The organism is Streptomyces actinomycinicus, from assembly GCF_016741775.1.
Lineage (GTDB): Bacteria > Actinomycetota > Actinomycetes > Streptomycetales > Streptomycetaceae > Streptomyces > Streptomyces actinomycinicus.
On sequence record NZ_JAERRK010000014.1, the window covers coordinates 57,672 to 173,014 of the forward strand.

Genomic DNA, 115,343 nt, shown 5'->3' on the forward strand with positions numbered 1-115,343 from the left:
TCGCGACACCGCACAAGGTGCCGAGCACGTCACCACGGAGAGTGACGAGCTGGACCGTGCTGCGGACCGTCCGACCGAGGACCGTCTGACCGACGAGCGGCTCCCGGACGACCGTCCGGCCGAGGACCGTCCCCTCGACGGCGACCTCGTCGAGGAGCGTCTGACCGACGAGCGGTTCCCCGGGGACCGTCTGACCGAGGACGGGCCGGACGAGGCGGTGGGCGGAGTGACGGCCGACGGACCCGCGCCCGAGGAGATGTACCCGAGCGGCCCGGAGGTCGAGGTCGAGCTGCGCCCGCAGCGCCGGCTGCGCATCTGGCAGCTCGCACCCATCGTGGGACTCTCCGCGGTCGGCTCCCTGATGTTCGCCTTCCCGCTCGCCTTCGACTTCGGTGACAGCGGCGCGGTCATCGCCATGCTCGGCCTGCTGATCTGCTCCTGCGCGGCCGGCTGGGGCATGATGGCCGCCCGCCGGGTGGGCTACACCTGGCCGGGCCTGCCGCCCCGTGGCTCGGGTCGCCGCCCGGACTGGCGTGTCGTCCTCGGGTACGTCCTGCTGGTCGCCGTGGTCGCGATCCTCGCCGTCTGGCGGGTCGCAAGACTCCGCTGAAGCGATCCCGTCCGGGCGCGGCGACTGCCTGAAGCTTCCCCGCACGGACCCCGGGAACTGCGCGTGAAGTTCTCCACGGGGCCCTGCACCGCGCATGAAGGCTCTCCACGGGGGCCCTTGGCACCGCGCGTGAGGCATCTCCACACGGCCCCCGCCCCGTCTCCCATCGGCCGTGCGGGCGGAGCGTACCCTCGAGGAATGAGCACAAGGATCGCCTTCCTCAAGGGTCACGGCACCGAGAACGACTTCGTGATCGTCCCCGACCCCGAGAACGCCATCGAGCTGTCCCCGGCCGCCGTCGCCGCCCTGTGCGACCGCCGGGCCGGTATCGGCGGTGACGGCGTGCTGCACGTCGTGCGGTCCGCGGCGCACCCGGAGGCCAGGCACATGGCCGCCGAGGCCGAATGGTTCATGGACTACCGCAACGGCGACGGCTCGGTCGCCGAGATGTGCGGCAACGGGGTCCGGGTGTTCGCGCGCTACCTCCAGTACGCCGGGCACGTGGGCGGAGGTGACCTCGCGATCGCCACGCGCGCGGGCGTGAAGCCCGTCCACATCGCCAAGGACGGTGACGTCACCGTCGCCATGGGCCGCGCCCGCCTCCCCGAAGGGGACGTCACGGTGACGGTCGACGAGCGCAGCTGGACCGCGCGCAACGTGAACATGGGCAATCCGCACGCGGTGGCCTTCGTCGACGACCTCGCACACGCGGGCGACCTGTACGCCGCGCCGCCGGTGAGCCCCGCGACCGCTTACCCGGACGGGGTCAACGTCGAGTTCGTCGTCGACCGCGGCCCCCGGCACGTCGCGATGCGGGTGCACGAGCGCGGCTCCGGCGAGACCCGCTCGTGCGGCACGGGAGCGTGTGCGGTCGCCGTGGCCGCGGCCCGCCGCGACGGTGCCGACCCGGCCGTCACCGGAACGCCGGCCACCTACACCGTCGACCTGCCCGGCGGCCGACTCGTCATCACCGAGCGGCCCGACGGCGAGATCGAGATGACCGGGCCCGCCGTGATCGTCGCCGCGGGTGAGATCGACGCCGAGTGGCTGGAAAGCGCCCTCCGCTGACCTGGCAGAGCAAGGCCGGCGCGGGCTGCGGACGCTCGGATCTGCGGTTTCCTCCGGCCGGGTCCGTTCAAATCCCCGGCGCCGCGGGGGACATGTGGCGCAAACCCTTAAACCTCGTTTCCTTCGCTCGAATGGGTGATCCGTTTCACGCTCGGCGAGAGGCGGTCGGTCGTACGTGGTGGGCTCGATAGCATCAAGCACCGGCACGGACGGGGGAACGTCGCCATCCCTGAGCCGCGTACGCCCTGGGGCCCCGTCCGCCGGTCCACGAGCCGGAGGTGCCCATGAGTGCGGAGGCCACGAACCCTGCGACCCCTGGCCCGGTATCGCCGACAGCGCCTCAGGCGTCGGCGGTGCCCGCGGTGGCGGGCGCCGTAGGCACGGCCACGACAGGCACGACGACCCGCAGAAAGTCCCGGCCGCGGATCGACCTGCGCCGGCTCGGCCGGGCCGCGCTGCTCGGCCCGGCCGTCCGCGGCAAGCTGCCCGACGCCATCGGCCACGTGGTGGACGCCCACCGGGCCCACTATCCCGACGCGGACCTCGAACCCCTGCGCCGCGCCTACGTGCTCGCTGAGTCCTCGCACCGCGGCCAGATGCGCAAGAGCGGCGAGCCCTACATCACGCACCCGCTCGCCGTGACCCTGATCCTCGCCGAACTCGGCGCCGAGACGACCACGTTGACGGCCTCCCTGCTCCACGACACCGTCGAGGACACGGAGGTGACGCTGGACCAGGTGCGGGAACAGTTCGGCGAGGAAGTGCGTTATCTGGTCGACGGCGTCACGAAACTGGAGAAGGTCGACTACGGAGCCGCCGCCGAGCCGGAGACCTTCCGCAAGATGCTCGTCGCCACCGGCAGCGACGTGCGCGTGATGTCGATCAAACTCGCCGACCGCCTGCACAACATGCGCACGCTCGGTGTGATGCGCCCCGAGAAACAGGCGCGGATCGCCAAGGTCACCCGTGACGTCCTCATCCCGCTCGCCGAACGCCTCGGCGTGCAGGCGCTGAAGACCGAGCTGGAGGACCTGGTCTTCGCCATCCTGCACCCCGAGGAGTACGAGCACACAAGAGAACTCATCGCCGAGAACGCCGCCCGCTCCGGCGACCCCCTCGCCGAGGTCGCCGACGAGGTCCGCGACGTGCTGCGCGAGGCCGACATCCCGGCCGAAGTACTCATCCGGCCCCGGCACTTCGTCTCCGTCCACCGCGTGGCCCGCAAACGCGGACAGCTCCGCGGCACCGACTTCGGCCGGCTGCTGGTGCTGGTGAACGAGGACGCGGACTGTTACGGCGTCCTCGGCGAACTGCACACGTGCATGACCCCGGTGGTCTCCGAGTTCAAGGACTTCATCGCCGTACCGAAGTTCAACCTCTACCAGTCCCTGCACACCGCGGTCGCCCGGACCGACGGCCAGGTCGTCGAGGTGCTCATCCGCACTCACCAGATGCACAAGGTCGCCGAGGCCGGTGTCGTCGCGCTCGGCAACCCCTACGCTCCAGGCTCCGACGACCCCGCCGACGGCGAGCGCGCCGACCCTACGCGCCCCGGCTGGCTCTCCCGCCTCCTCGACTGGCAGCAGGCCGCCCCCGACCCCGACACCTTCTGGTCCACCCTGCGCGAGGACCTCGCCCAGGACCGGGAGATCACCGTCTTCCGTCCCGACGGCGGCGCCCTCGGCCTGCCCGAGGGCGCCAGCTGCGTGGACGCCGCGTACGCGCAGTACGGCGAGGACGCACACGCCTGCATCGGTGCCCGCGTCAATGGCCGCCTGGCCACCCTCAGCACCGTCCTGCGCGACGGCGACACCGTCCAGCTCCTGATGGGCCAGGACCCGGCCTCCGAGCCCTCCCGCGAATGGCTGGAGCACGCCCACACCCCGGCCGCCCGCATCGCGATCCAGCGCTGGCTGGCGACGCACCCCGGCGCCCACGGGGAGGAGGCGGCCGGCCCCGGGACCGAGGCCGCCGAGGGGACCGGCAGCCGCCCGTCAGCCGCCACCCGGGCCTCGGCCGCCAGGGGGGCCGGGATCCGTCCCTCCGCTGCCGAGGAGGCCGGCGTACGGGCGCAAGCGGCGCTGGACAGCGTTGTCCGCACGGAGGCCGCCGAAGGGGCTCCGCCCGCCCGCCCCGTGGACAGCGCCCCCACCGGCCGCCCCGTGGACAGGACCTCCGCCGCCCGTGCCGCGAGCCGCGCCCCCGCCGCCCGGCCCCGGCGCGCCGACGTCCTCGCGGACCGGCCCGGGGCCGCCGTACGGCTCGCCGGGTGCTGCACCCCCGTACCGCCGGACGAGATCACCGGGTTCACGGTCCGCGGGGGAGCGGTGACCGTGCACCGCGTGGGATGCGCCGCGGTGGAGCACATGAAGAGCCGGGGGCGCGCGGAGATCGGTGTGCGTTGGGGGGACACCGCCGAATGCCGGGTCACCCTGGTCGCTGAATCGTTCGGCCGCCCCCATCTGCTCGCCGACCTCACCGAGGCGATCGCGCTGGAGGGCGCCGAGATCGTCTCCGCCACCGTCGAACCGCCCACCCAGCAGCGGGTGCGCCACACCTACACCCTCCAGCTCCCCGACGCGGCCCACCTCCCCGCCCTGATGCGCGCCATGCGGGACGTCCCCGGGGTGTACGACGTGAGCCGGGCCCAGCACCAGGCACCGGCTTCCTGAACCCCCGGCACCAGGCACCGGCTTCCTGAAGGCCCAGCACCAGGCACCGGCTTCCTGAAGCCCCGGCACCAGGCACCGGCTTCCTGAAGCCCCGGCACCAGGCACCGGCTTCCTGAAGACGGCGTCCCCGGCCAACCCGTTCGGGTGGGCCGGGCGCGCGTCGCCGCAGTGACGCCCGCCCGCCCTGGTAGCGATGGGCCATGTTGCTCACCCCACGCCACCGGTCCCGGCCGAGGATCTCCCGGCCCCGGAAGACGGCCCTCCTCGCCTCCGCCGTCTCCGTCTGCCTCGTCGCCGCCGCGGCCCCCGCCGAGCCCCTCGGCGTCGGCGACCGGCTCTTCCCTCATCTGGGCAACCCCGGCTACGACGTGGCGTCGTACGACATCTCCTTCAGTTATCCGGGCACCCATGACAAGCCGCTGCAGGCCGTCACCACCATCGACGCCTGGACCACCACCGACCTGGACCGCATCAACCTCGACTTCGCGCACGGCACCGTGCAGTCCGTGGAGGTCGACGGGCGTCCCGCCCGCTTCGCCGGCGCCGACGAGGACCTGGTCGTGACCCCGGAGGCCCCCCTCTCCCAGGGCAGCTGGACCCGGATCACCGTGCGGCACACCAGCGATCCCGTCCCCGGCAAGGACCAGGACGGCGGCTGGGTGCGCACCGCGGACGGCCTCGCCATGGCGAACCAGGCCGACGCGGCCCACCTGGTCTTCCCGTGCAACGACCACCCGTCCGACAAGGCGATGTTCACCTTCCGGATCACCGCCCCGAACGGATATACGGCCGTGGCCAACGGTCTGCCCGCCGGAGCGGACCGCATCGGCCGCACCACCACCTGGACCTACCGCACCCAGCACCCCATGGCCACCGAACTCGCCCAGGTGTCCATCGGCCGCTCCGCCGTGGTCCGCCGCGACGGTCCGCACGGACTGCCCGTCCGTGACGTCGTCCCCGCAGACGACCGCAAGGCCCTCGAACCGTGGCTCGCCAAGACACCCGGCCAGATCGCCTGGCTGGAGGGCAAGGTCGGCCGGTACCCGTTCGAGACCTACGGCGTGCTCATGGCACAGGCGGCCACGGGCTTCGAACTGGAGACCCAGACCCTCTCCCTCTTCGAGAAGACCCTGTTCACCGAGTCCGCCTACCCGAAGTGGTACGTCGAGTCGGTCATGGTCCACGAGCTGTCCCACCAGTGGTTCGGCGACAGCGTCACCCCCCGCAGCTGGTCCGACGTCTGGCTGAACGAGGGGCACGCCACCTGGTACGAGGCGCTGTACGCCGAGGAGACCGCGCACCGGACCATGGAGGACCGGATGAGGGCCGCCTACGGAGCCTCCGACCGCTGGCGCGAGGCCGGCGGCCCGCCCGCCCTGCCCAAGCCGCCCGCCCCCGGCCAGAAGATCAGCATCTTCCGGCCGAACATCTACGACGGTGCCGCGCTCGTGCTCTACGCCCTGCGCCAGGAGATCGGCCGGCCCGCGTTCGAGCGGCTGGAACGGCTCTGGGTCCAGGAACACCGGGACGCCACCGCCACCACCGCCGACTTCGTCCGGCTGGCCTCAGCCGTCGCCGGCCACGACCTGACCGGCTTCTTCAGGGACTGGCTGTACGCCGAGAAGACCCCGCCGATGCCAGGCCACCCGGAATGGAAACCCACGGCCCAGGCCGCCCCGGCCCAGCCGCGCATCGCGCGATAACCCGATGACGAGACGTGCCGTACCGTGCGACCATCTACAGGTCGGCGCGTACGGGCGACACGGGAATCTCCCGGGGTACTCGTACGTTGAACACCACGAGCGGTCCTGGTGACCGCCGTACCGACGCCGCAACGGCACTCTCATCGACGTAAGGATCCAATGACCTCCTCTTCTTCCCCTTCCCAGGACACCAAGCGCCTCGCGCACGCCTATCCCGAGGGTCTCCGGGCCGATGCCCTGATGGAAGAGGACGTCGCCTGGAGCTACGAGATCGACGGTGAGCGGGACGGCGAGCAGTTCGACCGCTCCGAGCGTGCCGCCCTGCGCCGGGTGGCGGGCCTCTCCACCGAGCTGGAGGACGTCACCGAGGTCGAGTACCGCCAGCTCCGCCTGGAGCGGGTCGTGCTCGTCGGTGTGTGGACCACCGGCACCGCGCAGGACGCCGACAACTCCCTCGCGGAGCTGGCCGCCCTCGCGGAGACCGCGGGCGCGCTCGTGCTCGACGGCGTCATCCAGCGCCGCGACAAGCCCGACGCGGCCACCTACATCGGCTCCGGCAAGGCCCAGGAGCTGCGCGACATCGTCCTCGAAACGGGCGCGGACACCGTCATCTGCGACGGTGAGCTGAGCCCCGGCCAGCTGATCCAGCTGGAGGACGTCGTCAAGGTCAAGGTCATCGACCGTACGGCCCTGATCCTGGACATCTTCGCCCAGCACGCCAAGTCCCGGGAGGGCAAGGCGCAGGTCGCCCTCGCGCAGATGCAGTACATGCTGCCGAGGCTGCGAGGCTGGGGTCAGTCGCTGTCCCGGCAGATGGGTGGCGGTCGCGGCGGCCTCGCCACGCGTGGTCCCGGTGAGACCAAGATCGAGACGGACCGGCGCAGGATCCGCGAGAAGATGGCGAAGATGCGCCGGGAGATCGCGGACATGAAGACCGGCCGTGAGATCAAGCGCCAGGAGCGCCGGCGCAACAAGGTGCCGTCCGTCGCCATCGCGGGCTACACCAACGCAGGCAAGTCCTCCCTGCTCAACCGGCTCACGGGCGCGGGCGTCCTGGTCGAGAACGCCCTGTTCGCGACCCTGGACCCGACCGTCCGCCGCGCGGAGACCCCGAGCGGCCGGCTGTACACGCTCGCCGACACCGTCGGCTTCGTCCGACATCTGCCGCACCACCTGGTCGAGGCGTTCCGCTCCACCATGGAGGAGGTCGGTGACTCCGACCTCATCCTGCACGTGGTGGACGGCTCGCACCCGGACCCGGAGGAGCAGCTCGCCGCCGTGCGCGAGGTGATCCGGGACGTCGGCGCCACCGACGTGCCCGAGATCGTCGTGATCAACAAGGCGGACGCGGCCGACCCGCTGGCACTCCAGCGGCTGCTGCGGATCGAGAAGCGCTCCATCGCCATCTCGGCCCGCACCGGCCTGGGCATCGAGGAACTGCTCGCCCTGATCGACAACGATCTGCCCCGCCCCTCCGTCGAGGTCGAGGCGCTTGTGCCCTACACGCACGGCAAGCTGGTCGCCCGCGCCCACACCGAGGGCGAGGTGATCTCCGAGGAGCACACCGCGGAGGGCACCCTGCTCAAGGTCCGGGTGCACGAGGAACTGGCGGCGGACCTGGCCCCGTACGTACCGGTCTCCACGGCCTGACCCACGGCAGCACGAAGGCCCGCCACCCCGTCCGGGTGGCGGGCCTTCGCCATGCTCACTGTCCGGCGAACTGCTTGCTCACCGAGTCGTACACACCCTTGGCCACGTCACCCAGCCGCGGGCCGGCCAGCCAGCCCGAACTCACCGGGCCGATGGACGTGTTGGACACCAGCGCCGGCTTGCCGTCCGCGCCCGTCGCCACCCAGCCGCCGCCGGACGAACCACCGGTCATCGTGCAGCCGATCCGGTACATCGTCGGAGCGTCCTGGTCGATGGACAGCCGGCCCGGCTTGTCCTGGCACTGGTACAGCAGCCGGCCGTCGTACGGAGCCGCTGCCGGATACCCGGACGCCGTGATGCTCTTGACCTCGGGCACCGCCGGCGCGGCGAAGTTCACGGGCAGCGCCCCGCCGACGGTCTCCTCCAGCGACTTGCCGCCGCTGCCCTGCTCGGGGGTCACATGGATGACCGCGAAGTCGTACGGAGCGCCGTTGCCGCCCGTCTCACCGCCCTCGCTGATCCACTGCTGCGAGGTCTTCGCCGCGTCGGCCCACCACAGGCCGTACGGAGCCACCTCGGAGCGGGGGGCGTTCTCGAAGTCGGCGGCGGACTTGCCCTGGTTGTTGTAGGACGGCACGAAGGCGATGTTGCGGAACCAGCCGCCCTTCTTGCCGGCGTGCACACAGTGACCCGCCGTCCAGATGAGGTTGGACTTGCCGGGGTGCGCCGGGTCCGTCACGACCGTCGCCGAGCAGACCATGGTGCCTTCCGGGGCGTCGAAGAACACCTTGCCCGACAGGGCCGCGTTGCTGTGGTACGGCGGCGCCACCGCCTGCGCCTGAACGGGCTGCGGCGTCGGGTCCGTCACCCCCTGGTCACCGGAGATGTCGTTCTCGTCGACGCCCTTGTCCGGGTCGTCGGCGTCCCGCATCCGGTCCGGGTCCCACAGGCCCTGGATGACCGGGTTGATGAAGTCGTTGGCCTCGCGCAGCCAGTCTTCCTTGTTCCAGTCCTTCCAGGCGCCTTTCTTCCACTTGTCGATGTCGATCCCGTGATCCTTGAGCCGCTGCTTGAGGTCCTCCGGGATGTGCACCTTGCCGTCGCCGGTACCGCCCGCGGCAGCGCCGACGGTCGGGTCGCCGCCGGCATTGTCGTCACCGTCGTCGTTGCAGGCGGCGGCGGTCATCGCCAGCGCCGAGACGAGGGCGACCGCCGTCAGCGCGCGGGAGGCACGGCGTCGGCCCCTCCCTCCCCGAACGGTGGACGACGGCCGTATGGATCGCATGCTCTTGACTCCCCCTGCTGTGAAGGAACTCGACGCTGTGGATGCGTCACCGGTGCGGATCCCACGAGGAGTTCACGCCGGTCCCACATCCTTCTGGAACGGCATCACACCCTATGCGGTCGCTGTGGGGGAGTTCCGATGGAACGGCAACGGTTCGGCTACAAGCCGCCTGACCTGGCACTCGGCAGGGAGACGGGTGTGACGGCGGAGACGGACAGGGCCTGCCCGTGCTCCGCGTGACCGAGACAGCCCGCGGGCAGTCCGGCGCCTGGACGGCACCCACGAGCAGTCACGGCAAAGATCGCGGCACTGATCTCCGCGCAACCCGTAACCCGATGAACGCTCCGCGGTTGTAGGGGGTGGGGGGCCTGCTGCCTGTGACCGGTCCCCATGGATCAACTCGCCTCTGGACAGCGGGGAGGACAGCGCGCCGTGGCCGTTACGGAGTCGATGGCAGGAGGTGCACCCGGGGAAGCGGGGGCCGTGCACGAGGGGATCCTGAGACGCCAGTCGGCGCGTGAGTCCTCGGCGCGCACCTATGCCCGTGCCCTGCCCATCGTGCCCGTCCGGGCGAGGGGGCTCACCATCGAGGGCGCCGACGGCCGCCGTTACCTGGACTGCCTCTCCGGCGCCGGCACCCTCGCCCTCGGCCACAACCACCCGGTCGTGCTGGAAGCCATCCGCAGGGTCCTCGACTCCGGCGCCCCGCTCTCCGTCCTCGACCTCGCCACGCCCGTCAAGGACGCCTTCATCACCGAACTGTTCCGCACCCTTCCGCCCGGCCTCGCCGGCCGCGCCCGCGTCCAGTTCTGCGGACCGGCGGGCACCGACGCCGTCGAGGCCGCCCTCAAACTCGTGCGGGCCGCGACCGGCCGCACCGGCATCCTCGCCTTCACCGGCGCCTACCACGGCATGACCGCCGGCGCCCTGGCCGCCTCCGGCGGCGCCTCCGACGTCCAGGTCACCCGGCTGCCCTACCCCCAGGACTACCGCTGTCCCTTCGGCGTCGGCGGCCCCCGCGGCGCCGAACTCGCCGCCCGCTGGACCGAGTCCCTTCTCGACGACCCCAAGTCCGGCGTACCGCTGCCCGCCGGGATGATCCTCGAACCCGTCCAGGGCGAGGGCGGAGTCATCCCCTCCCCGGACGACTGGCTGCGCCGCATGCGTCACCTCACCGCGGTCCGATCCGTCCCCCTCATCGCCGACGAGATCCAGACCGGTGTCGGCCGGACCGGCGCCTTCTGGGCCGTCGACCACAGCGGCATCACCCCCGACGTCATGGTCCTGTCCAAGGCCATCGGCGGCAGCCTCCCACTGGCCGTGATCGTCTACCGCGGCGACCTGGACGTCTGGCAGCCCGGCGCCCACGCCGGCACCTTCCGCGGCAACCAGCTCGCCATGGCCGCGGGCACCGCCACCCTGGCCCACGTCCGCGAGAACGGCCTCGCCGACCGAGCCGCCGCCCTCGGCCACCGCATGCTGTTCCAGCTCGCTGCTCTCGCCGACCGGTTCCCCTGCGTGGGTGAAGTCCGAGGGCGCGGACTCATGATCGGGCTCGAACTGGTCGACCCGGAAGCCGACGGGGCCGCTTCCCGCACCGGATCCACCGCCGCCCATCTCACCGCACCGGCCGAGCCGCAGCCCACCCGCACCCCCCACCCCGCCTCGCCCGACCTCGCCGCCGCCGTGCAGCGGGAGTGTCTCGAGCGCGGGCTGATCGTCGAGCTGGGGGGCCGTCACGCGTCCGTCGTCCGGCTGCTTCCCCCGCTGACGATCAGCGACGAACAGGCCACGGCCGTACTCGACCGCCTGACCGACGCGGTGGAGGCCGTGGCACGCCGGCACGAGGCCGAGGGCCCACCCCAGCAGCGACGTCAGGGCCCAGCCGAGCGCGCGGGCTGAGCACCGTTCTTGCCGCACCCGCCCGCCGGCACCACTCGCCGGTCCGTCGTCCCGCTCCATCCAGACTCGCCCCCTTCCCGGGCTTCCACACCGACACCGACCGTCGGTGAACAGCCTCACAGCCCGCTCGTTCTCGCCCCGCTCCTCCGCCCGCTTCCCACCCACCCGGCCTTCCGGCGCCGCCCCGGGCAGCCGCTGGCCGGCCGAGGCAACGGCGACCGAGCACCCGACGGAACGTGCCGCCCCGCCTCACCCCAGCCCCGAGGAACCGCCATGAACGCCACCCCCTCTCCCGACGGCAGCTCCGGCGTCCCCGACGAACCAGGAGGCTCCGGCGCACCGCCCTCCCGGGTTCCGCTCACCGAGTCGGTTCCCCAGCAGAAGCGGCGGGACGCGGACCTCACACGACGGACGGAGCCCGGCGCCGACCCGCTGGAGGACCCCGACCCCCACACCGCCGGCCAGGCCGCCGCCGTGGAGAACCTCCTGCGCTGCTGGGTCCGCGAGAACGGCCTCGCCGCCCCCACGACAGGCAGCCTCCGCATCCCGATGCCCGCCAGCGGCACCGCCCTGGTCGCACCGGTTCGCTACTGGTCCCCCACGGGCTGGCACCGCTTCGGCCCACCCCGCTTCCCCCACGCACCCGAGTCCGCGCCGACCGTCGACGCCGTCACCCTCGCCGCACTGCTCGGGAGGGAATCAGCGGGCACCAGCGGCCCCGCCGACGGCACCACGGCCCCCGGCGCCACTGCCACCGGCCCAGGCCTTGACCTCGGTTCCAGCGCGGACCCCGGCCTCGGCTCCGGCCCCGGTCCCGTCCCCGGCCCGACCCACAGCTCCCGCCCCGGCCCCGGTCTCGTCCCCGGCCCTGATATCGGCCCCCGTCTCGATACCGGTACCGGAGGCGGCCGCCCCGGCACCGGTGACGGCGGTGATCTCGTGGCAAGAGTGGCCGACTCCGCCCGCCGCACCGCGACCTTCATCCGCCACCGGCGTGGCCACCCCACCGACCACCCCGACCTCTTCCTCAGCGCCGAACAGGCACTCCTCCTCGGGCATCCGCTGCACCCGACGCCGAAGAGCCGGGAAGGCCTGACCGAAACGGAAGCCGACCGGTACTCACCGGAGCTGCGCGGCTCCTTCCCCCTCCACTGGCTGGCTGTCGCCCCCTCTCTCCTCGCCACCGACTCGGCCTGGACCGAACGCGGCCGTCCCGTCGCCGCCGCCGACCTCGCCCGACGTCTCGCCGGCACCGCCCTGCCCCTGCCCGACGGCTACACCGCCCTGCCGCTGCACCCCTGGCAGGCGCGCGAGGTACGCCACCGTGTCTGCGTCGCCGCACTGTTCGACTCCGGCCTCCTGAGCGACCTCGGCCCGCTTGGGGCTCCCTGGCACCCCACCTCCTCCGTACGAACCGTCCACCAGCCCGGCGCCCCGGCGATGCTCAAGCTGTCGCTGGGCCTGCGCATCACCAACTCCCGTCGGGAGAACCTCCGCAAGGAACTCCACCGCGGAGTGGAGGTGCACCGGCTGCTGCGCACCGGTCTGGCCAAGCAGTGGCAGGCCGCACACCCCGGCTTCGACATCGTCCGCGACCCGGCCTGGCTCGCCGTCGACGACCCGGACGGCCTGGCCGTGCCGGGACTCGAGGTGATGATCCGGCACAACCCGTTCGGCCCCGCCGACGACGTCGGCTGCGTCGCCGGGCTCGTCTCGCCCCGCCCCGTCACCGGACCGACCCCCAACCCGGCAAGCCCACCGGCGGCTTGGCCGCTGCGGTCCCGCCTGGCCCAGCTCGTCGAACGGCTCGCCGCACGCACCGGCCGGCCCGTCGGCGCCGTCGCCACGGAGTGGTTCCTGCGATACCTGGAGCACGTCGTCCGGCCCGTACTCTGGCTGGACGCCGAAGCAGGCATCGCCCTGGAAGCCCACCAGCAGAACACCCTGCTCCTGCTGGACCGCGAGGGCTGGCCCGCCGGCGGCCGCTACCGCGACAACCAGGGGTACTACTTCCGCGAGTCCCGGCGATCCGACCTGGACGCCCGGCTGCCCGGCATCGGCGAGCACAGCGACACCTTTGTCACCGACGAGGTCACCGACGAACGCTTCGCCTACTACCTCGCCATCAACAACGTACTGGGGCTGATCGGCGCCTTCGGCTCCCAGCGCCTCGCCGACGAGCGACTGCTCCTCGCGGCGTTCCGCCGATTCCTCGCCGACCTCGCCTCGGGACCCGCCCCGCTGCGCACCTCGCTGCCCGGTCTCCTGCTCGACTCACCCGTCCTGCGCTGCAAGGCCAACCTGCTGACCCGGCTGCACGGCCTCGACGAACTCGTGGGACCCGTCGACACCCAGTCCGTCTACGTCACCATCGCCAACCCCCTTCATTCCTGAGCGAAACACCTCACCGCACCACCCGAGCGGACCGCACCCTCAGCGAACCGCCCCCGTCCCCCGCACACCCGAGGAACATGACCCACCCCGTCTCCTGAGAGGAGCGCAGCGTGCCTCCCACCGATGCGAGCGCCGGAACCGGCCCTGCCCCTGCCCAACCGGGCCCCACCGGCCCCCGCGCGGACGTCACGGGCCCTCGAACCTCTCGCTTCCGCGGGTTCACGGTCGAGGACGACGACCCGGACAGCGAGGACACGCTGGAGCTGCGACTGCCCACCGAGTTCGTCGCACTGCCCGCCGGCTCGACGGCCGACCTCCTCGACCGAATCCCCTCATGGGGTCCGGTGATGACCTCCGTAGGGGCTTTCCGCCTGGCCCCCGTACGCATCGAGCAGGATCTGCCGCTCCTCCAGCGCTGGATGAACGACCCCGTCGTCGCGGAGTTCTGGGAGCTGGCCGGGCCCCGGCACCGGACGGCGGACCACCTGCGGGCTCAACTCGGCGGTGGCGGGCGCAGCGTGCCGTGTCTCGGCGTACTCGACGGCAGGCCCATGAGCTACTGGGAGATCTACCGGGCAGACCTGGATCCGCTGGCCCGCCACTACTCTGCCCGCCCGCACGACACCGGGATCCACGTCCTCCTCGGCGACGCCGCGGACCGGGGACGGGGGGTGGGATCCGCCCTGCTCCGAGCCGTAGCCGACCTGATCCTGGACCGGCGCCCCGCGTGCACACGCGTCGTAGCGGAACCTGCTCTTGGCAACACCCCCTCCGTCTCAGCCTTCCTCAGCGCCGGCTTCCGGTTCGCGGCCGAGATCGACCTGCCGGGCAAACGGGCTGCCCTGATGATCCGGGACCGGTCCCTGCGCCAACTGCTGTAGCGTCATGTGACTGCGCGTTCACAATGAGATACGAGCGGCGGTTCCGCGGTGTTCCCGTGATCCCAGAAATTTCTGAGGGCTCCCCCCGCCCCGGGTTCGCGCCCCTCCCAGCCCCGCCCTGGGCAGCGGCACGAAGCGCATCGCACCACACCCCGACATCAGACACCCCCCCACCAGCCCCACACCCCAGCCACCCCACCGACCCCACCCACTCCACCTGCCCAGGAGCCCGGCCGTGATCCCGCCCCCTCTCCCCGCCATGACCACCCGTTTGTCAGTGCAGGGTCGTAGGGTGGTCGGGCTATGACGAAGCCCTCCCTCTCCGAACTCCTCCACGCCGCCGTCGCCGCCGTCGGCGGTACGGAGCGCCCTGGCCAGGTGACCATGGCCGAAGAGGTCGCCCAAGCGATCGACGACGGATCCCACCTGCTGGTCCAGGCCGGCACCGGCACCGGAAAGTCGCTCGGCTATCTCGTGCCCGCGCTCGCGCACGGAGAACGGGTGGTCGTCGCGACGGCCACACTCGCCCTGCAGCGCCAGCTCGTGGAGCGCGACCTGCCGCGTACGGTCGACGCCCTGCACCCGCTGCTGCGCCGCCGCCCGGAGTTCGCCATGCTCAAGGGCCGGTCGAACTACCTGTGCCTGCACCGCTTGCACGAGGGGATGCCGCAGGACGAGGAGGACGGCCTCTTCGATCAGTTCGAGGCCGCCGCACCCACCAGCAAGCTGGGCCAGGACCTGCTGAGGATGCGGGACTGGGCGGACGAGACGGAGACCGGCGACCGGGACGATCTCACGCCGGGCGTCTCCGACCGTGCCTGGGCCCAGGTGTCCGTGTCGTCGCGGGAATGTCTGGGCGCGTCGAAGTGCGCGTACGGCGCCGAATGCTTCGCGGAGCTGGCCCGTGAGCGTGCCAAGCTCGCCGAGGTCGTGGTCACCAACCACGCGCTGCTGGCCATCGACGCCATTGAAGGCGCCCCGGTGCTGCCCCAGCACGAGGTGCTGATCGTGGACGAGGCGCACGAACTCGTCTCCCGGGTCACCGGCGTCGCCACCGGAGAACTCACGCCCGGACAGGTCAACCGTGCCGTGCGCCGCGCCGCCAAACTCGTCAACGAGAAGGCCGCCGACCAGCTCCAGACCGCCGCCGAGGGCTTCGAGCGGCTCATGGAACTGGCGCTGCCGGGCCGCTTGGAGGAGATCCCGGAAGATCTCGCCTACGCCCTGATGGCGCTGCGGGACGCCGCCCGCACGGTCATCTCGGCGATGGGAGCCACGCGCGACAAGTCCGTCCAGGACGAGGACGCTGTCCGCAAGCAGGCGCTGGCCTCGGTGGAGACGGTGCACGACGTGGCGGAGCGGGTCCTGAACGGCTCGGAATGGGACGTCGTCTGGTACGAGCGGCACGACCGCTTCGGCGCCTCCCTCCGGGTCGCCCCCATGTCGGTCTCCGGGCTGCTCAGGGAAAAGCTCTTCGCCGACCGGGCCGTCGTCCTCGCCTCGGCGACGCTCAAGCTGGGCGGTGACTTCAACGGGGTCGGCGCCTCACTGGGACTCGGCCCGGAAGGGGCGGAGGGCGAGGACCTGCCCAAGTGGAAGGGTGTGGACGTCGGCTCGCCGTTCGACTACCGCAAGCAGGGCATCCTGTACGTCGCCAAGCATCTGGCGCGCCCCGCGCGGGACGGCGAGCGCACTGACATGCTGGACGAGCTGAGCGAGCTGATCCAGGCGGCCGGCGGTCGTACGCTCGGCCTGTTCTCGTCCATGCGGGCCGCCCAGCTCGCCGCCGAGGAGCTGCGCTCCCGGATCCCCGAGTTCCCGATCCTGCTGCAGGGCGAGGAGACGCTCGGCGAACTGATCAAGAACTTCTCGGCCGATCCGAGGACGTGCCTCTTCGGCACGCTGTCGCTGTGGCAGGGCGTCGACGTCCCGGGCCCCAGCTGCCAGCTGGTCGTCATGGACAAGATTCCCTTCCCGCGCCCCGACGATCCCCTGATGAGTGCCCGGCAGAAGGCGGTGGAGGACGCCGGCGGCAACGGTTTCATGGCGGTGGCCGCGACCCACGCCGCCCTGCTGATGGCGCAGGGCGCGGGCCGTCTCGTACGGGCGTCCGGGGACCGGGGCGTGGTCGCCGTCCTGGACCAGCGGCTGGCCACGGCGCGCTACGGCGGCTATCTGAAGGCGTCGCTGCCGGACTTCTGGTTCACCACGGACCGCAACCAGGTCCGCAAGTCGCTCGCGGCGATCGACGCTGCGGCGAAGCAGACGGAGACGGAGCGGACGGGGACGGAGCACGCGGCCGCACAGTGATGGCACGGTGGTCTGACCGGCGCGGGTCAGACCACCCCCCTTTGGGGAGCCATCCCCGGCCGTTTCGGACATGCGCAGGGCCCCGGAACCGGCGCAGGGGTTCCGGGGCCCGGTCAGGGGGGCGAGCGGTGCGCCCGCCCGCCGCAGCCGTCACACGCGGCGCAGCACGGCGACGACCTTGCCCAGGATGGTCGCGTCGTCGCCTGGGATCGGCTCGTAGGCGGCGTTGTGGGGGAGGAGCCAGACGTGGCCGTCCTCCCGCTTGAAGCGCTTGACGGTGGCTTCGCCGTCGAGCATGGCGGCCACGATGTCGCCGTTCTCGGCGACCGGCTGGCGACGGACGGTTACCCAGTCTCCGTCGCAGATCGCAGCTTCGATCATCGAGTCGCCGACGACCTTGAGGACGAACAGTTCGCCGTCACCGACGAGCTGGCGGGGGAGGGGGAAGACGTCCTCGACGGACTCCTCCGCGAGGATCGGACCACCGGCGGCGATACGGCCGACCAGCGGGACGTACGACGCGGCGGGCTTGCCTGCGGTGTCCGTGGGCTGCACGGTCACCGCCTGGTCGGACCCGCGGACCTCGTATGCGCGCGGACGGTGCGGGTCACGGCGCAGGAAGCCCTTGCGCTCCAGTGCCATGAGCTGGTGGGCGACCGAGGACGTGCTCGAAAGGCCGACGGCCTGGCCGATCTCCCGCATCGACGGCGGGTAGCCGCGCCGCTGTACAGAGTCCCTGATGACCTCGATCACCCGGCGCTGCCGGTCGGTGAGTCCCGAGCTGTCCGCCCGGATGCCTGGAGGTCGGCCCGGCAGGGAGCGCTTGTGCCCCTCGGGATTCGTGGCTTCGTTCATCGCGTGTACCGGCTCGACTCGGCCCTGGGAGCGGTCCTGGGCGGTGATGGTGGCACTGTCTGCGGTGGTGGTCACGTCGGCCCCTCTCGATGGTCTCCCTGCTGGACAACGGTAGTTGCTTTCGAAAGGTTGCGCCAAACACACGTTCGAGTGAAAAAGTGCGTTTCACCTGACGTGATCGTGTGTCCGGGTGTATGGCGCACGCGACACCGGGCGGGCAAAAGTGCCCATTGTTGTACTCTTCACCGCCGGGGTTGCCGACCTTGTGGGTCGTGTGCCCAGTCTGCCATCCGGAACCTCTCGGTCCGGGATTCGGGGCCCTTCTGTGCGGGAGTGGCACGCGCCCTCCCCGCGGTGCCCACGCTATCGCCGCATGCGCCATAGAGGTACGGCCCCGCGTGCGCGTGTCTGCGCTGGTCGCCGGCAGTGCCCGCCGCGTGCCCCCTCGCCGCGACACGCGTATCTGCCTCGGTGTATGAGCCAATCCCCACATCTAGTGGTTGGATGGCTACAGCAGCCCACAAGTTGTGGTCCCCCGGGTCGGGGATGGCTCGGCGATCGCCTATGCTTAGGGCTGCTTCGCGGGGCCCACGGGTCCTGCGAGGCTGTTGAGTCTGCTGTGAGGAGGGTTGGAGATCATGCACTGCCCCTTCTGCAGGCACCCCGACAGCCGCGTGGTCGACAGTCGTACGACCGACGACGGCACGTCGATCCGCAGGCGCCGCCAGTGCCCCGACTGCTCCCGTCGTTTCACGACCGTGGAGACGTGCGCGCTGATGGTGGTCAAGCGGTCCGGAGTCACGGAGCCTTTCAGCCGTACCAAGGTCATCAACGGCGTGCGCAAGGCGTGCCAGGGGCGGCCTGTCACCGAGGACGCACTCGCCCAGCTCGGCCAGCGGGTCGAGGAGGCGGTGCGCGCGACCGGAAGCGCCGAGCTGACCACCCACGACGTGGGCCTGGCCATACTCGGCCCGTTGCAGGAACTCGACCTCGTCGCTTATCTGCGGTTCGCCTCCGTCTACCGGGCGTTCGATTCGCTCGAGGACTTCGAGGCCGCCATCGCGGAGCTGAGGGAAGCGACGAGAGGCCCCGCCGTGGACGACGGAGACGCGGCGGCGGGGAGCCAGGAAGACGATCGCGGGCCCGGAGGGACCACGCAGGTCCCGGAGCCCGTCCACGCCGCCGACTGACCGGCGGGCCGGAACCGGGCGGAGACCCCGATTCCGGCCGGTAGGCGGCGGACGAAGACCTGTTGCGGGTGGCAGCTGAGGGTGCCCGCGACGCAAGACAGAACATGTGCCCCTGGGAACATCGGGGCACTTCAGGGCGTTTTGCCCACAGGGAGGCGGCATGACAGAGACGGCGAGCGGTCCGGCACGAGGTTCCCGAGCCAAGGGCGCCAAGGCCACCAAGGGGCTGCGTATCGAGCGCATCCACACCACCCCCGGCGTACACCCGTACGACGAGGTCGCGTGGGAGCGCCGTGACGTCGTCATGACCAACTGGCGCGACGGCTCGGTCAACTTCGAGCAGCGTGGCGTCGAGTTCCCCGACTTCTGGTCGGTGAACGCGGTCAACATCGTCACCAGCAAGTACTTCCGAGGTGCTGTCGGCACCCCGCAGCGCGAGGTCAGCCTCAAGCAGCTGATCGACCGCATCGTGAAGACGTACCGGAAGGCCGGTGAGGACTACAAGTACTTCGCCTCGCCCGCCGACGCCGAGATCTTCGAGCACGAGCTGGCGTACGCCCTCCTGCACCAGATCTTCAGCTTCAACAGCCCCGTCTGGTTCAACGTCGGTACCCCGCAGCCCCAGCAGGTCTCCGCCTGCTTCATCCTGTCCGTCGACGACTCCATGGAGTCGATCCTCGACTGGTACAAGGAAGAGGGCATGATCTTCAAGGGCGGCTCCGGCGCCGGCCTGAACCTCTCCCGTATCCGCTCCTCCAAGGAGCTGCTGTCCTCCGGTGGCAACGCCTCCGGCCCCGTCTCCTTCATGCGCGGCGCCGACGCCTCCGCCGGCACCATCAAGTCCGGTGGTGCCACCCGCCGCGCCGCCAAGATGGTCGTGCTCGACGTCGACCACCCCGACATCGAGGACTTCATCCAGACGAAGGTCAGCGAGGAGGAGAAGATCCGCGTCCTGCGTGACGCGGGCTTCGACATGGACCTGGGCGGCGACGACATCACGTCCGTCCAGTACCAGAACGCCAACAACTCGGTCCGCGTGAACGACGAGTTCATGAACGCGGTGCAGAACAGCGGCAAGTTCGGCCTGCGCGCCCGCATGACCGGTGAGGTCATCGAAGAGGTCGACGCCAAGTCGCTCTTCCGCAAGATCGCGGAGGCCGCCTGGGCCTGCGCCGATCCGGGCATCCAGTACGACGACACCATCAACAACTGGCACACCTGCCCCGAGTCCGGCCGGATCACCGCGTCGAACCCGTGCAGCGAGTACATGCACCTGGACAACACGTCCTGCAACCTGGCCTCGCTGAACCTGATGAAGTTCCTGAAGGACGACGGCAAGGGCAAGCAGTCCTTCGAGACCGAGCGCTTCCAGAAGGTCGTCGAGCTGGTCATCACCGCGATGGACATCTCGATCTGCTTCGCGGACTTCCCGACCCAGAAGATCGGCGAGAACACGCGCGCGTTCCGCCAGCTGGGCATCGGCTACGCCAACCTCGGCGCCCTGCTGATGGCCACCGGCCACGCCTACGACTCAGACGGCGGCCGCGCCCTGGCCGGCGCCATCACCTCCCTCATGACGGGTACGGCCTACCGCCGCTCCGCCGAGCTGGCCGAGGTCGTCGGCACCTACGACGGCTACGCCCGCAACGCCGACGCCCACAAGCGCGTCATGAAGCAGCACGCCGACGCCAACGGTACGGCCGTCCGCATGGACGACCTGGACACCCCGGTGTGGGCCGCCGCCACGGAGGCCTGGCAGGACGTCCTGCGTCTCGGCGAGAAGAACGGTTTCCGTAACTCCCAGGCGTCCGTGCTCGCCCCGACCGGCACCATCGGTCTGGCGATGTCCTGCGACACCACCGGTGTCGAGCCCGACCTCGCCCTGGTGAAGTTCAAGAAGCTCGTCGGCGGCGGCTCGATGCAGATCGTCAACGGCACCGTCCCGCAGGCCCTGCGCCGCCTGGGCTACCAGGAGGAGCAGATCGAGGCGATCGTCGCCCACATCGCCGAGCACGGCAACGTGATCGACGCCCCCGGTCTGAAGCACGAGCACTACGAGGTGTTCGACTGCGCCATGGGCGAGCGCGCCATCTCCCCGATGGGCCACGTCCGCATGATGGCCGCGATCCAGCCGTGGATCTCCGGCGCCATCTCCAAGACGGTCAACATGCCGGAGACGGCGACCGTCGAGGAGGTCGAGGAGATCTACTTCGAGGCCTGGAAGCTCGGCGTCAAGGCGCTCGCGATCTACCGCGACAACTGCAAGGTCGGCCAGCCGCTGTCGGCCAAGAAGAAGGACGCCGAGGAGAAGAAGGCCGAGCAGCCCGCGGCCGTCGAGACCAAGGTCGAGAAGGTCGTCGAGTACCGCCCGGTCCGCAAGCGCCTCCCCAAGGGCCGTCCCGGCATCACCACGTCCTTCACGGTCGGCGGTGCCGAGGGCTACATGACCGCCAACTCCTACCCCGACGACGGTCTCGGCGAGGTCTTCCTGAAGATGTCCAAGCAGGGTTCGACCCTGGCGGGCATGATGGACGCCTTCTCCATCGCCGTCTCGGTCGGCCTGCAGTACGGCGTGCCCCTGGAGACGTACGTCTCCAAGTTCACCAACATGCGCTTCGAGCCGGCCGGTATGACGGACGACCCGGACGTGCGGATGGCCCAGTCGATCGTCGACTACATCTTCCGTCGCCTGGCGCTGGACTTCCTGCCCTTCGAGACCCGCTCCGCGCTCGGCATCCACTCCGCCGAGGAGCGCCAGCGGCACCTGGAGACCGGCTCCTACGAGCCGGCCGAGGACGAGGTCGACGTCGAGGGCCTGGCCCAGTCGGCCCCGCGCGCCCAGGAGCTGAAGGCGGTCGTCACGCCGAAGGCCGAGTCCGAGGCGGCCAAGCCCGCCCCGCAGCAGGCGCACACCAGCGCCGAGCTGGTGGAGATGCAGTTGGGCATCCAGGCCGATGCCCCGCTGTGCTTCTCCTGCGGTACGAAGATGCAGCGGGCCGGTTCCTGCTACATCTGCGAGGGCTGCGGCTCGACCAGCGGCTGCAGCTGACGGTGAGTGCCGGACAGGTGTGATGCACCTGTGAGGGCGGTGGACCTGGTCATACGGGTCCACCGCCCTCGGCGTTCCGGACCACCGAGGGGCGACGGCCCTGGCCGCCGCCCCCTGCTTCACCGGAGCAACGTCGTCAGGGCTGGTGTGCCCGGCCCATGACCCGGGTGTAGGTGGCCGGGTCCTCGTCGAAGCCGTGCACCCCGGGGCGGATGGACCAGTTGCCGGAGTCGTCCCTCGCGAACTCGGCGATCGTGGCGGCCGTCGCCCCGGGGACCGTGCCGAAGTCGTCCTCGGCGAGCACGGTGTAGCCCTCGCGGATGCGCACGGCCGGATTCAGCACCTCCCCGAATCGCTTGTCCCCGGTCCGCTGCTGGATGACGACACCCACCACCACGCGCGCGTACCGGCCGTCGAGCCGGTCGAGTTCGAGCGTCATGATCTCGTCCCAGCCGAAGCCCTTCCCGTCCGTGCTGTCACGGTTGAGGTAGATCGTGCCGTCCGGCGAGCGGCTGTCGAAGTGCACCAGATAGGCCGGCGTCCCGTACGCGTCACCGGACACGAACGTCGCGGCGACGATGTCGAGGTCGGTCGGTGGCCGACCGGCCGGACTGGGATCCCACTTGAGGGCGACCTCCACCTTGCGAATTCCCTTGCTGAAGCCGGTCACCAGGCTTCCCCTTCCCCCTTGTGGCTTCCTCGTCCCCAACTCCCGTGCAGCAGGGGCTCCTTGCCCATCGTGCCACGTGCGCGGGGTCGTGCGCGCGGACGATCTCCGCCCGAGCGTGACCGGCGCCACGCTCGGTGGCCGTACGATGGCGCGGTGCTGGTCAAGTGGATTCGCTGCACCGTGGTGGACCGCCGGGGCTTCGAGCGGGGGCAGCGAAAATGGGCGGGGCTTCTGGGGGAGCCGGGTTTTCGGGGACAGGGCGGGGGCTGGAGCCGGCAGCGGCAGGGCGTGGCGCACACGTTCGCCTTCTGGGAGAGCCGTGCCTTCTACGACTCCTTCATGGCCCGCTCCCATGACCGCCTGGCCGCCGCCCAGTCCGGAACATTCAGGAACGCCCAGGCCAAGCTGTTCGAGTACCGCTTCGATGTGAAGACGGGCTTCGAACCGCGCTTCACCGACGCCGACCTGGTCCGGGTGGCCCTGTGCCGGATCCACGAGGAACGCGTCGAGCACTTCACGCTCATGCAGGAGAAGGTCTGGAACCCCGCGATGGCGGGTTCGCCCGGCATGATCCGCGGCATGTTCGCCGAGGCGCCCGAGCGGGAGTTCCTGATCATGTCGATGTGGCGGTCGGCCGCGGAGCACGGCAAATACCGCACCGAGCGTGTGGAACGCCTGGCGCTGCGCGCTCAGACCGAGGCGGACGTCGCGGCGCTCTCCGGCGACATCGTGGAGCTGGAGCCGTCCTGGACCGTCTGACAGGAGATGGTGAGTTCGGAAATCAGATGCACTCCCTCGAGTCGCCGTACGGAGCGGGCCGGATCAGCCCGGGACGGGGAATCCATGTGACCTACGCCGTATGGGGCCCGTTCGAGTGCTCTACTTTGCGCCGTTCGATCTAGGGTTTTGGCATGGCACGACCACGGCGCATCGTCCTTGTCCGGCACGGCGAGTCGACGGGCAACATCGACGACTCCGTGTACGAACGCGAACCCGACCACGCTCTGGCACTGACCGAGCGCGGTCTGCGGCAGGCGGAGGAGACAGGGAAACAGCTCCGGGAGGTCTTCGGCAGGGAACGCGTGAGCGTGTACGTCTCCCCGTACCGACGTACGCTCGACACACTCCGTGCCTTCCACCTCGACCCCGGCCTCATACGCGTCCGGGAGGAACCCCGACTGCGCGAGCAGGACTGGGGCAACTGGCAGGACCGCGACGACGTGCGCCTGCAGAAGGCCTATCGCGACGCGTACGGTCACTTCTTCTTCAGGTTCCCGCAGGGAGAGTCCGGCGCCGACGTGTACGACCGGGTCGGCGGCTTCCTGGAGAGCCTGTTCCGCAGCTTCGAGGACCCCGAGCACCCCCCGAACGTGCTCCTGGTGACCCACGGACTCGCGATGCGGCTGTTCTGCATGCGCTGGTTCCACTGGACGGTCGCGGAATTCGAGTCGCTGTCCAACCCCGGGAACGCCGAGATGCGGATGCTCGTTCTGGGGGAGGACGGCAAGTACACACTGGACCGGCCCTTCGAACGGTGGCGGGAACCGGTCCCGCACTGGGTCAACGGATAGAGTGGCAGAGCGATGACCGCTGACTCCTCCTCCCTCGGGCGCCTGGAGCGCGCCCTGGCCAGCCTGCGCGGCCTGTCCGTCGGGGACGCGCTGGGCTCCCAGTTCTTCGTTCCGGTGAACTATCCCCTGCTGAAACGCCGCGAGCTGCCCGCAGGCCCCTGGCAGTGGACGGACGACACCGAGATGGCCTGCTCCGTCGTGGCCGTCCTCGCCGCTCACGACCGCATCGACCAGGACGCGCTCGCCCGCTCCTTCGCCGAGCACCACGACTTCGACCGCGGCTACGGCCCCGCGGTCAACCGCCTGCTGCGCCTGGTGCGGGAAGGCGACGACTGGCGCGAACTGGCCGCCGAACTCTTCAACGGAAGAGGGTCCTGGGGCAACGGCGCGGCGATGCGCATCGCGCCCCTGGGCGCCTGGTACGCGGACGATCCCGAGCAGGCGACCCACCAGGCCGAGATCTCGGCCTACCCCACGCACCAGCACCGGGAGGCCGTGGTCGGAGCCATGGCCGTGGCCGCGGCGGCGGCACTGGCCGGCTCGCCGGACGGCTCGCCCAGCCCCGAGGCGCTCCTCGACGGCGTCATCGCGCTCGTGCCGAAGAGCGCGGTCGGCCAGGGACTCCGTCGTGCCCGGGACATGCTCGACTACGGCGACGCGGCCACCGTCGCGGCCGTCCTGGGCTGCGGGCGCCGCACGAGCGCGCACGACACCGTCCCCTTCGCCCTCTGGTCGGCCGCTCGCTCCCTCGGGGACTACGAGCGGGCGTTCTGGACGACGGCCCAGGTGGGCGGAGACGTCGACACCACCTGCGCGATCATGGGTGGCGTGCTGGCCGCAGGCAAGGCGGGGACGCCGCCCACCGAATGGGTCCAGCGCACCGAGGCCCTGCCGGACTGGGTGCCCACCGGGCTCTGACGGCTGCCCCGTCCCGCTGTGACGGGTCAGCTGGGTGACGGAGCGGCCGGAATCCCTTCGCATCCGATGGAAACCCTCCGTATCCGGAGGGAACTCTCTGTGACCGCGGCTCGTTCTTCCCGTGTCTGCTCGCCCCCCGCGCTTCCGGTGCGGGGGCGGAGCGGCGAAGGTATCGGGCGAATCGGGGTGGGAGGGGTGTGCGGTGGCGTCTGTCTGGTCAGCCGTGCTGGTGCTGGTGCTGGTGCTGGTGCTGGTGCTGGTGCTGGTGCTGGTGCTGGTGCCGGTGCCGGGGTTGGTTCCCGCCTTCTCCCCGGCCGTGGCGCGAACGCGGGTCGCCGTGGTGCGGCCGGCCGGACCGCCGCTTGTGCTGCCCGTCCCCCGGCAGCGGTCCGGCCGGCCGCGGCTCCGCGCGGCCGGGACTCGGTCAGAGAATTCCTGGACCGGCCGTTCCTGCGAGGGACTCGAGATCGCTCTTGCGGACCTTGATCACCAGCCATGCGGTGACGAATGCGAGCCCGGCCATCGCGGCAGCCGGGACGAACGCGGTGGAGATGCCGTGGGCGAGCACCTCGTGGCCCCAGGGAGCGGGCAACTGGTGCGTCTTGGTGAACTGCGCCTGCTGCTCAGGCGAGGCGTTCGCGAGGAACTTCGGCAGCTGCTTCTTCGTCTCGTCCGTGCTGGCCGTACCGAAGACGGTCGTCAGGATGGACAGACCGAGCGAACCACCGACCTGCTGCATCGCGTTGAGCAGTCCGGAAGCCGCGCCCGCCTCGTGCTGGGCGACGCCGGAGACGGCGGTGACCGTGGCCGTCACGAAGTTCAGGCCCATGCCGAAACCGAACACGAGCATGGGGCCAAGCACCCCGCTGACATAGGTGCTGTCGGGCCGGATGAAGGTCTGCCACACCAAGCCGACCACCACGAGTGCCGAGCCGACGACCATGAACGGCTTGGGGCCGAACTTCGGCAGCAAGGCCTGGGACAGGCCCGCGGCCACCGCGATCGCGACGGTCACCGGAAGGAAGGCGAGACCGGCCTTGATCGCGCTGTAGCCGAGCACGTTCTGCACGAACAGCACGATGTAGAAGAACATGCCGAACATCGCCGCGGCCAGGCTCAGCATGATCACGTACGTGCCCCAGCGATTGCGGTCCGTGAACATCTTGAGCGGGGTGATCGGTTCCTTGGCCCGCAGCTCGGTGAAGACGAAGGCGAACAGCAGCACCACGGCCGCGCCGAACGAGCCGAGGGTGAGGCTGTCCCGCCAGCCTTCCTCCGCGGCGCGTATGAAGCCGTACACCAGCGTGGCCATGCCCGCCGTGGACGTCAGGGCGCCGGTGAGGTCGAACCGTCCGGGGTGCCGCTCGGACTCGTTGATGTACAGCGGCGCGAGCGCTGCGATCAGCACACCGATGGGCACGTTGACGAACAGCACCCATCGCCAGTCGAGCCAGTCGGTGAGCATGCCACCCGCGAGCAGGCCGATGGCACCGCCACCCGCGGACACGGCGGCGAACACGCCGAAAGCCCGGTTGCGTTCGGGTCCCTCGGGGAACGTCGTCGTGATCAACGCCAGCGACGTGGGCGATGCGATCGCGCCGCCCACGCCCTGCAGGGCCCTCGCGGCCAGCAGCTGCCAGGGTTCCTGGGCCAGGCCGCCGAGCAGCGAGGCGAAGGTGAACAGCAGGATGCCGGCGATGAACACCCGGCGGCGGCCGAGGATGTCGCCGGCCCGTGCGCCGAGCAGCAGCAGGCCGCCGAAGGTGAGCGTGTAGGCGCTGACCACCCAAGTGAGGTCGGTCGTGCTGAACTTGAGGGCGTCTTGAATGTGCGGGAGCGCGATGTTCACAATCGTCGCGTCGAGTACCACCATGAGTTGGCAGGCCGCGATGACGGTGAGTGCGATGCCGGGATGCCCCGCCCGGCGGGCCACGCCCGGTTTCCGATCGTCCTGGAGCAACTGAGAGGTCGTCACTATGGGTCCCCCATAAAGGCGTTAGTGAACGCTCGCGTTCACTGTCGCGTCCACGGTAGTGAGTCTCGAACAGTGAACGCAAGCGTTCACTTAATTGCGTGCCGCGCCCTGCGTCCCCCTGTTTGCTGCAGCGCGGTTCGCTCCACCCCGGAATCCCCGCTTCCCTTTGTACGCTGGAGAAACAGAGATGGTTACCTCGCGCTGGACGGCCGCCACCGCTCGGACGGCTTCCTCTCGTCGGCGCGGTGCGGTGCTGGAGCGCGCGATCCTGGACGCCGCTCTCGAGCAGCTGAGCACGGTCGGCTGGAAGGGTCTGACCATGGAGGGTGTGGCGGCAGGCGCCCAGACCGGCAAGGCCGCGGTCTACCGTCGCTGGCCCTGCAAGGAGGACCTCGTCGCGGACGCGCTGGTGTCCGGGCTCCCTCGGCTGGAGAAGGCCCCGGACCTCGGCAGTGTGCGCGAGGACCTGCTCACCCTGTGCCGGCTGGTGCGGCAGATCATGTACTCGCGGCCCGGCGTCGCACTGCGCTCGGTGATTCACGAATGCGACCACATGCAGGCAGAGCGCTTCGAGAGTGTGATCGTCGGCAATGTGGTCGAGCCCACGATCGAGCTGCTTCGGGAGGTCATCACCCGAGGCATAGAGCGAGGGGAAGTGCGGGCGGACGCGGCCAACGGGTATGTCTTCGACGCCGTTCCGGCCATGATGATGTACCGCTCGAAAATGTGCGCAAGCGAATGGAACGAGCGGGACCTCGAAGAGATGGTCGACCAGCTGATGCTCCCGCTGCTGCGCCCGTACGGGGCCTGATCCGCCCGTGGGTGATCTTGGTTGCGGTCGGGTGACCGGGGTGTCGCCCGGCGATCCCGACGGCGTACGCTAAGGGCGCCATGCCGTACGAACCGCCTACTCACACCGTCGAGCGCTCCCTTCGCGCAACGACCGGAGCGAAGATCATTGCCGGTGTCGATGAGGTGGGGCGCGGCGCCTGGGCCGGTCCCGTCACCGTCTGCGCGGCGATCACCGGACTCCGACGGCCGCCCGAGGGGCTGACCGACTCCAAGCTGCTGACCATCAGGCGGCGTACAGAACTCGCCGTGGTTCTGCAGACGTGGGTGACGGCCTACGCGCTGGGGCATGCTTCCCCCGAGGAGATCGACGACCTGGGGATGACGGCTGCACTACGGCTCGCCGCGGTCCGTGCCCTGGACGCTCTGCCGGTCCGTCCCGACGCCGTCATCCTCGACGGCAAGCACGACTATCTCGGTGCCCCGTGGAAGGTGCGCACGGTGATCAAGGGTGATCGGTCGTGCGTGGCCGTCGCGGCGGCGTCGGTGATCGCCAAGGTTCAGCGCGACAAAATGATGGCCGAACTGGGTAGCGACCATGCAGACTTCGGATTCGCGGACAACGCCGGGTATCCGTCCCCCGTGCACAAGGCCGCACTGGAGGAGCGGGGGCCCACTCCGCACCACCGTCTGTCGTGGGCGTATCTTGATGCGTTGCCTCAGTGGCGGCACCTCAAGAAGGTCCGCAGCTGGGCGGACGGAGGCGTTCCGGAAATCGAGGGTCAGCTCGGCTTCGATTTCTGACGGTTCCGATCGCACTGATGTGCCACCCGGTCACCCGCACCGCACCAACGTTTGATAAATATCAGCTCATGCCTCTCATTCCCGAGGAGCCTCAGATTCACGAGAGTGCCCAGGGTCCCCGCGTCACTCCGGCCAGCGGCCGTACCGCGCCGACCCCTCGCCCCGTACCCGGCCCCCGCCCCGGTCGTCCCGGCCCTCCGCGGCCCACGGCGCCGGTGCAGCGCACGTCGCGTGACGTGGCTCCGGCCAAGCCGGGCCCGTCCGCCCCGGCCGCTCCCGCCGCAACGGCGAACCCGCAGATCCAGCTGCTCCCGGCTTCCGTCGAGGGTGCGCTGGACGCCGCCGACGAGGCGGTGGACCTGCTCCTGGAGTCGGGCCGCGCCCCCGGCGACGTGCTCGTGATCACCACGGGTGACCAGCATCCGTGGGCCGAACACGAGTTGTCCTTCGGCGAAGCGTCCTACTGGGCGCAGCACGATGCCGGTGACGACGTCTTCTACACGGACGCCGCCATCGCCTCCCGTGCCGCGTCCCGCCCGGTGGTCGTCGTGGCTGTCAACGGAGGGCCTGCCTCCGCCGCTGCCACCGTCCTCCCGCTGGCCCACTCCCGGGCCGGTGCACTGCTGATCGTCTGCGGCGACCCGCAGCAGATCAACTCGGTGCTGGGCGCCGGCGTCTGAGCCACGTCCGGCACCTCGGGCCACCGAGGTGCCGAGGGAGCCGCTCCGGCGGAATCCGTACGGTGCGGCTTTTGGCGTGCCCGGACGACGGGTGGCGTCTCTGCCGCTCTCCGGGCGGCCGGCCTGGTCGCCCTCCGGGCCCGCAGGAGTACCGGAAACCTTCGGGACATCGGAGGCCGTCGGGCGGGCCCGGCCCGGGTGTGGTGCCGGCGCAGGCTGCCGTATCGGCGGGACCGAGCCGTGTCTTCCGGGTGTCGGCGGGACCGAGCCGCGTCCGCCGCGCCGGTGGGACAGACCCGTTTCCGCTGTGCCGGTGGGACCGAGCCGCGTACTGCTGGTTGCGCCCAGCCCTTCAGCGGGCCGCTGCGCGGCGCAGGACCTCGGAGACGGGTCCTCCGGTGCGGGGCACGAGCGGCGGGGCCTCCGACGTGTCGAAGGGCTCCGGTGCCGAGTGGGCGTTGGGGCGGCGTCCGCCCCGTCCCTCACCGAGCACCTGCCAGCCTTCGTGTGTCAGCGTGATGTACGCGCCGCAGCGCAGCCCATGCAGGGTGCAGGCGTCGCGCAGCCCCCACATCCACGCCCCGTCCTCTTCCGTCCAACGGGCTTCGCCCTCACGGCAGTAGAGCAGCACCGCCGTGCGTACAGGGGTGCGGCGGCGCAGGTCGTGCGGAATCACCCGGCGCAGCTGGGCGAGCAGCGCGTTGCGGAACATCCAGCCGTCGGCCGGGGCCGGGCGGCGTGTGAACGATGCGCTGGCCCGCAGCCGCTCGTCCGCATCGAGCACCGCCACGATCGCCGTGGACGGCTGCGGGTGATGGCGTGCGTGCAGCCCGCTGACGACCTCACGCGGGTTGCGCAGCAACGGGATTCCGGCGGCGGCCCACTCGGCCGGCTCGAGCAGGCGGCTGGCGGAAGCGGCGGACGCGGAAGTCGACAACGAGGCCGCCGAGGACGAGGCGAATCCGAAGGTCACGTTCCTCCCTTCGGCTACGCGCCCACACTGCGGGCGAGGTCGGATTCGGGGGAGCGCGCACCGCAGCGGAGCCCAACCGGATCACGGACGAACCGTGCGGGGAGCGGACCTCAATTCTTCCTGTCGAACTTGGATGCGGCAACGAGCAATTGGGGCCACCGACTGTTATCTGGTGGTGCGTGGCTTATATCCTTACCCAGAGGTTCGACGGTTGACGCCCGGACCTCCGGGCGCGGCCCGCGTGGTTGCCGGCGGCGGCTGCCGGATCAGCCCTGGACGGCGAGGACCAGCGGCAACACCGCCTGCGCCCCCGACTTTCTGAGCAGGCGTGCCGCTACCGCCAGAGTCCAGCCCGTCTCCGTGAAGTCGTCGACCAGCAGAACGGGACCATGCGCCTCGGCGAGTGCCGACGCAAGCGCGGGCGGCACCGTCAATGCCCCGTCCAGGGCTTTCAGCCGCTGAGCGCTGTTGCTGCGCGACAGCCGCGGCACCTCCCCGGTGTATTCCACGGAGCCGAGCAGGGGAAGTCTGCCGACTTCCGCGATCCGGGCGCCCAGGGAATCGATCAGCCGGGGACGGCTGCGCGAGGCGACGGTGACCACGCCCACCGGCCGGGGCATGGCGTCCGCCGCGCCGGACGCCCAGCCACCGGGACCTCTCGCCCAGTCGGCCAGTACACCGACCACGGCTCGCGCCACGTCGTCCGGCACGGCCTCGTCCGGCGTCCCGGGCGCGAGCAGCGGACGGAGCCGGTTGCCCCAGCCGATGTCCGAGAGACGTCCCAGGGCCCGCCCCGGCGAGGCCTGCTCACCGGCCGGGATGCGCCCGCGGAGATCGATACCGATGGCCGGGAGACCGGTCGGCCACATACGACGGGGCTCCACCTCCACCCCGGCCCGGCCCAGGTCGCTGCGCGCGGCGTCCAGCGCCGTCGTCGACATGTCGGCGGTGAAGCGGGGGCCGGCGCAGTTGTCACAGCGGCCACAGGGCTTGGCACCCTCGTCGTCCAGCTGGCGCTGCAGGAACTCCATCCGGCACTCGGTGGTGGCGGCGTACTCGCGCATCGCCTGCTGCTCGGCCGTACGCTGCCTGGCCACCCAGTCGTACCGCTCGGTGTCGTACGTCCATGGCTGTCCGGTCGCGGTCCAGCCGCCTTTGACACGACGTACCGCTCCGTCGACGTCGAGCACCTTGAGCATGGTCTCCAGGCGTGAGCGGCGCAGCTCGACCAGGGGTTCCAGAGCCGGCAGCGAGAGGGGTTTGCCGGCCCGGGCGAGGACGTCCAGCGTGCGCCGGACCAGGTCCTCGGAGGGAAAGGCCAGCGATGCGAAGTACTGCCAGATCGCCTCGTCCTCCTTGCCCGGCAACAGCAGGACCTCCGCGTGCTCCACCCCGCGGCCGGCCCGGCCGACCTGCTGGTAGTAGGCGATGGGGGAGGAGGGGGAACCGAGATGGACCACGAAGCCGAGATCGGGCTTGTCGAAACCCATGCCGAGAGCGGAGGTCGCGATCAGGGCCTTTACACGGTTGGCGAGCAGGTCGTCCTCGGCCTGCTGCCGATCGGCGTTCTCCGTCTTGCCCGTGTACGAGGCGACGGCATGCCCGCGCTGCCGCAGGAAGGCGGTGACCTCCTCGGCCGCGGCGACGGTGAGCGTGTAGACGATGCCGGAGCCCGGCAGGTCGTCGAGATGGTCGGCCAGCCAGGCCATCCGGTGCGCCGCGTCCGGCAGCTGCAGCACGCCGAGGCTAAGACTCTCCCGGTCCAGCGGCCCGCGCAGCACCAGCGCGTCCGATGCGCCGCCCGTGCCCAGCTGCTCGGCGACGTCCGCGGTCACCCGCGCGTTGGCCGTGGCGGTCGTGGCCAGCACGGGGACTCCGGGCGGAAGGTCGCCGAGCATGGTGCGCAGCCGGCGGTAGTCGGGGCGGAAGTCGTGCCCCCAGTCGGAGATGCAGTGAGCCTCGTCCACGACCAGCAGGCCGGTGGCAGCCGACAGTTTGGGCAGCACCTGATCGCGGAAGTCCGGGTTGTTCAGCCGCTCCGGCGAGACGAGCAACACGTCGACGTCGCCCGCCGCGATCTCCGCCTGGACCGTCTCCCACTCCTCGGTGTTGGCCGAGTTGATGGTGCGGGCACGGATGCCGGCCCGGGCGGCGGCCTCCACCTGGTTGCGCATCAGCGCGAGGAGTGGCGAGACGATCACCGTGGGCCCGCTTCCTCCGGACCGCAGCAGCGAGGTCGCCACGAAGTACACCGCGGACTTGCCCCAGCCGGTGCGCTGCACGACCAGGGCCCGGCGCCGGTCGGCCACCAGCGCCTCGATCGCCCGCCACTGGTCCTCGCGTAGCCGGGCCGTGCTCGTGGCATCCCCGACGAGCCGGGCGAGGACGACGTCGGCCTGTGCCCGGAGATCCGCGTTGCTCGTGTGCTCCATGCGTTCCATACAACAGGACGGGACTGACAAGCGGGCGGTCGCGGGCCGCGGCTGTGGACAACCGACGGCTTTGTCGTGTCCCTGATTCGACTTATCCACAGGCGCAACCGGAATCTCGAGATCCGCGAGATTGTCGGCGCATGACGAATCACAGCGAAACCACCGGACCCTTCGAACACGGCGACGTCTCGAACCCGGAGTCCTCGACCGCACCGGCCGAACACACCACACAGGTCACCCTGCGCACCCCCGCCGAGCTGGCCGACGCCCTGCCCTACCTGCTCGGCTACCGCCCAGAGGACAGCATGGTGCTGGTCGCCCTCCACGACCGCGGTGGCCGCGGCAGGTTCGGTGGCCGGGCCCGGCTCGGCATCCCCGCGAGCGAGGAGGACTGGGAGGCCGCGGCACGGCAGCTGGCCCGCGGACTGGTCACCGGCAGCGAGCGGCGCGGCGCCCGGCCCGAGCGGATGGTGGCCTACGTCTGCCAGGAACCCGGCCCGGGGGAGTGCGGCCGGGACGTCAAACGACGGCTGGAAGGGCTGGCCCAGGTGATGCGCATCGAGTGCGGCAACCTCGACGTGCCGGTCATCGAGGCACTGTGCATCTCCGACGGCCGCTTCTGGTCGTACTGCTGCCCGACCGAGGGCTGCTGCCCGGAGGAAGGCTCGCCCATGGGCCTCCCCGGCACCTCCGTGCTGGCCGCCGCCGCCACCTACGCCGGCATCCAGGTGCGCGGCACGCTCAGGGAGCTGCGCGCCAGGCTGCAACCCTGGGAGACCAGCGCGGCACTCGGACAGGAGATCGCCCTGGACGCGGCCGGCATGACCCTGGTGCCCCGCATCCTCGACGCGAAGGCCCGGCAGGAGGTGGCCGACGAGACCCTGGACCTGGCCGAGCGGATCATCCGCCGCTTCGCCGCGGCCGCACCCGTCTCCGGCACGCATCCGGCGGACGTACGCGACGACGATCTCCTCGGGGACGACGAGGCAGCGACGCTGATCCTCGGGCTGCAGGACCGTACGACGCGCGACCGCGCCGCCGCCTGGATGGAAGGTGACGTGGCAGGCCCGGCCCTCCGGCTCTGGCGCGCCCTGGCCCGCCGTTGCGTCGGCCCCTACGGCGAGCACGCCGCTGCGCCGCTGACCCTCACCGGCTGGGTCGCCTGGTCGACGGGCGACGAGCTGGAGGCGAGGGAGGCACTGGCCATGGCGCTGGGCGCCGATCCCGACTACCTCTTCGCCCGCCTGCTCCACCAGGCCTGCAACGAAGGACTCGACCCCGAATCGATCCGCCGCTGCCTGCGGGCGGAAGGCGCGGGACGGACTCCGGCCGACACGGCGGACACGGCGGACGCGGAGGTCATGGCGGACGCAGAGCGAGCGGAGGGCGCGGCGGCCACGGAGCCGGCGACCGACGCCGAGCGCGAGCGAGCGGCCGACGCCGAGCACGAGGCGGACACGGCGCCGGCGACGGCTGCCGTGGATGCGGAAGACCTGGCGCGGCGGGCCCGGCGAGCGCCGCACACCGCTCGCGCCGGGTCCCCGCAGACCCCGGCTCTCGGTCCTGGAACGGGCGAAACTGCGGAAGGGGACGAGGGGGCAGAGCCCGGCGCGGGGACGGCCAGGCGACGACGTCGCCGCGCGCGAGCCGCGGCGGGCGACGACAGCCGCAACGCGGCACGGGGCAGGGGTGGCAGGCGCCGGCCCGCCGACTCCCGTCCGGGGTCGTCCGCTGACGATTCCGACCGGCACGGCACCCGTGGCCCGAGCGGAAGGCGCGCCCGGACGGCGGACGCGGGTGACGCCGCGACGAGCGTGGCTCCGGCGGAGAGCGGCCTCCCTCGCCCCGGGGGCGACGGATGAGCGCCGCCGGAGCCGCGGGCGCAGAAAGGCCGGCCCTTACGAGGAGCAGCGTGCGACCTCCGGTGATGCGCCTGACCGACCTGACCCGTCGGGCCGGCCGGTGGCTGTCGGGTCGGCTCACGCCCCTGCGCCGCTCCCCTTGGAGGGACCACCCCAGGGCCGCCCCGCCTGTCTTCCGGCTCGACCGGTCAGGCACCCTGCCCCCCGCCGCGACCCACCGGTCACGCCGCCATCCGGTCGGCTTCGCCGGGACGAGCCGTGACCCGAGCGAGTCTCTCTCCGTTCACCTGAGTGGCGGAACGCCTGGACCGGCCGTACCGCCGCACCCTCCCTGTCCCCAGGGGCGATCCATCGGCCACCCAGCACGTCCGAGGCGCACCGAGAGCAGAAGAGCCCACCCCATGCACCAGCAGCCGACTCCGCCCTCCGTCGCCGGCGGACATCCGCCCCCGGGCAGGCGCGAGCCGTACCCGACGGGCGGCGCCGGCCGCGTCGCACCGGGGGCCACCGACCGGCCCCTGCCGCCGTTCCGCGACGCCCGTTCGCCCGCCGCGGTCGTTCACGGCGGCCCACCGCCCGCCGTCCCGGACCGGCCCGGCCGACCCCGCGCAGCCCCACCGTCCGGGCGCCCGGGACCGTCGCCCGCGCGACCGGTCCCGGGCAATCGCCCGGCGCCCGAGCTGCCGGCCACGCACGACGCGCTGATCTGCGTGGCCCTGCCCGGCCTCGCCATCTCCGGTGCCCAGGGACAGCTGACGGGCACGGGACTGGACGGCTTCTACCGAGGTGGCCGACGCCTGCTGTCGAGGTGCCAGGTCCGCGTGGCCGGGCGTGAACCGCAGCCGGTGCACGCCCGGATGACCGGAGCCGACAGCGCCCGCTTCGTGGGGACGCTGCGCGCTTCCCCGGCGGCGGGGCCCGACCCCGACGTCGTCGTCGAGCGGACACGCCACGCCGACGGCACCGAACGGATCACCCTGCGCAGCGCAGCGCCGCGTCCGCTCCGCCTGCCCGTCGAGATCGCACTCGGCACCGACCTGGCGGAGCTGGGTGCCATCGTCTCCGGTACGGCCGGCCCCGAACTCCCGGCGAGTGTCCATGACTCGGGGCTGCGCTGGGCCACGGCCGGCGCAGCCGCGTGTGTCACCGCCGGCCCCCCGCCCTCCGACGCCCTGGCGTCCGCCGGGCTGCTGCGCTGGGACCTGGAACTGGCAGCGGGCGGGACGGCAGCCGTGGAACTGCGGGTCAGACCCGGGGGCGCCGGGCCGTTGCGGGCCGCCGGCCACGCAGCCACCAGCCCTTTCGCCCCCGCGCGGGCGGCAGGAGACGACCCCCGGGTGGCCGCTCTGCTGCACGCGGCTGTCGGCGACCTCCAGGCGCTGCTCCTGCGCGACCCCGCCCACCCCTCCGACACCTACCTCGCGGCCGGCACCCCCTGGCGCTGCGGCATGGCTCCGGCCGAGGCGCTCGCCGCCGCCCGCATGGCCCTGCCCCTCGGCACCCGGCTCGCGGCAGGCACGCTACGAGCCCTGGCCCGCACCCAGCTACCCGGGCCGGGCCCGCGGGCCGGGATGATCCCGGGCCCTCGCCGCGACGCCGGCCCGCACCTCCCGCCGAGCTGCACGGGGACGGAGGCCACCCTGCTCTTCCCCGTGCTGCTCGCCGAGGCCCGTCGCTGGGGACTGCCCGAGCAGGAGACGAAGGAACTGCTTCCCGCGGCGGAACGCTGCCTGGCCTGGCTGCGGTCCACCGTCGGCGACGGCACCTATCTGCCCGACCCGCACCCGGCGGGTCCGGCCCGCTGCGAGACCCAGGCCCATGCGCATCGCGCGGCCCTGCTCGGCGCCGACCTCCTCGACGCCTACGACAGACCGGGCGCCACGGATCTACGGCAGTGGGCCGAGACCCTGCGGACCGCTTTTCGGACCGACTTCTGGATCGAGGACCGTGGGGGTGGACGTCCGGCGGCGGCCCTCGCCCCGGACGGCCGGCCCGTGCCCCACCTGACCGCCGCCGCGGTGCACCTCCTCGACGCCGGCCTGCTGGGTGCCGGGCGGCTCGCCACCGGCCTGCTCGACAAGGTGCACGCCGAACAGCTCGCCCGGCTGCTGGGTACCCCCGCCATGGACGCGGGCTGGGGACTGCGGAGTCTCGCCGCCCGGGAGGCCGGACACAATCCCTTCGGCCACCGGACCGGATCGGTGCGGGTCCAGGAGACGGCACTCGCCGTCGCCGGACTGGCCGCGGCCGGATACGAGAGGGAGGCCGGTGGCCTGCTGAGAGGGTTGCTGGATGCGGCGGAACACTTCGGTCACCGGCTGCCGGAGATGTTCGCCGGCGAACAGCGCTCCGCCGGCGGCGCGCCGCTCCCGCACCCCGCGGCCTGCCGTCCGGCAGCCACCGCCGCAGCCGCCGTGGTCCTGATGTTCACCGCTCTCGCCGGCATCCGCCCCGACGCCCCCGCCCGCACGGTCACCCTCCGCCCCGTGCGGAGCGCCCCGCTCGGCGAACTGGTCCTCACCGGGCTGCGCATCGCCGGTGCCCCCTTCGCCGTGCGGATCAGCAGGCTCGGGCTCGCCGTGGTGGAGGAGGCGGCGGACGGCCTGCAACTGGGAGCCTGAGTTCTTGGCGGGACGCATGTGCGGGACCGCCGGAAGAGGGGCGTGACCTCGTACGACACGACCGGCTCGGCGAAGCGGAGCCGACGCTGCGCCTCATACCGGAACGAAGCGGGACCACCGCCGGTGCCGCCGGCGAAGGGAGTGTTTATCGTCAGGAAGACGACTATGATCGCGGCATGCCCTACGACCCGTCAGCCTTTCCGCCCTTCGCCGTCACCGTGGACCTGGTCGTGCTGACCGTGCGCCGCCATGCCCTGTGCGCGCTGGCGGTACGCAGGGGCGAGCCCCCCTTCCAGGGGCGCTGGGCGCTGCCCGGCGGCTTCGTGCGGGACGACGAGGATCTGTCCCAGGCGGCGGCGCGTGAGCTGGCCGAGGAGACCGGGCTGCGTGCCCACGACCCTTCGGCGCCGGCCCAGGACAACGGAGCCCACCTCGAGCAGCTCGCCACCTACGGCGACCCCGAGCGGGATCCGCGGATGCGGGTGGTCAGCGTCGCGCATCTCGCGCTCGCACCGGACCTGCCCGCGCCGCGGGCCGGCGGCGACGCGAGCAACGCACGCTGGGCGCCGGTCGAGGAACTGCTCCAGCAGGGCGGGTACGGCCGCGAGGGCGAGCCCGTGGCACCGCTCGCCTTCGACCACGCCCGGATTCTCGCCGACGGAGTGGAGCGGGCCCGCTCCAAGATCGAGTACTCGTCGCTGGCCACCGCGTTCTGCCCGCCCGAGTTCACCGTCGGAGAGCTGCGGCGGGTGTACGAGGCGGTGTGGGGTGTGGCCCTCGACCCGCGCAACTTCCACCGCAAGGTCACCGGGACCCCCGGATTCCTCGTCCCCACGGGAGGTACGACCACACGTCAGGGCGGCCGGCCGGCCCAGCTCTTCCGGGCTGGTGGTGCCACTTTGCTCAACCCTCCGATGCTGCGCCCGGAGGTGTGAGGCACAGGGGTGGTCGACCCTCGGTACGACCGGCGCACCCGCCTTCCCGGTTGAGTCGCGGCTGCATCGAACGGCGGACATCGACGGCCTCAGTTGACGCCGCATCAGACAGCAAAGCGCCTTATACCCGAAAAACCGGACATGTCGCGCTATCTTGCTGCAGGTGATCCAGGCCTTCGGACTGACCAGCAACTCCCGCAAGGCGCATCCGCCCGCTGTCGACGACATCTCCTTCGAGGCGCGCGCCGGCCATGTCACCGCGCTCCTCGGTGGTGCCGGTGCGGGAAAGACGACGGTGCTCAAGCTGATGCTCGAGCTCCAACAGGGGCGCGGCATCACCTACTTCAGGGGACGGCCACTGCACCGGATCGCCCACCCGTTCCGGGAAGTCGGCGTACTCCTCGGTGACGTACCGGGTCACCCGGCGCGCACGGTCCGCGGCCATCTGCGCATGCTCTGCGCGGCCGCGGGAGTTCCGGCCCGGCGCGCCGACGAGGTCCTCGAAGTGGTCGGCCTCGTCAGCCTCCGTGAAGAGCGCCTCGGCACGTTGTCGCGCGGCATGGACCGCAGACTCGGCCTGGCCTGCGCCCTGCTGCCCGACCCGCACACACTCGTCCTGGACGAGCCCACGGACGGCCTCTCCGTCCGGGAGGCGCAGTGGCTGCACGGAATGCTGCGGGCTCACGCCACCCAGGGCGGCACGGTGCTCCTCACCACGGCCGACCCGAAGGAAGCCGCGCGCACCGCGGACCGGGTCGTCACCCTCGACGGCGGCAGACTCGTCGCCGACCAGGAGGGCAGAGAGTTCGCCCGCACCCGGCTGCGCCCGCGCGTGGCCGTCCGCAGTCCCCATGCCGCCCGTCTCGCGGCCCTGCTCGCCAAGGACGCCCGGACCGCCCGTCGCTCCGTGGAAGTCGTGCGAGAGGGCGGCAACCGCCTCTCGGTGTACGGCAGCACGACCGCCGATGTCGGGGAGATCGCCTTCCGTAACGGCATCCTCGTTCATCAACTCGCCGACGAAGTGGGAGACATGGGCCCGGGCGCCGACACCGGGTCCGACGAAGGGACGCCCGCCGCTCGTACCCGGCAGCCCGCGCCGGAGGCGCCGCCGACGGAGGAGTCGGGCGTGGCGCAGGCCCAGGCGCAGCCGGAGCGGGAGCAGGGCGGAACCGACCGTGCCAGGGTCCGGAACGGAGCCACCGGCCCCGGCTTCTCGGCACTGCCCTCCGCTACGGCCGCGCGCGGCAGCGCACCACAGGACCCCGGCCCGGCCGGGAGCGAGCCACCGGCAGCGCCGGAGCGAGCCGTGTGGCCGGACGTCACGGACCCCGGCATGCCGGTGGGCGCGTCCGGCACCGGGGAGACGGTGAGGGAGCCGGAGACGGCAGCGGTCGACCAGGCGGCGGCGGAACCCCGTGCGTCGGCCCCGGACCGGCCCGGTCCGGAGCAGGCCACGCCGGTGCCGGGGCCCTCGCCGGAGAACCGCGGTACCGCGGCCGGCGATCGCCCGTCGGGACACCGGGAGCACACGGCGGCCGAACCGTCGGCCCCGGAAGGGGAAGGGCCTGCCGGCCACCCCCCGGCCGAGGACGGGCCGAGGAGTGCCGGTGTCCCGCTGCCGACATGGGCACGGGCCACCGATCAGGACCGGTCCGGACTCGCCGAACCCCTCGGCCGGCCATCCTTGCGGGACCTCACGGAGCCCCCTTCAGGCACTCCGGCTCCGGGCACGTCACCGGCCGCGGCCTCGCCGTCCGACGGGGCTGCGCACGCAACAGCCGCAGCCGAGGGCAAGGGCGGGACCGGTGATGCCCCCGGCGAGGTGCCGGAGCGAGCCGCCGGCCCGACCGCACCGGATCACAGCCCCGGCGGGTCGACCACTGCATCCGGACCCCGGACCGGCGGCACCCGCACCCTCGCCGCGGGCGTCACCGCCACCCGCACGCGCCTCCCCGGGGCCAGGAATCCGGACAGCGGGCAGTCGCAGGCCGGCCGCGCCGCCCGCACGGACGGTTCCCGCGCTGCCGCCGCCCTCTCCCCCCTGCCGCCCCCCATCTCCGTCCGCCCCGCCCGCAGTCCCCTCCGCCCCCTCCGCTACGAGATCCGGCGCGCCACCGGAATCGGCACAGGGTTCCTCACGTGCGGCGCCGTACTCGTCGTGTCCGCGCTCGCCGCCGTACTGCTGGCGCGAATCGGTCACACCCCGCAGGCGCGACTGTTCGCCGCATGGCCCCGAGAGCTGCCACTGCCGCCCGCGGCCCTCGCCGCCGGCCTGCTCGGTGCGCTGGCATTCGGGGACGAGTTCCGCCACCCCGCCCTGGCGGCGGACCGTGGCACCGTGCCCCGCAGGCTGGGACTGCTCACCGCGAAACTGCTCGTCTCCGGAGCCACCGCGGTGATGCTCGCCTTCCTCACCGTGGGCTGCGACGCCGAAGTGCTCTACATCGTCTACGGACGGGAGCTGACACAAGTTCCCGCGGACTGGCTCCCACTGATCGCGAGCTGGTTCGGGCTGGTCGTCGGGTGCGCCTGGGCCGGTGTGCTGGCGGCCGGCGTGTTCCGGTCCACGACGGCCGGCCTGGCCGCCGTCCTCGCCGTACCCGTCCTCGTCGTCCCCGTCGTGCACAGGGCGCTGCAGGGCCCGGCCGTGCGGATGGCGGCCGACCTCCCGGGACGGGTGCGCGAGGTCTTCCTGATCCAGTGGCCCTTCGGAGGGGACCGCTACCTGCTCGCGGTCGTGCGGATCCTTGCTCAACCCGTGGGAGGGGCAATGGCGTTGTCCCTCACGGCACTGTTGTGCGCGTACCTGCTCACCACATTGCGGACCAGATTCCGATGACAACCGCACGTACGCTTCCGGTCCTGCTGTGCACACAACTCCCCGCAGAAAGCCCATTTCTTTCCGATAAGGCGTCAATTGCGACGGGGTGAGCGATCACCCTTTCGTGTGCTTTTCACCAAAGACCTCAAGGGAGTTGGAGGCGGCGCCGACAAAGGATCCGTGAGTACCCTTGCGCACACCATGATGACCGCCGCCCGCTCCGCAGACTCAGGTCTCGCCGGCCCGGGCGATCTCGACCGCTACCACTACGCCGAGGCCCCGGTGGCCGACCGCGTCGGTGCGCCCGCCTGGGACGGCGGGGACCCCGAGCTGGGCCGCGTCGGCCGGCGGGCCGCGGGCAGCCGCGGACGCGGACTGCACGGCCAACTCGTCCAGCAGCTGGGGCAGATGATCGTCTCGGGCGACCTGGGCGCGGACCGTCCGCTGGTGCCCGAGGAGATCGGCCAGCGCTTCGAGGTCTCCCGCACCGTCGTCCGCGAGTCCCTCCGTGTCCTCGAGGCCAAGGGCCTGGTCAGCGCCCGCCCGAACGTCGGCACACGCGTGCGTCCCGTCAGCGACTGGAACCTCCTCGACCCGGACATCATCGAGTGGCGGGCCTTCGGGCCCCAGCGCGACGACCAGCGCCGGGAGCTCAGCGAGCTACGCTGGACGATCGAGCCGCTCGCCGCCCGGCTGGCGGCCGGGCACGGGCGTGAGGAGGTGCAGCAGCGCCTGTGCGACATGGTCGAGATCATGAGCCACGCCATGGCACAGGGCGACGCCCTCACCTATTCGCGCGCCGACACCGAGTTCCATTCGCTTCTCATCCAGATCGCGGGCAACCGCATGCTGGAGCACCTCTCGGGCATCGTCTCGGCCGCGCTCCAGGTGTCCGGCGGCCCGGTGACCGGATGTGACCGGCCGAACGAGGCCTCGCTCGCGCAGCACGCGCGGATCGTCGACGCGCTCGGCACCGGCGACGGCACGGCGGCGGAGTCGGCCATGCGTCAGCTGCTCACCGTCCACCCCGAGGTGGAGCGCGTGGTCCCGGCCCCGCGTGAGCACTGACCCCGCGACCGACGCGGTGCGGTCGCCGGTGTGCGGCGTCCATATGGTGCTCGTGGCGGCGCCGGGCCCTGGTACCGGCCGCCGCCGGACCCTGCCGGACCCCCGAAGGTCCGGCAGGGTCCGGCGGCGCGTCGGGCCGCCGTGGCCCTGGGTGCGGTCGGGCCGACCACTACGGATGATCCTCTCTGTGCATATCTGACCGCTTTTGACCGCTTACGGGGTGTGACTCGGGCCACGCAGATTGGGCGTAACGCTCGTGGGAACAGCGCGATGACCTAAGAGGTGACAGCCGCGGAGGGAATACGGACGCCATGCAAGGCGCTGTGCATCTTCCCGGCCCCCGCCCGCTCCGTCGGCCCATCCCCAGGCCGGTGGTCGGCTCCCGTCCGCAGTGGACGGTGCCGGAAGCCGTTTTCCAACGTTCCGAGAGGTTGTTCGTGTCGGCCAGCACATCCCGTACGCTCCCGCCGGAGATCGCCGAGTCCGTCTCTGTCATGGCGCTCATTGAGCGGGGAAAGGCTGAGGGGCAGATCGCCGGCGACGATGTGCGTCGGGCCTTCGAAGCTGACCAGATTCCGGCCACTCAGTGGAAGAACGTACTGCGCAGCCTCAACCAGATTCTTGAGGAAGAGGGTGTGACGCTGATGGTCAGTGCCGCAGAGCCCAAGCGCACCCGCAAGAGCGTCGCAGCGAAGAGCCCGGCCAAGCGCACCGCCACCAAGACGGTCGCGGCGAAGACGGTGACCACCAGGAAGGCCACCGCCAGCACGGCCGCCCCCGCGGCGCCCGCCGCTCCGGTAGCCGCCGACTCCGCCGAGGAAGCCGCACCCGCCAAGAAGGCTGCCGCCGCCAAGAAGACGACCGCCAAGAAGACGGTCGCCAAGAAGACCGTCGCGAAGAAGACGGCCGCCAAGAAGACCACGGCCAAGAAGGACGACGTCGAGATTCTCGAGGACGAGGTCCTCGAGGACACCAAGGTCGCCGACGAGCCCGAGGGCACCGAGAGCGCCGGCTTCGTCCTGTCCGACGAGGACGAGGACGACGCGCCCGCGCAGCAGGTCGCCGCGGCCGGCGCCACCGCCGACCCGGTCAAGGACTACCTGAAGCAGATCGGCAAGGTCCCCCTGCTCAACGCCGAGCAGGAGGTCGAACTGGCCAAGCGCATCGAGGCGGGCCTGTTCGCCGAGGACAAGCTGGCGAACTCCGACAAGCTCGCCCCGAAGCTCAAGCGCGAGCTGGAGATCATCGCCGAGGACGGCCGCCGCGCCAAGAACCACCTCCTGGAGGCCAACCTCCGTCTGGTGGTCTCCCTGGCCAAGCGCTACACCGGCCGCGGCATGCTCTTCCTGGACCTCATCCAGGAGGGCAACCTCGGTCTGATCCGTGCGGTCGAGAAGTTCGACTACACCAAGGGCTACAAGTTCTCCACGTACGCCACTTGGTGGATCCGTCAGGCGATCACCCGCGCCATGGCCGACCAGGCCCGCACCATCCGTATCCCGGTGCACATGGTCGAGGTCATCAACAAGCTCGCGCGCGTGCAGCGCCAGATGCTCCAGGACCTGGGCCGCGAGCCCACCCCGGAGGAGCTGGCCAAGGAACTCGACATGACCCCGGAGAAGGTCATCGAGGTCCAGAAGTACGGCCGTGAGCCCATCTCCCTGCACACCCCCCTGGGTGAGGACGGCGACAGCGAGTTCGGTGACCTCATCGAGGACTCCGAGGCCGTCGTCCCCGCCGACGCCGTCAGCTTCACGCTCCTGCAGGAGCAGTTGCACTCCGTTCTGGACACCCTGTCCGAGCGCGAGGCCGGCGTCGTCTCCATGCGGTTCGGTCTCACCGACGGTCAGCCCAAGACCCTCGACGAGATCGGCAAGGTGTACGGCGTGACGCGTGAGCGCATCCGTCAGATCGAGTCCAAGACCATGTCGAAGCTGCGCCACCCGTCGCGTTCGCAGGTGCTGCGCGACTACCTCGACTAGGTCGCGGTCGTACGACGCCGAAGGCCCGGCTCCCCGCGGGAGCCGGGCCTTCGTGCTGCGCGCTTCGGGCGCGTGCATGACTCTGGGTGTCCCGGAAGATCCCCCGAGTGAGGAGCCTGCATGCGTCGTTCCGTTGTCCGGGCACTGATCAGGCCGCTGGTGCTGGCGGCCACCACGGCCTTCATACCCCTGGTGGGGGCGGCCGAGGGGAGGGCTGACAGTGTCGTGGTGGGTGGGTTCCCGATAGACGTCTCACAGGCTCCGTGGACGGTGGCGCTGGCCAGCCGTGACCGGTTCGGAGGAATGCGGGCGGGCCAGTTCTGCGGCGGAGTGGCGGTCGCACCAACCTTGGTCGTGACCGCGGCCCACTGTATGACCGAGGAAGCCCTCGGGGTGCCGCCGAGCCGAGTGCGCGACCTCAAGGTCATCGAGGGCCGCACCGATCTGCTCTCGGCCGAGGGTGAGGAGATCGCCGTACGGCAGGTGCAGATCAATCCCCAGTACGAGGCCCTGACCAACTCGGGCGACTTCGCGTTCGTCACCCTCGCCGAGCCGCTGCCCCAGAGCGCGGTCATCACCATGGCGCGCGCGGGCGACCCCGTCTACACACCGGGCACCGAGGCTCTGGTGTCCGGCTGGGGCGACACGACCGGCGGGGGAGCTTATGCGCGCCGGCTTCATGCCGCACGCCTGCACGTGCTGCCCGACGACGAGTGTTCCCGCGCCTACCCCGGGGGGATCGAGGGCGCCTATCTGCCCGCCACGATGTTGTGCGCGGGTGAGGTCACCGGTGGCCCGGACAGCTGTCAGGGGGACAGCGGCGGGCCTCTGGTGGCCGCGGGGCGGCTGATCGGGCTCGTGTCGTGGGGGAGCGGCTGTGGCCGGCCGGGCACCCCGGGTGTCTACACGCGCGTGTCCGAGATCGCACGGGCGCTGGAGCCCGCTGCCAGGGCTGCGGAACGGCCGGGCACACGCGCCTGAGTGCGGGTGCGGAAGCATGAGCACGGGCGGCCTCTCCCATGAGGAGAGGCCGCCCGTTCACCGGCCTGGGCCGGGGCTGGCTCGTCGGGTGTGCGAGATTCAGCGCTCTTCTTCGGAAGCGGTGTTCGGAACGGACGTGAGCCGCTCCGTCTCGTCCTGTATCTCAGCGGCGATCTTCTTGAGTTCCGGCTCGAACTTGCGACCGTGGTGGGCGCAGAAGAGCAGTTCTCCGCCGCTGAGCAGGACGACGCGCAGGTATGCCTGGGCGCCGCAGCGGTCGCAGCGATCGGCGGCCGTCAGCGGGCTCGCGGGGGTCAGAACAGTAGTCACGTCGCCTCTTCTCTAGCTCGACGAGCTGTCGTACCAGGGTCAACATCCAACCAGCCCGAAAACGTTCCCGCTCGTGGCTTTTCCTCGAAAAATTCTTCCGGGGCGGCTGTTTGCTGCCGGTTGGCGGCGAATGTGCCGTAGTGCGTCTCTAGTGTGCGTACGGGTTCGCGCTGTCTTGTCGGTCTCGGTCCTCCCGGCCGGGTTGCCGGTTGTTCATGAGGACGTGCCCGGAGCCTAAATGGTTCATGCCCCCAAGGGAACGTGATATGTACTTCACTCCATCGAGGGATCGAACATGCATGCGAGCCTGGACTAGTCTGAGTTCTCGACGAGGGTGGCGTTACACCGGCTCTACCAGGCCTCGGTACCCTCTGAGCGGCGACCGAAGCCGCCCCCTTACCCAAAAGGGGGCCACCTGAAATTCAGCGAGGAGCGAACCGCGTGACCGCCGATACGTCCGTGCCGTCCACAGCGCTGCTGGCAGGAGCAGACCGGGACGGTTCCAACTACACCGCGCGGCACCTGCTCGTCCTCGAGGGCCTCGAGGCCGTGCGCAAGCGCCCGGGCATGTACATCGGCTCGACCGACAGCCGCGGTCTGATGCACTGCCTGTGGGAGATCATCGACAACTCCGTGGACGAGGCGCTCGCGGGCGTCTGCGACCACATCGAGGTGATCCTCCACGACGACGCCTCCGTCGAGGTGCGCGACAACGGCCGTGGCATCCCCGTGGACGTCGAGCCCAGGACCGGCCTTTCCGGCGTCGAGGTCGTCATGACCAAGCTCCACGCGGGCGGCAAGTTCGGCGGCGGCTCCTACGCCGCCTCCGGTGGTCTGCACGGCGTCGGCGCCTCCGTGGTCAACGCCCTCTCCGCCCGTCTCGACGTCGAGGTGGACCGCGGCGGCCACACCCACGCCATCAGCTTCCGGCGCGGCGTGCCCGGCGCCTTCGCCGCAGGCGGCGCCGACGCCAAGTTCGAGGCCAAGAGCGGCCTGCGCAGGGCCAAGAAGATCCCCAAGACGCGCACCGGTACGCGCGTGCGCTACTGGGCCGACCGGCAGATCTTCCTGAAGGACGCCAAGCTCTCCCTGGAGACCCTGCACCAGCGTGCCCGGCAGACCGCCTTCCTGGTGCCGGGCCTGACCATCGTCGTCCGCGACGAGTACGGCCTCGGTGAGGGCGGCAGCAAGGGCGAGGAGTCCTTCCGCTTCGACGGCGGCATCAGCGAGTTCTGCGAGTACCTGGCGAAGGACAAGCCGGTCTGCGACGTCCTCCGCTTCTCGGGCAAGGGCACGTTCAAGGAGACCGTCCCGGTCCTGGACGAACACGGCCAGATGACGCCGACCGAGGTCACCCGCGAACTGGGCGTGGACATCGCGATGCGCTGGGGCACGGGATACGACACGACGCTCCGGTCCTTCGTCAACATCATCGCCACCCCCAAGGGCGGCACCCACGTGGCCGGCTTCGAGCAGGCCGTCACCAAGACGCTGCTCGAGACGGTGCGCGCCAAGAAGCTGCTGCGCGTCGCCGAGGACGACATCGTCAAGGACGACGCCCTCGAAGGCCTCACGGCCGTCGTCACCGTGCGCCTGGCCGAGCCGCAGTTCGAGGGCCAGACCAAGGAGGTGCTCGGCACGTCCGCGGCCCGCCGCATCGTGAACAACGTGGTCGCCAAGGAACTGAAGGCGTTCCTGACCTCCACCAAGCGGGACGCCGCCGCCCAGGCCCGGGTGGTCATGGAGAAGGTGGTCGCGGCCGCCCGTACCCGGGTCGCCGCCCGCCAGCACAAGGACGCCCAGCGCCGGAAGACCGCCCTGGAGTCCTCCTCCCTGCCGGCGAAGCTCGCCGACTGCCGCAGTGACGACGTCGACCGCAGCGAGCTGTTCATCGTCGAGGGCGACTCCGCGCTCGGTACGGCCAAGCTGGCCCGGAACTCCGAGTTCCAGGCCCTGCTGCCGATCCGCGGCAAGATCCTCAACGTGCAGCGGTCGTCGGTGACCGACATGCTCAAGAACGCCGAGTGCGGTGCGATCATCCAGGTCATAGGGGCGGGCTCGGGCCGCACGTTCGACATCGACCAGGCCCGCTACGGCAAGATCATCATGATGACCGACGCCGATGTGGACGGCTCTCACATCCGCTGCCTGCTGCTCACGCTGTTCCAGCGGTACATGCGGCCCATGGTCGAAGCGGGCCGGGTCTTCGCCGCGGTGCCGCCGCTGCACCGCATCGAGCTGATCCAGCCCAAGAAGGGCCAGGACAAGTACGTCTACACGTACTCGGACCGCGAGCTGCGCGACACACTCATGGAGTTCCAGAGCAAGGGCATCCGGTACAAGGATTCCATCCAGCGCTACAAGGGTCTGGGTGAGATGGACGCCGACCAGCTGGCGGAGACCACGATGGACCCGCGCCACCGCACCCTGCGCCGCATCAACCTCTCCGACCTGGATGCCGCCGAGGAGGTCTTCGACCTGCTGATGGGCAACGACGTCGCGCCCCGTAAGGAGTTCATCTCCGGCTCGGCGGCGACGCTGGACCGGTCGCGTATCGACGCATAGCCGCCGCACCGGCCTCCGGCCTACCTGGCCGGCCCGTTGGCGGGGCGTCTGGGGCGGTCGGGCGGCTGGGCGGAGACGGCGACGGCCTGGCGTGACGGGTCACGACCGACGGGCCGGGGCCGGTGACCGGCGGAGGAAGCCGAGGTTCCGCCGCCGGTACGCAGGCAGAGGACGGGCGGCCTCTCTCCGGAGGCAGGTCGGCTAAGAGGGGGCGCCCAGCCCCGGTCCGTGCCAGTTGCCGGCCCCTCCAGTGGTCACGCCTGGCTGCCCACGCCACCCGACCACGTCACCCGACCACGCCGCCCGGCCCACGGCGCCCGACGGTCCTTCGCACCGCCTCCACCCGAGGGTGGAGGCGGGCCGTTGAGAGGTTCCACCCGTGATCCACCCTGGCTCCGATCCCCTGACCTGCGCATTTCCGTAGTTTGGAAGGCGTCGGCAGCGCTCGCTCCCGGCACCACCTTCTCGCTCACGGAGGCACTGATGCCCGGGCTCGTCAACGCGCTGGTGATCGTGGCCGTGCTCGCCATAGTGATCGCGCGGCAGTCCCGCGCCCGTGCGATCGACACCGACCGCCGCTGGTGGCTGTTGCCCGTGATCTTCGCCGTCGTGGCGCTGCGTGAGCCCGGCATTCTCGACGCGCACCACGAGACCGAATCGGCGGCGCTGCTCGCGGTGGAGGTCCTGATCGGTCTCGCCACGGGCGCGGGCTGGGCCTGGACCACCCGTGTCTGGACAGCGGCGGACGGGGTCGTCTGGACCAAGAGCACCAAGGCCAGCGTCGCCGTGTGGCTCGTCGGCATAGCCCTGCGGGCCGGCGTCTTCGGTCTCGGCAACGCACTCGGCGTGCACCAGGACAGTTCGGCCCTGATGCTCGGTCTGGCCGGCACGCTGCTGGTCCGCGCCGGGATCCTGGCCTGGCGGGCTCAGCCCCACGGCTCCGTGGCCCCTGCCGCCCCGGCGTACGGTGACGGCCTGCGGCCGGCGTGGAAGGAGCATGCATGAAGGAGCACGCCTGGACGCGCTGGCCCTCGCGTGAAGCGCTCGGCCGCGCGGGAGTCTCCCGGCCCCGCCGCATGCTCACCTGGGCTGTCAGGCTGGTGCTGATCGGCCTGCTGCTGTGGGCCGCGTTCAGCCGGAAGCACCTGGGCATCTGGGGTGCGCTCGCCGCTGCCGCGACGGTCCTGCTGGCCGGCCTCGTCTCCTGGGCCTTCTTCCGCACGACGTACGCGCACCGGCTGGTGCCCTCCCTGGCGCTCATCACCGTGCTTCTGGGCATCGCGGTCACGGCACAGGCCACAGGCTTCGAAGGACCGGCCCTGGTGATCTGGTGCGGGTGCGGGATCTCCGCCCTGGAGAGACTGCCCCTGGCAGCCGCCCTGCCCGTGACATCGGTGGCCCTGGCCTCATACTCCGCGTTCAACAACGACGTGTGGCTGACCACCGCGGCGACCGTGGTGGGCATGGCCCTCGCCGGCTACGTCCTCAGGCTGGACGCGGAAGCCCGCGGCAGTGCACAGCGACTGCTCGCCCAGGAACGCGCCGCTCGGCTCGCCGAGGCGGAGTCGGCGGCGCTGGCCGAGCGGGCGCGCATCGCACGGGAGATCCACGACGTACTGGCCCACAGCCTCTCGGCGCAGCTCGTGCACCTGGAGGCGGCCCGGCTGCTGATCGAGAACGGCGCGGACCGCGAGCGGATCCTGGAACGGGTGGTGGCGGCCCGGGGAATGGCCCGCGACGGCCTCGCCGAGACCCGGCAGGCGCTGTCCGCGCTGCGCGGAGAGCTGACCCCGCTGGAGGACTTCCTGAGCGAGCTGGTCAGCACGGCCGACGGCGCCGAGGTCACCGTCACGGGTGAGAGCAGACCGCTGCCGGCCGAGGCGTCCCAGGCCGTACGGCGGGTCGCGCAGGAGGCGCTGACGAACGTCCGCAAGCATGCCCAGGGCGCCAAGGTGCAGGTGAGGCTCGACTACCACGAGCACGAAGTGACATTGGACGTACGGGACTCGGGGGGACGGCCGGGCGAACTCGGCGATGCCGGAGCCGGGTACGGTCTGCTGGGGATGCGTGAACGTGCCGAACTGCTGGGCGGTTCGCTGGACGCGGGGCCGGACGAGGAGGGGTTCGTGGTGACGCTGAAGGTGCCCGGATGACGGAGACGGAAGGGAGTGGGAAGCCTGCGCGGGTCGTGGTGGCCGACGACCAGACCGTGGTCCGTGAGGGCATCGTGATGCTGCTCGGACTGCTGCCCGGTCTGGAGGTCGTCGGCGCCGCGGGCGATGGTGAGGAGGCGGTGCGGCTGGTCGGGGAACTGGCTCCGGACGTGGTCCTGATGGATCTCCGGATGCCCCGCTGCGACGGTGTGGAGGCCACCCGGCGGATCCGGGCGCAGTATCCGGGAACCCAGGTGGTGGTGCTGACGACGTACGCGGACGACGACTCGCTGTTCCCCGCGCTGCGGGCCGGTGCCAAGGGGTACCTGACCAAGGACGCGGGCGGGGACGAGATCGTACGCGCCGTGCAGAGCGTGCTGTCGGGAGATGCGGGGCTCTCGCCCAGCGTCCAGCGCAGGTTGCTGGAGCGGCTGTCCCAGCCCGAGCCGCCACCGGCTCCGGCCGAGGCGCCCGACGGGCTCACCGCGCGGGAGACCGAGGTCCTGGTGCTGATCGCCGAAGGCCTCAACAACCAGGAGATCGCGCGCAGACTGAACGTGTCGACCGCCACCGTGAAGACGCACATCAACAACCTCTTCGCCAAGACGGGCCTCAAGGACCGCGCGCAGGCCGTGCGTTACGCCTACACCAAGGGCCTCGCACGGCCACCCGCCGGGTGAGTCACCTGATGGGGTGAAGAGCCCGAGGAAGAAGAGTCGGGGATGCTCCCGGTCTGTCCATCCTTGGGCATGCAGTCAAGCAACGGTCGTTCCCACGGCACCGGGGACGGTCCCGAGAGTTCCGCCGGGCACCGGGAAGAACACGGCGCAGCCGCCCACGAGGTGCCCTTCGAGGACCCTTGGTACGACGCCCTGGCGGCGGGCTGGGGCGAGCTGGACGGTACCGGCAGGCCGGCGCCGGCCGTGCCGCCTGCGCGGGGCGAGGCGGGCGCCACGGCACCGCGCACCCGCGACGTGTATCTCGAGGTGCAGCGGAGCGAAGCCTTCCAGGAGGTGCGCAGCAGGTACCGGCGGTTCGTGGTGCCGGGAGTCGCCGCCTTCCTCGTCTGGTACGCGGCGTACGTGATCGCCGCGACGACCGCGCCCGGGCTGATGGCTCGGCCGGTGGTGGGCGCGGTGAACGTGGCACTGCTCGCGGGCCTCGGACAGTTCATCAGCACGTTCCTGCTCACCTGGGCCTACGCCCGGCATGCCAGGCTGCGCCGGGACCGGGCCGCGCTGGAGCTGCGCTGGGACACCCAGGAACTGACCCGGGGTGTGCAGGGGGGTGCTTCGTGACCGGTGGCCATCAGACCCTGGCCCTGCTGCTGTTCAGCGCTTTCGTGGCGGTCACCCTGGGGATCACGACCTGGGTGAGTCGCGGGCGGCACGGCTCGGCGGAGGAGTTCTACGCCGGCGGGCGGTTGTTCTCCCCGATGGAGAATGGTTTTGCCATCGCGGGCGACTACATGTCGGCGGCGTCCTTCCTCGGGATAAGCGGGCTCATCGCGCTGTACGGGTACGACGGGCTGCTGTACGGGGTGGGATTCCTCGTGGCGTGGCTGGTCGTGCTGTTCCTGGTGGCGGAACTGGTGCGCAACTGCGGGCGGTTCACCCTCGCCGACGTGGTGGCCGCGCGGATGAGCGAACGGCCGGTACGGATCGCCGCGGGAACCGCGTCGGTCACGGTGTCCGTTCTCTATCTGGTGGCGCAGATGGTCGGCGCGGGCAGTCTGGTGGCGCTGCTGTTGGGACAGACCGGCGAGGCGGCTCAATCGTGGGCGGTCATCGGGGTCGGCGCGCTCATGGTGATCTACGTGTCGTTGGGAGGGATGAGGGCCACCACCTGGATCCAGATCGTGAAGGCGGTCCTGCTGATCGGTGGGACGGTCGCGCTGACCGTGCTCGTTCTGCTGCGGTTCCACGGAGACGTCGACCGGCTGCTGCTCACCGCAGCCGACCGCAGCGGACACGGCAAGGCGTTCCTGGCGCCCGGCCTGAGGTACGGCGGGGACTGGACCTCCCGGCTCGACTTCATCAGCCTGGGGATCGCACTGGTGCTGGGCACGGCGGGCCTGCCCCACATCCTGTCCCGCTTCTACACCGTGCCGACCGCGCGGGCCGCCCGCCGTTCCGTGGTGTGGTCCGTCGGACTGATCGGCAGCTTCTACCTGATGACGATCGTCCTCGGCTTCGGAGCGGCCGCGCTGGTCGGGCCGGACGCCGTGCGCCGTTCGAACGCGGCCGGTAACACCGCGGTGCCTCTTCTCGCTCTCGACCTGGGCGGCGGGGCGGGCTCCACCGGCGGAACGGTACTGTTCGCGATCGTCGCCGCGATCGCCTTCGCCACGATCCTCGCGGTCGTCGCCGGTATCACGCTCGCCTCCTCCGCCTCGGTCGCCCACGACCTGTACGCCTCGCTGCGCCGGCCGCGCGGCAAGGCCCCGCGCAGTGAGGTGGCCGTGGCACGGTGCGCCGCGGTGGGCATCGGAATCGTGGCGATCGCGCTCGGTCTGCTGGCCCGCGATCTCAACGTCGCCTTCCTCGTGGGGCTCGCCTTCGCGGTCGCCGCATCGGCGAATCTGCCGGTCCTGCTCTACTCGCTGTTCTGGCGCGGCTTCACCACGCGGGGCGCGGTGTGGGCGGTGTACGGCGGACTTTTCCCGGCGATCGGGCTCGTGCTGCTGTCCCCGGTGGTGTCCGGCAGCCCGGGTTCGCTGTTCCCGGGTGTCGACTTCCAGTACTTCCCGCTGGAGAACCCGGGCATCGTCTCCATCCCGCTCGGCTTTCTGGCCGGCTGGCTGGGCACGGTCATGTCGGACGAGGTCGCCGACGAGGCCAAGTACGCCGAGACGGAGGTGCGTTCGCTGACCGGGGCCGGGGCGGTGTAGCCGAGCCGTGCGGGCCCGTCAGGGCGCCACCCAGGCGTACCGGTGTTCCGGGCGGCCGGTGTCCCCGTACTTCAGGGACAGGCGGAGACGGCCCGCCTGTTCCAGGTGGCGGAGGTAGCGCTGGGCGGTGGAGCGGCTCAGGCCGGTGCGGGCGGCCACCTCGTGGGCCGAGAGCGGCTGGTCGGCGCGGTGGAGCACCCCGCAGATCAGGTCGGTCGTGGGCTCCGACTGCCCACTGGGCAGCCCGGGGGCGGAGGGGGCGGGGGCGGTGCGCAGGGCGCCGAAGATCCGGTCGACCTGATCCTGGCCCGTCAGACCCCGGCCGCCGACCCGGTCGACGGTACGGCGCAGGGCGGCGTAGGAGTCCAGGCGGGCGCGCAACGCGGTGAAGGTGAACGGCTTGACGAGGTAGTGCAGGGCGCCCAGACGCATGGCCTGCTGGACGGTCGTCACATCGCTGGCCGCCGTGATCATGATGACGTCGGTGCGGTGGCCCTGCTCGCGCATCCGGTGGACGAGTTGCAGGCCGGTCTGGTCCGGCAGGTAGTGGTCGAGCAGGACCAGGTCGATGGTGCCGCGTTCGACGGCGGCCAGGGCCTGGGCGGCGCTGTGCGCGCGGCCGGTCACCCGGAAGCCGGGAACCTTTCCCACGTACTTGGCGTTGATCTCGGCGACGCGGAAGTCGTCGTCCACCACCAGGACGTCAATCATCAGGCCTCTCCTTCAAGGCCGCCGAGCGTTGAGCCCGTGTTCGGCTCCGCAGTTGTAGCGCGAGCAAAACGAGCACAACAGGCTCTTGCGAGCAAAAGAACGGCTTGTGCTCACAAGACTCCTGCGGTGCCCGGGGCCACACCTACCGTCCCGCCCCATGAGCGCACACACCAGCCCCGCCATCGAGCTGCGGGGCGCGAGCAAGGCCTTCAGAACCCCGTCCGGCGGGCTGCACACCGCCGTGCGGGGCCTGGACTTCACCGTGGGGCGCGGTGAGTTCGTGGCCGTCGTAGGACCCACCGGATGCGGCAAGTCCACCACGCTGACACTGGTCAGCGGTTTGGAGGAGCCCACCGAGGGCGATGTGCTGGTGGCCGGGGAGCCGGTCGACGGCGTGGGTGACAAGGTCGGCTTCGTCTTCCAGCAGGACGCCACCTTCCCCTGGCGGACCGTGCTGTCGAACGTCATGGCGGGCCCGCGCTTCCGGGGCGTACCCAAGACGGAGGCCAGGGAGAAGGCCCGCGAGTGGCTGGCCCGGGTCGGACTCGCGGCCTTCGAGGACCGCTATCCGCACCAGCTCTCCGGCGGCCAGCGCAAGCGGGTCGCCCTGGCGGCCACGTTCGTCAACGACCCCGAGATCCTCCTGATGGACGAGCCGTTCTCGGCGCTCGACGTGCAGACCCGGGCCCTGATGTCGGACGAGCTGCTGGAACTGTGGGAGGGCACCGGCGCCTCGGTCGTCTTCGTCACCCACGACCTGGAGGAGTCCATCGCGCTGGCCGACAAGGTTGTCGTCATGACCGCCGGCCCCGCGACCGTGAAGCAGGTCTTCGACATCGACCTGCCGCGGCCACGGAAGGTCGAGGCGGTGCGCCTGGAACCACGGTTCATCGAGATCTACCGCGAGATCTGGGAGTCCCTCGGCGAAGAGGTCCGCATCACCCGTGAGAGAGGTGCCGCCCATGTCGCCTGAGGTCCTCAGCACCCCCGTCGTCGACACCGCCAAAACCGTTCCCGGTCGGGCGCAGTCCCGCGCCCGGGCGGCGCGTCGGCGCAGGATCCTCGTCAGCATCGCGCGCCTGGTTCTCCTGGTAGCTGTTCTCGGACTGTGGGAGATGTTGTCCCGGGCCGAGGTCATCGATCCGTTCAACTTCTCGATGCCCTCCAAGATCTGGGACCAGATCTACACCTGGGTGACCCACGGGACCGCGCTCGGCTCTCTGGGCGAGCAGATCTGGTACACGCTGTACGAGGCTCTGCTCGGCTGGGTCATCGGAGTGGTCGCCGGTATCCTGCTCGGTATTGCTCTCGGGCGGATCAGATTGCTCGCCGAGGTTCTTGGTCCATACATCAAGGTGCTCAACTCGATTCCCCGGATCGTGCTGGCACCCATCTTCCTGATCTGGTTCGGTCTGGGACCGTCGTCCAAAGTGGCCTCCGCCGTGGTCCTCGTCTTCTTCCCCGTGTTCTTCAACGCCTTCCAGGGCGCCCGGGAGGTCGACCGCAACCTCGTGGCCAACGCCCGCATACTCGGCGCGAGCGACCGCAGGGTGACCCTGCAGGTGGTCATCCCGTCGGCCACCTCCTGGATCTTCACCAGCCTCCACGTGAGCTTCGGCTTCGCCCTCATCGGCGCCATCGTCGGCGAGTACATCGGCGCGACCAAGGGCATCGGCCTGCTCGTCGCGCAGTCGCAGAACACCTTCAACGCGGCCGGGGTGTACGCCGCCATGGTCATCCTCGCGGTCGTCGCCCTCGTCGCCGAGGGGCTGCTGACCTTCGCCGAGCGCCGCATCTTCCGCTGGAAGCCGACCGGTTCCGACAGCTGACCGGTTCCGACAGCTGACCGGTTCCGAGAGATGACCCGCTCCATCCGCCACCCCCGCCCCCTCCCGCACCGCCCTCTCCCAAGGACGTGAACCGCATGCGCAAGCCCGCCAGATACGCCTCCCTGGCCGCCGCCGGACTGCTCGCCCTCTCCTCGCTCACCGCCTGCGCCAACGACGCGGCCGGCTCCGCCGCCGACACCGGCAGCGGCGGCGGCAAGGGCGAAACCGTCAAGATCATGGTGGGCGGCCTGGACAAGGTCATCTACCTGCCCGCGATGCTCACGCAGCGCCTCGGCTACTTCCAGGCCGAGGGGCTGAACGTCCAGCTGCTCAGCGAGCCCGCCGGGGTCCAGGCCGAGACCGCGCTCGTCTCCGGCCAGGTGCAAGGGGCCGTCGGCTTCTACGACCACACCCTCGACCTGCAGGTGAAGGGCAAGGAGGTGGAGTCGGTCGTGCAGTTCTCGCACGCGCCCGGCGAGGTCGAGGTCGTCTCGGACAAGGCGGCCGGCGAACTCACCTCGCCCAAGGACTTCACGGGCCGCAAACTGGGCGTGACCGGACTCGGCTCCTCGACCGACTTCCTCACCAAGTACCTGGCCGTCAAGAACGGCGTGCGGATCAGTGACTTCACGCCGGTGGCGGTGGGGGCCGGGCCCACCTTCATCGCCGCGCTCCGGAACGGCGCGATCGACGGCGGCATGACGACCGACCCGACCGTCGCGACGATCCTGGACAAGAAGGCGGGGAAGATCCTCATCGACATGCGCACTCCGGAAGGCTCACAGGAGGCGCTGGGCGGGCCGTACCCGTCGTCAAGTCTCTACATGCAGACGGACTGGGTGAAGGGACACAAGGACACCGTCCAGAAGTTGGTCAACGCATTCGTCAAGACGCTCAAGTGGATGTCCACGCACAGCGCGGACGACATCGCCGCCAAGATGCCCGCCGACTACTCCCAGGGCGACAAGGCCCTGTACGTGCAGGCCGTCAAGAGCACCCTGCCGATGTTCACGGACGACGGAGTGATGCCCCAGGGCGGTCCCGAGACCGTTGAGAAGGTGCTCAAGGCGTTCAACCCCAACATCAAGAATGCAGATGTCGACTTGACCAGGACTTACACGACGGAGTTCGTCAAGGCGGTCAAGTGACCGCTGCATGATGCACGTTCAGACGCGGGCCGCCCACTCGTAACGGTGTTCCGGGCGGCCCGCGTCACCGTACTTCAGGGTCAGCCGGGCCCGTCCGGTCCGCTTCAGGAGCTTCAGATACCGCTGGGCGGTCTGCCGGCTCACTCCGGTCCGTTCCGCGATCTCCTGGGCGGACAGGGGGCCGTCGGCGTTCATCAGCGCCTGCCGCACCAGCTCGGCCGTCGTGGGGGAGTGCCCCTTGGGCAGGCCGGGCTCGGACGGGGCGGACAGGGCGCCGAAGATGCGGTCCACCTCCGCCTGCTCGGCCTCGCCGCCGCCGTCCAGGGTGCGCCGCAGCTCGGCGTAAGCCTCCAGCTTGGCTCGCAGGCCCGCGAAGGCGAACGGTTTCACCAGGTACTGCAGCGCCCCGTGCCGCATGGCCGCCTGAACGGTCGAGACGTCCCGGGCCGCCGTCACCATGATCACGTCGGTCTGGTGGCCGCGCCGGCGCATCTCCTGGACGACCGCCAGGCCCGTGTCGTCGGGCAGGTAGTGGTCCATCAGGACCAGATCGAGCTGCGGCAGGGACTCGACCTGGCGCAGGGCCTCGGCCGCGGTGTGCGCCTCGCCGGCCACACGGAACCCGGGCACCTTCTCCACGTAGGCGGCGTTGACCCGGGCCACCCGCGTGTCGTCGTCCACGACCAGCACCTCGATCATCACGCCTCCTCCTCGACACCGGCCGGGGCGTCCGCCGTCGCCTCGGCGGACTCCGCGGATCCGGTGAGCACCGGCTCCAGCGCCGGCTCGGTCAGCGCCTCCGGCAGCACCACCGTGAACTCCGCTCCGCCACCTGCCGCCGCGCTCACGGTCGCGCTCCCGCCCTGCCGTTCGGCGAGCCGGCGCACCAGAGAGAGCCCGATGCCCCGCTTGCCGTGCGCGGGCGGCTGCTTGGTGGACCAGCCCTCCGTGAAGATCAACTCGCGTTGCTCCGCCGGAACTCCGGGGCCCGTGTCGCGCACCCGGAGGACGACGGTACGGCCCTGCGTGCGCAACTCCGCCTCCACGCGCGCGTGCGGCGTGCCCGCGACGGCGTCGAGGGCGTTGTCCACGAGGTTGCCCACGATCGTGACCAGGCCCCGCGGATCGATCAGCCGGTCCGGCAGCCGGGTGCGCTCCGACACCCACAGCGCGACCCCGCGCTCGGCCGCCACGGTCGCCTTGCCGACCAGCAGCGCCGCCAGCAGCGGGTCCTGGATCTTCTCGGTGACCTGCTCGGCGGTGGCCCGGTGATCGCCGACCACCTCGCCCACGAACTCCACGGCGTCGTCGTACATCTCCAGTTCCAGCAGCCCGAGCAGGGTGTGCATACGGTTGGCGTGCTCGTGGTCCTGGGCGCGCAGGGCGTCGATCAGCCCGCGCGTGGAGTCGAGTTCCCGCCCGAGCTGCTCCAGTTCGGTGCGGTCGCGCAGGGTGGCCACGGCGCCGCCGTCGTCGGTGGGCATGCGGTTGGCGACCAGGACCCGCTGGCCGCGCACGGTGAGCAGGTCGGTGCCGGTCACCCTGCCGGTCAGCACGTCGGTCGTACGGCCCGCGCCGAGCGCCTCGTCCGGTGTCCGGCCCACAGCCTCGTCGCCGACGCCCAGCAGCCGCCGGGCCTCGTCGTTGAACAGCCGGATCCGGCCACCGCGGTCGAGTGCGACGACGCCCTCCCGGATGCCGTGCAGCATCGCCTCGCGCTCCGCGAGCAGCGCCGAGATGTCGGAGAACGCCAGGTCCCGGGTCTGCCGCTGGACCCGGCGCGAGATCAGCCAGGCGGCCAGCGCGCCCACCGCCAGCGCACCCCCGGCGTAGGCGAACAGCCCCGGGATCGCGCTGATCAGCCGTGCCCGCACGCTGTCGTAGGCGATCCCGACCGAGACGGCCCCGATGATGCGGTGGTCGGCGTCGTACAGCGGTACCTTGCCGCGCGCCGAGCGGCCCAGGGTGCCCTTGTCGATCTCCATGACCTGCTTGCCGGCCAGGGCGTCCCTGGGGTCGGTGGAGACGAACTCCCCGATCTGCGCGGGCGTGGGATGCGACCAGCGCACCCAGTGCCGGTCGAGCACCACGATGTACTCGGCGTGCGTGGCCTTCCGGATCCGCTCCGCCTCCTTCTGCACCGGGCCGTCGCTGCTCGGCGGGGTGGTCAGCACGCCCTCGGCGATCTGCGGGTCCTGGGCCGTGGTCTCGGCGATGGCCAGCGCACGGCGCATCGCCTCCTGGTCCAGCTGCTTGCTCAGCGGTGCGAGGAAGAGCCCGGTCGCGAGCACCGCGACGCCCGCGGCGATCGCCACCTGCATCAACAGCACCTGGGAGAACACCCGCCTGGGCATCCCGAGGCGCAGACGGCGTGCGGGGGGAGTGGGGCTCATACCCACGACGGTACGTGGGACGGCCCGGAGCACCCCAGCGGGTGTGGTGTGGATCCCTTGATCAATGCTTGACCAGTGATCAAGTACCGGCCTGCACGATCAAGCGCCGAACCCGTTGATCACGCGACAACCGGCGCGATCAACGGCCGGCCCCCTGATCAAGAACCGGCCTGCACGATCAACCACCGGTCCGCCCGGTCAAGCACCAACCCGCATGAGCAACGTCCGGCCCGTGTCATCAATGGCCGGCTCGCCTGATCCACCGCCGGCCCGTGCACGGCTAGCTCGCCAGAGCCGTCGGCCTCAGTTCGCGCACGTCCACCACGTCCATCCGCGCCGGCGCCCCGAGCACAGCGGCCCCGCAGCTCTCCGGGCGGGGCGGCAACGACGCCCCCTGCGCCACGGTGACCCGCCAGCGGCGGCCGTCGGCGTGGGCGACGGTGACCTCCCAGCGCGGGGCCGCGCCGGCGGTCCGTACGACGTTCAGCACACCCGCGCGGTACTCGCCCGCGGCCGACCGGACGGCCAGCTCGGCCGCCTGACCGGGCCGTTCCCACGCGGAGCAGCCACGGCACCCCTCGACGACCACACGCCCTTCCCGCACGCCGTGCAGGGCCTCCTTGACGGTGTGCGCCTCGGCGCGGCCGTAGGCGTATCCGTACGGCAGGACCAGCACCGTCGGCGCGAAGCGATGACCACCCAGATGGGTGACCTCCCAGACTCCGCGCACTCCCGACGCCTCCAGCTCCGCGGCGAGGGGACGGCCCAGGAGGGCGCAGCAGCGGTCGCGCTTGCCGTTGGTGCACACGAGCGCGAGCGGGTCCCCGGTGTGCGGCAGTCCGCCGAGAGCCGTGCCGAAGGAACGGTGGTCGCCCGCTCCGAGGGCGGCGAAGTCGAGGGCGAGGAGCCGCTCGGGGTCGCGGGTGGTGGCACCGTGCAGCCATACGTGCCCCGGAACGGTGTGGGCGGCGTACACCTGGCGGACCGGAGGCGTACCGGGGTCGGCGTGGCGCCCGGGACGCCGGATGAGCGCGATGCGCACGCCGGTTCCCTCGGCGGCGGCCTCGAGAGCGCGGCCGAGCGCACGGTCCAGGTGGCTCGCGGTGAGCGCCTTGGCGCCCCACGGCCCGGGCTGTTCCAGCAGCAGCCACGTCGTCGCGGTGGCCGCCGTGCCGGAAATCGGCTCGTCGAGGCTCCGGGAGACGGTCGCACACCTACTCACAGAGGTGAGCCTAACCTGACTCCTGGCGGCACGACTTCCGGCCCCGCCGTCGGCTAGTCCGGGAGGGGCTGCGGCGGGCGCACACCGACGTAGTGGCCACTGGGGCGCATGCGCAGCGGGCGCTCGCCGTACTCCTCCAGGGCATGCGCGATCCAGCCCGCCGTCCGCGCGACGGCGAAGATCGTCTCGCCGGCCGTGGCGGGCATCCCGCAGGAGGCGGTGAACACCGCCAGGGCCAGGTCGACGTTGGCGTGCAGCGGGGTGTGACGGGCGGTCGTGGCGACGATGTCACGGGCGGCCAGCAGCGCGGGCTCCGCGCGCGGGATCTGTTCCAGCAGGGCGAACAGCGCCCGCGCGCGGGGGTCCTCGCCCTGGTACAGCCGGTGCCCGAGTCCGGGGACGCGGCGGCCCGCGCGCAGCTCGTCGGCGATCACCGGGACCGCCGTGCCCTGGTCGAGCACGTCGAGGAGCATCCGGTGGGCCAGGCCGCTGGCGGCACCGTGCAACGGGCCCTCCAGGACGCCCAGGCCCGCCGAGACGGCCGCGTAGGCGTGCGCCCGGGCCGAAGCGGCGACCCGGACGGCGAGCGTGGAGGCGGCCAGGTCGTGGTCGGTGAGCAGGGCCAGCGCGGTGTCCAGGACGTGCAGGGAGGCCTCGTCGGCGGGGCGGCCGGTCAGCCGGCCCCACAGGCGGTGGGCGAGCGGGCCCTCGTCCTCGTGCTCGTGATCGCGCCGGGCCGGGGGCAGTGCGGCCACGAGGGTGGGGATGAGGGTCCGTGCCGTGTTCAGCACGGCCTCCTCGGCCAGGTCGAAGCGCAGCGGGTCCTCGGCCGCCGCGGCGACGGCCGCCACCCGCAGCCGGTCCACCGGGGAGGCGTGCTCGGACAGGGCGTCCACCGCGCGGCGGGCGACCTGGACGGTGGCCTCGGGCGCGGAGAAGGACACCCCGGGGGTCAGCCGGCCCGTCCACAGCCATTCCGCCACCTCCTCGTAGGAGTGGCGGCCGGCCAGCTCGACGGCGTCCACGCCCCGGAAGAAGTACCGGTCCTGCTCGATCAGCGTGATCCGCGTGCGGACCGACAGGTCGCCCCCGGAGCCCGGCGTCCCGGCCGCCTCGCGCCGGTTGCGGCGCGCGAGGGCCTCCACCTCCTTCGCCTCGAAGGTGCTGGCCCGGCCTCCGGAGTCGCGGCGGCTGCTGAGCAGGCCGCGGCTCACGTACGCGTAGACCGTCTCGGGCTTCACGCCGAGCAGTTCGGCGGTCTCCTTGGTGGTCAGCCGGCGCCCGGGCCGGTGGGGAGCGGGTTCGTGATCGCGCATGGGGTCACCGTAGCCGCCTCTGCACATGTTGATGAGGATGAATTGATTCAATCAATATTGACACAGGGTTAGTCAAGCATGGACAGTCGAATCAAGTCCAGGGAGGAGAACCATGGCCATCAACACGACCGCATCCCCGCTCATCGACGCCCCGCGCGGACTCGCCGGCGTCGTCGTCGCCGAGACCGAGATCGGTGACGTCCGGGGGAGCGAAGGCTTCTACCACTACCGCCGGTACCCGGCCGTCGACCTCGCCCGCACCCGCAGCTTCGAAGACGTCTGGCACCTCCTGGTCCACGGCGAACTCCCGGACGCCGAGCGCAGCGCCCGCTTCACCGCACAGACCGCGGCCCTGCGACGCCTCCCCGCCGGCGTGCGATCGGCGCTTCCGGCGATCGCCGCGGCCGGCCGCGGCTCCGGCCCGCTCGCCGGGCTGCGCACGGGACTCTCGCTGCTGGGTGCCGCCCAGGGCTTCCGGCCGGTCTACGACATGGATGCCGAGAGCCGGCGCGCCGACACCGTGGCCGCCTGCGCGGCCGTCCCCACCCTGCTCACCGCGCTGTACCGGCTCGGCCACGGCCTCGAACCGGTCGAGCCGCGCGAGGACCTCTCGTACGCGGCCAACTACTTGTACATGTTGACCGGTTCGGAACCCGACCCGCGCCGGGTCCGTGCCGTCGAGCAATACCTCATCTCAACCATTGATCATGGATTCAATGCGTCAACCTTCACCGCGCGCGTCATCGCGTCCACCGGCGCCGACATAGCGGCCTGCCTGACCGGCGCCGTCGGCGCACTGTCCGGGCCGCTCCACGGAGGTGCGCCCAGCCGGGCCCTGGACACACTGGACGCGATCGGCACGCCCGACCGGATCGACACCTGGATCCGGGAGCGGGTGCTGGCCGGTGACCGCATCATGGGCTTTGGGCACGCCGTCTACCGCACGGAGGACCCGCGCTCGCGGATGCTGCGGGAGACAGCCCTCGGTTTCGGCGGACCGCGGGTGCACTTCGCAGTGGAGGTGGAGCGCCGGGTGGAGGCGATCCTCGCCGAGCTGAAGCCCGGCCGGGAACTCCACACGAACGTCGAGTTCTACGCCGGCGTGGTCATGGAACTCTGCGGCCTGCCGCGGGAGATGTTCACCCCCACCTTCGCCGCGGCGCGGGTGGTGGGGTGGAGCGCCAACATCCTGGAGCAGGCCGCCGACCCCAAGATCATCCGACCCGTGGCCCGGTATGTCGGCCCGGAGCCGGAGAGGGCTGCCGCGGCCACCGGGTGACCCCGTGCGGCTGTTCACCGGGTCCCGCCGCGGTGGCGTGGCCCCGCTCGCGGCGGTCAGTCCCCGGGCGGGCGGAAGTACTCCGCCGCGGGGACGGCCGGGCCGGCGGCGACGGCCGTCCGGTACGCGTCCTCGGCGAGGGCCAGGAAGCGCCGCTCGTGCCGGTCGCCGCTCCGGGCGAAGTACCGGTGCCAGGAAGGCCCGCTGTTGTGCCAGTAGGCGCGGCCGATCTCGCCGCGGAAGTAGTCCTCGAGGACCGCCCGCAGCAGGTGGTCGTCCATGAGGCCGAGCTTGTAGTCGGTGCTCCACATGCTGACGATCAGGTTGGCGACCAGAAGCTGTTTCCACCTCTCCTGCGTCATGGGCGTGTTGGGCGGCTCCCAGCACACCTGGTACGCGGGGTCACTGAGGGTGAGGAGCACCAGTTCGCGGTGGGCCGACCGATGGGCCTCCCCGTTCTGGATACGCGTCTGGCGCGCTTGATAGGCGAGCGAAAGAGCCACACCGGCCAGTGCCGCCGCGGAGATGAAGACGGACACGGCGCCGTAGGTCTGGCTCACCGCACTGAGCCGTTCCCAGTCCGTGCCCTCAGGGGCGAGGGAACTCAGAGCGAACGGTGTCGCCAGGATGACGCCGAGCGAGGTGAGGACGACGATGCTCCAGACGGCCCCTCGTCGTGTCACGGCACGGCGGTCGTCGGACATGAACTCCCCCCGGTCCACGGCTCCTTGTGACCCAGGGAGCCATTCTCGCCGGAGGCCGGAGCACGTCACAACCCGCGCGCGGGCACCTCGGCGGCCGGGAACGACGCCGGGCCGCTCGCCTCGGCGGTCTGCCCCGGGGCTGCCCCGTGAGCCGTGCGCGCCGATCGGCCCCTTCGGCCGTCCTTCCTCCCGCTCGTATCCTGGAACACCGGTCCGTGCTCGCCCGCGCGCCGGGACGTGAGCCAATCAGAGCCGGTGTGAGCCGGTGTGACCGGTGTGCGCCGATGTGTCAGAGAGGTCGCCCGTTGGGGAACAGCATCAGCTTGGGGTACCGCGGCGGTCCGCAGCAGGTTCCGGTCGTCGTGCTCGCCGGATTCCTGGGCTCCGGGAAGACCACGCTCCTCAACCACCTGCTGCACCGCAGCGGAGGCAGCCGGATCGGGGCCGTCGTCAACGACTTCGGGGCCATCGAGATCGACGCGATGGCCGTCGCAGGCGCCCTCGGCGACTCGACCGTCTCGCTCGGCAACGGCTGCCTGTGCTGCGCCGTCGACGCGAGCGAACTCGACCTCTACCTGGACCGGCTCGCCGCGCCCGCCGCCGGCATCGACGTGATCGTCATCGAGGCGAGCGGTCTGGCCGAGCCGCAGGAACTCGTCCGGATGGTGCTGGCCAGCGAGCATCCGAGGGTGGTCTACGGCGGTCTGGTCGAGGTGGTCGACGCCGCCGAGTTCGACGACACGCGCGCGCGGCACCCCGAGATCGACCGGCACCTCGCCCTCACCGATCTGGTCGTGGTCAACAAGCTCGACCGCGCCGACGACCCCGGCCGGATCCTGGGGCTCGTCCGTACGCTCACCGACCGGGCCGCCGTCGTACCCGCCACCTACGGCCGCATCGACCCCGAGTTCCTCTTCGACTGCAGGCCGAGCGAGGAGCGCATCGGGCAGCTCTCCTTCGACGACCTGCACGAACCCGGCGAGACCGACGGCGAACCCGACGGCGAGTGCGGCGCGCACGTCCATGCCGGACATCTGCACACCGGGTACGACAGCCTGTCCTTCACCTCCGGCGTGCCCCTGGAACCCCGCCGGCTCATGCGGTTCCTGGACAGCCGCCCCGAGGGCCTGTACCGGATCAAGGGATACGTCGACTTCGGGCCCTGCGACCCGCTCAACCGGTACGCCGTGCACGCCGTCGGCCGGTTCCTGCGTTTCTACCCCGAGCCCTGGCCGGCCGGCGAGGACCGTCGCACCCAGCTGGTGCTGATCGGCTCCGGCATCGGCACCGACGGCCTCGGCAAGGAGCTGGAGGCGTGCAAGAACGACGCCCCACACGCCGACGAGCACGGCATGTGGGGCGTCCTGCGCTACGTACAGGGTTCCGAGGAGGAGCCGGACGCAGAGGCGTACGACCGCTAGAACCGGACGCAGAGGCCTACGACCTCCAGGAAGGCCTAGAACACCGGTCCCGCCACCACCGACACCGTCTTCGGCAGCGAGGTGCCCGAACCGTCCCGGCGCGGGTCCGGCTCCGGCAGCTCCGCCGGGGTGCCGGTCTTCTGCGCCGCGCGTGCCGGGGTCGGGCCCGCCCAGGCCACCGACAGACAGTCCTCGCCCTTCAGGAACCGCTGGCAGCGCACGCCGCCCGTGGCCCGGCCCTTGCGCGGATACTGGTCGAACGGGGTCAGCTTGGCCGTCGTCTGCACCGAGTCGTCCAGCGTGCCCCGGGAGCCGGCGACCGTGAACACCACCGCGTCGACGGCCGGGTCGACCGCCGTGAAGGAGATCACCTTCGCGCCCTCGGTGAGCTTGATGCCCGCCATACCGCCGGCCGGGCGGCCCTGCGGACGCACGATGGACGCCTGGAAGCGCAGCAGCTGGGCGTCGTCCGTGATGAAGACCAGGTCCTCCTCGCCGGTACGCAGTTCCACCGCGCCGACGATCCGGTCGCCCTCCTTGAGCGTGACGACCTCCAACTCGTCCTTGTTGGACGGATAGTCGGGCACCACACGCTTGACGACACCCTGCTCGGTGCCGAGCGCGAGGCCCGGCGACGACTCGTCCAGCGTGGTCAGGCAGACCAGCGTCTCGTCGTCCTCCAGGCTGACGAACTCCGCCAGCGGAGCCCCTCCGGAGAGATTCGGTGCGGCCGCCGTCTCGGGCAGCTGCGGCAGGTCCACCACGTTGATCCGCAGCAGCCGGCCCGCCGAGGTCACCGCGCCGATCACCCCGCGCGCGGTCGCCGGCACCGCCGAGACGATCACGTCGTGCTTGACGCGCTTGGCGCCCGCCCCCTCCGGGAACGGCTCGTCGCTCGCCGTGCGGGCCAGCAGCCCCGTCGAGGAGAGCAGCACCCGGCACGGGTCGTCGGCCACCTGCAGCGGCACGGCGGCCACCGTGGCGCCCGCGGACTCCAGCAGGACCGTGCGCCGGTCGGTGCCGAACTTCTTGGCCACGGCGGCCAGTTCCGCCGACACCAGCTTGCGCAGCTCCGCGTCCGAGTCCAGGATCCGGGTCAGCTCCTCGATCTCCGCGGTGAGCTTGTCCTTCTCCGCCTCCAGCTCGATCCGGTCGTACTTGGTGAGCCGGCGCAGCGGCGTGTCGAGGATGTACTGCGTCTGCACCTCGCTCAGCGAGAAGCGCCCCATCAGGCGCTCCTTGGCCTGCGCGGAGTTCTCGCTGGACCGGATCAGCCGGATGACCTCGTCGATGTCGACCAGCGCGGTCAGCAGGCCCTCGACCAGGTGCAGCCGGTCGCGCTTCTTGGTGCGGCGGAACTCGCTGCGGCGCCGGACCACGTCGAAGCGGTGGTCGAGGTAGACCTCCAGCAGTTCCTTCAGGCCCAGGGTGAGCGGCTGGCCGTCGACCAGGGCGACGTTGTTGATGCCGAAGGACTCCTCCATGGGGGTCAGCTTGTACAGCTGCTCCAGGATCGCCTCGGGCACGAAGCCGTTCTTGATCTCGATGACCAGGCGCAGGCCGTGCTCGCGGTCGGTGAGGTCCTTGACGTCGGCGATGCCCTGGACCTTCTTCGCGTTGACCAGGTCCTTGATCTTCGCGATGACCTTCTCGGGACCGACCGTGAACGGCAGCTCGGTGACCACCAGGCCCTTGCGGCGGGCGGTGACGGTCTCGATCGCGACGGTGGCACGCATCTTGAAGGTGCCGCGGCCCGTCGCGTACGCGTCCCGGATGCCGTCCAGGCCGACGATCCGGCCGCCCGTGGGCAGGTCCGGGCCGGGGACGTGCTTCATCAGCGCGTCCAGGTCGGCGTTCGGGTACCGGATCAGGTGGCGGGCGGCGGCGATGACCTCCCGCAGGTTGTGCGGCGGCATGTTCGTCGCCATGCCGACCGCGATGCCCGAGGAGCCGTTGACCAGCAGGTTCGGGAAGGCGGCCGGCAGCGCCACCGGCTCCCGCTCCTGACCGTCGTAGTTCGGCGTGAAATCGACCGTGTCCTCGTCGATCGACTCGGTCATCAGGCTCGTCGCCTCGGCCTGGCGGCACTCGGTGTACCGCATGGCGGCCGGCGGGTCGTCGTTGCCCAGCGAGCCGAAGTTGCCGTGGCCGTCGACCAGCGGCACGCGCATGGAGAACGGCTGCGCCATGCGCACCAGGGCGTCGTAGATGGACGCGTCGCCGTGCGGGTGCAGCTTGCCCATGACCTCGCCGACGACACGCGCGCACTTCACGTAACCGCGTTCGGGGCGCAGGCCCATCTCGTTCATCTGGTAGACGATCCGGCGGTGCACCGGCTTGAGGCCGTCGCGGGCGTCCGGCAGGGCGCGCGAGTAGATGACCGAGTACGCGTACTCGAGGTAGGAGCCACGCATCTCGTCCACGACGTCGATGTCGAGGATCCTCTCCTCGAACGAATCGTCGGGCGGCGGGGTCTTCGTGCTGCGGCGGGCCATCGCTGCCGGCTCCTCCTGATCTGGTCGCTCACCGCGGGGGCGCGCACCCTCCGGCTCGCTCTTGCTGAAGCGATTGACTGATCTGACGCGGACCATTGTGGACCGGGGCACTGACAGCCCCGGCCACGACCCGGCCTCCGGCGGCCCGGCCGGTACCCGGCGGCCGCCCCGAGACGGGTCGGACGCAGGCTACGCGATCCGCTGTGGGCGTACGTCCCGCGGGAACTTCGACGAGGCCTCGCACGCTTTGCATACAGTGGCAGGAACGGCAGGAAAACCGCGGTTTCGACGACCGCCTCCGCTCGCGAAGGGACGTACATGCCCATGGGTCACACGACCACAGCCGAGGCAGGCTCCGGGGGCCTGACAGCGACCGAGCACCGCCTGGCCAACGGTCTGCGCGTGGTGCTCTCCGAGGACCACCTGACCCCGGTGGCGGCGGTCTGCCTCTGGTACGACGTCGGTTCCCGGCACGAAGTCAAGGGGCGTACCGGGCTGGCTCACCTTTTCGAGCACTTGATGTTCCAGGGGTCGGGTCAGGTCAAGGGCAACGGCCACTTCGAACTGGTGCAGGGCGCCGGCGGCTCGCTCAACGGCACCACCAGCTTCGAGCGCACCAACTACTTCGAGACCATGCCCGCGCACCAGCTGGAGCTGGCCCTCTGGCTGGAGGCCGACCGCATGGGCTCCCTGCTGGCCGCCCTGGACGACGAGTCCATGGAGAACCAGCGGGACGTCGTCAAGAACGAGCGCCGCCAGCGCTACGACAACGTGCCCTACGGCACCGCCTTCGAGAAGCTGACCGCCCTCTCGTACCCGGAGGGCCACCCCTACCACCACACGCCGATCGGCTCGATGGCGGACCTGGACGCGGCCACCCTGGAGGACGCCCGCCAGTTCTTCCGCACCTACTACGCGCCGAACAACGCGGTGCTCTCCGTGGTCGGCGACATCGACCCGCAGCAGACCCTCGCCTGGATCGAGAAGTACTTCGGCTCCATCCCGTCCCACGACGGCAAGCCCGAGCCCCGCGACGGCTCCCTGCCGCAGACCATCGGCGAGCAGCTGCGCGAGGTCGTCGTGGAGGAGGTCCCGGCACGTGCCCTGATGGCTGCCTACCGGCTCCCGCACGACGGCACGCGCGAGGCGGACGCGGCCGATCTCGCCCTGACCGTCCTCGGCGGAGGCGAGTCCTCCCGGCTGTACAACCGGCTGGTGCGCCGCGACCGTACGGCCGTCGCGGCCGGCTTCGGCCTGCTGCGCCTGGCCGGCGCGCCCTCGATGGGCTGGCTGGACGTGAAGACCTCCGGCGACGTCGAGGTGCCCGTCATCGAGGCCGCCATCGACGAGGAGCTGGCCCGGTTCGCCGCGGAGGGCCCCACGCCCGAGGAGATGGAGCGCGCCCAGGCGCAGCTGGAGCGCGAGTGGCTGGACCGGCTCGGCACGGTCGCCGGCCGCGCCGACGAACTCTGCCGGTACGCCGTCCTGTTCGGCGACCCGCAGCTCGCCCTCACCGCCGTCAAGCGCGTCCTGGAGGTGACCCCCGCGGAGGTCCAGGAGGTCGCCAAGGCCCGCCTGCGGCCCGACAACCGCGCGGTCCTCGTCTACGAGCCGAAGTCCCCGCAGGACGTCGAGGACGCGGACGTGCCCGAGGACCCGGAGCAGGAAGCGACCGTAGAGGCCGGCAACGAGAACGAGGAGACGGCCAAGTGACCCAGCTCGCCACCATGGACTTCCACCCCCAGCCGCGGCCCGGCGAGGCCAAGCCCTGGGCGTTCCCCGCCCCCGAGCGCGGCACGCTCGACAACGGTCTGACCGTGCTGCGCTGCCACCGCCCCGGCCAGCAGGTCGTCGCCGTGGAGGTGCTGCTGGACGCGCCGCTGGACGCCGAGCCGGCCGGCCTGGACGGCGTCGCCACGATCATGGCGCGGGCCTTCTCGGAGGGCACCGACCGGCACTCGGCCGAGGAGTACGCCGCCGAGCTGGAGCGCGCGGGCGCCACGCTCGACGCGCACGCCGACCACCCCGGAGTCCGGATCAGCCTGGAGGTCCCGGCCTCCCGCCTGGCCAAGGGCCTCGGCCTGCTCGCCGACGCCCTGCGGGCCCCCGCCTTCGCCGAGAGCGAGGTCGAGCGGCTGGTCCGCAACCGCCTCGACGAGATCCCGCACGAGCTGGCCAACCCCTCCCGCCGCGCCGGCAAGGAACTCTCCAAGGAGCTGTTCCCGGCGACCTCGCGCATGTCCCGCCCGCGCCAGGGCACCGAGGAGACGGTCGAGAAGATCGACGCCGCGGCCGTGCGCGCCTTCTACGACCGTCATGTGCGGCCCGCCACGGCCACCCTGGTCGTGGTCGGAGACCTGACCGGCACCGACCTGGACGCGCTGCTCGGTGACACGCTGGGCGCCTGGACCGGCACCCCGGGCGAGCCCCGGCCCGTGCCGCCGGTGACGGCGGACGACACCGGACGCGTGGTCATCGTGGACCGGCCCGGTGCCGTCCAGACACAGCTGCTCATCGGCCGGATCGGCGCCGACCGGCACGACCGGGTGTGGCCCGCGCAGGTGCTCGGCACGTACTGCCTCGGCGGCACCCTCACCTCCCGCCTGGACCGGGTCCTGCGCGAGGAGAAGGGCTACACCTACGGCGTGCGCGCCTTCGGGCAGGTCCTCCGCTCGGCGCCGGACGGCACCGGCGCGGCGATGCTCGCCATCAGCGGCTCCGTGGACACGCCGAACACCGGTCCCGCGCTGGAGGACCTGTGGAAGGTGCTGCGCACCCTCGCGGCGGAGGGCCTGACCGACGCCGAGCGGGACGTCGCCGTGCAGAACCTCGTCGGTGTGGCGCCGCTGAAGTACGAGACCGCGGCGGCCGTCGCGGGCACGCTGGCCGACCAGGTCGAGCAGCACCTGCCCGACGACTTCCAGGCGACGCTGTACCGGCAGCTGGCCGCCACGGGCACGGTGGAGGCCACCGCGGCCGCGGTGAACGCCTTCCCGGTGGACCGCCTGGTGACCGTCCTCGTCGGCGACGCGTCCGCGATCAAGGCGCCGGTCGAGGCGCTGGGCATCGGCGAAGTCACCGTCGTCGCCGCGGAGTAGCGGCACACGCGCGCGTGGGGCCCTGACGACCTACGGGTCGTCAGGGCCCCACGCGGTTCCACTCGCCTTTCCAGATGCCCGTTTTGAGGCGGAGGTTGCCTGTCTGCCCTGTGGGATGCGCTACAAAACAGCGGATCCGTTTGAGGATTGAAAGCAGGCTTCCGTAGCGTCGTCGGGGCTGTTCGTCAGGCAGTGCGCCGCACCCGCGGCACCGGACAGTCATCGCCGAGTCCCCGTACGGCGCGAGCCAGGGGAGCCGGGGACCCATCGTCCCTGGGGTGAATCGGGCGCCCGCGCGCGAGCGAAGGGGGCCCGTAGGAGACCTTCCTGCTCCGAACCCGTCAGCTAACCCGGTAGGCGAGAAGGAAGGAAAGGACCAGCCACTTCATGGCGTTCATGTGCGCCACCGGGAAGCACCGCAAGCCCGGCCGGGTCAAGCGCACCACCGCTCAGGCGGCCGGTATCGCGGCCCTCACGACCACCGGTGTCGTCGGCACCCTCGCCGCCTCCCCGGCGCTCGCCGCCGAGAGCCCCGCGGAGCAGACCGGCCTCACTCCGGTCCTCACCGTGAGCGACGACGTCGCCGACCGCATCGACGCGCAGGCCGCCGCCCAGCAGCAGGCCGCCGACCAGAAGGCGGCCGAGGAGGCCGCGGCGAAGGCGGCCGCCAAGCGGGCCCAGGAGATGCGCGAGGCCAAGGCCCGTGCCGCCCGTGAGGCCGAGCGCAAGCGGCTGAACGCCTTCACCGCGCCCATCGCGCACTCCTACGTCTCCACGGCCTACCAGGCCAGCAGCTCCCTGTGGTCCTCCGGCTCGCACACCGGCATCGACTTCCACGCGGCCAGCGGCACGACCGTCCACGCGGTCGGCTCCGGCACGGTCGTCTCCGCCGGCTGGGGCGGCGCCTACGGCAACCAGGTCGTGATCCGCATGGCCGACGGCATGTACACCCAGTACGGCCACCTGTCGTCCATCGGGGTCACGGTGGGCCAGAAGGTCCTCCCGGGCCAGCAGATCGGCCTGTCCGGCGCGACCGGCAACGTCACCGGCCCGCATCTCCACTTCGAGGCCCGTACGACCCCCGAGTACGGTTCCGACGTCGACCCCCTGGCCTACCTCCGCAAGCACGGCGTGCAGATCTGACGCCCAGCGCGGTCGTCCGAAGCCCCGGCTCACACCGAGCCGGGGCTTTCGTGTTCTGCGTGGTGTTGCGCCGGGAGTGCTGTCCAAAAACATATCCATGAATCAGGGGCTGCCGTCGGAAATTCCGGCTCATTGCAATAGAGTCACGGAACACGCGTCCATCGTCGACGTTTCACGGGGATTAAGGCGGAGGTCGGTCATGCGTATTCCGGCGCACTCGGTGTGCACGGCGATCCGGGACGACATCGTCGCCGGTGTCCACGCGCGCGGGGGCCGGCTCACCGAGGAGGTCCTGGCCCGTCGCTACGGCGTCTCGCGCGTCCCCGTCCGCGAGGCCCTGCGCACCCTGGAGGCCGAGGGCTTCGTGGTGACGCGCCGGCACGCGGGCGCGTGCGTGGCCGAACCGACCGAGCAGGAGGCCGCCGACCTGCTGGAGATGCGGATGCTGCTGGAGCCGCTGGGGGCCGCCCGGGCGGCCCAGCGGCGCACCGAGGCCCATCTGAAGGTGCTGCGCGGCCTGGTCCGGCTGGGTCAGGAGCGGGCCCGGAGGGGGCAGAGCGAGGACCTGCGCTCGCTGGGCGGCTGGTTCCACGAGACGCTCGCGCAGGCCTCCGGAAGCTCCTCGCTGACCTCGGTGCTCACCCAGCTGCGGTACAAGATCGCCTGGATGTACGCGGTGGAGGCGTCGCCGAGCCCGGTCGAGTCGTGGGTGGAGCACGGGGCGATCGTGGACGCGGTGGCGCGCGGGGACGGCGACCGCGCGCGGGCGCTCACGGCGCTGCACGCCGAGCGCGCGGCGGGCGCGCACCGGCTTCGGTTCGGCGGCGCCCCGGAACGTGTGAGGACTTCGCAACACGCCGTCAACATGTCGGGCCCGCGGCATTAACACGGACACCGTATACAAAGAAGAGGTATTCGGCGGGGCTGTGTTCCGTGCCGCCCCGCATTCCGTCGCGGCCGGAATTCCCGCGGTGTGGCCGGCATATCCGCGCGAGAAAGCGCGGAATTCCTCGGGCGTGCAAAGGTCGAGCGTGCAAAGGTCGAGCGCGCGAAGGCCGGGCATGTAAACGCCGGGCATGTGAACGCCGGGCGTGTGAACAGCGAGCGTGCGAACAGCGACCCCGCGAACGGTCAGTGCGCAGGACGCCGAGCGTTTGCGAGGCCGAACGGATGCCGCGGAAACGGCGTACCCCGACGCGGCGTACCCCGACGCGGCGTACCCCGACGCGGCGTACCCCGACGCGGCGAACCCCGAAACGCCGCAGCCGCGTCCGCCCGGGGGCGGACGCGGCTCCGGCGCTCTGTGCGGTGGGCGTTCAGACGGTCTCGGGCAGCTCTTCCAGGCCCTCGGCGACCAGCTTGGCCAGCCGGTCGAGGGCGGCGTCCGCGCCCTCGGCGTCCGAGGCGAGGACGATCTCCTCGCCGCCCTGGGCGCCCAGGCCCAGGACGGCCAGCATGGAGGCCGCGTTGACGGGGTTGCCCCCGGCCTTGGCGATCGTCACCGGGACGCCTGTGGCCGTGGCGGCTCGGACGAAGATGGAGGCGGGGCGGGCGTGGAGGCCCTCGGCCCAGCCGACGTTGACGCGGCGCTCAGCCATGTGTTGCTGCCCTTCGGTGTTCAGGGTTGTCTAGACCAGTTTCCCACATTGTGAAGCGTGCCCCGGAGCGGCCCTCCGTCCCCTCCGGTGCGGCGGCGGACCGCGGCCTCGGTCCGGCTCTCCGGTCCTCCACAGACTGCCTCGCGCCGTTGTCGTACGCGAGCCGTACTCTGGGGCCCATGCAGACCTCGGCGGACCGGCAGGACCGGCACGAGTACCCCGCCCACTGGGAGGCGGACGTGGTGCTGCGCGACGGGGGCACCGCGCGCATCCGGCCCATCACCGTCGATGACGCCGAGCGCCTGGTCAGCTTCTACGAGCAGGTCTCCGACGAGTCGAAGTACTACCGCTTCTTCGCGCCGTACCCCCGGCTCTCCGCCAAGGACGTCCACCGCTTCACGCACCACGACTTCGTGGACCGGGTGGGACTCGCGGCCACCGTCGGCGGCGAGTTCATCGCCACCGTACGCTACGACCGCATCGGCACCGACGGCATGCCCGCCTCGGCCCCCGCCGACGAGGCCGAGGTCGCCTTCCTGGTGCAGGACGCCCACCAGGGCCGCGGGGTCGCCTCCGCCCTGCTGGAGCACGTCGCGGCCGTCGCGCGCGAGCGGGGCATCCGCCGTTTCGCCGCCGAGGTGCTGCCCGCCAACACCAAGATGATCAAGGTGTTCACGGACGCCGGCTACACGCAGAAGCGCAGCTTCGAGGACGGGGTCGTGCGCCTGGAGTTCGACCTCGAGCCCACCGACCGCTCCGTCGCCGTGCAGCGCGCGCGGGAGCAGCGCGCCGAGGCCCGCTCGGTACGGCGGCTCCTCGCGCCCGGCTCCGTGGCGGTCATCGGCGTCGGCCGCGCCCCCGGCGGGGTGGGCCGCAGTGTCCTGGGCAACCTCCGCGAGGCCGGCTACCCGGGCCGGCTGTACGCCGTGAACAAGGCCTTCCCCGAGGACCTCACGGAGGTCGACGGGGTGCCCGCGTACCGCTCGGTGCGGGACATCGACGGGCATGTGGACCTCGCCGTCGTCGCCGTACCGGCCGGGCAGGCGCCCGCCGTGGTCACCGAGTGCGGCGAGCACGGCGTCCAGGGGCTTGTCGTGCTCTCCGCCGGATACGCCGAGAGCGGGCCCGAGGGGCGCGAGCGGCAGCGGGCCCTGGTGCAGCACGCGCGCGCGTACGGCATGCGGATCATCGGCCCGAACGCCTTCGGCGTCATCAACACCGCCCCGGACGTCCGGCTGAACGCCTCGCTCGCCCCCGAGCTGCCCCGGCCGGGCCGCATCGGGATGTTCGCCCAGTCCGGCGCCATCGGCATCGCCCTGCTGTCCCGGCTGCACCGGCGCGGGGGCGGGGTCACCGGGGTCACCGGCGTGTCCACCTTCGTCTCCGCCGGCAACCGCGCGGACGTCTCGGGCAACGACGTCCTGCAGTACTGGTACGACGACCCCGAGACCGACGTCGTCCTCATGTACCTGGAGTCCATCGGCAACCCCCGCAAGTTCACCCGGCTCGCCCGGCGGACGGCGGCGGCGAAGCCGCTGGTCGTCGTGCAGGGGACCGGGGCGGCGCCGCCGGGCCACGCGGTGCGCGCCACGCGGCTGCCGCACGAGACCGTCTCCGCGCTGCTCCGGCAGGCCGGGGTGATCCGGGTCGACACGATCACCGAGCTGGTCGACGCGGGGCTGCTGCTCGCCCGCCAGCCGCTGCCCGCCGGGCCGCGCGTGGCGATCCTCGGCAACTCCGAGTCGCTGGGCGTGCTGACGTACGACCGGTGCCTCGCCGAGGGACTGCGGCCGGACCGGCCGCTGGACCTGACGACAGCGGCGACGGCGGACGACTTCCACCGGGCGCTGGCGCGGGCCCTGGCGGACGACACGTGCGACGCGGTCGTGGTCACCGCGATCCCGGCGATCGGGGAGGGTTCGCCGGGGGACGCGGAGCTGGCCCAGGCGTTGCGGTCGGCGGCGGCTGCCGTGCCGGGCAAGCCGGTGCTCGTGGTGCACGTGGAGCTCGGGGGGCTCGCCGAGGCGCTGTCGGCCGCGGCGAGTACGGCACCGCAGGCCCTCGGCAAGGCACCCGGCACCGCGGACGACGCCCGCCCCGTCCAGCCCCCGGCCTCGCCCGCACGGAAGGACCTCGGGCACCCGGAGCAACGACCGCCCACCGCGCCGCCTCACCCGGCACCGCCCACCGCACGGCCTTGTCCGGCACCCGCGCCGCCCGCCCCGCCGCCTCACCCGGCACCGCCCACCGCACGGCCTTGTCCGGCACCCGCGCCGCCCCTTCCGCCGGCGCCACCCGGTCCGGCGCCGGCTGCCGACGAGCCGGCCCTGCCCGAAGGCACCCGCCTCATCCCCGCCTATCCCGCCGCCGAGCGGGCCGTACGGGCCCTCGCCGAAGCCGTCAGGTACGCGCAGTGGCGGCGGGAGGCCGCCGACCCCGGGAAGGTGCCGGAGTACGAAGACATCGACGAGAAGGGGGCCGCCCGGCTCATCGAGGGGCTGCTGGAGCGCGAGGAGGGACTCACGATCTCCGACGCGGAGACCTGCGAACTGCTCGGCCGGTACGGCATCGCGGTGCGCCGCGCCCTGCCCGCGCCCACCCCGGACGACGCCGCCGAGGCCGCCCACGCCCTCGGCTACCCGGTCGCCCTCAAGGCCACCGCCCCGCACCTCAGGCACCGCGCCGACCTGGGCGGCGTACGCCTGGACCTCGCGGACGAGGAGCAACTGCGCAGGGCGTACGCCGAGTTGACCGAGCTGTTCGGAAAGCCGGAGGAGCTGCGCCCGGTGGTGCAGGGGATGGCCCCGCGCGGAGTCGACACCGTCGTGCGCGCCGTGATCGACCCGGCCGCGGGTGCCGTGCTGTCCTTCGGGCTCGCCGGAGCCGCGTCGCAGCTGCTCGGGGACATGTCCCACCGGCTGGTCCCCGTCACCGACCGGGAGGCGACCTCGCTCGTGCGGTCGATCCGCACGGCACCGCTGCTGTTCGGCTGGCGCGGCTCCACGCCCGTCGACACCCCCGCGCTGGAGGAGTTGCTGCTGCGGGTGTCCCGGCTGGTGGACGACCACCCGGAAGTGGTCGCGGTCACTCTGGAGCCGGTCGTCGTCGCCCCGCACGGCGTGAGCGTCCTCGGCGCCACCGTACGCCTCGCACCGCCGCCGGCCCGCGACGACCTCGGCCCCCGCACGCTGCCGGCCTACTGAGCGGCTGGACACCCGCCCCGGACCTGTCCCGCGGCCCCCGCGACCGGCCGCACGGTCCGTCCCCGGTCCTCCCGACTGGCCCGGACCCCCCTTGCCCACGGATTAGGATGGACGCCATGGCCAAGACCAGTACGACGACCCAGGGGCTGCGCGCGGCGATCGAGCGCAGCGGCTACTACCCGGCCCTCGTGGCCGAGGCGGTGGAGGCCGCTGTGGGCGGCGAGCCCATCCGGTCGTACCTGGTCCACCAGGAGACGACGTTCGACCAGAACGAGGTCCGCCGGCATGTGACCGTGCTGGTCCTCACCGGCAACCGCTTCATCGTCAGCCACACCGACGAGCAGGCCGCCGACAGCACGTCCCCGACGCCGTACGCCACCACCTCCACCGAGTCCGTGAAGCTCGACCGGATCTCCTCGGTCGTGGTCAGCCGCGTGGTCGCGAACCCGGAGCAGTACACGCCGGGCACACTGCCCCGCGAGGTCGTGCTGACCATCGGCTGGGGCGCGGTCAGCCGCATCGACCTGGAGCCCGCCGCCTGCGGCGACCCCAACTGCGACGCGGACCACGGCTACACGGGCAGCTCCACGGCGGACGACCTCAGCCTGCGCGTCAGCGAGGCCGGGGACGGCCCGGAGACGGTGCGCCAGGCGCTGGCCTTCGCGCAGTCCATCTCGGAAGCGACCGCGGACGTCACGAGCTGATGTCCCAGCTCTCCGCCTGGGACCACCCGGAACCGCTCGCCCTGGACACGGCGCCGCTGCCCGAGTACGGCACCGGCTCCCTCGCCGACCTGCTGCCCACGCTGGCCGCCGGGATGGGCGTCCCCGGCCTGACCGCCACGATCGAGGAACTGACCCCGGCCGACCGGGTCTGCGTCTTCCTGGTCGACGGCCTCGGCTGGGAGCAGCTGCGTGCCCATCCCGACGAGGCCCCCTTCCTGACCTCCCTGCTCGGCAGCTCGCGCGGCGGCACGGGACGTCCGCTCACCGCCGGCTACCCGGCGACCACCGCGACCTCCCTGGCCTCCGTCGGCACCGGCCTGCCGCCGGGCGCCCACGGCCTGCCCGGGTACACCGTGCGCAACCCGGCCACCGGCGAGCTGATGAACCAGCTCCGCTGGCACCCCTGGACCCCGCCGCGCCCCTGGCAGCCGTACCCCACCGTCTTCCAGCTGGCCCACGAGGCCGGCGTGCACGCCGCCCAGGTGTCCTCGCCCGCCTTCGAGAACACTCCGCTGACCAAGGTGGCGCTCAGCGGTGGCACGTTCCGCGGGCGGCTCAGCGGCGAGGAGCGCATGGACCTGGCGGCCGAACAACTGGCCGCCGCCGACCGCTCGCTGGTGTACACGTACTACGCCGAGCTGGACGGCTCCGGACACCGCTACGGCATCGCCTCCGACACCTGGCGCGGCCAGCTGATGTACGTCGACCGGCTCGCCCAGCGCCTCGCCGAACAGCTCCCGCCGCGCAGCGCGCTGTACGTGACCGCCGACCACGGCATGGTGGACATCCCGTTCGACGAGCAGCACCGCATCGACTTCGACGAGGACTGGGAGCTGCGCGCCGGCGTCGCCCTGCTGGGCGGCGAGGGCCGGGCCCGGCACGTGTACGCGGTGCCGGGCGCCCGGAACGACGTGCTCACCGTCTGGCGCGAGGTGCTCGGGGAGCAGTTCTGGGTCGCCTCGCGGGACGAGGCGATCGCGGCCGGCTGGTTCGGTCCGCAGGTGGACGAGCGCGTGTACCCGCGGATCGGGGACGTGGTCGCCGCCGCCCACGACGACGTCCTGCTCATCGCCTCCGAGCGGGAACCCAAGGAGTCCTCGCTGGTCGGCAACCACGGCTCGATGACCCCGGCCGAACAACTGGTTCCGCTCCTCGAAGTACGCTCCTGAAGCGACCCCGACCCACCCGCTGTGCCCGCCCCGCCGGCCGCGTACGTCCCGCAGGCCCCCGACTTGCCGAAAGGTGCTCAACTCCTCATGCCCGAGCTGGTGTTCTTCTCCGGAACGATGGACTGCGGGAAGTCGACGCTGGCTCTGCAGATCGAGCACAACCGGTCCGCGCGCGGCCTCGTCGGCATGATCTTCACCCGCAACGACCGCGCGGGCGAGGGCAAGCTGTCCTCCCGGCTGGGACTGGTCACCGACGCGGTGGAGGTCGCGGACGACCAGGACCTGTACGCGTACCTCGTCGACCACCTCTCGCAGGGCGGCCGGGCCGACTACGTGATCGCGGACGAGGCGCAGTTCCTCGCGCCCGGGCAGATCGACCAGCTCGCCCGCGCGGTGGACGACCTCGGCCTGGACGTGTTCGCCTTCGGCATCACCACCGACTTCCGCTCCAAGCTCTTCCCCGGCTCCCAGCGGCTGGTGGAGCTGGCCGACCGGATCGAGGTGCTCCAGGTGGAGGCGCTGTGCTGGTGCGGCGCCCGCGCCACGCACAACGCCCGCACGGTGGGCGGCCAGATGGTGGTCGAGGGCGCCCAGGTGGTCGTCGGCGACGTCAACCAGTCCGCGGGCGAGGTCGGCTACGAGGTGCTCTGCCGCCGTCACCACCGGCGCCGGATGACCGCCGCGTCGGCCCGCGCGGCGGCGCTGTCCCCGGACGTCCTGCCCGTCCCGTCCGCCTGACGGCTCAGTGCGGGTTCTCGACCAGCGAGAACTCCGCGCCCTCCGGGTCCACCACCCTCGCCACCCGCCCGTGCGGGCTGTCGTGGGCCGCTCTGAGGACGCTGCCGCCCAGGTCGCCCACGTGCCGCAGTGTTTCGTCGACGTCGGCGACCTCGAAGTACGTCTGCCAGTGCGGTCCCCGGTCCCGCGGCAGGCCGTGGCCGACGCCGTGCAGCCCGGCCACCGGACGGCCGCCCAGATGCAGGGTCAGATAGTCGAAGCCGGCCGAGACCACGGGTTCCTCCTCGTAACCGAACACGCTTTTGTAGAACTTGGCGACGCTCTCCGTCTCGAAGGTGAGCAGTTCGTTCCAGACGGGTGTACCGGGGACGCCGGTGAGCGCCGTGCCCAGGTACGCGGAGGCCTGCCAGATCCCGAACACCGCTCCGGAGGGGTCGCTGGCGATCGCCATGCGGCCGGCCTCGGCGGCGTCCAGCGGGCCGACGGCCACCGTGCCGCCGCACAGCCGTACCGTGTCGGCGGTCTGGTCCACGTCGTCCGCGGCGAGGTACGGGGTCCAGGCGACCGGCAGCCGGCGGTCCGGCGGCAGCTGGCCCATGCCCGCCACCTCCTGCCCGTCGAGCAGCGCCCGCACGTACGGACCGAGCTGCTGCGGCCCGGGCCGGAACTCCCATCCGAACAGCTCACCGTAGAACTCCTCGGTGGCTTCCAGCCCGCGCACCATCAGGCTCACCCAGCAGGGCGTGCCGGGCACGCGCCGCACGTGCGGGCCGGCCGACTCCCGTGCCTCGGTCATCGATCACTCTCTCCTCGGCCCCTCGCGGTGGCCGTGTCGCTTCCGCTCCCCGGAAGGGGTGTCCACGTCGCCGGCGCGTACTCCCGTGCCGGTGCCCGCATCCTCCGCGGTGCCGGGGGCCGTACCGCGCCGCTCGGCGTTGCTCCGGAAGGATGCCCGATCTGCCGTCTTTCGCCACTTCCTGACGATGGCCGGCGGGTGTCCGTCGGCTGTACAGCACGTGCTCGGTCCCGTACGCCACGTGATCGAGCCTGTCCGGCCGAGCAGAGTAGCCGGACCTGGACGCCGCGGCCACCCCTGGCGTATGGATGGACGCCATGACAGCCATCATCACCGCAACCGAACTCGCGCATCAGCTGACCGGGAGCAACCCGCCCGTGCTGCTGGACGTCCGCTGGCAGCTGAGCCTGGCGAAGGCGGCGGGCGCGCCTGCCTTCGACGGCCGGGCCGAGTACGCGGCCGGGCACATCCCCGGCGCCGCCTTCGTCGACCTGGACCGGGAGCTGGCCTCCGCGCCGGGCGAGCAGGGCCGGCACCCCCTCCCGGACATCGGGGAGTTCGGCGCCGCGATGCGCCGCGCGGGCGTGTCGGCGGGGCGTCCGGTCGTCGTGTACGACGGCGGGCAGGGCTGGGCGGCCGCGCGCGCGTGGTGGCTGCTGCGCTGGACGGGTCACCCGGACGTGCGGGTGCTCGACGGCGGGTTGCCGTCCTGGCAGGGCGAGCTGTCCACGGAGGTCCCGGACCCGGCGCCGGGCGACTACGTGCCGGTGCCGGCTGCGGCGGGCCGGCTGGACGCCGACGGCGCCGCGGAGCTGGCTCGTACGGGTGTGCTCCTGGACGCCCGTGCGGGGGAGCGGTACCGCGGTGAGGTGGAGCCGGTGGACCGCGTCGGCGGCCACATCCCGGGCGCGGTGTCGGCGCCGACGACGGAGAACGTGGGGCCCGACGGCCGGTTCCTGCCCGCGGTGGAGCTGAAGGACCGCTTCAAGGCCCTGGGCGTGTCCGAGGAGACCGAGGTGGGCGTGTACTGCGGCTCCGGCGTCTCCGGCGCCCATGAGGTGCTCGCGCTGGCGGTGGCGGGCATTCCGGCGGCCCTGTACGTCGGTTCGTGGTCCGAGTGGTCCTCGGACCCGTCGCGACCGGTGGCGGTCGGAGCGGATCCGCAGTAGCGGCAGCGGAGCGCAGCGGCGTCAGCAGTGGCGGCAGCCGGGAGCGCAGCGGCGTCAGCAGTGGCGGCAGCCAGGAGCGCGGCAGTCGGCGGTGGGTGCGGCCTCGCGGGGCCGGCAGCCGGAAGAGGGGTACGCGTGTGCGTGCTCCTCTTCCGGGCCGGGAACCGCTCCGGTCCGCTGCCCGCACCTGTTCACGAGCCGACCCGGGAACCGCTCTGGTCCGCTGCCCGCACCTGTTCACGAGCCGACCCGGGAACTCCCGCCCCCGGGCCGTGCGCCGGACTACTCCTGCTTCTTGCGGCGGGTGCCGAACACGATCTCGTCCCAGCTCGGTACGGCGGCGCGGCGGCCCGGGCGGACGCCGTCGGCCTCGGCCTGCCGGTCGGTCGCGCCGATGAGCCGGTCGCGGTGACTGCCGACGGAGCGCGGCATGAGGACGTCCGCGTAGGCGGAGCCGGCCGACGCGGCGGGCGCCGGTGGTTCCTCGGCGGCCGGCTCGTCGGTGTCCTCCTCCACGGGCTCCGCGGGCCGCTCCGGGACCACCAGGTCGCCGCGGAAGCTCGGCACGGCCTCCAGCAGGCTGGTCAGCGAGTCCCGTTCGCCCACGGCCTCCTCGGCGGGCTCGGACGGCTGCGCGGGCAGGCTGGGCCGCTCCCGGTCGCCCCGGTCGAGGGCACGGTCCATGGAACGCTCGCGCGGCAGCCGGGCGATGCGCGGGACGAACGGGAAGCTGGGCTCCGGCACGGCGAGGTCCTCGGACTCGCCGATCAGCGAGCGCGCCTCGTCGTCCACGGCCTGGACGAGCCGCCGGGGCGGGTCGTACGTCCAGCTCGCCGAGTGCGGTTCGCCCGCGACCCGGTAGACGAGGAGCACTTCCCAGGTGCCGTCGTCGCGGCGCCAGGAGTCCCACTGCACGGTGTCCTTCTCGGCACCGCGCAGCAACAGCCGCTCCTGCACGGTCTCGCCGAGCAGCGGACCGGAGTTCTCACCCGGGCGCCGGACCGGTGTCTTGCGGGCCCGCTCGGCCATGAAGGCGCGCTCGGCCAGCACCGGCCCCTCGAAGCGGCGCACCCGGTCGACGGGGATGCCAGCGAGCTGTGCGACCTCTTCCGCGGTGGCGCCCGCCCGTATGCGCGCCTGGATGTCTCGCGGGCGCAGATGGCTCTCGACCTCGATCTCGATCTGACCGAGGCGGGGCCGGTCACCGCGCACGGCCGCGCGCAGCCGTTCGTCGATCGGAAGCGTGTACTCCGTAGAGTCGGCAGCCTTCAGCACCAGCCGTGTGCCGTCATTCGAGACGGCCACGACACGCAGTTCGGGCATGGGGACCTCCCGGGTGGTGCCTGCCGACGTCACGTGCGTCGCTGCTTCCGCTAGTCGAGTGTGGCCTGCCCGGGTGCAGCCTGCCACAACCTTGCCGAGTTGCCCGGCGTGTCGGGCACGGGCCCGGGACCGCCGTTATGGCACGGTTACCTGTTCGCAACGCTAAGTGACCAACTCCGTCACCCTGTGCAACTAGCCCCCTCCCGGCGGTCCTGCAAGGCCGCGGGCACCCTGGTGGGAGACCGGACCCAGGGCTCGCAACAGTACTCCATTCGGACCACGTGCGTGGATTGGCGCGCCGCCCAACTTTCGGCGAGGCAAGCGACTTGCCGCTCCGCAACTGGTTTTCGAGATCATGAACGTGGCGAAGTTCACGCAATCCCCAGAAACGGAACTAATGGTTTCGTCCGTAGGTCCCCCTCCCGTGCGATCGGCCGGCCGGTGCCGCCGAGCGCTCCGTCACGCGCGGGAACGCCTACGCCCCCAGAACCCTCCGCAAGTAGTCGTTCTGGAACAGCCGTTCCGGGTCGAGACGGTCCCGCAGCGCGGTGAACTCACCGAACCGCGGGTACACCCGGGCGAAGTACTCCGCGTCCCCGGTGTGCACCTTGCCCCAGTGAGGCCGGCCCTCGTGTGCCGTGAAAATGCGCTCGGCCGCGGTGAAGTAGGCCTGGTAGGGCGCGCCCCGGAACATGTGCACCGCGATGTAGGCGCTGTCCCGGCCGGAGGCCGTGGAAAGGGTGATGTCGTCGGCTGGGGCGGTGCGCACCTCCACCGGGAAGCTGACGCGCAGACCCGAGCGCTCGACCATGGTCCTCAGCTCGCGCAGGGTCTCCGCCAGGGCCGCGCGCGGGACGGCGTACTCCATCTCCACGAAGCGCACCCGGCGCGGCGAGGTGAAGACCTTGTACGGGATGTCGGTGTACGTCCGCGCGGACAGCGCCTTGCTGGACAGCTGTGCGATCGCAGGGACGGTGGCGGGGACGGCGCGGCCCACCCACTGGGCCACCTGGAACACGCCGTTGGAGAGGAACTCGTCCTCGAACCAGCCGGCCAGTTGCCCCACCGGCTGCTCGGGGCCCGCGCTGCGGTTGTTGCGCTTGGTGTTGGTGTTCCCGGTGTGCGGGAACCAGTAGAACTCGAAGTGCTCGTTCTCGGCCCAGAGCTGGTCGAACTCGGCGAGCACCCGGTCGAAGGGCATCGGCTCCTCGCGCGCGGTGAGCAGGAACAGCGGTTCGACGGCGAACGTGATCGCGGTGACGATGCCGAGGGCGCCGAGGCCGATGCGGGCGGCGGCGAAGACCTCGGGGTTTTCCTTCGCGGAGCAGGTGAGCACCGAGCCGTCGGCCGTGACGAGTTCGAGCCCCTTGATCTGGGCGGCGATGGAGGCCGACTCGCGGCCCGTGCCGTGCGTGCCGGTGCTGGTCGCCCCGGAGACGGTCTGCTCCATGATGTCGCCCATGTTGGTGAGCGACAGGCCCTCGCGCGCCAGAGCGGCGTTGAGCCGCTTGAGCGGGGTGCCCGCCTCCACGGTGACCGTCATGGACGACCGGTCTATGTCGCGGATACCGGTCAACAGTTGAGGGCGTATCAACAACCCGTCGGTGGCGGCTATCGACGTGAAGGAGTGGCCGGTCCCGACCGCCTTCACCTTCAGGCCGTCCTCCCGGGCCCGGCCCACCGCGGCGGCCAGTTCCTCCACCGAGGCCGGCGCCACCTGCCGGGCGGGCCGGGCGGAGACGTTCCCGCCCCAGTTACGCCAGGTGCCGTTCTTCCCGCTCGCCGTGCTGCTCAACGGTGCCTCCCCGACCCGCGGCCGGCCTGCGCAGCCGGCGGTACCCGAGGAAACCGACCGCGACCGCGACGGCTCCGGACACGGCCGGAACCCCGTACCCGGCCTGCGCCCCGGCTGCGTCGATCACCCAGCCGGCCACGGAGGAGCCGAGCGCCACACCGACCGCGAGGCCGGTGCTCACCCAGGTCATGCCCTCGGTGAGCTGGGCGCGAGGTACGTGCTCTTCGATGAGGGACATCGTCGTGATCATCGTCGGTGCGATGGACAGGCCCGCAACGAACAGCGCCACGGCCAGAAGCGGCAGGTTTCCGACCAGTAGGAGGGGGATCATACTCACGGCCATGGCCGCCACGCCCAGCAGCCAGCGGCGTTCCGGCGCCCCGGAGAAGCGCAGCACGCCGAAGACCACGCCGGCCGCGCAGGATCCGGCCGCGTACAGCGCGAGGACCACGCTCGCGGCGCCCTTGTGGCCGCGTTCGTCGGCGAAGGCGACGGTGACCACGTCCACCGCTCCGAAGATCGTGCCGGTCGCCACGAACGTCGCCACCAGCACCTGGAGCCCCGTCGAGCGCAGGGCGCTGCCGCCGCCGCGCCGCTCCCGCGGGTGCGGCTCCGGCTCGGTGGCGTGCTGGGCGGTGAGCCAGAAGACCCCTGCCGCCAGGAAGCAGGCGGCCAGCAGGGGTCCGGCCTCCGGGAACCAGGCCGTGGACAGTCCGATGGAGATGATCGGCCCGAAGATGAAGCAGACCTCGTCCACGACCGACTCGAACGAGTAGGCGGTGTGCAGCTTCGGGGTGCCCCGGTACAGCGCCGCCCAGCGGGCCCGGATCATCGCCCCGAGGCTCGGCACCGTGCCGATCCCGGCGGCGCAGGCGAACAGTACCCAGTCCGGCCACCCGAAGTGCGCGGCGAGCAGCAGCCCGGCCGCCGCGGTCAGGGCCACCAGCGTCGCCGGGCGCAGCACCCGGCGCTGTCCGTGCCGGTCCACCAGCCGGGAGACCTGCGGTCCGACCGCCGCGACGGCCAGCGCGACGGTGGCCGACAGACCACCCGCGAGGCCGTACCGCCCGGTGAGCTGGGAGACCATCGTGACCACGCCGATGCCCATCATCGACAACGGCATCCGGCCGAGGAATCCCGCGGCGGAGAAGGCCTTGGTGCCGGGCTCGGCGAACAGGGCTCTGTAGGGGCTGGGCACGTGGTCTCCGAAGCGGGTCGGTAAGGCGCGAATGCGGCTGATACAGGTTACAAGTTAGGTCACCCTAATTGAACCCTGCGGAACACCCGTAGAAACCGCCCTAAACCCGTGGGAACCCGACTCTTCACCCCGCTGTTTCCCCGCTGTCAGCGCCGGGTGGCAGGATCGAGACATGCCAGACGCGCTCGATGCCACCCCGTACGACGCCCTGCTCCTGCTCTCCTTCGGCGGCCCCGAAGGCCCGGACGACGTGGTTCCGTTCCTGGAGAACGTCACGCGCGGGCGCGGCATCCCGAAGGAACGCCTCAAGGAAGTCGGACAGCACTACTTCCGGTTCGGCGGGGTCAGCCCGATCAACGACCAGAACCGTGCCCTGCTGGACGCCCTGCGCAAGGACTTCGCCGAGCACGGCCTGGACCTGCCCGTCTACTGGGGCAACCGCAACTGGGCGCCGTACCTGACGGACACCCTGCGCGAGATGGTCACCGACGGCCGCCGCCGCATCCTGGTCCTCGCCACCAGCGCCTACGCCTCCTACTCGGGCTGCCGCCAGTACCGCGAGAACCTGGCCGACGCGCTGGCCGCGCTGGAGGCCGAGGGCCTGGAGCCGCCGAAGATCGACAAGCTGCGGCACTACTTCAACCACCCCGGCTTCGTCGAACCGATGATCGACGGTGTGCTGCGCTCCCTGGCCGACCTCCCCGAGGACGTCCGCGCCGGGGCCCACATCGCCTTCACCACCCACTCCATCCCGGAGTCCGCGGCCGACACCTCCGGCCCCGCCGAGGCCCACGGCGAGGGCGGTGCCTACGTCGAACAGCATCTGGACGTGGCGCAGCTGATCGCCGACGCCGTCCGCGAGCGCACCGGCACCGGCCACCCCTGGCGGCTCGTCTACCAGTCCCGCTCCGGCGCCCCGCACATCCCGTGGCTGGAACCCGACATCTGCGACCACCTCGAGGAGCAGCACGCGGCGGGCGTCCCGGCCGTGGTCATGGCCCCGATCGGCTTCGTCTCCGACCACATGGAGGTCCTCTACGACCTCGACACCGAGGCGACGGCCAAGGCCGAGGAGCTGGGCCTGCCGGTTCGCCGCTCGGCCACCGTGGGCGCCGACCCGCGGTTCGCCGCGGCGGTCCGCGAGCTGATCATGGAGCGGTCCGCCGTGGAGCGCGGCCGGGCGGTCACCCCGTGCGCCCTGGGCGCGCTCGGCCCGAGCCACGACGTCTGCCCGGTCGGCTGCTGCCCGGCCCGCGCCCCCCGGCCGGCCGCCGCGGGCGCCGACAGCCCCTACGCGTGAGGAGACCCGTGACCGACCCCCTGCACAGGGACCTGCTCGCACTGGCCCGGGAGGCCGCCCGCCGCGCCGGAGAGCTGCTGCGCGACGGCCGCCCCGCCGACCTGGCCGTGGCCCGGACGAAGTCCAGCCCGATCGACGTCGTCACCGAGATGGACATCGCGGCGGAGAAGCTGATCACCGACCTGATCTCCGCCGGGCGACCCGACGACGGCTTCCTCGGCGAGGAGGGTGCCTCCGTCGAGGGCACGAGCGGCGTCCGCTGGGTGATCGACCCGCTGGACGGCACCGTCAACTACCTGTACGGCCTGCCGACCTGGGCGGTCTCCATCGCCGCCGAACAGGACGGGACGACGGTCGTCGGAGTCGTCGCGGCTCCGATGCGCGGGGAGACGTACCACGCCGTGCGCGGCGGCGGCGCGTGGGCCACGGGGGCGTGGGAGGGCGAGCGGGCGCTGTCCTGCCGCCCCGCGGCCCCGCTGGACCAGGCCCTCGTCTCCACCGGCTTCAACTACGTCACCGAGGTCCGCACCCGTCAGGCCGAGGTCGCCGGCCGGCTCGTCCCGCTGCTGCGGGACATCCGGCGCAGCGGCTCGGCGGCGGTCGACCTGTGCGACGTGGCCTGCGGCCGGCTCGACGGGTACTACGAGCGGGGACTCAACGCCTGGGACTACGCGGCGGGTGACCTGATCGCCCGGGAGGCCGGCGCGCTGACCGGTGGACGGCCCGGAGAGCGGCCGTCACGGGACCTTGCGGTGGCGGGCACCCCGGGCGTCTTCGAGCCCCTTCAGCGGCTGCTGGAGGACTTCGGGGCGTGGCACGACTGACCGGGGCCCGGCCCGGGTCCGGCGCCCGCGCACGCCCCCGCCCGGGCTGAGCGCGGGCGCGGCGGAACACGGTGCCGGCGGACGGGAACGCCCCCGGCACGCGTGAGGGACCCCCGGCAGGCGCAAAGGACCCCGCGCGCAATGGGCTCCGGCAGGCGTAAGAGACCCCGCGCGCAAGGGGCTCCGGCAGGCGTAAGGGGCCTCGTGCGCAAGGGGCTCTGGCAGGCGTAAGGGGCCTCGTGCGCAAGGGGCTCCGGCAGGCGTAGGGGGCCCTGGCACGCGCAAGGGACCCCGGCGCTGGATTCGCCGGGGTCCCCTGTTGCGCTTTCGAGCCGATCAGACGCGTGACGCGCCGACCTCCACACCGTGTTCGGCGGCGAGGCGTCGCAGGTCGTCGAGCTCTGCCTGCTCCACCTCGACGAGGAAGTCGTCGCCCTCGTCACGAGCCCGAGACAGGTCGGACTCGGTCGCCTTTATGCGCTGCAGAAGTCCTGCGGTGAAAGCGTCCATGCTGCGCCCCCTCGTCCTGGGTCGTGGGTCGGGTGGCACGGGGGTGTGCCGTAGGGAAAGGGGCGATCACATCTCTCGCAGGTGCCCAGCGCTGCCCTGCTGGGCGGCGACGGTGCCGGACACCCGCGCCCACTCTGCCAAGCGGATCGCGGAGTACCGCATGTGCTGCGGCACATGCAGAGCGTGATCGCGGGGTGTACAGCCGTCCTCCCCCCGCTCCCCTTCCCGGAAACCTCAACGGGAAGAGAAAATCTCGCATTCCCCTGCGGGCGCCCGGGGCTTCCGCGCTCCGTACTCCGCCTTACAGCCGACTTATGGCCGAAAAGGGCAGGATGGAGGTCACATTCCACGAAGGCCCCTGCCCGCACGCGCCCACGGCGCGCTACGCGGGTGGACACAGGAAGGACAAGCGACGTGCGCGTACTCGTCGTCGAGGACGAGCAACTGCTCGCGGATGCGGTGGCCACCGGCCTGCGCCGGGAGGCCATGGCCGTCGACGTCGTGTACGACGGCGCGGCCGCCCTGGAGCGCATCGGCGTCAACGACTACGACGTGGTCGTCCTCGACCGCGACCTCCCGCTCGTGCACGGCGACGACGTCTGCCGCAAGATCGTCGAGCTGGGCATGCCCACGCGCGTGCTGATGCTCACCGCCTCCGGCGACGTCAGCGACCGGGTCGAGGGCCTGGAGATCGGCGCCGACGACTACCTGCCCAAGCCGTTCGCGTTCAGCGAGCTGATCGCCCGTGTACGGGCCCTCGGCCGCCGTACCAGCGTGCCGCTGCCGCCGGTCCTGGAGCGCGCCGGCATCAAGCTCGACCCCAACCGCCGCGAGGTCTTCCGCGACGGCAAGGAGGTGCAGCTCGCACCCAAGGAGTTCGCCGTCCTGGAGGTGCTGATGCGCAGCGAGGGCGCGGTCGTCTCCGCGGAGCAGCTGCTGGAGAAGGCCTGGGACGAGAACACCGACCCGTTCACCAACGTGGTCCGCGTGACCGTCATGACCCTGCGCCGCAAGCTCGGCGAGCCGCCCGTGATCGTCACCGTGCCCGGTTCCGGCTACCGGATCTGATCCGCCGTGGCCACGACACCGGCGCCGCCCCAGGCGCCCCCGAAGCCCACCTGGGACCCCAGGAAGCCGCAGCCCCCCTTCCCGTGGCTGCGCCCGACCATCCGCATACGGCTCACCCTGCTGTACGGCGGCATGTTCCTGATCGCCGGCATCCTGCTGCTGTCGATCATCTACCTGCTCGCCGCGCAGGCGATCAGCACCGGCAACCAGCCGTTGTTCAAGATCGTCGGCGGTACGGACATCAAGGTCACCAGCGACAACTGTCCGGCGATCACGGCGATCAACTCCACCAGGCTGCCCCTGTCCGACTTCAACGACGTCATCGCCCACTGCGTGGACCAGCAGCGCCAGGGCGCCCTGGACAACCTGCTCAGCCGCTCCCTGCTGGCCCTGCTGGGCCTCGCCGTGATCGCCTTCGCGTTCGGCTACGCGATGGCCGGCCGCGTGCTGTCCCCGCTGGGCCGGATCACCCGCACCGCCCGTCAGGTGGCCGGCTCGGACCTGTCCCGCCGGATCGAACTGGACGGCCCGGACGACGAGCTGAAGGAGCTGGCGGACACCTTCGACGACATGCTGGAACGGCTGCAGCGTGCCTTCACCGCCCAGCAGCGCTTCGTCGGCAACGCCTCGCACGAGCTGCGCACCCCGCTCGCGATCAACCGCACGCTGCTGGAGGTGCACCTGTCGGACCCGGACGCCCCGGTGGAGCTTCAGCAGCTCGGCAAGACGCTGCTGGCCACCAACGAACGCAGCGAACAGTTGGTCGAGGGGTTGCTGCTGCTCGCCCGCAGCGACAACCAGATCGTCGAGCGCAAGCCGGTGGACCTGGCCGAGGTCGCCTCGCAGGCCGTCGACCAGGTGCACGCCGAGGCCGAGGCCAAGGGCGTGTCCGTCCGGGGCGAGCGCAGACCGGCCGTGGTGCAGGGCAACGGCGTGCTGCTGGAGCGGATCGCGCTGAACCTGGTGCAGAACGCGGTGCGCTACAACGTGCCCGAGGCCGGCTGGGTCGAGGTGAGTACGCAGGTCGAGCACGGACATGCGGTGCTGACCGTGTCGAACACCGGGCCGGTGGTGCCGGCGTACGAGATCGACAACCTTTTCGAGCCCTTCAGGCGCCTCCGCACGGAGCGCACGGGCAGCGACAAGGGGGTGGGTCTCGGCCTGTCCATCGTCCGGTCCGTGACCCGCGCACACGGCGGCCACATCCTGGCCGAGCCCCGCGAGGGCGGCGGTCTGGTGATGCGGGTCACCCTGCCGGTGTGAGCCCGGACCGACACACGCGACGGATGTTCGCTTTGCGCGGAATTTTCAGGGCACCCGATGTGGTTCTTCCTGTGTGATCGATCACATGGGCGGATTTCCGGCCATGTACGCACGGTGATCATGGTCGTAGGTGGAAAGCCGGGAAAGTCCTGGTTTTCAGGGCACTTGATCACGGGAAGTACACGGTGAGGCGCCTTTGAGGTGCGGCATTCGAACCGTGTACGGTCCTCACCGCCATCCAAGCCGATCACTCTTGAGAGGTCGGGTTGGGTGTCGATTGAGTAACAGACCTTGATGTGAGGCAAAATCTCCGCCTCAGGTCGGGCACAAGTCCGGCCTCTCACGCGTTACGTGCGCTGGAGACACCGCAGACACCCAGAGGGGGAGAGCGATATGGCAACCGATTACGACACTCCACGCAAGACCGACGATGACGTCGACTCGGACAGCCTGGAAGAGCTGAAGGCCCGGCGGAACGACAAGTCCACTTCGGCCGTGGACGTCGACGAGTTCGAGGCCGCCGAGGGACTCGAACTGCCCGGCGCCGACCTCTCGAACGAGGAGCTGGCCGTCCGGGTGCTGCCGAAGCAGCAGGACGAGTTCACCTGCATGAGCTGCTTCCTGGTGCACCACCGCAGCCAGCTGGCCCGGGAGAAGAACGGTCAGCCGATCTGCCGCGACTGCGACTGAGGAGGGGTCGGCCGTGACTGGCTCGACCCCCTCGCGGAAGCGCCGCTTCTCCCTCGGGAAGGCGGACCAAGGGCCGTCCGACGGCCCGCACGGCGCGCGTGACGACGAGCGGGGCTCCCCCGGAGCGGGAGCCTCGCTCGGACCGGCGGCCGGAGGGACGGACCTGCCGGTGCCGGCCCAGCCACCACCCGTCGCGCGGCGCCGGGCAGTGGTGATCCGCGAGAAGGCCCGGGAAGGCGCCCGCAGGGGCGGCAGCCGCGCCCGCGCGGGCCTGGGGTACCTCGCGGACCGGATCATCGACATCGCCCCGCGTGTCCCCGTACGCGACCTCGCGACACTGCGCAGGCAGTTCCCCGGCCTCGGGCCCGAGGAACTGGCCGACAAGCTGGTGGCGGGCGCCGCGGCCGGGTCCTCGACCGTCGGTGCCGGGATCGGGGCGGCGGCGATGCTGCCCGTACCGCCGGCCATGCCGACCGAGCTGGCCGCGGAGATCACCGGGGTCGCCGCGATCGAGCTGAAGCTCATCGCCGAACTCCACGAGGTCTACGGCGTGCGCCCGCCGGGCAACCTCAAGACCCGCAGCACCGCCTACCTGTCCTCGTGGTCGGGGGAGCGCGGGATCGACGTGATGAAACCGTCGACGTACGACACGGCCCTCGGCGGCCGCATGAAGCGCGAACTGCGCCGGCAGATCATGAAGCGGATGGTCCGCAACCTGCCCAACCTCATGCCGTTCATGGTGGGAGCCGCGGTCGGGGCGGTCATGAACCGCAGGGACACCAGAAAGCTCGCGGCCCGGATCCGGGCCGACCTCCGCAAGAACCAGGTGCCGTGGGACGAGCTGTCCCAGCTGCCGCCTCTGGAGGAGCCGGCCGAGCCGCTGCGGATGCGCGACCTGCCGAAGGAACTCTAGGCGCCCGGGGCGTCTCAGGCCTGCGCCGTGCGGGCCGCCTCGATCGCCGCGGCCAGCCGCTCCGGCTCCCGCGTCGACAGGTACAGGTACGGCGTCGGGTCCTGCGGGTCCGTGACCTCCACGCGCAGCGCCGTCGGGATGTAGGCGCGCAGCAGCAGGAAGGCGCGGGTGTCGGCCTTGTACGTGCGCCAGGCGCGCGCCTCCTCCGCGTCCAGCACCTCCCACGCACCCAGAGCCGACACCGGGATCTTCGCCTCGCCCGCGATCAGGGAGTCGCCCACGACACGGATGCGCGGGGAGCCGTAGGCACTGGCCACCACCGCCGCGGCAGCCGTACCGCCGACCAGGCCGCCGAGCAGCGGCAGGGTGCCGAAGGGCAGCAGGATCAGGGCGAACGAGACACCCACGAGGAAGCTGACCAGCCACCACGAGCGGGGGGCGGTGAGGCGTTCTTCGTAGGGGGTGGCGGAGAGCTGCATGGAGCCAAGCTTGGCACGGGATCCGCGAATCCCCCGTGCCGGGGGCGGCCGGCGCCGAGCACCGTCGGGCAGGGCGGTGGCGGGTGACGGACGGACGGGTAAGGTCTGCGCCTGTGAGTGGTAGTTCCGCAGCTCTTCAGCCCCCCGCCTACGCGGTGAAACCGATACGGCACCCCGACGCGCCCGCGCCCGGGGAGCTTCTCGGTGCCCACTACGAGCACTGTTTCGGCTGTGGCCCCGGACAGCCGCACGGCCTGCTCCTGGAAGCCCGCGCCGGCGAGGGCGTCTCGCTGACCGCCGAGTTCACCGTCCAGCCCGCCCACCAGGGCGCCCCCGGCCTCGCGCACGGCGGAGTGCTGGCCACGGCCCTGGACGAGACGCTCGGCTCACTGAACTGGCTGCTGCGGACCATCGCCGTCACCGGCCGGCTGGAGACCGACTTCGTGCGGCCGGTGCCGGTGGGCACCACCCTGCATCTGGAGGCCGAGGTCACCGCCGTAGCCGGACGGAAGATCTACTGCACCGCCACCGGGCGGATCGGCGGCCTCGAGGGGCCCGTCGCCGTCCGCGCCGACGCACTCTTCGTCGAGGTCAAGGTCGACCACTTCATCGACCACGGCCGCAAGGAAGAGATCCAGGCCGCCATGGACGACCCGGACCAGGTCCGGCGCGCCCGTGCCTTCGAGGTGAACCCGTGAGCCGCAACCCCCTCGAGGTCCTCATCCGGCGCGTCGACCCCGACGTACCGCTTCCGGCGTACGAACACCCGGGCGACGCCGGAGCCGATCTGCGCACCACCGAGCCCTGCGAGCTGCAGCCGGGTGAGCGGGCCGTACTGCCCACCGGCGTGTCGATCGCCCTCCCCGAGGGGTACGCGGCCTTCGTGCACCCACGTTCCGGGCTCGCCGCCCGCTGCGGCGTGGCCCTGGTGAATGCCCCGGGGACGGTTGATGCCGGGTACCGTGGGGAGATCAAGGTGATCGTGGTGAATCTCGACCCGCGCGCGAGCGTGCGGTTCGAGCGCTTCGACCGGATCGCCCAACTGGTCGTCCAGCAGGTCGAGAAGGTCCGCTTCCAGGAGGTCGCGGAACTTCCCGGCTCGGCGCGGGCCGAAGGGGGCTTCGGGTCCACCGGTGGCCATGCCGCGGTGGGCGACGAGAGCGGCACAAGCGGTCAGACCGCCGATGGCGGTCCGACGGGTGGGAATCGATACGCTTCGGTCGTATCCGACCGGGAAGGACAGTGACGTGTTCGGACGTCGCAACAAGAAGGGTGCCGCCGAGGACGCGGCCGGCGAGGCCGAGCAGGTCGTCGACAGCGTCGACACCGAGGCGGACGAGGAAGAGGCCGGGCGCGAGCGCGTCCGGCTGGAGCCCGGGCCCCGGCCCGACGGGCCGTGGGACAGCAGCGAGGTGCGCGACGCGGCCGAGGGCCGCGTGGACCTCGGCGGTCTTTTCGTGCCGGGCGTCGACGGCATGGAGCTGCGGGTGGAGGTCGCCGGTGACGCGATCGTCGCCGCGACCGTCGTGCTGCGCGACAGCGCCATCCAGCTCCAGGCGTTCGCCGCGCCCAAGCGCGAGGGCATCTGGACCGAGGTCCGCGAGGAGATCGCGTCCGGCATCACCCAGCAGGGTGGCATCGTCGACGAGGTCGAGGGTTCCCTCGGCTGGGAGCTGCGCGCGCAGGTGCCGGTGCAGCTGCCCGACGGCACCGGCGGCTTCCAGGTCGTGCGGTTCGTCGGCGTGGACGGCCCGCGCTGGTTCCTGCGCGGTGTGATCTCCGGCCAGGGTGCGGTGCAGCCGCAGGCCGCGGGGCTGCTGGAGCAGATCTTCCGGGACACGGTCGTGGTCCGCGGCGAGGGGCCGATGGCGCCCCGCGACCCGATCGTCCTCAAGCTGCCCAACGACGCCCAGATGGTCCCCGAGGGGGTCCAGCAGGAGGAGGGCTCGCGCTTCTCCGGGGGCATGGGGCAGTTGCAGCGGGGGCCTGAGATCACCGAGGTCCGCTAGGAGCGTCGCCGGGTTGCAGCCGTAGGAAACGGGTCGTGCCTCTGGGAGGTGCGGCCCGTTTCCGTCTTTTCGGGTCGCGTGGGGAGCCTGCGAGTGCCGGGTGCCGGGTGCCGGGTGCCGGGTGCCGGGTGCCGGGTGCGGGTTCGTCGTGGCCGGTCGCGCAGTTCCCCGCGCCCCTTTCGGGGCGCTGATGCGAGCGGGGTCTGTCGTGCGGTTGCCGCGGCCCTTTCGGGGTGCTGGTGCGAACGGGGTCTGTCGTGCGGTTGCCCGCGGCCCTTTCGGGGTGCTGGTGCGAACGGGGTCTGTCGTGCCGTTGGCCGCGGCCCGTACGGGGTGCTGCGCGGGCGGGGATACTGGCGTCCGGCGACCGGGGGAGGCGGCGTGAGTGGTCAGGTGGTGACCGGCACCATGGTGCGGGTCGAGGGCGTCCACAAGTCGTACGGGCGAGGGGCCGCGGCGGTGCATGCGCTGCGCGGTGTCTCGATGGAGGTGCGCCGCGGTGAACTCGTGGCCCTGAAGGGCCGCTCCGGGTCCGGGAAGACCACCCTGCTCAACATCGTCGGCGGACTCGACACACCCGACCGGGGTCGCCACGCACGACGCGACGCTGCTGGACCTGGCCGACCGGGTGCTGGAACTGCGCGACGGGGAGATCGCCGAGGACTGACCCGACCGGCTGTCGAGGAGCTTCCCGGGCCGGTTCGGCCGGACCGGCCGGTTGCCGGTGAGCCCCTCGCGCTGCGGGCCGGCCCGGCACGCCGGCCGGCTGCCGGGGAGCGTTCCGTGGTGCGGGCCGGGCCTGTCATCAGGGTTGCGTCAAAGTTGCCCGCTGCTCGCCTTCCTGTCCCGTTCGTCGTGATTGTTGGCCGTAGGGTCGACGCTGCGTAGGCAACGGGTACGGGAAGACAATGAGGCCATGGCACGCGGCAAGCTTCGGATCTACCTCGGTGCGGCACCGGGCGTGGGCAAGACCTACGCGATGCTCTCCGAGGCGCACCGCCGGATCGAGCGGGGCACCGACTGCGTGGTGGCGTTCGTGGAGCACCACGGCCGTCCGCGCACCGAGGTGATGCTGCACGGCCTGGAGCAGCTGCCGCGTCGGCAGCTGGAGTACCGGGGCGCCACCTTCGGCGAGATGGACGTGGACGCCGTGCTGCGCCGGGCCCCCGCGGTCGCGCTCGTGGACGAGCTGGCCCACACCAACGTCCCGGGCTCCCGCAACGCCAAACGCTGGCAGGACGTGGCGGAACTCCTCGCCGCCGGCATCGACGTGGTCTCCACCGTCAACATCCAGCACCTGGAGTCGCTCGGCGACGTGGTCGAGTCGATCACCGGGGTGCGGCAGCGGGAGACCGTCCCGGACGAGGTCGTGCGCCGGGCCGACCAGATCGAGCTGGTCGACATGTCCCCGCAGGCCCTGCGCCGCCGCATGGCGCACGGCAACATCTACCAGCCGGACAAGGTCGACGCGGCCCTCTCGAACTACTTCCGGCCCGGGAACCTGACCGCCCTGCGCGAGCTGGCGCTGCTGTGGGTGGCCGACCGGGCCGACGAGTACCTGAACGAGTACCGCAGTGAGCACCGGGTCTCGAAGATATGGGGCTCCCGGGAGCGGATCGTGGTCGGTCTCACCGGCGGTCCCGAGGGGCGCACCCTCATCCGCCGGGCCGCCCGGCTCGCCGAGAAGGGCGCCGGCGGCGAGGTGCTCGCCGTGTACATCTCCCGCAGCGACGGCCTGACCTCCGCCTCCCCGAAGGAGCTGGCCGTCCAGCGCACCCTCGTGGAGGACCTCGGCGGCACCTTCCACCACGTCGTCGGCGACGACATTCCGGCCGCCCTGCTCGACTTCGCGCGCGGGGTGAACGCCACCCAGATCGTGCTCGGCTCCTCGCGCCGCAAGGCCTGGCAGTACATCTTCGGGCCGGGCGTCGGCGCCACGGTCGCCCGCGAGTCCGGTTCCGACCTCGACGTCCACATCGTCACCCACGAGGAGGTCGCCAAGGGCCGCGGACTGCCCGTGGCCCGCGGCGGGCGGCTCGGGCGGGCCCGGATCATCTGGGGCTGGGCGGTCGGCCTGGCCGGCCCCGCGGTCCTCGCGGTGCTGCTGAACACCGTCGACCTCGGACTCGCCAACGACATGCTGCTGTTCCTGGCCGTCACCGTGGCCGCGGCGCTGCTCGGCGGCCTGCTGCCCGCCCTGGCCTCGGCGGCCTTCGGCTCGCTGCTGCTGAACTACTTCTACACCCCGCCGCTGCACCGGCTGACGATCGCCGACCCCAAGAACATCGTGGCCATCGCGATCTTCTTCGGCGTCGGCATGTCGGTCGCGTCCGTGGTCGACCTCGCCGCCCGCCGCACCCACCAGGCCGCCCGGCTGCGCGCCGAGTCCGAGATCCTCTCCTTCCTCGCCGGGAACGTGCTGCGCGGCGAGACGAGCCTGGAGGAACTGCTGGAGCGGGTCCGTGAGACCTTCGCCATGGAGTCGGCCACCCTGCTGGAGCGCGAGAGCGAGGTGGCCCCCTGGACGTGCGCGGGCCGCGCGGGCTTCGGGCCGCCGCTGGAGCGTCCCGAGGACGCCGACGTCGACATGCCGGTCGGCGACCACATGGCGCTCGCCCTCACCGGCCGGGTGCTGCCCGCCGAGGACCGCAGGGTGCTCGCCGCCTTCGCCGCGCAGGCAGCCGTCGTCCTGGACCGCCGGCGCCTGCAGGAGCAGGCCGACCGGGCCCGGACGCTCGCCGAGGGCAACCGCATCCGTACCGCCCTGCTGGCCGCCGTCAGCCACGATCTGCGCACCCCGTTGTCCGCCATCAAGGCCGCGGTGTCGTCCCTGCGCTCCGACGACGTGGCCTGGTCCGAGGAGGACCAGGCGGAGCTGCTGGAGGGCATCGAGGAGGGCGCGGACCGCCTCGACCACCTGGTGGGCAACCTCCTCGACATGTCCCGGCTGCAGACCGGCACGGTCACCCCGCTGATCCGGGAGATCGACGTGGACGAGGTCGTTCCGATGGCCCTCGTGGGCGTACCCGAGGACAGCGTCGACCTGGACGTTCCCGAGACGCTGCCCATGGTCGCCGTCGACCCCGGACTGCTGGAGCGGTCGGTGGCCAACCTGGTGGAGAACGCGGTCAAGTACAGCCCGCACGGGAAGCGCGTCATGGTGTCCGCGAGCGCCATCGCCGACCGGGTGGAGGTGCGCGTGGTGGACCGCGGGCCCGGCGTGCCGGACGAGGCCAAGGAACGCATCTTCGAGCCCTTCCAGCGGTACGGTGACGCTCCGCGCGGTGCCGGCGTCGGGCTCGGCCTCGCCGTCGCCCGCGGCTTCGCCGAGGCCGTGGGCGGCTCCCTCCACGCCGAGGACACCCCGGGCGGCGGCCTCACCATGGTGCTGAGCCTGCGCGCGGCCGGAGCACGGCCTGCGGACCTCGGCGCGGAAACGGACATCGCCGAACCAGCGGGCACGGGCATCGCAGCCACAGCGGGCACGGACATCACAGAACCGGAAAGGCAGGTCCTATGACGACCCGGGTGCTCGTGGTCGATGACGAACCGCAGATCGTGCGGGCCCTCGTGATCAACCTCAAGGCGCGCAAGTACGAGGTCGACGCGGCTCCCGACGGCAGGACCGCCCTGGAACTCGCCGCCTCCCGCCACCCGGACGTGATCGTCCTCGACCTGGGCCTGCCCGACATGGACGGCGTCGAGGTGATCAAGGGCCTGCGCGGCTGGACCCGGGTGCCGATCCTGGTGCTGTCCGCGCGCCACTCCTCCGACGAGAAGGTCGAGGCGCTCGACGCGGGTGCCGACGACTACGTCACCAAGCCGTTCGGCATGGACGAGCTGCTGGCGCGGCTGCGGGCCGCCGTCCGCCGGGCCGAGCCGGTGGGGCCGGGGGAGGAGGACCTGACGACCCTGGAGACCGAGGGCTTCACCGTCGACCTGGCCGCGAAGAAGGTCAACCGCGCCGGCAAGGACGTCCGGCTCACCCCGACCGAGTGGCACCTGCTGGAGGTGCTGGTCCGCAACACCGGCCGCCTCGTCAGCCAGAAACAGCTTCTGCAGGAGGTGTGGGGACCGTCGTACGGCACCGAGACCAACTACCTGCGCGTGTACATGGCCCAACTGCGCAGAAAGCTGGAGGCGGACCCCTCACACCCCCGGCACTTCATCACGGAGCCGGGGATGGGCTACCGGTTCGAGAAGTGAGGTGTGGGGCGGCCGGGGGTCCGGGGGTTGTCCCCCGGGGGGTTGCGGATCACGGAGCCGGGGATGGGCTACCGGTTCGAGAAGTGAGCGGCGGGCTACCGGTTCGAGGAGTGAGCTGCCTTACGGTCGGGTCGGTGCTCACCGGTACCCTTCACGTATGAGTGCTGTTCCTCGTTCCGAAAAGCCGGCCGGCCGGTTCCGGCGCATGCTCGACCGGCTCTCCTCGTCGCAGGAGGACCTGGAGTCCGAGGAGCTGCGCGAGGACGCCGAGACGGCCGGCTGTACGAAGATCGGCGACTGCCGTGACCGGCAGATCGTCACCGTAACTGGTACCTTGCGCACCGTCACCCTGCGCCCGCGCGCCGGCGTCCCGGCCCTGGAGGCCGAACTGTTCGACGGCTCCGCCGCGCTGGACGTGGTGTGGCTCGGCAGGCGCTCCATCGTGGGCATAGAACCGGGGCGCAAGCTGATCGCATCGGGCCGGATCTCGATGAGCCGGGGCCGCCGGGTGCTGTTCAACCCGAAATACGAACTGCGACCCCTCGGACGGGAGTAGCCGGTGACGTCCCTCGACAAGCCGACCCAAGACGCCGGCCAGACCCCGCCCCATGACGCCCGCGCGGTGACCGAGGCCGCGCTGTTCGAGGCGTTCGGCGGAGTGCGCGGCATGGTCGAGACGGTCGTGCCGGGCCTGCTCTTCGTCGCGATCTTCACGGTCAAGAAGGACCTGCACGTCTCCGCGATCGCCGCGCTGGCCGTGTCCCTGATCCTGGTCGTGGTCCGGCTGGCCATGAAGGACACCGTCAAGCACGCCTTCAGCGGTGTCTTCGGCGTCGCCTTCGGCGTGGCGTTCGCGATGTTCACCGGCGACGCCAAGAACTTCTACCTCCCCGGCATGCTGTACACGCTGGGCATGGCGCTGGCCTACATCATCACGACCCTGGCCGGCGTGCCCCTGATCGGCCTCATCCTCGGCCCGATCTTCAAGGAGAACCTCTCCTGGCGTACCCGCAACCCCGGCCGCAAGAAGGCGTACGCCAAGGCCAGCTGGGCCTGGGGCCTGATCCTGCTCGCCAAGTGCGCGATCCTCTTCCCGCTGTACTGGTGGGCCGACACCACCCAGCTCGGCTGGGTCCTGGTCACGCTGAAGATCCCGCCGTTCCTGCTGGCGGTCTGGCTGACGTGGGTCTTCCTCGCCAAGGCTCCGGCGCCCATCGACGTGTTCGCGGAGATGGAGGCCGAGGAGCAGGCGGAGGAGGAGCGCAAGGCCGCGCTGGCCGCCGAGGGCGGCGACGCGACCGGCGGACGGCACCGCCGGGAGACCTGAGCAGCCGTCGTACCAAGGTGAGCAGCCGTCGTACGACGGTGAGCAGCCGTCGTACGACGAAGAAGGGCGCCCCCGTTGCCGAGGGCGCCCTTCTTCCGTGCGGTCAGGCCTGTTCGCGCCGTACCGACAGCAGCTCCTCCAGCTGCTCCTCCCGGGCCTGCGCGGCCACGAAGAGCAGCTCGTCGCCCGCCTCGAGGGAGTCGTCCTTGGTGGGGGTCAGGACCCGGGTGCCGCGGATGATGGTGACCAGGGAGGTGTCCTGCGGCCATTCCACGTCGCCGACCTGGGTACCGGCCAGGGCCGACTCCTCGGGCAGGGTCAGCTCGACCAGGTTGGCGTCGCCGTGGCTGAAGCGGAGCAGCCGGACCAGGTCGCCGACGCTCACCGCCTCCTCGACCAGGGCGGACATCAGACGCGGTGTGGAGACGGCCACGTCGACGCCCCAGGCCTCGTTGAACAGCCACTCGTTCTTGGGGTTGTTCACCCGGGCCACGACGCGCGGAACGCCGTACTCCGTCTTGGCGAGCAGCGAGACGACCAGGTTGACCTTGTCGTCGCCGGTCGCGGCGATGACGACGTTGCAGCGCTGCAGCGCCGCCTCGTCCAGGGAGGTGATCTCACAGGCGTCGGCGAGCAGCCACTCCGCCTGCGGGACGCGCTCCACCGAGATGGCGGTCGGCGCCTTGTCGATCAGCAGGACCTCGTGGCCGTTCTCCAGCAGCTCGCCCGCGATCGAGCGGCCGACGGCGCCGGCTCCGGCAATGGCGACCCTCATCAGTGACCGCCCTCCTCTTCCGGGCCACCGGCGAACGCCGCCTCGACCTTGTCCACGTCGTCCGACCGCATCATCACGTGCACGAGGTCGCCCTCCTGCAGCACCGTCTGGGAGGTGGGCAGGATCGCCTCACCCAGGCGGGTCAGGAACGCCACCCGGACGCCCGTCTCCTCCTGCAGCTTGCTGATCTTGTGGCCCACCCACTTCGCCGAGGCGTGCACCTCGGCGAGCTGTACCCCACCGGTGGGGTCGCGCCACAGCGGCTCGGCCCCGGAGGGGAGCAGGCGGCGCAGCATCTGGTCGGCGGTCCAGCGGACCGTCGCCACGGTGGGAATGCCCAGGCGCTGGTAGACCTCGGCGCGGCGCGGGTCGTAGATGCGGGCGGCCACGTTCTCCACGCCGAACATCTCGCGGGCCACGCGCGCGGAGATGATGTTGGAGTTGTCACCGCTGGAGACGGCGGCGAAGGCGCCGGCCTCCTCGATGCCCGCCTCGCGCAGGGTGTCCTGGTCGAAGCCGACCCCGGTGACCCGGCGTCCCCCGAATCCCGGGCCGAGCCGGCGGAAGGCGGTGGGGTCCTGGTCGATCACGGCGACCGTGTGTCCCTGTTGCTCCAGGGTCTGGGCAAGAGCGGAACCCACTCTTCCGCAGCCCATGATGACGATGTGCACGACCGTCCTTCCGGTGTCCAAAAGTTGCTGCTGAGCATCAGGGTCTCAGACCGACGCCCAAAGCTACACACGGGCGCCGCGCGGAGGGCACCCCTGTGTCCGGGGCGGCGGCGGGGGCCGTCGGCGAGTGATGCTGCGCACGCTGCACAGGGTCAGGATTCCGAGGACACCGAGGGCGAGCACCGCCCCGATCAGCTCCGCGGTCGCGGGCATGGAACCTCCGAAGTGCGATGACAGGCGGGGTTTGCCATCTAGGCACGGAGGGCACACCAACCACGGATTCCGCAGTTCCGTGCGGCGTCGTTTTCACTCGTGAGGCATATACAGCCCGCCGGGTGGGCGGCTGCCAGTTCGAAGGCTTACGATCCTCTCTCGTGTCCAAACTGACCGACGTGCCCAAACGGATCCTGATCGGGCGCGCACTGCGCAGTGACCGGCTGGGCGAGACGCTCCTGCCGAAGCGCATCGCACTGCCCGTCTTCGCTTCCGACCCGCTGTCCTCTGTCGCCTACGCGCCGGGGGAGGTCCTGCTGGTCCTGTCCATCGCGGGCGTGTCGGCGTACCACTTCAGTCCGTGGATCGCCGTCGCGGTCGTGGTGCTGATGTTCACCGTGGTCGCCTCCTACCGGCAGAACGTGCACGCCTACCCGAGCGGCGGTGGTGACTACGAGGTCGCCACCACCAACCTGGGCCCGAAGGCCGGCCTGACCGTCGCCAGCGCCCTCCTCGTGGACTACGTGCTCACCGTCGCCGTCTCGATCGCCTCCGGCATCGAGAACCTCGGCTCGGCGGTCCCCTTCGTGGTCGAGCACAAGGTGCTCTGCGCCACCGCCGTGATCGTCCTGCTCACCCTGATGAACCTGCGTGGCGTGAAGGAGTCGGGCAAGCTCTTCGCGATCCCGACGTACGTGTTCGTCGGCGGCGTCTTCATCATGATCGCCTGGGGCGCCTTCCGGGGCCTGGTCCTCGGCGACACCATGAGCGCCCCCACCGCCGACTACCACATCAAGGCCGAGCACCAGGGCCTCGCGGGGTTCGCGCTCGTCTTCCTGCTGCTGCGTGCCTTCTCCTCCGGCTGTGCGGCCCTCACCGGCGTCGAGGCGATCTCCAACGGCGTCCCCGCCTTTCGCAAGCCCAAGTCCAAGAACGCGGCGACCACGCTCGCGCTGATGGGCCTGCTCGCCGTCACGATGTTCTGCGGCATCATCGCCCTCGCGATGGTGACGAAGGTCCGGATGGCCGAGCACCCGGCCACCGACCTGATCCACAACGGCAGCCCCGTAGGCTCCGGCTACGTCCAGAACCCGGTGATCTCACAGGTCGCCGAGGCGGTCTTCGGCAAGGGCAGCTTCCTGTTCATCCTGCTCGCCGCCGCCACCGCCCTGGTCCTGTTCCTGGCCGCCAACACGGCGTACAACGGCTTCCCTCTGCTCGGCTCGATCCTCGCCCAGGACCGCTACCTGCCGCGTCAGCTGCACACCCGCGGCGACCGGCTCGCCTTCTCCAACGGCATCGTGCTGCTCGCCGGCGCGGCGACGCTGCTGGTGTTCATCTACGGCGCGGACTCCACCCGGCTGATCCAGCTCTACATCGTCGGCGTGTTCGTGTCCTTCACGCTCAGCCAGACCGGCATGGTCCGGCACTGGAACCGCCACCTCGCCGTCGAGAAGGACCAGGCCAAGCGCCGCCACATGATCCGCTCCCGCGCGATCAACGCCTTCGGTGCCTTCTTCACCGGCCTGGTGCTCGTCGTCGTCCTGGTCACCAAGTTCACGCACGGCGCCTGGGTGGCCCTGCTCGGCATGTGCATCTTCTACGCGACGATGACCGCGATCCGGAAGCACTACGACCGCGTCGCCGAGGAGATCGCCGCGCCGGAGGGACCGCCGAGCGACGACCTGGTCCGCCCGTCCCGGGTCCACTCCGTCGTCCTGATCTCCAAGATCCACCGTCCGACGCTGCGCGCCCTGGCCTACGCCAAGCTGATGCGCTCGGACACGCTGGAGGCGCTGACGGTCAACGTCGACCCGGCCGAGACGAAGGCGTTGCGCGAGGAGTGGGAGCGGCGCGGCATCGACGTACCGCTCAAGGTCCTCGACTCGCCGTACCGCGAGGTCACCCGCCCGGTGATCGAGTACGTCAAGAGCCTGCGCAAGGAGTCCCCGCGCGACGCGGTCTCCGTGATCATCCCCGAGTACGTGGTCGGCCACTGGTACGAGCACCTGCTGCACAACCAGAGCGCCCTGCGCCTGAAGGGCCGCCTGCTCTTCACCCCCGGCGTGATGGTCACCTCCGTCCCCTACCAGCTCCAGTCCTCCGAGGCGGCCAAGGTGCGGGCCCGCAAGCGCCAGGAGTGGAACGCACCGGGCGCCGTCCGCCGCGGCCCGGCGCAGGAGCGGGCGAAGGAGCCGTCCGCCAAGGAGTGAGGAGCCGTCCGCCGAGGAGCGGGGCGGATGCCTGCGGCGGATCGGGGCGGGGCGGGAAGGCCGTAGACTGGTGGGCTGTTGTCGGGCCCACCCGTGTGCGGGCTTCCCGTCGCCGTTCCTCGCGTCCTCTTCGATCTGGAGCCCCCACCATGCAGGCAGAACCGACCAAGTCTCTGGTGGGCGAGGAGTACGAGGTCGAGATCGGCCCCGTCGCCCACGGCGGCCACTGCATCGCCCGTACCGCCGAGGGTCAGGTGCTGTTCGTGCGGCACGCGCTGCCCGGCGAGCGGGTGGTGGCCCGGGTGACCGAGGGCGAGGAGGGCGCGCGCTACCTGCGCGCCGACGCGGTGCAGATCCTGGAGGCGTCCAAGGACCGCATCGAGGCTCCCTGCCCCTTCGCCGGCCCCGGCCGCTGCGGCGGCTGCGACTGGCAGCACGCCAAGCCGGGCGCTCAGCGCCGTCTGAAGGGCGAGGTGATCGCCGAGCAGCTCAAGCGGCTCGCGGGCCTGACGCCCGAGGAGGCCGGCTGGGACGGCACGGTGGTCCCCGCGGAGGGCGACAAGCTGCCCGCCGGGCAGGTCCCGCAGTGGCGCACCCGCGTGCAGTACGCGGTGGACGCCGACGGCAACGCCGGACTGCGCCGCCACCGCTCGCACGAGGTCGAACCGATCGACCACTGCATGATCGCCGCCCCCGGCGTCAGCGAACTGGGCATCGAGGACCGGGACTGGGCGGGGATGGCGTCCGTCGAGGCGATCGCCGCGACCGGCTCCCAGGACCGCATGGTGATCCTGGAGCCGCGGCCCGGCGCGCGTCTGCCCCTGGTCGAACTCGACCGGCCCGTCTCCGTGATGCGCGTCGACGAGAAGGACGGCGGCATCCACCGCGTCCACGGCCGCGCGTTCGTCCGCGAGCGCGCCGACGACCACACCTACCGCGTCGGCAGCGGCGGTTTCTGGCAGGTCCACCCGAAGGCGGCCGACACCCTGGTGAAGGCGGTCATGCAGGGCCTGCTGCCCCGGAAGGGCGAGATGGCCCTCGACCTCTACTGCGGCGTGGGCCTCTTCGCCGGCGCCCTCGCCGACCGCCTCGGCGAGAAGGGCGCGGTCCTCGGCATCGAGTCCGGCAAGCGGGCGGTGGAGGACGCTCGGCACAACCTGGCCGACTTCCCGCGGGTCCGCATCGAGCAGGGCAAGGTCGAGTCGGTCCTGCCGCGCACCGGCATCACCGAGGTCGACCTCATCGTCCTCGACCCCCCGCGCGCGGGTGCGGGCCGCCAGACCGTCCAGCACCTCTCCTCCCTCGGCGCCCGCCGCATCGCCTACGTCGCCTGTGACCCCGCCGCGCTGGCACGGGACCTGGGCTACTTCCGGGACGGCGGCTACCGGGTGCGGACGCTCCGGGCGTTCGATCTGTTTCCGATGACGTCGCACGTGGAGTGCGTGGCTATTTTGGAGCCTGCCGCGAAAAACCTTTGACCTGCTCGTTCTCTGCTTTCTGAGGTTCCGGGGGAGGCGGTCCGACCTGTTTTCACGGGTGCACCGCGTGGAGCGTCTTGCGTGCTTCCCCGACGTCTCTCGCCTGCGGCTTCGCGCAGCAGTGCGGGTTGTGGTGCACTTGGCCCGCGCCCTCAGAACGGGCGGCTGGGGCAACGCCTTGACGCTCGCTCGACGCTGCTCCTGGCGGATCGTCACGTCGCTCGCCAGGCCAGTTGTCGAGTGCGAGCCGAGGATTCTGGCCAGCGCCCGCGATAACCTCGGTGGTTACCGGTGGGCTGTTGCGGCGCACGAGGTACCACGATGAGACGGTCAGGAGACGTGCCCCGAAGGCGGCGGGGGGGGGTCCGATGATCTTGCGGCGGCGACTACGTGAGAGTGACGTCGCCGTAACCGGCCAGCGAATCGACGAGTTCGCCGACCCCGCCCGTCAGCTTCGGGGGCCTGCCAGAGCATGCTGGGGAGAAGACGAACCGTCGGGGCGGGCGATGCTTACGGCTGCCTGCATCTGTTCAGTGGTCCACTCGCTGAAGCCCGCTCCTTACGGGGCTGTGGCCGCCATCCGCACCGTTTTCCTCGGCGCGGCCTGGCAAGAGTGCCGGCTTCACTTCATCCGAGGCGTCTTCTCGATGATGGAAAAGGTTCCGCGGAAATGGTCACGGCGATCACCGCACCATCTTCGCGCAGGCCACCGCCGAGGCCATCCGTACTCTGCTGGACGTGGTGGCTGATACGGAGGGTAGTTCATGCTGCAGGACGCTGCGATGGTCATCACCGCGTTCGCCGGACTTCCTCCGGCCCGCTGGAAGAATTTCTGGTCCACCAACCTGCTGGGTGGCCGAATCGGGGGATCAAGCTGCGGGGCGACGTCGTCCAGGCTTTCACTAACCCCGCGGTCATGGACCGGCTGGCCGCTGCGGTCCCGGCCGAGCTCCATGACGAATGGCAGGTCTTCGACCGCCGCTACCTCTCCTAAGGCTCCATGGCCGAACTTCTCAACCCCAAACTGACTGGGGGTGACCGTGGCTTGGCCCACCGAAACCGAATCAGCTCGACCAGTGCCGATACCACTCGGTGGCACCTGATCCCCTCGCTGCCACACATCGACCCGAGGCCGCGCCTCGCGGACTCGATCTCCGGCTCAGAGGGCGGACTAGAACGCCAGGGCGGATCAGGGCTTTATGTGGCCGGTTTCCTGGTGGTGGGGATGCGATTCTGGCCAGTGGCCGTCAGGACAGAATCACCATTCTGTGGCCCACGTCACTGGTTGATCTGAGCCTCTTTGCATTCTCCGGGGTGCGATGTCCGTTTCAGGAGGCCTAGACCTCCCCCTGAACGCATGTTTACCGTCATGTGCACGATCTGTAAGAGGTCGGTCACATGGGGGCAGGGTCTGGGGAGGCCCTGTGGGGAGGGTGTGTCATGCCTGCGGGAAGACGATGGTGGGTTGCCGGAGCGGTCTGTGCCGCAGTGGGGTTGGGCCTTCTCCCATCAACGAATGCGGTGGGGGCCACGGGCAGTAGCGCATCGGTGGGCCAGGCGTCGGACTTCTCGACTGCGGGGGATACCGAGTCAGACGCTGCTGCCACTGAGGCGGAGGCGATGGCCCGGGCCAAGAGGTCGGGCCATCCTGTGGAGATCACCTCCCTGAGGGGCGAGAGCAGCGAGGTCTTCGCCAATCCGGACGGCAGACTCCAGGCACGCGAGCACCTTCGCCCCGTTCGGGCACGCGTGGACGGTGTGTGGAAGGCCATCGACACCGACCTGGCACAGACGAGCGGCGGGATGGTCGCACCGAAGGTCACCACCATCGGCCTGGAGTTCTCCGGCGGCGGTGACGTCCCGATGGTCAGGATGACGAAGGCGGGACGGGAGCTGGCCCTGTCGTGGCCGGGAAAGCTGCCCACTCCGCAGCTCCAGGGGGACACCGCGACCTACCCCAACGTCCTGCCGGGCGTTGACCTGCGGTTGGGGGCACAGCAGGACGGCTTTACTCAACTCCTGGTCGTGAAGTCGGCCGAAGCCGCTTCCAGCAAGGAACTGGCCGAACTGCGCCTGAAGCTGGATGCCGACGGCATGGACGTGAAGGAGACCAGCGCCGGCGGCCTGCAGGCCGTGGACCAGGGCGCCGGTGGTCCGGTGTTCGAGGCGGCGCAGCCGCTGATGTGGGACTCAAGCACAGGTGCCTCGACGCAGAAGACAGCCACCACAAAGCCTTTGACGGCGCCGAAGGCGACGACAGCCTCCGGCGATGACGCGGAACCTGCCGCGGTGGAGTCAGGCAAGCTGGCACCGGTCGGCGTGGAGGTTCCGGCAGCCCAGAATGAACTGGTACTGACACCGGACGCCGAGGTCCTCCGCGGTAAGGACACGGTGTATCCGGTGTTCATCGACCCGAAGTGGGACGCACCCAAGGCCACTGCGTGGACGGTGGCGTCGAAGTACTGGGCGTCGTCTCCCCAGTGGAAGTTCAACGGTGACCCGGACGCCGGCATGGGATACTGCGGCTGGTACTACTGCAAGCCCTACGACACGAAGCGGCTCTTCTACCAGATTCCGGTCTCGAAGTACGCCGGCACGGACATCCTCTCGGCGGAGTTCACTGTCCGCAACACGTGGTCGGCCTCCTGCAGCGCGCGAGGCGTGCAGCTGTGGCGGACGAAAGGCATCTCGTCCTCGACGACGTGGAACTCTCAGAGTGAGTCAGGCTTCTGGATCGACCATCTGGCGACCGACTCGTTCGCCTACGGATTCGAGGGATGCGCGGCCAAGGACGCCGAGTTCAATGTGAAGTCGGCCGTGCAGCAGGCCGCCGACAAGAAGTGGTCGACGATGACGTTCGGCCTCCGAGCCAGCGACGAGTCCGACGAGTACGGCTGGAAACGGTTCTCGGACGACGCCTATCTGCGAGTGACGTACAACCGGCCGCCGTCACAGATCAAGATGTCCAAGCTGCGGATGGATTACGGCGGCACGTGCAAGAAGCCGTCGGACGCGCCGCGGGTGCGCACCCTGGGCCAGATCCACGCGGACGAAGTCACGGATCCCGACGGTGAGCAGGTCGCCGTTCAGTTCCAGGCGAAGTGGGATGCCGGGGACGGCAAGGGCGTGATCGCCCGCTGGAAGCCGCCCCTGACCAAGTTCAAGAGATCGGGTTCTGACTTCGCGGTCTCACTGCCCTCATCGATCCCAGCCAGCAAAACGGTGAACTGGTACGTACGCTCCTATGACGGAGCTCAGTACTCGCCGTGGTCGTATACCGCAGGCGCGACCGGCTGCTACTTCGTCTACGACACGTCTGTGCCCAAGGCCCCGACGATCTCGTCCGGCGAGTTCCCGGCCTCGGACCCCGAGAACCCTGACGATCCGTGGTTCGACGGCGTAGGCAAGTACGGGTCCTTCGAACTCAAGGGCGCCAACAGCGATGTGGTCAAGTACTCCTTCGGCGTCAATGAGGACCCCTCGTCGAAGAACACCCTGACGACGGCGGGTGGAGCAGCGAAGATCGCGAAGATTCTTCCCTCCAAGCCGGGGCTGAACTTCGTAACCGCCAAGGCGTTCGACGCGGCCGGCAACGCCAGTGAGATCCGCACATATGCCTTTCGGGTCAAGGCCGGGCAGCCGGAGCGCGGGATGTGGCAAATGGACGACGCCGCCAGTGCGTCAGCGGTGCAGGGGACGGCCCCGGCACGCACCGTGGAACTGGGTGGCGGTGCCACGCCGCATGTGGCCGGGGCCAAGGGAACGGCGGTGTCGTTCGACGGTGTGGACGACTACGCGGCCACCGACATCCCTGTCATCGACACCGCCGGCAGCTTCTCCGTCTCGGCCTGGGTCAACCTCACGGCCGTCCCCGACCATGCGGCCGTCGCGGTGACCCAACCCGGCAACAACTCGCCCGGCTTTGAGGTCTACTACTCCGCTGGCTACGACCGGTGGGTGTTCAGCCAGCACACCTCCGACACGCCTGATGCGAGCAGCGTCAAAGCCATGCCCGCCACCGGCGGCGGTGTCAAAGCCGGCGAATGGACCCACCTCGTGGGCACCTACAGCTCCGGCAGTGATGAACTGAAGCTGTACATCAACAACCGGCTCGCGGGCACCGCAACCTACAGTTCCCCGTGGGACGCACGGCGTGGCCTGCAGTTCGGTGCGGCAAGCCTCAACGGGAGCAGGACGAACTTCTTCCCCGGTGCGATCGACGAGGTGCAGATCTTCGACAAGCCGCTGTCGGCTGCCGAGGTGACCCAGCTGTACGGTAAATCGTCCCTTACCGTGGGCCGTCCCGCACGAGCGGCGTTCCCGATGGACGAGGCGGCCGACGCCACCCAGCTGACTGGCAGGGCAGAGGTACCGGACGCCACCCTCATGAACGGGGCCAAGCCCGGGCAGCCAGGAATCGCCAGCAAGTCGCTGACACTGGACGGAGTCGACGACTACGCCACCACAGGTCGGCCGGTCCTGAACAACCAGAGCAGCTTCGCCATCTCAGCCTGGGCCAAACTGCCCAAGACCAAACCCGACCACGCGGCCGTCGTCGCCACCCAGGCGGGCGCCCACCGCGCGGGCCTGGAGCTGTACTACTCCACAGCGTTCGACCGGTGGGTGGTCAGCGAGTACGCGGCCGACTCCGCGGACGCCACTCCGGTCCGTGCCATGCAAGCCGACGGACAGACCGCCTACGGCGACACGTGGTCGCACCTGGTCGGGGTGCACGACACGGTCGCCAACAAGCTGATCCTGTACGTCAACGGCATCAAGGCCGGGGAGACAGACCTGCAGGCGAACTGGTACGCGGGCGGCCCGGTCCAGATCGGCGCAGGCTCCTACGACGGCCAGCCCGGCTCCTTCTTCCCCGGTCAGATCGACGACGTTCGGCTCTTCGACCGGCCTACGTCCGCCCAGGAGGTTCAGCAGCTGTTCAGGCAGCGACCGCTGGTCAAGGGACGTTGGACATTCGAGAAGGCGTCCGGTTCGCCGCTCGCGACTCCTGACGCCTCCGCCTGGTCCAACGACATGACCCTCTACGGTGATGCCAAGCTTGGTGCAGGCTGGGTCGACGGCGCAGTGAGCCTCGACGGCGTCAACGACTACGGAGTGACCTCCGCCGTTCCGGTGGACACCAGTAGCAGCTTCACCGTGACCGCATGGGCCCAGGCGGCAGCGATCCCCACCAAGGGTGTGACCGTCCTCAGTGTCCCCGGAACCACGAAGAACGCCTTCACGGTCCGCTACCAGCCCAGCGACACACCAGGCTCCGACCCCGGCCGATGGCGGATCGTGATGGCCTCGACGGACACCAGCAGTGCCACCGTTACCCAGGTCGACAACAGCCAGTTCTTCAGCCCCACTGAATGGACGCACCTGGCCCTGGTCTACGACGGCTTCTCCAAGCACCTGACGCTGTACGTCAACGGTGAACCGGAAGTGGTCGCCTGCAAGGACAACGACAGCGACGGGGACGCCGATGGTCCCACCTGCACGGACAAGTTCTCCTGGGCGGATGACGTCCTAGCGTTCAAGTCGGCGCAGCCCATGCAACTCGGCCGGGCCAAGACCGGAGCAAGCACCTGGGGAGAGTACTGGCCGGGCGCTGTCTCCGACATGTGGGCCTTCCAGGGCGCGCTGACGGACGCGCAGGTCGAGCTGCTGGCCGTTGGACAGCCCGGGATGCCAACCGACGTCCCCGGCGTCGACTGATCAGCCCAGCGGAACCCCACCCGCAAGGCTCGCCAGGCTCATTTCCCGGCTTGGCATTCACACTTCCGCCCCACCGTGCGCCCGGCACACACGCGGGTCACCGCAGCGAAGGACGAAGGACACGATGAACGGCAGATCGAGCAGGCGCTTCGCGAGACTCCGGCGGCGCCTCGCACTGGCCTCGGCCACGGTCATGGTCGGCACGCTCCTGCAGGGAGTGACGCAGTCGGCTCTCGCTGCGGACAACGGCAAGGGGCGGCCCGCTCTGCCCGATTCCGAGCGACCGGTCGCCACCACCACAGGCAAGGTCAAACCTCGCACTTTGATGAAGGGGCCGCGGACCCCGAAGGCAGTGCCCGATGCCGCTTGGCCCAAGGCAGCAACCACGGTGCTGCACATTCTCTCAGCCGACGCAAAGAGTCCCACGGCATCCGTCCCTGCCAAGGGTCTGCCGCTGACACTCGACACCCAGGGCGCGGCGCGGAAGAACCCCTTCCGCGGGGACATCGAGGCCCGCCTGCTCAGCCACAAAACGGCGCAGAAAGCAGGCATCGACGGCCTGCTGCTCACCCTGAAGACCAAGAGCAGAGGGAAGGCCGGGCAGGCAGGCCGTGTCCAGGCCCACCTCGACTACTCCGGCTTCGCCGACGCCTACGGCGGCGGCTACGCCTCCCGTCTCACTCTGGTCGAGCTGCCCGCCTGCGCACTCACCACACCGGACAAGGCCGCTTGCCGCTCCACCAAGCCGGTCGCAGCAGTCAATGACGCCGAGAAACAGATCCTGACCGCGCAGGACGTCAGCCTGAAAGCCGGCTCCGCCACAGTGCTCGCAGCCGTATCGGGTTCGCAAAGTACCCAGAGCGACTACAAGGCAACATCGCTCTCTCCATCAGCAACGTGGAGCACAAGCCTCAACACCGGTGAGTTCACCTGGTCCTACGACATGCCGGCCCCGGAGGTTCCCGGCGGATTGGCCCCGAAGGTGGGCCTGTCCTACTCCTCCGGATCCGTCGACGGCCGTACAGCCAACACCAACAACCAGGCGTCGTGGGCGGGGGACGGCTTCGAGCTGTGGTCCGGCTACATCGAACGCCGCTACAAGCCATGCTCCGACGACGGCGTCAAGCACGCGGATGGCAGTAAGCCCGCCGACCTGTGCTGGGGCTACGACAACGCCTTCATCACCTTCAACGGCAAGGGCGGCGAACTCGTCCCCAGCGGCAAGGACTCCTGGAAGCTCAAGAACGACGACGGCACGAAGATCGACCACCTGACCTCCAGCGACCGCAGCAACGGCGATGACAACAACGAGTACTGGCGGCTCACCACACCGGACGGCACCAAGTACTACTTCGGCTACAACCGGCTGCCTGGCTGGGCCGACGGCAAGGAAACCACCGACTCCACCTGGACCGTCCCGGTCTTCGGCGACGACACCGACGAGCCCTGCCACGCCGCCACCTTCGCCGACTCCTACTGCCAGCAGGCATGGCGGTGGAACCTCGACTATGCGGTCGACGCGCACGGCAACGCCATCGCCTACTACTACGACAAGGAAACCAACTCCTACGGCCGCAACCTGGAGGCCAAGGACAACACCCGCTATGTACGCGGCGGCACCCTGGACCGCATCGAATACGGGCTGAAGTCCTCATCCGTGTACGGCACCAAGGCTCTGGCCAAGGTCGACTTCACCAGCAGCGAGCGCTGTCTGCCCGATGACCACACCACGTGCTCGGACATCTCCACCGACGCCTTCTACTGGTACGACACGCCGTGGGACCTGAACTGCGACTCAGGCAAGGATTGCGACCAGGGCCGCTTCGCGCCGGTGTTCTTCACCCGCAAGCGTCTCACCGAAGTCACCACCCAGATCTGGAACGGCAGCTCCTACCACGACGTCGACTCCTGGAAGATGGCCCACCGCTGGGGGATGTCCGACACCGACTACCAACTGCTGCTCGACTCCGTTCAGCACACCGGGCGCAGCGCCGATCCGGCGATCACCCTGCCCAAGACCACCTTCGCCTACACCCAGCTGGCCAACCGGCTGGACAAGACCGGCGACGGCTACCCCCCATTCGTCAAGGAGCGCCTGTCCGCCGTCGCCGACGAGTTCGGCGGCCAGATCGACGTCAACTACTCGGTACCCGCCTGCGACTGGGACGCACTGCCCACGCCCGAGACCAACACCACCCGCTGCTTCCCCCAGTACATCGGCGGCAGCTCGACCGACGACCCTGAGCGGAAGTGGTTCAACAAATACGTTGTCACTTCCGTCACCGCCACCGACCGCACAGGTGGTGCGCCGGACCAGGTCACTAGCTACGACTACCTCGACGGCGCCGCCTGGCACTACGACGATGACGACGGCCTGACCAAGGGGAAGTCCAAGACCTGGTCCCAGTGGCGCGGCTACGGACATGTCCGGGTACGCACCGGCGGCCAGGGCGACGCCTCAGCGATGAAGAGCCAGCAGGACAGCTACTTCCTGCGCGGCATGGACGGCGACAGGAAAGACACCAGCGGCGGCACCAAGACCGTCACCGTCACACTCGACGACGGCGAAGGCGACCCGATCACCGACGAGCAATCGGCGGCCGGTTTCACGTACAGGACGGTCACCTACTCCGGCCCCGGCGGCAAGACCCTCGCCAAGACCGTGAGCAGGCCCTGGTACCACGAGACGGCCAAGAAGGTAAGGGACTGGGGGACCGTCACCGCTAACTTCATCGGCACCTCCAGCTCCAAGACCTGGACCTCCCTGGACAACGGCGCCGGCACTTCCTGGCGCACCACGTCCACGGCCACGACCTACGACACCGTCGCCGGGCGCGCCACCCAGGTGGACGACTTCGGTGACAGCAGCACCAAGGACGACAACACCTGCACCCGCACGACGTACGCCACCAACGCCACGGCCAACATCCTCACCCTCCCCGCCCGCGTCGAGACGGTGGCCAAGTCCTGCTCCGACACGGTCAGCCGACCGGACGACGTGATCTCCGACGTACGCACGGCCTACGACGGCGCCGCCTATGACGCAGCCCCGAGCAAGGGCGATGCGACGAACACCGCGGTGCTCAAGCAGTACGAGGGCACAACGGCCGTCTACCTGGAGTCCGGCACCTCCTATGACGACTACGGACGCCAGCGCACCAAAACCGACCTGACCGCAGACGTCAAGGTCAACGCCGCCGGAACCCTCACGCGCACCACGCGCTCCGACGGCCGGACCACCACCACCGCCCCGGACCCCACCACCGGCTTCGCGACCAAGGTCAGCGTCACCACACCGCCGGCCAAGACAGGTGACGCCACCACCGCTCAGACCACGAGCGTTACGTACGACATCCTGCGCAACCTGCCGAAGACCCAGACCGACACCAACGGCAAGGTGACCAACTTCGCCTACGACGCTCTGGGGCGCTCCACCAAGGTGTGGCTCGCCGACCGGCTCACCGGACAGACACCGACCTACGAGTTCACCTACACCACCAGCGACAGCAAGCCGGTCGCGATCGCTACCAGGACACTCGGCAACAACGGCGAGCAGCTGACCTCCTACGCCCTCTACGACGGCTTCCTCCGCCCGCGCCAGACCCAGGACCCCGGCCCGAACGGCGGCAGCCTCCTGGCCGACACCTTCTACGACGAACGCGGCCAGGTCGCGAAGGAATTCGCGACGTACTACTCGGCCAAGCCGCCGACAACCGTCCTGGCCAAACCGGAAGACGCCCTCGACGTCGAGACCCAGAACCGCTACACCTACGACGGCCTCGGCCGGCAGACCGAAGCCAAACAGATCGCCGGCAACGGCGACGGCGGAACCGTGCTGTCCACGACCAGGACCATCTACAACGGTGACCGCACCACCGTGATCCCGCCCGAGGGCGGCACCGCCACCACCACCCTCATCGACGCGCGAGGCCACACCACGGCACTGCGCCAGCTCCACGCCCACAACATCGACGCCGCCTACGACACCACCACCTACGACTACACACCCCGCGGCGAACTGAAGAAGGTCACCGACCCCGCCGGCAACAACTGGACGTACACCTACGACCTGCTCGGCCGCCAGATCAAAACGACCGACCCCGACAAGGGCACCACCCTCAGCACCTACGACGACCGCGGCCAGCTGACCACCACCGACGACGCCCGCCCGGACGCCCCCGACGACAACCGCCCGGACACGCCGAGCCTGTGGTACGGCTACGACAACCTCGGCCGCAAGACCGAGGTAAGAGAGAAGTCCCCCACCGGCACCCTGCGCGCCAAGTGGGTGTACGACACCGTCACCAACGCCAAGGGCCAGCTCGCCGAAGCCACTCGATACGACGGCACCAACGCCTACACCAGCAAGATCGTCGCCTACGACAACCTCTACCGGCCGCTACGCACCTCGATCACCATCCCGGCCGCAGAAAAGGAACTGGCCGGCACCTACCTCTCGACAACGTCATACAAGACATCGGGGCTCACAGCCGGCATCGGCTACCCCAAGGCCGGCGCACTGCCCGCGGCAACCGTCGCCTACACCTACGACGACGCCACCCTGCGCCCCACCGTCCTCGACGGCAGCCAGGGAATCAAGGCGACCACCAGCTACAGCCTCACC

Annotated in this window: 84 protein-coding genes, 2 pseudogenes and 1 riboswitch (2 of these 87 cut by a window edge); of the genes and pseudogenes, 63 read left to right on the top strand and 23 right to left on the bottom strand. The window is 71.1% G+C overall.

What is annotated here, in order from left to right:
• The 5 genes from JK359_RS24675 to hflX all read left to right on the top strand — a co-directional run.
• Nucleotides 1-610, top strand: partial view of a hypothetical protein gene (locus tag JK359_RS24675; protein ID WP_201840012.1) — the 3' portion only. It extends 14 nt beyond the left edge of the window; only the last 610 of its 624 coding nucleotides appear in the window; its start codon lies beyond the left edge, outside the window; the stop codon is at nt 608-610.
• Nucleotides 611-808: 198 nt separating this feature from the next.
• On the top strand, nt 809-1,678 hold the full coding sequence (dapF, locus tag JK359_RS24680) for a diaminopimelate epimerase (RefSeq protein WP_201839726.1): 870 nt from the start codon (nt 809-811) through the stop codon (nt 1,676-1,678).
• A gap of 284 nt (nt 1,679-1,962) precedes the next feature.
• Nucleotides 1,963-4,350, top strand: a complete 2,388-nt coding sequence (locus JK359_RS24685) for a RelA/SpoT family protein (RefSeq protein WP_201839728.1) — start codon at nt 1,963-1,965, stop codon at nt 4,348-4,350.
• Between the two features lie 200 nt (nt 4,351-4,550).
• Nucleotides 4,551-6,053 (top strand): M1 family metallopeptidase, encoded by a 1,503-nt coding sequence (locus tag JK359_RS24690; protein WP_201839730.1) that lies wholly within the window; start codon nt 4,551-4,553, stop codon nt 6,051-6,053.
• Between the two features lie 159 nt (nt 6,054-6,212).
• Nucleotides 6,213-7,703: a GTPase HflX gene (gene hflX / locus JK359_RS24695; RefSeq protein WP_201839740.1), complete on the top strand. Its 1,491-nt coding sequence runs from the start codon at nt 6,213-6,215 to the stop codon at nt 7,701-7,703.
• Between the two features lie 55 nt (nt 7,704-7,758).
• Here the strand turns inward: hflX and JK359_RS24700 are convergent, their stop codons facing one another.
• Nucleotides 7,759-8,988: a trypsin-like serine peptidase gene (locus tag JK359_RS24700; RefSeq protein ID WP_201839742.1), complete on the bottom strand. Its 1,230-nt coding sequence runs from the start codon at nt 8,986-8,988 to the stop codon at nt 7,759-7,761.
• 432 nt (nt 8,989-9,420) lie between these two features.
• Here JK359_RS24700 and JK359_RS24705 point away from each other — a divergent pair, with 432 nt between their 5' ends.
• The 4 genes from JK359_RS24705 to JK359_RS24720 all read left to right on the top strand — a co-directional run bounded on the left by JK359_RS24705 (nt 9,421) and on the right by JK359_RS24720 (nt 16,475).
• Nucleotides 9,421-10,890 carry a diaminobutyrate--2-oxoglutarate transaminase family protein gene (locus JK359_RS24705; RefSeq protein ID WP_372445467.1) on the top strand — a complete coding sequence of 490 codons (1,470 nt, stop codon included), beginning with the start codon at nt 9,421-9,423 and terminating at the stop codon, nt 10,888-10,890.
• A 273-nt stretch (nt 10,891-11,163) separates the two neighbouring features.
• The gene (locus JK359_RS24710; RefSeq protein WP_201839754.1) at nt 11,164-13,284 is read left to right on the top strand and encodes an IucA/IucC family protein; all 2,121 of its coding nucleotides are present in this window, start codon (nt 11,164-11,166) and stop codon (nt 13,282-13,284) included.
• A 110-nt stretch (nt 13,285-13,394) separates the two neighbouring features.
• Nucleotides 13,395-14,165 (top strand): GNAT family N-acetyltransferase, encoded by a 771-nt coding sequence (locus JK359_RS24715; protein WP_201839756.1) that lies wholly within the window; start codon nt 13,395-13,397, stop codon nt 14,163-14,165.
• Between the two features lie 303 nt (nt 14,166-14,468).
• Complete coding sequence (locus JK359_RS24720) at nt 14,469-16,475, top strand: ATP-dependent DNA helicase (protein ID WP_201839759.1); 2,007 nt, start codon at nt 14,469-14,471, stop codon at nt 16,473-16,475.
• Between the two features lie 150 nt (nt 16,476-16,625).
• Here JK359_RS24720 and lexA read toward each other — a convergent pair whose 3' ends face one another.
• Nucleotides 16,626-17,405 (bottom strand): transcriptional repressor LexA, encoded by a 780-nt coding sequence (gene lexA / locus JK359_RS24725; protein WP_030750750.1) that lies wholly within the window; start codon nt 17,403-17,405, stop codon nt 16,626-16,628.
• A gap of 563 nt (nt 17,406-17,968) precedes the next feature.
• On the opposite strand from lexA, the gene nrdR reads away from it, so the two are divergent.
• Entirely contained in the window at nt 17,969-18,520 is a 552-nt protein-coding gene (gene nrdR / locus JK359_RS24730) for a transcriptional regulator NrdR (RefSeq protein WP_201839762.1), read from the top strand.
• Nucleotides 18,521-18,680: 160 nt separating this feature from the next.
• On the top strand, nt 18,681-21,569 hold the full coding sequence (locus tag JK359_RS24735; protein WP_201839765.1) for a vitamin B12-dependent ribonucleotide reductase: 2,889 nt from the start codon (nt 18,681-18,683) through the stop codon (nt 21,567-21,569).
• A gap of 136 nt (nt 21,570-21,705) precedes the next feature.
• On the opposite strand, the gene JK359_RS24740 is transcribed toward JK359_RS24735, so the two are convergent.
• Nucleotides 21,706-22,239 carry a TerD family protein gene (locus tag JK359_RS24740; RefSeq protein ID WP_201839768.1) on the bottom strand — a complete coding sequence of 178 codons (534 nt, stop codon included), beginning with the start codon at nt 22,237-22,239 and terminating at the stop codon, nt 21,706-21,708.
• A gap of 153 nt (nt 22,240-22,392) precedes the next feature.
• Here JK359_RS24740 and JK359_RS24745 point away from each other — a divergent pair, with 153 nt between their 5' ends.
• From JK359_RS24745 to JK359_RS24755, 3 genes are all read left to right on the top strand, one after another.
• Entirely contained in the window at nt 22,393-22,998 is a 606-nt protein-coding gene (locus JK359_RS24745) for a YdbC family protein (RefSeq protein ID WP_201839770.1), read from the top strand.
• 152 nt (nt 22,999-23,150) lie between these two features.
• Nucleotides 23,151-23,810, top strand: a complete 660-nt coding sequence (locus JK359_RS24750; protein WP_201839773.1) for a histidine phosphatase family protein — start codon at nt 23,151-23,153, stop codon at nt 23,808-23,810.
• A 12-nt stretch (nt 23,811-23,822) separates the two neighbouring features.
• The gene (locus JK359_RS24755; protein WP_201839775.1) at nt 23,823-24,728 is read left to right on the top strand and encodes an ADP-ribosylglycohydrolase family protein; all 906 of its coding nucleotides are present in this window, start codon (nt 23,823-23,825) and stop codon (nt 24,726-24,728) included.
• Between the two features lie 424 nt (nt 24,729-25,152).
• Here the strand turns inward: JK359_RS24755 and JK359_RS24760 are convergent, their stop codons facing one another.
• A complete protein-coding gene (locus JK359_RS24760; protein ID WP_201839778.1) occupies nt 25,153-26,703 on the bottom strand; it encodes an MFS transporter in 1,551 nt (516 codons plus the stop codon).
• 187 nt (nt 26,704-26,890) lie between these two features.
• Here JK359_RS24760 and JK359_RS24765 point away from each other — a divergent pair, with 187 nt between their 5' ends.
• The 3 genes from JK359_RS24765 (at nt 26,891) to JK359_RS24775 (ending at nt 28,976) form a co-directional block, all read left to right on the top strand.
• Nucleotides 26,891-27,514, top strand: a complete 624-nt coding sequence (locus tag JK359_RS24765) for a TetR/AcrR family transcriptional regulator (RefSeq protein ID WP_201839781.1) — start codon at nt 26,891-26,893, stop codon at nt 27,512-27,514.
• 80 nt (nt 27,515-27,594) lie between these two features.
• Nucleotides 27,595-28,296 (top strand): ribonuclease HII, encoded by a 702-nt coding sequence (gene rnhB / locus JK359_RS24770; protein WP_201839784.1) that lies wholly within the window; start codon nt 27,595-27,597, stop codon nt 28,294-28,296.
• A gap of 68 nt (nt 28,297-28,364) precedes the next feature.
• The gene (locus JK359_RS24775; RefSeq protein WP_201839788.1) at nt 28,365-28,976 is read left to right on the top strand and encodes a hypothetical protein; all 612 of its coding nucleotides are present in this window, start codon (nt 28,365-28,367) and stop codon (nt 28,974-28,976) included.
• Nucleotides 28,977-29,328: 352 nt separating this feature from the next.
• Here the strand turns inward: JK359_RS24775 and JK359_RS24780 are convergent, their stop codons facing one another.
• A complete protein-coding gene (locus tag JK359_RS24780; RefSeq protein WP_201839791.1) occupies nt 29,329-29,949 on the bottom strand; it encodes a hypothetical protein in 621 nt (206 codons plus the stop codon).
• Nucleotides 29,950-30,215: 266 nt separating this feature from the next.
• Nucleotides 30,216-32,381 (bottom strand): RecQ family ATP-dependent DNA helicase, encoded by a 2,166-nt coding sequence (locus JK359_RS24785; RefSeq protein ID WP_201839794.1) that lies wholly within the window; start codon nt 32,379-32,381, stop codon nt 30,216-30,218.
• Nucleotides 32,382-32,521: 140 nt separating this feature from the next.
• Here JK359_RS24785 and JK359_RS24790 point away from each other — a divergent pair, with 140 nt between their 5' ends.
• From JK359_RS24790 to JK359_RS24820, 7 genes are all read left to right on the top strand, one after another.
• Nucleotides 32,522-34,243, top strand: coding sequence for a DUF4192 domain-containing protein (locus JK359_RS24790; RefSeq protein ID WP_201839797.1), 1,722 nt, complete (start codon nt 32,522-32,524; stop codon nt 34,241-34,243).
• A 710-nt stretch (nt 34,244-34,953) separates the two neighbouring features.
• Complete coding sequence (locus tag JK359_RS24795; protein ID WP_307788265.1) at nt 34,954-36,864, top strand: glycogen debranching N-terminal domain-containing protein; 1,911 nt, start codon at nt 34,954-34,956, stop codon at nt 36,862-36,864.
• 176 nt (nt 36,865-37,040) lie between these two features.
• The gene (locus JK359_RS24800; protein ID WP_201839800.1) at nt 37,041-37,799 is read left to right on the top strand and encodes an NUDIX hydrolase; all 759 of its coding nucleotides are present in this window, start codon (nt 37,041-37,043) and stop codon (nt 37,797-37,799) included.
• A gap of 163 nt (nt 37,800-37,962) precedes the next feature.
• Nucleotides 37,963-40,638 carry an ATP-binding cassette domain-containing protein gene (locus JK359_RS24805; RefSeq protein ID WP_307788266.1) on the top strand — a complete coding sequence of 892 codons (2,676 nt, stop codon included), beginning with the start codon at nt 37,963-37,965 and terminating at the stop codon, nt 40,636-40,638.
• Between the two features lie 162 nt (nt 40,639-40,800).
• A complete protein-coding gene (locus tag JK359_RS24810) occupies nt 40,801-41,688 on the top strand; it encodes a FadR/GntR family transcriptional regulator (RefSeq protein WP_201839811.1) in 888 nt (295 codons plus the stop codon).
• Nucleotides 41,689-42,125: 437 nt separating this feature from the next.
• A complete protein-coding gene (locus JK359_RS24815) occupies nt 42,126-43,670 on the top strand; it encodes an RNA polymerase sigma factor (protein ID WP_201839813.1) in 1,545 nt (514 codons plus the stop codon).
• 120 nt (nt 43,671-43,790) lie between these two features.
• A complete protein-coding gene (locus JK359_RS24820) occupies nt 43,791-44,651 on the top strand; it encodes a serine protease (protein WP_201839815.1) in 861 nt (286 codons plus the stop codon).
• Nucleotides 44,652-44,750: 99 nt separating this feature from the next.
• Here the strand turns inward: JK359_RS24820 and JK359_RS24825 are convergent, their stop codons facing one another.
• Nucleotides 44,751-44,981 carry a DUF7455 domain-containing protein gene (locus JK359_RS24825; RefSeq protein ID WP_030735014.1) on the bottom strand — a complete coding sequence of 77 codons (231 nt, stop codon included), beginning with the start codon at nt 44,979-44,981 and terminating at the stop codon, nt 44,751-44,753.
• Between the two features lie 441 nt (nt 44,982-45,422).
• On the opposite strand from JK359_RS24825, the gene JK359_RS24830 reads away from it, so the two are divergent.
• The 6 genes from JK359_RS24830 to JK359_RS24855 all read left to right on the top strand — a co-directional run bounded on the left by JK359_RS24830 (nt 45,423) and on the right by JK359_RS24855 (nt 52,589).
• Nucleotides 45,423-47,546: a DNA gyrase/topoisomerase IV subunit B gene (locus JK359_RS24830; RefSeq protein WP_201839817.1), complete on the top strand. Its 2,124-nt coding sequence runs from the start codon at nt 45,423-45,425 to the stop codon at nt 47,544-47,546.
• A gap of 483 nt (nt 47,547-48,029) precedes the next feature.
• Nucleotides 48,030-48,551, top strand: coding sequence for a DUF1453 family protein (locus tag JK359_RS24835; protein WP_201839820.1), 522 nt, complete (start codon nt 48,030-48,032; stop codon nt 48,549-48,551).
• A complete protein-coding gene (locus JK359_RS24840) occupies nt 48,548-49,699 on the top strand; it encodes a sensor histidine kinase (RefSeq protein WP_201839823.1) in 1,152 nt (383 codons plus the stop codon). The genes JK359_RS24835 and JK359_RS24840 overlap by 4 nt, the downstream gene beginning before the upstream one ends.
• Complete coding sequence (locus tag JK359_RS24845; RefSeq protein WP_201839827.1) at nt 49,696-50,379, top strand: response regulator transcription factor; 684 nt, start codon at nt 49,696-49,698, stop codon at nt 50,377-50,379. The genes JK359_RS24840 and JK359_RS24845 overlap by 4 nt, the downstream gene beginning before the upstream one ends.
• A gap of 69 nt (nt 50,380-50,448) precedes the next feature.
• Nucleotides 50,449-50,997, top strand: coding sequence for a DUF485 domain-containing protein (locus JK359_RS24850; protein WP_201839830.1), 549 nt, complete (start codon nt 50,449-50,451; stop codon nt 50,995-50,997).
• Complete coding sequence (locus JK359_RS24855; protein WP_201839832.1) at nt 50,994-52,589, top strand: monocarboxylic acid transporter; 1,596 nt, start codon at nt 50,994-50,996, stop codon at nt 52,587-52,589. Before JK359_RS24850 ends, JK359_RS24855 begins: the two co-directional genes overlap by 4 nt.
• Nucleotides 52,590-52,607: 18 nt before the next feature.
• Here JK359_RS24855 and JK359_RS24860 read toward each other — a convergent pair whose 3' ends face one another.
• Nucleotides 52,608-53,300 carry a response regulator gene (locus JK359_RS24860; RefSeq protein ID WP_201839849.1) on the bottom strand — a complete coding sequence of 231 codons (693 nt, stop codon included), beginning with the start codon at nt 53,298-53,300 and terminating at the stop codon, nt 52,608-52,610.
• 157 nt (nt 53,301-53,457) lie between these two features.
• Here JK359_RS24860 and JK359_RS24865 point away from each other — a divergent pair, with 157 nt between their 5' ends.
• The 3 genes from JK359_RS24865 to JK359_RS24875 all read left to right on the top strand — a co-directional run bounded on the left by JK359_RS24865 (nt 53,458) and on the right by JK359_RS24875 (nt 56,277).
• Nucleotides 53,458-54,273, top strand: a complete 816-nt coding sequence (locus JK359_RS24865) for an ABC transporter ATP-binding protein (RefSeq protein ID WP_201839852.1) — start codon at nt 53,458-53,460, stop codon at nt 54,271-54,273.
• Entirely contained in the window at nt 54,263-55,129 is an 867-nt protein-coding gene (locus tag JK359_RS24870) for an ABC transporter permease (protein ID WP_201839855.1), read from the top strand. Before JK359_RS24865 ends, JK359_RS24870 begins: the two co-directional genes overlap by 11 nt.
• A gap of 95 nt (nt 55,130-55,224) precedes the next feature.
• The gene (locus JK359_RS24875) at nt 55,225-56,277 is read left to right on the top strand and encodes an ABC transporter substrate-binding protein (protein WP_201839863.1); all 1,053 of its coding nucleotides are present in this window, start codon (nt 55,225-55,227) and stop codon (nt 56,275-56,277) included.
• Nucleotides 56,278-56,295: 18 nt separating this feature from the next.
• Here the strand turns inward: JK359_RS24875 and JK359_RS24880 are convergent, their stop codons facing one another.
• The 4 genes from JK359_RS24880 to JK359_RS24895 form a co-directional block, all read right to left on the bottom strand.
• A complete protein-coding gene (locus JK359_RS24880) occupies nt 56,296-56,976 on the bottom strand; it encodes a response regulator (protein ID WP_201840018.1) in 681 nt (226 codons plus the stop codon).
• Nucleotides 56,976-58,670, bottom strand: coding sequence for an ATP-binding protein (locus JK359_RS24885; protein ID WP_201839865.1), 1,695 nt, complete (start codon nt 58,668-58,670; stop codon nt 56,976-56,978). The genes JK359_RS24880 and JK359_RS24885 overlap by 1 nt, the downstream gene beginning before the upstream one ends.
• Before the next feature lie 280 nt (nt 58,671-58,950).
• Nucleotides 58,951-59,892, bottom strand: a complete 942-nt coding sequence (locus tag JK359_RS24890; protein WP_201839867.1) for a ferredoxin family protein — start codon at nt 59,890-59,892, stop codon at nt 58,951-58,953.
• 53 nt (nt 59,893-59,945) lie between these two features.
• The gene (locus tag JK359_RS24895; protein ID WP_201839869.1) at nt 59,946-61,208 is read right to left on the bottom strand and encodes a citrate synthase; all 1,263 of its coding nucleotides are present in this window, start codon (nt 61,206-61,208) and stop codon (nt 59,946-59,948) included.
• A gap of 112 nt (nt 61,209-61,320) precedes the next feature.
• Between JK359_RS24895 and JK359_RS24900 the strand changes: the two genes are divergently transcribed.
• Nucleotides 61,321-62,487 carry a citrate synthase/methylcitrate synthase gene (locus tag JK359_RS24900; protein ID WP_201839873.1) on the top strand — a complete coding sequence of 389 codons (1,167 nt, stop codon included), beginning with the start codon at nt 61,321-61,323 and terminating at the stop codon, nt 62,485-62,487.
• Nucleotides 62,488-62,543: 56 nt separating this feature from the next.
• Here JK359_RS24900 and JK359_RS24905 read toward each other — a convergent pair whose 3' ends face one another.
• On the bottom strand, nt 62,544-63,191 hold the full coding sequence (locus tag JK359_RS24905) for a DUF6082 family protein (protein ID WP_201839876.1): 648 nt from the start codon (nt 63,189-63,191) through the stop codon (nt 62,544-62,546).
• Between the two features lie 284 nt (nt 63,192-63,475).
• On the opposite strand from JK359_RS24905, the gene JK359_RS24910 reads away from it, so the two are divergent.
• Nucleotides 63,476-64,612, top strand: coding sequence for a CobW family GTP-binding protein (locus JK359_RS24910; RefSeq protein ID WP_201839884.1), 1,137 nt, complete (start codon nt 63,476-63,478; stop codon nt 64,610-64,612).
• Between the two features lie 35 nt (nt 64,613-64,647).
• On the opposite strand, the gene JK359_RS24915 is transcribed toward JK359_RS24910, so the two are convergent.
• Nucleotides 64,648-67,107 (bottom strand): DNA gyrase/topoisomerase IV subunit A, encoded by a 2,460-nt coding sequence (locus JK359_RS24915; RefSeq protein ID WP_201839886.1) that lies wholly within the window; start codon nt 67,105-67,107, stop codon nt 64,648-64,650.
• Between the two features lie 318 nt (nt 67,108-67,425).
• Between JK359_RS24915 and JK359_RS24920 the strand changes: the two genes are divergently transcribed.
• From JK359_RS24920 to JK359_RS24935, 4 genes are all read left to right on the top strand, one after another.
• Nucleotides 67,426-68,820 carry a M16 family metallopeptidase gene (locus JK359_RS24920; protein ID WP_201839889.1) on the top strand — a complete coding sequence of 465 codons (1,395 nt, stop codon included), beginning with the start codon at nt 67,426-67,428 and terminating at the stop codon, nt 68,818-68,820.
• Nucleotides 68,817-70,205: a M16 family metallopeptidase gene (locus JK359_RS24925; protein WP_201839890.1), complete on the top strand. Its 1,389-nt coding sequence runs from the start codon at nt 68,817-68,819 to the stop codon at nt 70,203-70,205. The genes JK359_RS24920 and JK359_RS24925 overlap by 4 nt, the downstream gene beginning before the upstream one ends.
• Before the next feature lie 213 nt (nt 70,206-70,418).
• Nucleotides 70,419-70,579, top strand: a riboswitch (cyclic di-AMP (ydaO/yuaA leader).
• A gap of 13 nt (nt 70,580-70,592) precedes the next feature.
• A complete protein-coding gene (locus JK359_RS24930) occupies nt 70,593-71,348 on the top strand; it encodes a M23 family metallopeptidase (RefSeq protein ID WP_201839893.1) in 756 nt (251 codons plus the stop codon).
• 199 nt (nt 71,349-71,547) lie between these two features.
• A complete protein-coding gene (locus JK359_RS24935; protein WP_201839895.1) occupies nt 71,548-72,234 on the top strand; it encodes a GntR family transcriptional regulator in 687 nt (228 codons plus the stop codon).
• Nucleotides 72,235-72,664: 430 nt separating this feature from the next.
• Here the strand turns inward: JK359_RS24935 and JK359_RS24940 are convergent, their stop codons facing one another.
• A complete protein-coding gene (locus JK359_RS24940; protein ID WP_133919479.1) occupies nt 72,665-72,946 on the bottom strand; it encodes an HPr family phosphocarrier protein in 282 nt (93 codons plus the stop codon).
• Nucleotides 72,947-73,125: 179 nt separating this feature from the next.
• Between JK359_RS24940 and JK359_RS24945 the strand changes: the two genes are divergently transcribed.
• The 4 genes from JK359_RS24945 (at nt 73,126) to JK359_RS24960 (ending at nt 78,781) form a co-directional block, all read left to right on the top strand.
• A complete protein-coding gene (locus JK359_RS24945) occupies nt 73,126-76,149 on the top strand; it encodes a bifunctional acetate--CoA ligase family protein/GNAT family N-acetyltransferase (protein WP_201839904.1) in 3,024 nt (1,007 codons plus the stop codon).
• A 107-nt stretch (nt 76,150-76,256) separates the two neighbouring features.
• Nucleotides 76,257-76,853: a DUF5998 family protein gene (locus tag JK359_RS24950; protein ID WP_201839907.1), complete on the top strand. Its 597-nt coding sequence runs from the start codon at nt 76,257-76,259 to the stop codon at nt 76,851-76,853.
• Complete coding sequence (locus JK359_RS24955) at nt 76,853-78,043, top strand: alkaline phosphatase family protein (RefSeq protein WP_201839908.1); 1,191 nt, start codon at nt 76,853-76,855, stop codon at nt 78,041-78,043. Before JK359_RS24950 ends, JK359_RS24955 begins: the two co-directional genes overlap by 1 nt.
• Nucleotides 78,044-78,130: 87 nt before the next feature.
• Entirely contained in the window at nt 78,131-78,781 is a 651-nt protein-coding gene (locus tag JK359_RS24960; RefSeq protein WP_201839910.1) for a thymidine kinase, read from the top strand.
• Between the two features lie 4 nt (nt 78,782-78,785).
• Here the strand turns inward: JK359_RS24960 and JK359_RS24965 are convergent, their stop codons facing one another.
• The gene (locus JK359_RS24965) at nt 78,786-79,577 is read right to left on the bottom strand and encodes a VOC family protein (protein ID WP_201839911.1); all 792 of its coding nucleotides are present in this window, start codon (nt 79,575-79,577) and stop codon (nt 78,786-78,788) included.
• A gap of 317 nt (nt 79,578-79,894) precedes the next feature.
• Here JK359_RS24965 and JK359_RS24970 point away from each other — a divergent pair, with 317 nt between their 5' ends.
• The gene (locus JK359_RS24970) at nt 79,895-80,746 is read left to right on the top strand and encodes a sulfurtransferase (protein WP_201839913.1); all 852 of its coding nucleotides are present in this window, start codon (nt 79,895-79,897) and stop codon (nt 80,744-80,746) included.
• Between the two features lie 282 nt (nt 80,747-81,028).
• Here JK359_RS24970 and sepH read toward each other — a convergent pair whose 3' ends face one another.
• The 3 genes from sepH to JK359_RS24985 all read right to left on the bottom strand — a co-directional run bounded on the left by sepH (nt 81,029) and on the right by JK359_RS24985 (nt 85,062).
• Complete coding sequence (gene sepH / locus JK359_RS24975) at nt 81,029-82,069, bottom strand: septation protein SepH (protein WP_201839914.1); 1,041 nt, start codon at nt 82,067-82,069, stop codon at nt 81,029-81,031.
• A 475-nt stretch (nt 82,070-82,544) separates the two neighbouring features.
• The gene (locus JK359_RS24980) at nt 82,545-83,864 is read right to left on the bottom strand and encodes a D-arabinono-1,4-lactone oxidase (protein WP_201839915.1); all 1,320 of its coding nucleotides are present in this window, start codon (nt 83,862-83,864) and stop codon (nt 82,545-82,547) included.
• Nucleotides 83,824-85,062, bottom strand: a complete 1,239-nt coding sequence (locus JK359_RS24985) for an MFS transporter (protein WP_201839916.1) — start codon at nt 85,060-85,062, stop codon at nt 83,824-83,826. The genes JK359_RS24980 and JK359_RS24985 overlap by 41 nt, the downstream gene beginning before the upstream one ends.
• Before the next feature lie 172 nt (nt 85,063-85,234).
• Here JK359_RS24985 and JK359_RS24990 point away from each other — a divergent pair, with 172 nt between their 5' ends.
• Both JK359_RS24990 and JK359_RS24995 read left to right on the top strand, forming a co-directional pair.
• Nucleotides 85,235-86,362 carry a ferrochelatase gene (locus tag JK359_RS24990; RefSeq protein ID WP_201839917.1) on the top strand — a complete coding sequence of 376 codons (1,128 nt, stop codon included), beginning with the start codon at nt 85,235-85,237 and terminating at the stop codon, nt 86,360-86,362.
• A gap of 8 nt (nt 86,363-86,370) precedes the next feature.
• Nucleotides 86,371-87,186, top strand: a complete 816-nt coding sequence (locus JK359_RS24995) for an inositol monophosphatase family protein (RefSeq protein WP_201839920.1) — start codon at nt 86,371-86,373, stop codon at nt 87,184-87,186.
• A gap of 336 nt (nt 87,187-87,522) precedes the next feature.
• Here the strand turns inward: JK359_RS24995 and JK359_RS25000 are convergent, their stop codons facing one another.
• Nucleotides 87,523-87,696 carry a hypothetical protein gene (locus tag JK359_RS25000; protein ID WP_167381439.1) on the bottom strand — a complete coding sequence of 58 codons (174 nt, stop codon included), beginning with the start codon at nt 87,694-87,696 and terminating at the stop codon, nt 87,523-87,525.
• A 414-nt stretch (nt 87,697-88,110) separates the two neighbouring features.
• Here JK359_RS25000 and JK359_RS25005 point away from each other — a divergent pair, with 414 nt between their 5' ends.
• The 4 genes from JK359_RS25005 (at nt 88,111) to JK359_RS25020 (ending at nt 91,630) form a co-directional block, all read left to right on the top strand.
• Nucleotides 88,111-88,764 carry a response regulator transcription factor gene (locus tag JK359_RS25005; protein ID WP_003993508.1) on the top strand — a complete coding sequence of 218 codons (654 nt, stop codon included), beginning with the start codon at nt 88,111-88,113 and terminating at the stop codon, nt 88,762-88,764.
• Between the two features lie 6 nt (nt 88,765-88,770).
• Entirely contained in the window at nt 88,771-90,027 is a 1,257-nt protein-coding gene (locus JK359_RS25010; protein ID WP_201839923.1) for a sensor histidine kinase, read from the top strand.
• Between the two features lie 393 nt (nt 90,028-90,420).
• Nucleotides 90,421-90,717, top strand: coding sequence for a DUF4193 domain-containing protein (locus tag JK359_RS25015; RefSeq protein ID WP_005481602.1), 297 nt, complete (start codon nt 90,421-90,423; stop codon nt 90,715-90,717).
• 13 nt (nt 90,718-90,730) lie between these two features.
• A complete protein-coding gene (locus tag JK359_RS25020) occupies nt 90,731-91,630 on the top strand; it encodes a hypothetical protein (RefSeq protein WP_201839926.1) in 900 nt (299 codons plus the stop codon).
• 14 nt (nt 91,631-91,644) lie between these two features.
• On the opposite strand, the gene JK359_RS25025 is transcribed toward JK359_RS25020, so the two are convergent.
• Nucleotides 91,645-92,109: a DUF3093 domain-containing protein gene (locus JK359_RS25025; protein WP_201839929.1), complete on the bottom strand. Its 465-nt coding sequence runs from the start codon at nt 92,107-92,109 to the stop codon at nt 91,645-91,647.
• 113 nt (nt 92,110-92,222) lie between these two features.
• Here JK359_RS25025 and JK359_RS25030 point away from each other — a divergent pair, with 113 nt between their 5' ends.
• The 8 genes and pseudogenes from JK359_RS25030 (at nt 92,223) to JK359_RS25065 (ending at nt 99,651) form a co-directional block, all read left to right on the top strand.
• Nucleotides 92,223-92,807 (top strand): PaaI family thioesterase, encoded by a 585-nt coding sequence (locus tag JK359_RS25030; protein ID WP_201839932.1) that lies wholly within the window; start codon nt 92,223-92,225, stop codon nt 92,805-92,807.
• Entirely contained in the window at nt 92,804-93,355 is a 552-nt protein-coding gene (gene dut / locus JK359_RS25035; protein WP_201839935.1) for a dUTP diphosphatase, read from the top strand. Before JK359_RS25030 ends, dut begins: the two co-directional genes overlap by 4 nt.
• Before the next feature lies 1 nt (nt 93,356).
• Nucleotides 93,357-94,118 (top strand): DUF3710 domain-containing protein, encoded by a 762-nt coding sequence (locus JK359_RS25040; RefSeq protein WP_201839938.1) that lies wholly within the window; start codon nt 93,357-93,359, stop codon nt 94,116-94,118.
• Nucleotides 94,119-94,526: 408 nt separating this feature from the next.
• Nucleotides 94,527-94,877, top strand: a pseudogene (locus tag JK359_RS40450) (ATP-binding cassette domain-containing protein); the annotation flags it as partial.
• Nucleotides 94,878-95,034: 157 nt separating this feature from the next.
• Nucleotides 95,035-97,638 carry an ATP-binding protein gene (locus tag JK359_RS25050; protein ID WP_201839941.1) on the top strand — a complete coding sequence of 868 codons (2,604 nt, stop codon included), beginning with the start codon at nt 95,035-95,037 and terminating at the stop codon, nt 97,636-97,638.
• Nucleotides 97,635-98,324 (top strand): response regulator, encoded by a 690-nt coding sequence (locus tag JK359_RS25055; protein ID WP_201839944.1) that lies wholly within the window; start codon nt 97,635-97,637, stop codon nt 98,322-98,324. The genes JK359_RS25050 and JK359_RS25055 overlap by 4 nt, the downstream gene beginning before the upstream one ends.
• 157 nt (nt 98,325-98,481) lie before the next feature.
• Nucleotides 98,482-98,880 carry an OB-fold nucleic acid binding domain-containing protein gene (locus JK359_RS25060; protein WP_093474051.1) on the top strand — a complete coding sequence of 133 codons (399 nt, stop codon included), beginning with the start codon at nt 98,482-98,484 and terminating at the stop codon, nt 98,878-98,880.
• 3 nt (nt 98,881-98,883) lie between these two features.
• Nucleotides 98,884-99,651 carry a DUF3159 domain-containing protein gene (locus tag JK359_RS25065; RefSeq protein WP_201839946.1) on the top strand — a complete coding sequence of 256 codons (768 nt, stop codon included), beginning with the start codon at nt 98,884-98,886 and terminating at the stop codon, nt 99,649-99,651.
• Between the two features lie 103 nt (nt 99,652-99,754).
• On the opposite strand, the gene JK359_RS25070 is transcribed toward JK359_RS25065, so the two are convergent.
• On the bottom strand, nt 99,755-100,426 hold the full coding sequence (locus tag JK359_RS25070) for a potassium channel family protein (protein ID WP_201839947.1): 672 nt from the start codon (nt 100,424-100,426) through the stop codon (nt 99,755-99,757).
• The gene (locus JK359_RS25075) at nt 100,426-101,097 is read right to left on the bottom strand and encodes a potassium channel family protein (protein ID WP_201839948.1); all 672 of its coding nucleotides are present in this window, start codon (nt 101,095-101,097) and stop codon (nt 100,426-100,428) included. Before JK359_RS25075 ends, JK359_RS25070 begins: the two co-directional genes overlap by 1 nt.
• A gap of 374 nt (nt 101,098-101,471) precedes the next feature.
• On the opposite strand from JK359_RS25075, the gene JK359_RS25080 reads away from it, so the two are divergent.
• From JK359_RS25080 to JK359_RS25100, 5 genes and pseudogenes are all read left to right on the top strand, one after another.
• Entirely contained in the window at nt 101,472-103,523 is a 2,052-nt protein-coding gene (locus tag JK359_RS25080) for an APC family permease (protein ID WP_201839949.1), read from the top strand.
• 149 nt (nt 103,524-103,672) lie between these two features.
• Nucleotides 103,673-105,001, top strand: coding sequence for a class I SAM-dependent RNA methyltransferase (locus tag JK359_RS25085; RefSeq protein ID WP_201839950.1), 1,329 nt, complete (start codon nt 103,673-103,675; stop codon nt 104,999-105,001).
• 563 nt (nt 105,002-105,564) lie between these two features.
• Nucleotides 105,565-105,992, top strand: a pseudogene (locus tag JK359_RS40540) (transposase); the annotation flags it as partial.
• A 659-nt stretch (nt 105,993-106,651) separates the two neighbouring features.
• Nucleotides 106,652-110,719, top strand: a complete 4,068-nt coding sequence (locus JK359_RS25095) for a LamG-like jellyroll fold domain-containing protein (RefSeq protein ID WP_307788269.1) — start codon at nt 106,652-106,654, stop codon at nt 110,717-110,719.
• 193 nt (nt 110,720-110,912) lie between these two features.
• Nucleotides 110,913-115,343, top strand: the 5' portion of a protein-coding gene (locus JK359_RS25100) for an HNH/ENDO VII family nuclease (protein ID WP_236678412.1). The gene runs 2,421 nt beyond the window's last position; 4,431 of the gene's 6,852 nt are visible here — the first part of the coding sequence; its start codon is at nt 110,913-110,915; its stop codon lies off the right edge, out of view.

Excerpts from the sequence above, each read along its gene's own strand:
- JK359_RS24960 (WP_201839910.1), top strand. The coding sequence starts at position 78,131 with ATGCCCGAGCTGGTGTTCTTCTCCGGAACGATGGACTGCGGGAAGTCG.
- JK359_RS24930 (WP_201839893.1), top strand. The coding sequence starts at position 70,593 with ATGGCGTTCATGTGCGCCACCGGGAAGCACCGCAAGCCCGGCCGGGTC.
- JK359_RS24845 (WP_201839827.1), top strand. The coding sequence starts at position 49,696 with ATGACGGAGACGGAAGGGAGTGGGAAGCCTGCGCGGGTCGTGGTGGCC.
- JK359_RS24950 (WP_201839907.1), top strand. The coding sequence starts at position 76,257 with ATGGACGCCATGGCCAAGACCAGTACGACGACCCAGGGGCTGCGCGCG.
- nrdR (WP_201839762.1), top strand. The coding sequence starts at position 17,969 with ATGCACTGCCCCTTCTGCAGGCACCCCGACAGCCGCGTGGTCGACAGT.
- JK359_RS24875 (WP_201839863.1), top strand. The coding sequence starts at position 55,225 with ATGCGCAAGCCCGCCAGATACGCCTCCCTGGCCGCCGCCGGACTGCTC.
- JK359_RS24840 (WP_201839823.1), top strand. The coding sequence starts at position 48,548 with ATGAAGGAGCACGCCTGGACGCGCTGGCCCTCGCGTGAAGCGCTCGGC.
- JK359_RS24965 (WP_201839911.1), bottom strand. The coding sequence starts at position 79,577 with ATGACCGAGGCACGGGAGTCGGCCGGCCCGCACGTGCGGCGCGTGCCC.
- JK359_RS24690 (WP_201839730.1), top strand. The coding sequence starts at position 4,551 with ATGTTGCTCACCCCACGCCACCGGTCCCGGCCGAGGATCTCCCGGCCC.
- JK359_RS24870 (WP_201839855.1), top strand. The coding sequence starts at position 54,263 with ATGTCGCCTGAGGTCCTCAGCACCCCCGTCGTCGACACCGCCAAAACC.
- JK359_RS24820 (WP_201839815.1), top strand. The coding sequence starts at position 43,791 with ATGCGTCGTTCCGTTGTCCGGGCACTGATCAGGCCGCTGGTGCTGGCG.
- JK359_RS24765 (WP_201839781.1), top strand. The coding sequence starts at position 26,891 with ATGGTTACCTCGCGCTGGACGGCCGCCACCGCTCGGACGGCTTCCTCT.
- JK359_RS25070 (WP_201839947.1), bottom strand. The coding sequence starts at position 100,426 with ATGAGGGTCGCCATTGCCGGAGCCGGCGCCGTCGGCCGCTCGATCGCG.
- JK359_RS24720 (WP_201839759.1), top strand. The coding sequence starts at position 14,469 with ATGACGAAGCCCTCCCTCTCCGAACTCCTCCACGCCGCCGTCGCCGCC.
- JK359_RS24775 (WP_201839788.1), top strand. The coding sequence starts at position 28,365 with ATGCCTCTCATTCCCGAGGAGCCTCAGATTCACGAGAGTGCCCAGGGT.
- JK359_RS24955 (WP_201839908.1), top strand. The coding sequence starts at position 76,853 with ATGTCCCAGCTCTCCGCCTGGGACCACCCGGAACCGCTCGCCCTGGAC.
- JK359_RS24800 (WP_201839800.1), top strand. The coding sequence starts at position 37,041 with ATGCCCTACGACCCGTCAGCCTTTCCGCCCTTCGCCGTCACCGTGGAC.
- JK359_RS24910 (WP_201839884.1), top strand. The coding sequence starts at position 63,476 with ATGTGTCAGAGAGGTCGCCCGTTGGGGAACAGCATCAGCTTGGGGTAC.
- JK359_RS24685 (WP_201839728.1), top strand. The coding sequence starts at position 1,963 with ATGAGTGCGGAGGCCACGAACCCTGCGACCCCTGGCCCGGTATCGCCG.
- JK359_RS24905 (WP_201839876.1), bottom strand. The coding sequence starts at position 63,191 with ATGTCCGACGACCGCCGTGCCGTGACACGACGAGGGGCCGTCTGGAGC.
- JK359_RS25060 (WP_093474051.1), top strand. The coding sequence starts at position 98,482 with ATGAGTGCTGTTCCTCGTTCCGAAAAGCCGGCCGGCCGGTTCCGGCGC.
- JK359_RS24900 (WP_201839873.1), top strand. The coding sequence starts at position 61,321 with ATGGCCATCAACACGACCGCATCCCCGCTCATCGACGCCCCGCGCGGA.
- JK359_RS24970 (WP_201839913.1), top strand. The coding sequence starts at position 79,895 with ATGACAGCCATCATCACCGCAACCGAACTCGCGCATCAGCTGACCGGG.
- JK359_RS24885 (WP_201839865.1), bottom strand. The coding sequence starts at position 58,670 with ATGAGCCCCACTCCCCCCGCACGCCGTCTGCGCCTCGGGATGCCCAGG.
- JK359_RS24750 (WP_201839773.1), top strand. The coding sequence starts at position 23,151 with ATGGCACGACCACGGCGCATCGTCCTTGTCCGGCACGGCGAGTCGACG.
- JK359_RS24755 (WP_201839775.1), top strand. The coding sequence starts at position 23,823 with ATGACCGCTGACTCCTCCTCCCTCGGGCGCCTGGAGCGCGCCCTGGCC.
- JK359_RS24945 (WP_201839904.1), top strand. The coding sequence starts at position 73,126 with ATGCAGACCTCGGCGGACCGGCAGGACCGGCACGAGTACCCCGCCCAC.
- JK359_RS24920 (WP_201839889.1), top strand. The coding sequence starts at position 67,426 with ATGCCCATGGGTCACACGACCACAGCCGAGGCAGGCTCCGGGGGCCTG.
- JK359_RS24735 (WP_201839765.1), top strand. The coding sequence starts at position 18,681 with ATGACAGAGACGGCGAGCGGTCCGGCACGAGGTTCCCGAGCCAAGGGC.
- JK359_RS24880 (WP_201840018.1), bottom strand. The coding sequence starts at position 56,976 with ATGATCGAGGTGCTGGTCGTGGACGACGACACGCGGGTGGCCCGGGTC.
- sepH (WP_201839914.1), bottom strand. The coding sequence starts at position 82,069 with ATGCCCGAACTGCGTGTCGTGGCCGTCTCGAATGACGGCACACGGCTG.
- dapF (WP_201839726.1), top strand. The coding sequence starts at position 809 with ATGAGCACAAGGATCGCCTTCCTCAAGGGTCACGGCACCGAGAACGAC.
- JK359_RS25025 (WP_201839929.1), bottom strand. The coding sequence starts at position 92,109 with ATGCAGCTCTCCGCCACCCCCTACGAAGAACGCCTCACCGCCCCCCGC.
- JK359_RS24895 (WP_201839869.1), bottom strand. The coding sequence starts at position 61,208 with ATGCGCGATCACGAACCCGCTCCCCACCGGCCCGGGCGCCGGCTGACC.
- JK359_RS25055 (WP_201839944.1), top strand. The coding sequence starts at position 97,635 with ATGACGACCCGGGTGCTCGTGGTCGATGACGAACCGCAGATCGTGCGG.
- JK359_RS25085 (WP_201839950.1), top strand. The coding sequence starts at position 103,673 with ATGCAGGCAGAACCGACCAAGTCTCTGGTGGGCGAGGAGTACGAGGTC.
- JK359_RS24865 (WP_201839852.1), top strand. The coding sequence starts at position 53,458 with ATGAGCGCACACACCAGCCCCGCCATCGAGCTGCGGGGCGCGAGCAAG.
- JK359_RS25000 (WP_167381439.1), bottom strand. The coding sequence starts at position 87,696 with ATGGACGCTTTCACCGCAGGACTTCTGCAGCGCATAAAGGCGACCGAG.
- JK359_RS24935 (WP_201839895.1), top strand. The coding sequence starts at position 71,548 with ATGCGTATTCCGGCGCACTCGGTGTGCACGGCGATCCGGGACGACATC.
- JK359_RS24940 (WP_133919479.1), bottom strand. The coding sequence starts at position 72,946 with ATGGCTGAGCGCCGCGTCAACGTCGGCTGGGCCGAGGGCCTCCACGCC.
- JK359_RS24700 (WP_201839742.1), bottom strand. The coding sequence starts at position 8,988 with ATGCGATCCATACGGCCGTCGTCCACCGTTCGGGGAGGGAGGGGCCGA.
- rnhB (WP_201839784.1), top strand. The coding sequence starts at position 27,595 with ATGCCGTACGAACCGCCTACTCACACCGTCGAGCGCTCCCTTCGCGCA.
- JK359_RS24835 (WP_201839820.1), top strand. The coding sequence starts at position 48,030 with ATGCCCGGGCTCGTCAACGCGCTGGTGATCGTGGCCGTGCTCGCCATA.
- JK359_RS24710 (WP_201839754.1), top strand. The coding sequence starts at position 11,164 with ATGAACGCCACCCCCTCTCCCGACGGCAGCTCCGGCGTCCCCGACGAA.
- JK359_RS24790 (WP_201839797.1), top strand. The coding sequence starts at position 32,522 with ATGACGAATCACAGCGAAACCACCGGACCCTTCGAACACGGCGACGTC.
- JK359_RS24990 (WP_201839917.1), top strand. The coding sequence starts at position 85,235 with ATGCCAGACGCGCTCGATGCCACCCCGTACGACGCCCTGCTCCTGCTC.
- JK359_RS25050 (WP_201839941.1), top strand. The coding sequence starts at position 95,035 with ATGGCACGCGGCAAGCTTCGGATCTACCTCGGTGCGGCACCGGGCGTG.
- hflX (WP_201839740.1), top strand. The coding sequence starts at position 6,213 with ATGACCTCCTCTTCTTCCCCTTCCCAGGACACCAAGCGCCTCGCGCAC.
- JK359_RS24860 (WP_201839849.1), bottom strand. The coding sequence starts at position 53,300 with ATGATTGACGTCCTGGTGGTGGACGACGACTTCCGCGTCGCCGAGATC.
- JK359_RS24915 (WP_201839886.1), bottom strand. The coding sequence starts at position 67,107 with ATGGCCCGCCGCAGCACGAAGACCCCGCCGCCCGACGATTCGTTCGAG.
- JK359_RS25015 (WP_005481602.1), top strand. The coding sequence starts at position 90,421 with ATGGCAACCGATTACGACACTCCACGCAAGACCGACGATGACGTCGAC.
- JK359_RS24850 (WP_201839830.1), top strand. The coding sequence starts at position 50,449 with ATGCAGTCAAGCAACGGTCGTTCCCACGGCACCGGGGACGGTCCCGAG.
- JK359_RS24785 (WP_201839794.1), bottom strand. The coding sequence starts at position 32,381 with ATGGAGCACACGAGCAACGCGGATCTCCGGGCACAGGCCGACGTCGTC.